Source organism: Pseudomonas palmensis (assembly GCF_017848315.1).
Lineage (GTDB): Bacteria > Pseudomonadota > Gammaproteobacteria > Pseudomonadales > Pseudomonadaceae > Aquipseudomonas > Aquipseudomonas palmensis.
This window is the reverse complement of sequence record NZ_JAFKEC010000008.1, coordinates 57672-144476: the sequence shown is the minus strand read 5'-3', so window position 1 is coordinate 144476 and position 86805 is coordinate 57672. Positions and strand designations below refer to the sequence as shown.

Here is an 86805-nt window from a genome sequence, read left to right as displayed (position 1 = left end):
GGGTATCGGGGCAGCGGTCGCGGCGGTCGAACACGCCATCGCCGTCTTCGTCACCGTCCTGGGCAAAGCAGATCAGGCCACCGGCGATGGCACCCAGCGCCGCGCCGCCACCGGCCCAGGCAGAGCTTTCGATGGCGCCCAGGCCGCCACCCACGGCGCCGCCCAGCAGGCTGCATAGGGGCCAGGTTCTTTGGTTCAACGGGGCGCTGCCATCGCTGTGGGTGGCGCAACCGGACAGCAGGCTGGCGACCACGAGCACGGGCAGCGCAGCCTTGGTGATTACATTCATGGGGAATGCTCCTGTGTCACCGGCCAGTACCGGTCACACAGGAGTAAAGACGCGCCCGCGACACTTCACAAGCCGCGGGGCGCAAGGGCTTCAGCGATCGATGCGAATTTCCACGCGGCGGTTCATCGCGCGTCCGTCGGCGGTGTTGTTGTCTGCCACCGGCTGGGTTTCACCGGCACCCTGCACCGAAACGAAACTGCTGCGCGCAATGCCGCTCTCGACCAGGTAGTCGGTCACCGAATGGGCGCGGCGCTCCGAGAGTTTCTGGTTGTAGGCATCGCTGCCGCGGCTGTCGGTGTGCCCGGTGACGCTCAGGCGTGCGCTCGGGGCTTCGGCCTTGAGGCGCGTGGCGATCTTGTCCAGGCGCAGTTTGTCGGCCGTGGTGAGCCTGGCCGAGTCGAACTCGAACAGCACATCGCGGATCACGATGACCTCTTCCTTGACCACCACGACTTCCTCGACCACCGCGACCGGCTCCGGCGGGCAGCCGTTGGCATCGACCTGAACGCCACGCGGGGTGCCCGGGCACTTGTCACGGCTGTCCGGTACGCCATCACCGTCTTCGTCGCCGTCGCCATGGGCCCAGCAGTAACCGGCCGCCAGGCCGCCGCCGAGCAGCGCGCCCCAGCCGGCCCAGCTGGAGCTTTCGATGGCGCCCAGGGCGGCACCGCCAACGCCCCCGACGGCGGCACACTTCGGCCAGTCGGTTTTTTGCAAACCTGCACAACCAGTCAATACGCTGGTTAGCAGAACCAGAGGCAATGCTGTGCGAACTATGCTCATTTTGTCGCGTCTCCTAGGGGGAATCGGTGCAAAACCGATGCTCTGGGAGTAAAGACCGGTGATTCCATCTGCGCCAGCAATAAGCCATGGCGCTTTGCGCGTGCCTCTATGCCTTGCGTCGCGGGCCGGCTAGTCTTGACGCATTAACGAGGAGCTTCGATGACTGACCGTTTTTCTTCGCGCACGCCCCAGCAGGCCCTCGCCGCCCTGCTGGAGCACCATGCCCCGCAACGCCTGTTGCTGGTGGGCACGTCGTTTCCGGCACTGGAGGCCTTCGCCGCCGCGCACCCGCAGGCCCAGATCGCCGTGGCCCGCCCCGGCGCGCTGCCGGCCGAGCTTGCCGCGCAGCGTTTCGACCTGGCGGTGCTGGTGGACTGCCTGGAACACCTGAGCAACCAGCAGGGCCTGCAACTGCTCGGCGGCATTCGCAACCTCAACGCCAGCCGCGTGGCGGTGCTGGTCGACCTTGCGGCCAGCGGCTGGCGCGACACCGACTTCTACGCACTGGCGCTGCAGGACAGCGAGCGTTTTCAACGTGACGAGCAGGTATTGAACCTGTTCACCTATGATCTACGTGACTACAAACAGGTACCCGACTGGCTCAACGCCAAGTTCTGGGCCAACCCGCAAAATTTTGGAAAGTACTGGTGGTGATGCAATGAGTGTCTCGGTTTGCCCGTGCGGCAGCGGTAACCTGCTCGATGCCTGCTGCGGGCATTATCATGCCGGCCACCCGGCGCCCGATGCACAGACGCTGATGCGCTCGCGCTACAGCGCCTATGTGCTGGGGCTGGTGGATTACCTGATCAAGACCACCCTGCCGGTGCAGCAGGCCGGGCTGGATCGCGCCGGCATTGCCGCCTGGAGCGCGCAAAGCACCTGGCTGGGCCTGGAGGTCGAGAGCGCCGAGGTGTTCGGCGGCCAGCCCGATCACGCGTTCGTCACCTTCACGGCGCGCTGGCACGACAACGACGGCGAGCACAGCCACCGCGAGCGCTCGGCCTTCGTGCACAACGGCGGGCACTGGTACTTCATCGACCCCACGGTGGGCCTCAAGGCCGGGCGCAACGACGCCTGCCCATGCGCCAGCGGGCAGAAGTTCAAGAAGTGCTGCGCCAGCTACATGAGCCATTAGTCATGACCACCTGCGCCCGTCGGCTGCTCATCGGCCTGCTGCTGATGAATCTGGCGGGCTGCGCCAGCTGGTGGGGCGGCAGCTACCAGGACCCCGGCGTGCACCTGGTGCGGGTCGAGACAGTAAAGGCGCGGCTGATGCAGCAGGAGTTCATCCTGCACTTTCGTATCGACAATCCCAACGACAGCACCCTGCAGGTGCGCAACCTGCATTACGCGGTGTACCTGGCCGACCTGTTGCTGGTCGAAGGCGACCACGGCCAGTGGTTTCGGGTGGACGCGCACAGTCGGCGCACCATCCAGGTACCGGTGCGTACCAACCTGTGGCGCCAGCTCAAGCCCATCGCCAAGCTGCTCAAGCGCCCCGATCAGGCCATCCCCTATCGCCTGGAGGGTGAGCTGAGCACCGGATTATTCTTTGCCCACGACCTGCACTTGTTGCGCAAGGGTGAGATAATTCCCGCCGATCTCATTCCGGAGTAACCCTCGATGACCCAGCAACCCCACGTCCATGGCCCCGACTGCAATCACGATCATGACCATCACGCGCATGATCATGACCACGGCCATGTGCATGGCCCGCACTGCAACCATGCCCCTCAGGAACCTGCGCGCAATGCCCTGAAGGACGTTGGCCGCAACGACCCTTGCCCATGCGGCAACGGCAAGAAGTTCAAGAAGTGCCACGGGGCCTGATGCCTCCCCTGTGGGAGCGGGCCTGACCCGCTCCCACACACGCTGCGCCTCGACATCAAGCACAGTTCCAGCAGACGACCATCAAACGGAGCGTGACCATGATCGACCTGTATTACTGGACCACCCCCAACGGCCACAAGATCACCCTGTTTCTCGAAGAGACCGGCCTGCCCTACACCCTTCACCCGATCAACATCGGCAAGGGCGAGCAATTTGCCGAAGACTTTCTGAAAATCGCCCCCAACAACCGCATCCCGGCCATCGTCGACCACGACACCGCCGACGGCCAGCCGCTGTCGCTGTTCGAGTCCGGGGCCATCCTGCTCTACCTCGCCGAAAAAACCGGGCAGTTCATTCCCAAGGACCTGCGCGGCCGCCAGGAGGCCCTGCAATGGCTGTTCTGGCAAATGGGCGGCCTGGGCCCGATGGCCGGGCAGAACCACCACTTCAACCGCTTCGCCCCCGAGAAGATCCCCTACGCCATCAAGCGCTACGTGGACGAAACCGCGCGCCTGTACGGGGTACTGAACAAGCGCCTGGCCGACCGACCATTCGTCGCCGGCAACGACTACAGCATCGCCGACATGGCGATCTACCCGTGGATCGTTTCGCACACCTGGCAGCAGCAGAACCTGGACGACTTCCCGGCCCTCAAAGGCTGGTTCCAGCGCATCCAGGCACGCCCCGCCACACAGCGCGCCTACGCCCTGGTCGAGCAGATCAACCCGCCGCCAGCCTGAACCACGACAAGGCCGCGCGGTACTTTGAAAATAAAGCCCGCGCCCCCGCTTGCATGGCGTGATCGCGCTCACTAACGTAGCGCCTTTTAGCGCCATCCCCTGCAGGAGCCTTGCCCATGGCCTCGCCAGCCCTTTCCCCCGTTCTACCCCGGTTCGGCGTCGCCGCGACCCTGCTCGGGCTGCTCAGTCTGGGCGGTTGCCAACTGGGCAACCATCAGGACAGCGTCATCCCCACCAGCGGCGTGCAACCGCTCAAGGGGCTGGCACAGAACGTCTCGGTGCGGCGCAACGCCCTGGGCATGCCGCTGATCGAGAGCAGCAGCTTCCACGATGCGCTGTTCACCCTGGGCTATGTGCACGCGGGCGATCGCATCGGGCAGATGGTCGGCATGCGTCTGCTGGCCCAGGGGCGCCTGGCCGAGATGGCCGGCCCGGATGCGCTGGAGGTCGACCGCTTCATGCGCGCGGTCAACCTGAAAAAGAACGCCAGCGACCTCTACGCCGACGCCTCGCCGCGCCTCAAGCGCTTCTTCGAGGTGTACGCACGCGGGGTCAACGCCTACCTGTTCCGCTACCGCGACCGCCTGCCGGCCCCGCTGGCCCAGAGCGGCTACCGCCCCGAGTACTGGAAGCCTGAAGATTCGGCGCTGATCTTCAGCCTGTACAGCTTCAGCCAGTCGGTGAACCTGCAGGAAGAAATCGCCGCACTGACCCTGGCGCAGAAAGTCGGTGCCGACACACTGCCGTGGCTGCTGCCCAGCTACCCGGACGAACCGCTGGCCATGGCCGAAGCCGACAAGCTCAAGGGCTTGAACCCGGGCAGCCAGCTGCCGGGCCTGGCCACATTGAACAAGGTCAGCGAGCAACTGGCCGCGCTCAACCTGCTGGGCACCCCGGCGTCGAGCAACTGGGCCATCGCCCCGCAGCGCAGCCGCAGCGGCCGCAGCCTGCTGGCCAGCGACAGCCAGGGCGCCTGGGCCTTGAGCCCGGTGCAGGTACGCACCACCAAATTCCAGGCCGCCGGTTTCAGCCTGGCCGGCCTGCCGTTCGTGCTGTCCGGCTTCAACGGCAAGCTGGCCTGGAGCAGCAGCGCGGCAATGGGTGACAACCAGGACCTGTACCTGGAAAAACTCAAGCGCGAAGGCAACCGCGTGCTCTATGAAGTCGACGGCCGCTGGCAGCCGGTGCAGGCGCGCAACGAGACCTACTTCGTCAAGGGCCAGCGCCCGCAACGCGAAACCCTGTACGAAACCCGCCACGGCGCCCTGCTGACCGGCACCCAGGGCAGCCTCGGCCTGGCCCTGAAGATGCCCGAACTCAAGGGCGACAAGAGCCTCGATGCGTTCTTCGACCTGTCGCGGGCACAGAGCGTCGAACGTGCCTTCGACGCCAGCCGCGAAATCGGCGCCGCCGCGCTGAACCTGGTGTTCGCCGACGCCGCCAACGTGGGCTGGCAGGTTACCGGCCGCTACCCCAACCGCCGCGAAGGCCAGGGCCTGCTGCCCTCCCCAGGTGCCGACGGGCGCTATGACTGGGATGGCTACGCCGACGCCATGCTCCACCCCTACGACCAGGACCCGCCGCAAGGCTGGCTGGGCAATGCCAACCAGCGCAGCATTCCCAAGGGCTATGGCCTGCAACTGTCCAACAGCTGGTACTACCCCGAGCGTGCCGAACGCCTGGCGCAGCTGGCCGGCAACGGCAAGCACGACAGCCGCAGCCTGATCGCCATGCAGTACGACCAGACCACCCTGCTCGCCGCCAAGCTCAAGGCCATGTTCGAAGCACCCGGCATGGCCCAGCCGCTCAAGCAGGCCATCGACGCCCTGCCCGCCGAGCAGAAGGCCCGCGCCCGCGAGGCCTACACCCGGCTGATGGCGTTCGACGGGCGCCTGAGCCCGCAATCGGCGGATGCCGCGGTGTACGAGCTGTTCCTGCAGCAAAGCGCCCGGCAGATCTTCCTCGATGAACTGGGGCCTGAAACCAGCCCGAGCTGGCAGGCCTTCGTCGCCAATGCGCGGCTGTCGTACTCGGCCCAGGCCGATCACCTGCTGGGCCGCGACGACAGCCCGTTCTGGGACGACCGCAACAGCCCGGGCAAGCAGGACAAGCCGGCGATCCTGGCCCGCAGCCTGGCCGCGGCCATCAGCGCCGGCGAAGCGCAGATGGGCACCGACCGCCGGGCCTGGCAATGGGGCAAGCTGCACCAGTACCACTGGCCCGTCAGCGCACCCTATGGCCTGGGCGACACGCTCAAGCGCGGCCCGCTGGCCACCGGCGGCGACCACACCACACTCAACGCCTCGGCCTATGCCTGGGGCCAGGACTTCGATGCCCGCCTGATGCCGTCGATGCGCATGGTGGTCGACTTCGGCCTGGCCGAGCCGCTGCAGGGGGTGAGCAGCAGCGGGCAGTCGGGCAACCCGGCCAGCGCGCATTTCGCCGACGGCCTGGATGCCTGGTTCAAGGGCAGCTACGTGACCTTCCCGATGCAGCCGCAGAACTTCGAACGCGCCTACGGCAGCAAGCGCCTGACCCTGGTGCCCGGCAAGTAACCCCTTCGGCTCGCCGTCGCCCTGGCGGCGAGCCCCCTTCTCACCCCGCGCTGATCCATATCAAAGTGCCACCCTCGTCCATCGGCTATAACCGGGTTTGTCTGATGACCCTATAAAAACGATTGCGGATACGTGCCTACAGGACCACCTGCGGCCGCATCCAAAGGACGATTGCGATGGCTTCTCTTGTATCGCGTCTGGCCATGCTTGGCTCGACGCTGCTGTTTGCGTACCCCGCGTCTGCCAGTGAGCCGCCCCCGGCAACGGCAGTCGAACGCGGCGCCTACATTGCCCGTCTGGGCGACTGCGTGGCCTGCCACACTGCCAAGGGCGGCGAGTTGATGGCCGGTGGCCTCGAACTGACCACGCCGATGGGCACCATCTACTCCAGCAACATCACACCCGACAAGGTCACCGGCATCGGCCGCTATACCTTCGAGCAGTTCGACCGCGCCATGCGCGAAGGGGTGAACGCGGCCGGCACCAACCTGTACCCGGCCATGCCCTACCCCTCCTACGCGAAAATGACCGAAGGCGACATGCGCGACCTGTACGCCTACCTGATGGAGGACGTGAAGCCGGTCAACCAGCCCAACCTGGAAGCGGACATGAAGTTTCCGTTCAGCCAGCGCTGGGGCCTGTCGCTGTGGAACCTGGTGTTTCTCGACAAGCAGCCCTTCGTGGCCGACCCGGCCCGCAGCGACGAGCTCAACCGCGGCGCCTACCTGGTACAGGGCCTGGGCCACTGCGGCGCCTGCCATACCCCGCGCGGCGTGGCCTTCCAGGAAAAGGCCATGGACGACGCCGGCAGCGGCGGCCAGCACTTCCTGGCCGGCGAGACCGTGGAGCACTGGCGCGCCCTGAGCCTGCGCAACCTGTGGACGGTGGAAGACACCGTGCAGTTGCTCAAGACCGGGCAGAACCGCTTTGCCACGGTGTCGGGCAACATGGCCGAGGTGATCTCCCACAGTACCCAGCACTTCACCGACGCCGACCTCACCGCCATCGCGCGCTACCTCAAGTCGTTGCCGCCGGGCAAGGACGACCTGCCGATGCCGATGGTGGAACGAACCCCTGCCCCAGCGCCGGACAACCTGTTCACCAGCCGCGGCGGGCTGGGCTACACGCAGTTCTGCAGCGACTGCCACCGCCCGGACGGCGCCGGCGTGGCGGGCATGTTCCCGCCACTGGCGCACAACCCCAGCGTGGCCTCGGCCAACCCGACCTCGCTGCTGCACATCACCCTGACCGGCTGGCAGACCGCCGAAACCGTCGCCCACCCGCGGGTGTACACCATGCCCGGGTTCTCGCGCCTGACCGACACCGAGATCGCCGAGATCCTCACGTTCGTGCGCAGCAGCTGGGGCAACGACGGCTCGGCGATCAGCGCAGCGCAGGTGGCCAAGCTGCGCCAGCAGCTCAAGCCCCAGGACCGCGACGCCTCGACCTTCGAGACCCCGCGCCTGGCAGACCTGCTGGCGGCCAGCAATGCCGATCAGGTGGTGCGCGGCATGCGCCTGCACCTGCAGACCCGCGACCTGCTGCCCGACAACGTCGGCAACGCGCTCAACTGCACCAGTTGCCACCTGAACGCCGGCACCGTGGCCGACGGTTCGCCGTTCGTCGGGGTATCGGCCTTCTTCCCCGGCTATGCGCCACGGGCGGGCAAGGTGATCACCCTGGAGGAGCGCATCAACGGCTGCTTCCGGCGCTCGATGAGCGGCTCGCCGCTGCCACCGCAAGGGGCCGACATGCAGGCGATGGTGGCGTACTTCGAGTGGATGAAGAACAACACCAAGCCCGAGGACAAGGTACCAGGGCGCGGCGTAGGCAAGGTCGACCCGTCGATCAAGCCCGACCTGGACAACGGCAAGCAGGTGTATGCCCAGCAGTGCGCGGTGTGCCATGGCAACGACGGCGAAGGCCTGACCCGCGCCGACGGCACCTGGATCTTCCCGCCGCTGTGGGGCGAGCAGTCGTTCAACATCGGTGCCGGCATGGCGCGCACCTACACTGCGGCCGCCTTCGTCAAACGCAACATGCCGATCGGCATGCACGAGAAGTTCCCGCTCGGCCAGGGCGGCCTGTCCGACCAGGACGCGGTGGACGTGGCGGCCTGGTTCTCCAGCCAGCCACGCCCGGACTTCCCCGACAAGGTCAAGGACTGGCCCAACGGCGGGCGCCCGGTAGACGCGCGCTACTGAAGCACCCCCCTGCAGCGTCGCCGGCAGCACGCCGGCGACGCTTTCGGATCGAACTTCACCGGCCCGGCCGCGCTCCTAGGTTAAACCCCCAGCGCAGCGGCCTTGGCATGGACCTGGTGATTGCACGACCCGAAGGATTGTATTGCCCACCCGGGGATTTCTACATCGACCCGTGGCGCCCCGTTGAACGTGCGGTGATCACCCACGGCCATGGCGACCACGCCCGCAACGGCAACCGCCACTACCTCACCGCCAGCCCCGGCGCGGGCATCCTGCGCAGCCGCCTGGGCGCCGACATCAACCTGCAGACCCTCGACTACGGCCAGCGCCTGGACCACGGCGGGGTGACCCTGAGCTTGCACCCGGCCGGCCATGTGCTGGGCTCGGCCCAGGTGCGCCTGGAGTATCGCGGCGAGGTGTGGGTGGCGTCCGGCGACTACAAGGTCGAACCCGATGGCACCTGCGCACCGTTCAAACCGGTGCGCTGCCACACCTTCATCACCGAGTCGACCTTCGGCCTGCCGATCTACCGCTGGGAGCCCCAGCAGCAGATCTTCGACCAGATCAATGCGTGGTGGCGCGAGAACATCACACTGGGCAAGGCCAGCGTGCTGTTCTGCTATTCGTTCGGCAAGGCGCAGCGCATCCTGCATGGCCTGGACCCGAGCCTGGGGCCGATCCTGGTGCATGGCGCGGTCGAGCCGCTGAACCGGGTATACCGCGAAGCGGGTGTCGCCCTGCCCGCCACGCTGCATGCCAGCGAGATGGACAAGCACGACCCACGCATGCGCCAGGCGCTGATCCTGGCCCCGCCCTCGGCGGCCGGCAGCAGCTGGATGCGCCGCTTCGGCGACTACAGCGACGCCTTCGCCAGCGGCTGGATGCGCCTGCGCGGCACCCGGCGCCGGCGCGGGGTGGACCGCGGCTTCGTGCTCTCCGACCACGCCGACTGGCCCGGCCTGCTATGGGCCATCGAACAGACCGGGGCGCAGCGGGTGATGGTGACCCACGGCTCGGTGGCCGTGCTGGTGCGCTACCTGTGCGAGCGCGGGCTGGATGCCCAGGCGTTCGTCACCGAATACGGTGACGAGGATGAAGGCGCCCCGACCGAGGCCAGCGCATGAAGGCCTTCGCCGAACTCTACGGCCAGCTCGACGCCACCACCTCGAGCAACGCCAAGCGCGATGCACTGGTGCGCTACTTCGCAAGCGCCAGCCCCGCAGACGCCGCCTGGGCGGTGTACTTCCTGGCCGGCGGGCGGCCGCGCCAGCTGGTACCCACACGGCTGCTGCGCGAGCTGGCAATCAGCCTGTCGGGTTTGCCCGACTGGTTGTTCGAGGAGAGCTACCAGGCCGTGGGCGACCTGGCCGAGACCTTTTCGCTGCTGCTGCCCGAAGCCGCCCACAGCAGCGACGCGGGCCTGGCCTACTGGGTCGAGGATTGCCTGCTGCCGCTGCGCGGACTGCCGCCCGAAACCCTGGCGCAGCGCCTGCCGCCCCTGTGGGCACAGCTCGACCGGCAGAGCCTGCTGGTGTGCCTGAAGCTGGTCACGGGCAGCTTTCGCGTCGGCGTGTCGAAGCTGCTGGTCACCCGCGCCCTGGCGCAACTGGCCGACATCGACAGCAAGCGCGTGGCTCAGCGCCTGGTGGGCTACACCGACCTGTCGCACCGCCCCACGGCACAGGGATACCTCAAGCTGATCGCGGCCGAGTCCGAAGACGAACATGCCCAGCGCGGCGGCCAGCCGTACCCGTTCTTTCTGGCCCATGCGCTGCAACAGCCGGTGGACCAGTTCGACGCCCTGCTCGGCCCGCCCCAGGCCTGGCAGGCGGAATGGAAGTGGGACGGCATCCGTGCGCAGGTGGTCAAGCGCGAGGGCCAGCTGTGGGTGTGGTCACGCGGCGAGGAGCTGCTGACCGAGCGCTTCCCCGAACTGCAGGCGCTGGCCGCCGTGCTGCCCGATGGCTGCGTGGTGGACGGCGAGATCGTGGTGTGGCGCGACGGCGTGCAACCCTTCGCCCTGCTGCAGCAGCGCATCGGGCGCAAGACCCTGGGCAAGAAGATCCTGGCCGATGCGCCAGTGGTGCTATTGGGCTACGACCTGCTCGAATGGCAGGGCGCCGACTGGCGCAGCCGCCCGCAGGCCGAGCGCCGGGCGCAGCTGGAAGCGCTGGTGCAGACCACTGCGCACCCGGCGCTGCGCCTGTCGCCGGTGCTGCAGGGCGACACCTGGGCCGAGCTTGCCGCCCAGCGCGAGGCATCGCGCAGCCTGGGGGTCGAGGGCCTGATGCTCAAGGCCCGCGACGCCCTGTACGGGGTGGGCCGCACCAAGGACATGGGGGTGTGGTGGAAGTGGAAAATCGACCCGTTCAGCGTGGACGCGGTGCTGATCTATGCCCAGCGCGGACATGGCCGGCGCGCCAGCCTGTACAGCGACTACACCTTTGCGGTGTGGGACGCCCCCGCCGGCAGCCCGCAGCGTAGCCTTGTGCCCTTTGCCAAGGCGTATTCGGGGCTCAGCGACGAAGAGATGCGCAAGGTTGATGCAATCATCCGCAAGACCACAGTGGAAACCTTCGGGCCGGTACGCAGCGTGACCCCGACGCTGGTGTTCGAACTCGGCTTCGAGGGCATCGCACTGTCCAAGCGCCACAAGAGCGGGATTGCGGTGCGCTTCCCGCGGATGCTGCGCTGGCGCCTGGACAAACCGGTGGACGAAGCAGACGACCTGGCCACGTTGCAGTCGCTGCTGGGGTAAGCGAAACGCAGCAATTGGGACTATGGTGCGGAAATTGCTGTGAGCTTGATGTCGAGCGGCCAGCGGTAACGCTGCGCAGCCACCCATCACTTGCGCTTGAAGGACCACACCATGAAAAAAGCTCTGCTGACGCTGTCTGCTCTGGCGCTGTGCCTGGCTGCGGGCAACACCCTGGCCAAGGACTACAAGGAACTGCGCTTCGGCGTCGATCCCTCCTACGCCCCTTTCGAGTCCAAGGCCGCCGACGGCAGCCTGGTGGGCTTCGACATCGACCTGGGCAACGCGATCTGCGCCGAGCTCAAGGTCAAGTGCAGGTGGGTCGAGAGCGACTTCGACGGCATGGTTCCGGGCCTCAAGGCCAACAAGTTCGACGGCGTGATCTCGTCCATGACGGTGACCCCGGCGCGGGAGAAGGTCATCGACTTCTCCGACGAGCTGTTCTCCGGGCCTACCGCGCTGGTGTTCAAAAAAGGTGCAGGCATGAGCGCCGACCCGGCCTCGCTCAAGGGCAAGACCGTCGGCTATGAGCAGGGCACCATCCAGGAAGCCTATGCCAAGGCCGTGCTGGACAAGGCCGGGGTCAAGACCCAGGCCTACCAGAACCAGGACCAGGTGTATGCCGACCTGATTTCGGGACGCCTGGACGCCTCGATCCAGGACATGCTGCAGGCCGAACTGGGCTTTCTGAAATCGCCACAGGGCGCGGGCTACGAAGTGAGCCAACCGGTGGACAGCGAATTGCTGCCGTCGAAGACGGCGGTGGGCATTAAGAAAGGTAACAGCGAGCTGAAGGCCCTGCTGAACAAAGGTATCAAAGCGTTACACGATGATGGCACCTATGCCGACATCCAGAAGAAGCACTTTGGTGATCTGAACCTGTACAGCGGCAAGTAGGGCCGGCCTCTTCGCTGGCAAGGCCGGCTCCTACACGGGTTCGCGGTGCGTGCAGGAGCTGACGCACCGCGTACCCAAGGTCCCACCCGCACAGGCTCGCCCCATGCTTGACGACCTCCTGCAACACCTGGGCCTTGGCGCCTTCAGCCTCAGGGGCTTCGGCCCGCTGCTGCTGCAAGGCACCTGGATGACCCTGCAACTGTCCTTCATGTCGCTGCTGGTCAGCGTCGGCCTGGGCCTGTTCGGCGCCAGCGCCAAGCTCTCCGCGCTGCCGCTGCTGCGCATCCCCGCGCAGCTCTACACCACGCTGATCCGCGGGGTGCCCGACCTGGTGCTGATGCTGTTGATCTTCTACAGCCTGCAGACCGGGCTCACCAGCCTGACCGACGCCATGGAGTGGGATTACATCGAGATCAACCCCTTCGCTGCCGGGGTCATCACCCTGGGCTTCATCTACGGTGCCTATTTCACCGAGACCTTTCGCGGCGCGATCCTCGCGGTGCCGCGCGGCCAGGTCGAAGCGGCCACCGCCTATGGCCTCAAGCGCTTTCAGCGGTTTCGCTTCGTGGTGTTCCCGCAGATGATGCGCTTCGCCCTGCCGGGCATCGGCAACAACTGGATGGTGATGCTCAAGGCCACCGCGCTGGTGTCGATCATCGGCCTGGCCGACTTGGTCAAGGCCGCCCAGGATGCCGGCAAGAGCAGCTACCAGCTGTTCTACTTTCTGGTGGTGGCGGCCTTCATCTACCTGCTCATCACCAGCGCCTCGAACGTGGCCCTGCGCTGGCTCGAACGGCGCTACAACGTCGGCACCCGGGAGGCACTGCGATGATCGAGCTGCTGCAGGAATACTGGCGCGCGTTCCTCTATACCGACGGCACCCACATCACCGGGCTGGCGATGACGATGTGGCTGCTCAGCGCCTCGCTGCTGATCGGCTTCGTTGTGTCGATCCCGCTGTCGATTGCACGGGTGTCACGGCGCCTGTGGGTGCGCTGGCCAGTGCAGTTCTACACCTACCTGTTTCGCGGCACGCCGCTGTATATCCAGTTGCTGATCTGCTACACCGGCATCTACAGCCTGGAGGTGGTGCGCGGGCAACCGCTGCTCGACAGCTTCTTTCGCGACGCCATGAACTGCACCATCCTGGCCTTTGCCCTGAACACCTGCGCCTACACCACCGAGATCTTCGCCGGCGCCATCCGCAGCATGCACCACGGTGAAGTCGAGGCGGCCAGGGCCTACGGCCTGCGCGGCTGGAAACTTTATGCTTATATCATCATGCCGTCCGCGTTGCGCCGCTCGCTGCCGTACTACAGCAATGAGGTGATCCTGATGCTGCACTCGACCACCGTGGCCTTCACCGCCACCGTGCCGGACATCCTCAAGGTCGCCCGCGACGCCAACTCGGCCACCTTTCTGACCTTTCAGTCGTTCGGTACGGCCGCCATCATCTACCTGTGCGTGACCTTCGCACTGGTGGGCCTGTTCCGCCTGGCCGAACGACGCTGGCTGGCCTTCCTCGGCCCCGCACACTAGGACCGTTCATGCACCACAAGACCCACGACATCCTGGCCCCGGTGCCGGGGATTTGCCGCCAGATCCACAGCTTCCACTTCGGCCCGCGCGGTGCCGGCAAGGTCTATATCCAGGCTTCGCTGCATGCCGACGAGCTGCCCGGCATGCTGGTGGCCTGGCACCTCAAGCAACGCCTGGGCGAATTGCAGAGCCAGGGCCGCCTGCGCCACGAGATCGTGCTGGTGCCCATCGCCAACCCGGTGGGCCTGGAACAGGTGCTGATGGACGTGCCCCTGGGGCGTTTCGAGCTGCAGAGCGGCGAGAACTTCAACCGCCACTTCGTCGACCTGAGCGACACCATCGGTGACCAGATCGAGGCGCACCTGACCCAGGACCCGCGGCACAACGTCGAGCTGATTCGCGAGTGCATGCGCCGGGCGCTGGACGCGCAGCCCGCCGCCACCCCGCTGCAATCCCAGCGCCTGGTACTGCAACGCCTGGCCTGCGATGCCGACATGGTGCTGGACCTGCACTGCGACTTCGAGGCCGTCGCGCACCTGTACACCACCCCGGAAGCCTGGCCCCGGGTCGAGGCGCTGTCGCGCTATCTCGGGGCCCAGGCCAGCCTGCTGGCCACCGATTCGGGCGGGCAGTCGTTCGATGAGTGTTTCACCCTGGTGTGGTGGCAGCTGCAGCAACGCTTTGCCAAGCAGTTCCCCATCCCCCAGGGCAGCTTTTCGGTGACGGTGGAGCTGCGCGGTCAGGGCGATGTGAGCCACCCGCTGGCCAGCACCGACTGCGAGGCGATCCTGAACTACCTGACCCGTTTCGGTGCCATCGAAGGCGAGGCCGCCCCCTTGCCGCCCCTGCCCTACCCGGCCACACCGCTGGCGGCGGTCGAACCGGTGGCCACGCCGCTGGGCGGCCTGCTGGTGTTTCATGTCACCCCGGGCCAGCCGGTGCAGGCCGGGCAACTGATCGCCGAGGTGATCGACCCGCTCAGCGACCGCGTGACCCCGGTATACAACCAGCAGGCCGGGCTGCTGTATGCCCGCTCGCTGCGACGCATGGCCACCGCTGGCATGGTGATTGCGCATGTGGCGGGCAACCAGCCGTACCGCAGCGGCTACCTGTTATCGCCATGAGGGGCCGTGCATGTACAAACTGACCATCGAAGGCCTGCACAAGCGCTACGGCGAGCACCATGTGCTCAAGGGCGTTTCACTGCAGGCCAGCACCGGCGACGTGATCAGCCTGATCGGCGCCAGTGGCTCGGGCAAGAGCACCTTTCTGCGCTGCATCAATTTTCTCGAACAGCCCGACGAGGGCAGCATGACCCTGGACGGCCAGCCGGTGCGCATGGTGCAAGACCGCCACGGCCTGCGCGTGGCCGATGCCGACGAGCTGCAGCGTATCCGCACGCGCCTGGCCATGGTGTTCCAGCATTTCAACCTGTGGAGCCACCTGAGCGTGCTGGAGAACATCAGCATGGCGCCGCGCCGGGTGCTGGGGGTAAGCCGGCACGAGGCCGAGGAACGGGCACGTGCCTACCTGGACAAGGTAGGCCTGGCGCCGCGGGTGGCAGACCAGTACCCGGCGTTCCTGTCCGGTGGCCAGCAGCAGCGGGTGGCGATCGCGCGGGCGCTGGCAATGGAGCCGGAGGTGATGCTGTTCGACGAGCCGACTTCGGCGCTGGACCCGGAGCTGGTGGGGGAAGTGCTGCGGGTGATCCAGGGGCTGGCCGAGGAAGGCCGCACCATGATCATGGTGACCCACGAAATGAGCTTTGCACGGCAGGTATCGAGCCAGGTGCTGTTCCTGCATCAGGGGCTGGTGGAGGAACAGGGCGCACCGGCCGATGTGCTGGGCAACCCCAGGAGCGAGCGGCTGCGCCAGTTCCTGAGTGGCAACCTCAAATAACCCGACGATTGTCACCCGCTAAAACTAATGCCGGGCATTGATGGTCTGTGAAGACACACCCACTGCCCACAAGCGGCCCCGGCATGCGTAAACCGTCCGACCTTGCTGGCCCCTGGTTTGCCACCCGTGGCTGGAAGCCCTTCGCCTTTCAGAAGCGCGTGTGGGCCGCCGTCGCCCGCGGCGAATCCGGGTTGCTGCATGCCAGCACCGGCGCCGGCAAAACCTACGCCCTGTGGCTGGCCGCGCTGCAACACCTCCATGCCCAGGACACGCCACGCGCCAAGCACCCGGCACCGCTGCAAGTGCTGTGGATCACCCCCATGCGCGCCCTGGCCGCCGATACCGCGCGGGCCTTGCAGGCGCCACTGGACGCGTTGCAGATTCACTGGAGCCTGGGCGTGCGCAGCGGCGACACCTCCAGCGCCGAGCGTGCCCGCCAGAGCCGGCGCATGCCCAGTGCCCTGATCACCACCCCCGAAAGCCTGACCCTGCTGCTGACCCGCGATGCGGCGCAGAGCGAGTTCGCCAGCCTGCGCCTGGTGGTGGTGGACGAATGGCACGAGCTGCTCGGCAACAAGCGCGGTGTACAACTGCAGTTGGCCCTGGCGCGCCTGCGCCGCTGGCACCCGGGCCTGATCGTATGGGGCATCTCGGCCACCCTGGGCAACCTGGAGCATGCCCGCGACGTGCTGCTGCCCGAGGGCGGTTGCCTGGTGCAAGGCCGCCAGGACAAGCGCATCGAGGTCGATACCCTGCTGCCCGAAGCCATCGAGCGCTTCCCCTGGGCCGGGCACATGGGGCTCAAGATGCTCGCGCAGGTGCGCGATGAGGTGGCCCGTAGCAGCAGTTGCCTGGTGTTCACCAACACCCGCGCCCAGGCCGAGCTGTGGTATCAGGCGCTGCTGGAGGCGCGCCCCGACTGGGCCGGCATCATTGCCCTGCATCACGCCTCGCTGGCCCGCGAAACCCGCAACTGGGTCGAGCAGAGCCTGAAACAGGGCCAGCTCAAGGCAGTGGTATGTACCTCAAGCCTCGACCTGGGGGTGGATTTTCTGCCCGTCGAACGGGTGTTGCAGATCGGCTCGGCCAAGGGCATGGCGCGTCTGATGCAGCGCGCCGGACGCTCGGGGCACGCGCCGGGCCGCCCTTCGCGGGTGACCCTGGTACCGACCCACAGCCTGGAGCTGGTGGAGGCCGCCGCCGCCCGCGAGGCCGTGGCAGCACGCCAAATAGAGGCAAGGCGCTCTCCGGCGCTGTGCATGGATGTGCTGGTGCAGCACCTGGTGAGCATGGCCCTGGGGGTCGGGTTTCGCCCCGCGCAACTGCTCGAGGAAGTGCGCAGCACCTGGGCCTATCGGCACCTGCGCGACGAACAGTGGCAATGGGCGCTGGAATTCGTGCACAACGGCGGTGCCTCGCTGGGCGCCTACCCTGACTATCACCGGGTCATCGAAGCCCCGGACGGGGTATGGCGGGTGGCCAACGCGCGCCTGGCGCGGCGCCACCGCATGGGCATCGGCACCATCGTCAGCGATGCGAGCATCCAGCTGAAGTTCTGGAGCAAGGGAGGCGGCGGGCGCAACCTGGGCAGTGTCGAGGAAGCCTTCGTTGCCCGCCTGCGCCCGGGCGATGCCTTCCTGTTCGCCGGGCGCACGCTGGAGCTGGTGCGCATCGACAACATGACCGCCTATGTGCGTCGCAGCACCGCACGCAAACCTGCCGTACCACGCTGGAACGGCGGGCGCATGCCGCTTTCCAGCGAGCTGGCCAGGGCCGTGGTCGAGCAGCTCGACAGCGCCGCGCACGGTCGCTACCACGGGCCGGCCATGCAGGCGGTCAAGCCATTGCTGGAGCTGCAGCGGCGCTGGTCGGTGATCCCCACCCACGACATGCTGCTGGCCGAGACCTGGACCTCGCGTCAGGGCTGCCATCTGTTTCTCTATCCATTTGCCGGGCGCACCACCCACCTTGGGCTGGCCAGCCTGCTGGCGTGGCGCTACAGCCGCAGCCAGCCGGCGAGTTTCTCGATTGCGGTGAACGACTATGGCCTGGAACTGCTGTGCCCTGGCGAAGTGCCGTGGGCGGCCATGCTGCCGGACCTGCTGAGCCCCGATGAACTGCTCGAGGACGTGCTGGCCAGCCTGAATGCCGGCGAAATGGCCATGCGCCGTTTTCGCGAAATCGCGCAGATCTCCGGGCTGGTGTTCGGCGGCTATCCCGGCTCGCACAAGAGCACCCGGCAGATCCAGGCGTCCAGCGGCCTGTTCTTCGAGGTGTTCCGCCAGCACGACGCGGGCAACCTGCTGCTGGGCCAGGCCCGTGACGAGGTGCTGAACGCAGAGCTTGAGATCGACCGCCTGGCGCAGGTACTGAGCCGGCTGGGCGGTTTGCGCCTGCATCTGCAGCCGCTTGCGCGCCCGGGCCCGCTGGCCTTTCCGCTGCTGGTGGAAGGCATGCGCGAAACCCTGAGCACGGAAAAGCTCGCCGACCGCATCGCCCGCATGGTCGCCGACCTGGAAAAGGCCGCGAGCCGGGAGCGCTGAATGAGTCACTGCCTGAACATCGACGTACAGGGCGAGCAGCTCTGGCTGCTGGGGGACAAGGCGCTGTACTGGCCGGCGCGCAGGGTGATGCTGGTGGCCGATGTGCATATCGGCAAGGCGGCGGCATTTCGCGCCCAGCACCTGCCCGTGCCCCGCGGCACCACGCAATCGACCCTGCAACGCCTGGACCGGCTGCTGACCAGCTACCCGTGCGAAGAGCTGATCGTGCTGGGCGACTTTCTGCACGCACGCACCGGCCGCGCCGCGGCCACGCTGGAACGCGTGCGGCAATGGCGGGAGCAGCACGCCCGACTGAAGATCACGCTGATACGCGGCAACCACGACCTGCATGCCGGCGACCCGCCCGAGGGGCTGCGCATCGACGTGCTGGACGGCCCGCTGCTGCTGGGGCCGTTCGCCTTGCAGCACGAGCCCGAGCCCCATGCCACGCACCTGGTGCTGGCCGGCCACGTACATCCGGTGTATGTGCTGCGGGGGCGCGCGCGGCAACGCCTGCGCCTGCCCTGCTTCGTGATCGGCGAACGGCTCGGCCTGCTGCCGGCCTTCGGGGACTTCACCGGCGGCTGGGCAGTGCAGCCTCAGCCGGGTGAGCGCGTGTACCTGACGGCAGACGCGCAGGTATGGCCGGTCAAGCCCTAGGCTCAGGCAACCGGTGCCGGTGGCGGTTCATCAGGGAGTGTGGGTTCACCCGGTTCCATCGGCGGGTTATCGCCTGGCTGCGCCGGCGACGGGGTGTCCGGGCCAGGCTGGCCGGGGACGCCACCGGCCTGCATCAGTGGCGGCTGCGCGAGCAATGACCAGGCCACCAGCCCGATCTGATTGGGCTGCAGCACGGCAAGTTTGGCGCTGATTGAGGGGTCGAGTTTCATAGGCGGCTCCTGAGCGAAGTCCGACACGCCTCCTGGCGTGCCGGGACGGTTCATCTGCTTGGAGTGCCTTGCCGGCGAGTAATTCCCTCGCTTCGTCGGCTCAGGTGCGCGGCAGGGTCACACCGCGCTGGCCCTGGTACTTGCCGCCGCGGTCCTTATAGGACACTTCGCACTCTTCGTCGGACTCCAGGAACAGCATCTGCGCCACGCCTTCGTTGGCGTAGATCTTGGCCGGCAGGGTGGTGGTGTTGGAGAACTCCAGGGTCACGTGGCCTTCCCACTCCGGCTCGAGCGGGGTGACGTTGACGATGATGCCGCAACGGGCATAGGTGCTCTTGCCCAGGCAGATGGTCAGCACGTTGCGCGGGATGCGGAAGTACTCGACGGTGCGCGCCAGGGCGAAGGAGTTGGGCGGGATGATGCACACGTCGCTCTTGACGTCGACGAAGCTGCCGGCGTCGAAGTTTTTCGGATCGACGGTGGCCGAATTGATGTTGGTGAACACCTTGAACTCGTCGGCGCAGCGCACGTCGTAGCCGTAGCTGGAGACGCCGAAAGAGATCAGCCGGTTGTCGCTTTCGCCGCGTACCTGACGCTCGACGAAGGGCTCGATCATGCCGTGTTCCTGCGCCATGCGGCGAATCCACTTGTCCGATTTGATGCTCATGGCGGGTGTCCTGAAATAGCGTGGTGAAGAAATTCTGTGGGGCATCTTACCGGGCCCGGCGCCGGGTTCAAAGTTCCGTGCGGTGTTGGCGGCAAGATCCGCGTCATACGGGGCCTGCGCGGGGTATCGCGGCGCCGTCAGTCTTGAATTGCACGAAAGCTGAACAAGACCATTGGCACGTTCTGGAAAAAGGGTTATGGTGACGCCACTGTGCTGCACGTGTCACTGAGAATCTCTACCTGATGCAAGATCTCGATCAACCCATCTTCATGAATTTTCTGCCTCTTTGCACTCAGTCTCGGCCAGGGCGTTTCCTGAGCCGTAATTAACTTTGTCCAAGGAGACAGACCATGTCCAATCGCCAAACCGGTACCGTTAAGTGGTTCAACGATGAAAAAGGCTTCGGCTTCATCACCCCACAATCCGGTGACGACCTGTTCGTACACTTCAAAGCCATTCAAGCTGACGGTTTCAAAAGCCTGAAAGAAGGCCAGCAGGTCTCTTTCGTCGCTACCCGCGGCCAGAAAGGCATGCAAGCTGAAGAAGTACAAGTTATCTAACTTGCGCTTCACTGCTTGAAAAAAGCCCTGCCCTCACCGGCGGGGCTTTTTTTTGCCTTGCCGGTGGGGCTGCCCGTAGGAGCCGGCGTTGCCGGCGAAGGCAACACCGCAGTACCTGCCTGGTGATGCAGTGGGCCCTTCGCCGGCAACGCCGGCTCCTACACAGGCGAGGGTATCGACTCAGTCTTCGCTGATGGTGATATTGGGCATCGCCGGCGCCGCCGCTTCCTGCAGCACGATGCGCGCCCCCACCTGCCGTGCCAGTTCCTGGTACACCATGGCAATCTGGCTTTCAGGCTCGGCAATCGCGGTCGGCTTGCCGCTGTCGGCCTGCTCGCGAATCAGCATCGACAGGGGCAGCGAAGCCAGCAGCTCCACACCGTACTGCGCCGCCAGCTTCTCGCCACCACCTTCACCGAACAGGTGCTCGGCATGCCCGCAGTTCGAGCAGATATGCACGGCCATGTTCTCGACCACGCCCAGCACCGGGATATTCACCTTGCGGAACATCTCCACACCCTTTTTCGCGTCCAGCAGCGCAAGGTCCTGCGGCGTGGTCACGATCACCGAACCAGCCACCGGCACCTTCTGCGCCAGGGTCAGCTGGATGTCGCCGGTGCCCGGCGGCATGTCGATCACCAGGTAGTCGAGGTTGTCCCAGGCGGTCTGGGTCACCAGTTGCAGCAACGCGCCGGAGACCATCGGGCCACGCCATACCATCGGCGTGTTGTCGTCGGTAAGAAACGCCATCGACATGACTTCCACGCCATGCGCACGCAACGGCACGAACCACTTCTGGTCGCGGATCTGCGGCCGGGTCCCTTCGGCGATACCGAACATCACGCCCTGGCTGGGGCCATAGATGTCGGCATCCAGGATACCCACCCGCGCCCCTTCACGGGCCAGGGCCAGGGCCAGGTTGGCGGCGGTGGTGGACTTGCCCACACCGCCCTTGCCCGAGGCCACGGCCACGATGTTCTTGACGTTGGCCAGGCCCGGAATCTGCGCCTGGGCCTTGTGCGCGGCGATCACACAGGTGATCTCGACCTGTGCCGAGGCCACGCCCTCGATCCCCTCGACGGCGGTCTGCAGCACCTGGGCCCAGCCGTTCTTGAACAGGCCGGCGGCATAGCCCAGCTCCAGGGCCACGCTGACCCGGTCGCCCTGGATATCGATGCTGCGCACACACCCGGCGCTGACCGGGTCCTGGTTCAGGTAAGGGTCGGTGTATTGGCGAAGGACGGTTTCAACCGCTGCGCGAGTGACGGCGCTCATGGAGACTCCCGATAAAAGACTGAATGAAACAGGTCGCTATGCTAACCCGTGAAACAACGGCAGATACGTCCATGGGGTGAAATATATTTCCCATCGTTTTATAGTGGCCGATCACCGTTCATACCCTGTAGCCGAAAGTAGCCGAGCCCCCATGTCCGAGCCACGCCAGATTCTCGTCACCAGCGCCCTGCCCTATGCCAACGGGTCGATCCACCTTGGCCACATGCTCGAGTACGTTCAGACAGACATGTGGGTGCGCTTCCAGAAGTACCGCGGCAACCAGTGCACCTACGTGTGCGCCGACGACGCGCACGGTTCGGCGATCATGCTGCGCGCCGAGAAAGAAGGCATTACCCCCGAGCAACTGATCGCGAACGTGCAGGCCGAGCACTGCGGCGACTTTGCCGACTTTCTGGTGGAGTTCGACAACTACCATTCGACCCACGCCGACGAAAACCGCGAGCTGTCGAGCCAGATCTACCTGAAACTGCGTGACGCCGGGTATATCGCCACGCGCTCGGTCACCCAGTATTTCGACCCCGACAAGCAGATGTTCCTGGCCGACCGCTTCATCAAGGGCACCTGCCCCAAATGCGCGGCCGACGACCAGTATGGCGACAACTGCGAAAAATGCGGCGCCACCTACGCACCGACCGAACTGAAGAACCCCAAGTCGGCGATCTCCGGCGCCACCCCGGTGCTCAGGGACTCCCAGCACTTCTTCTTCAAGCTGCCTGACTTCCAGGCCATGCTGCAGCAGTGGACCCGCAGCGGCACACTGCAGGACGCCGTGGCCAACAAGTTGGCCGAATGGCTGGATTCCGGCCTGCAGGAATGGGACATCTCCCGTGATGCGCCGTACTTCGGCTTCGAGATCCCGGGCGAGCCGGGCAAGTACTTCTATGTGTGGCTGGACGCGCCGATCGGCTACATGGCCAGCTTCAAGAACCTGTGCGACCGCACGCCGGAACTGGACTTCGACGCCTACTGGAAAAAAGACTCCAGCGCCGAGCTGTACCACTTCATCGGCAAGGACATCGTCAACTTCCACGCGCTGTTCTGGCCGGCCATGCTTGAAGGCGCCGGCTACCGCAAGCCGACCGCAATCAACGTGCACGGCTACCTGACGGTCAACGGCCAGAAGATGTCCAAGTCCCGTGGCACCTTCATCAAGGCGCGCACCTACCTCGACCACCTGTCGCCGGAATACCTGCGCTACTACTACGCGGCCAAGCTGGGCCGTGGCGTGGATGACCTGGACCTGAACCTGGAAGACTTCGTGCAGAAGGTCAACTCGGACCTGATCGGCAAGGTGGTCAACATCGCCAGCCGCTGCGCAGGGTTCATCCACAAGGGCAACGGCGGCGTGATGGTGGCCGGCGACGCCGCACCGGAGCTGACCGAAGCCTTCCTGGCTGCGGCACCGGGTATCGCCGACGCCTACGAAGGCCGCGACTTCGCCCGTGCGATGCGCGAAATCATGGGCCTGGCCGACCGCGCCAACGCCTGGATCGCCGACAAGGCCCCGTGGTCGCTGGCCAAGCAGGAAGGCAAGCAGGACGAAGTGCAGGCCGTGTGCGCCCAGGGCATCAACCTGTTCCGCCAGCTGGTGATCTTCCTCAAGCCGGTGCTGCCGCAACTGGCCAGCGATGCCGAGGCGTTCCTGAACGTCGCGCCGCTGACCTGGAACGACCACCAGAGCCGTCTCGAGAACCACCAGCTGAACCCGTTCAAGGCATTGATGACCCGCATCGACCCGGTCAAGGTGCAAGCCATGGTCGACGCTTCCAAGCAGGACCTGGCCGCCAGCCAGACCAGCGTGGTCACCGGCAACGGCGAACTGACCAAGGACCCGCTGTCGGCCGAGATCGACTTCGACACCTTTGCCGCCGTCGACCTGCGGGTAGCGCTGATTCTCAAGGCCGAAGCCGTGGAAGGGGCCGACAAGCTGCTGCGACTGACCCTGGACATCGGTGACGAGCAGCGCAACGTGTTCTCCGGCATCAAGTCCGCCTACCCGGACCCGAGCAAGCTGGAAGGTCGTCTGACCATGATGATCGCCAACCTCAAGCCACGCAAAATGCGCTTTGGCGTAAGCGAGGGGATGGTCATGGCCGCAGGCCCTGGCGGCGAGGAGATCTACCTGCTCAGCCCTGACAGCGGCGCCAAGCCGGGTCAGCGCATCAAGTAAGTGCCACGCCCCGACCCTGACCGGCCGGGGCGTTCTCATTGCACCGTGATTGCCGGATAATGGCGCACAGCCTCTTGCCTGTGGCGCGCCCATGACCGAATTGCTCCTTACCCTTATCAGCGCTGCGCTGGTCAACAACCTCGTGTTGCACCAGGCCCTCGCGCTCGACCCGCTGCTGCAGCCCGTCGAGCCGGCGTCACGTCGCCGGGTGCATGCACTGGGGTTGGCGACGCTGGTGCTGATGGTGCTGGCGGTCGTACCCGGGCAGTTGCTTCACCGCTACGGGTTGCGCCCACTGCAACTGGAGTACCTGCGCCTGTTCGTGTTCCTGCCGCTGTACGTTCTGCTGGCAGCGCCGGTGCTGAACCGGTTGCAACGCCAACTGCCACACTGGCCGTTCACCGGCCTCAAACCCTTGCTGCTAGGCAATGCCGCCGTCCTGGGCCTTGCCCTGCAAGCCAGCGATGCCACGCTCGACCCGTTCGCCACCCTGGCCCTGAGCCTGGGCGGCGGCCTGGGCTTCTGGCTGGCGCTGTGCCTGTTCGACGACCTGCGCCAACGCAGCGACGCGGCCCCCGTGGCCTTGCGCGGCCTGCCCATCGAGCTGATCGGGGCAGGGATCATGGCCCTGGCCTTTCTCGGTTTCAACGGACTGTTCACCTCATGAGCCTGATTCAACGCATCGACGCCCTGCTGCCCCAGACCCAATGCGGCAAGTGCGGTCATGCCGGCTGCCAGCCTTACGCCCAGGGGCTGGCGGCGGGCGAGGCGATCAACAAGTGCCCACCCGGCGGCAGCGAGACCATTGCCGCACTGGCAGCACTGCTGCAGGTGCCGGTGATTGCCCTGGATGCCGACCGCGGCAGTGCGCCCGCCCAGGTCGCCTTCATTCGCGAGGCCGAATGTATCGGTTGCACCAAATGCATCCAGGCCTGCCCGGTGGACGCCATCGTCGGCGCCGCCAAGCTGATGCACACGGTCATCAGCGCCGAATGCACCGGCTGCGACCTGTGCGTGGCGCCTTGCCCGGTCGACTGCATCGACCTGCTGTCACTGCCTGCCGACAGCCCCATCGTGCCGATCGTCGGCGGCCTGGCGCACACCCGGCCACAGCAGCTTGCCCGCGCCGCCCGGCGCAGCCATGCACGCCATCGCTTCGAGCAGCGTGCCCAGCGCCTGCAACGCGAAGAGGCGCGCAAGCAGGCCGAACGCATCGCGCGCAGCCAGCGGCCCGCCCCGAACGCGGCGGCTGCGGTGCCGGCCGACGACCCGATCAAGGCCGCGATTGCGCGGGTGCAGGCGCAAAAGGCTGCAGCCGCCGATGCGGCGCTGAAAAAGGCCAAGATTGCCGCGGCCATGAGTCGCGCCCAGCTGACCAAGGCGCGCACAGCCTTTGGCGACTCGCCAAGCCCGGCGCAGCAAGCGCAACTGGCTGACCTGCAGCAAGCGCAGCAACAGGCCCAGGCCCACCTGGAATCACTGCTGGCGGTAAGCGATGCTGCCCGCGCCTGACCCGGGCGAACGCCTGCGCGCCAGCCTGCGCCTGGTGCTGCTGGCGTGCCTGCCCGGCTTGCTGGCACTGACCTGGCTGCACGGTTGGGGCACCCTGCTCAACCTGCTGCTGACCACCACTGCGGCGCTGGCGACCGAAGCGGTGCTGCTGCGCGCCCAGCGCCGCCCGGTGCGTGCTGCACTGGGCGATGGCAGCGCCCTGGTCAGCGCCACGCTGCTGGCCATCGCTCTGCCCGCCTACCTCGCCTGGTGGGTGCCGGTGATTGCCAGCGCAAGCGCCCTGGCCCTGGGCAAGCATGTGTACGGCGGGCTTGGCAAGAATCCGTTCAACCCGGCCATGCTCGGCTATGCCGTGGCCCTGGTCAGCTTTCCGGCCCAGATGACCCAGTGGCCCGGGCCGCAACCGCTGGACCTGAGCACCAGCCTCGAAGCGGTGTTCGGCTTGGCCGTCCGACCCGACGCCTGGGCCCAGGCGACGGTGCTGGATGTGGTGCGCCACAACCAGAGCCTGACCATCGACGAACTGTTCGGCCAGCACCCGGCCTTCGGCCGATTCGCCGGCGCGGGCAGCGAGTGGGTCGCCCTGGCCTTCCTGGCCGGTGGCCTGTTGTTGCTGCAGCGCAAGGTGTTCAGCTGGCATGCCCCGGTGGCCATGCTGGGCAGCCTGTTCATCATGAGCCTGCTGGGCTGGAACGGCTCGGGCTCCGACTCCAATGGCTCGCCGCTGTTTCACCTGCTGGCCGGCTCCAGCCTGTTCGTCGCGTTCTTCATCGTCACCGAACCGGTCAGCGGCCCCAGGGCGGCCAGCGCACGCCTGCTGTTCGGCGCCGGGGTGGGCGTGCTGGTCTATCTGATCCGTACCTGGGGTAGCTACCCCGACGGCAGTGCGTTCGCCGTGCTGCTGATGAACCTGTGCGTGCCGGCGCTCGAACGCTGGGCCGCGCGGCGCCAAGGGCAGCCGGCATGACCCCCCGGGCGCGTGCAGTGCTGCTGGTGGCGGCCGTGGCGTGCCTGGCCATCGGCTGCGCCATTGGCTGGGCGCAGTTGAACGCCGCGCGTATCAGCCAGGCTGAAGTGCAGCTCAAGGCCAGGAGCCTGCTGAGCGTGCTGCCGGCAGAGCGCTACGACAACCAGCCGCTGCAACGCCCCCTCGTACTGCCCGCACCGACCCTGGCCCATAGCACCCTGCTGGCCGGCTACCGCGCAACCCTGCTCGGCCAGCCCAGCGCCGTGGTGCTGCACAGCCGGGTTCAGGGCTATGCGGGGCCACTGGACCTGCTGATCGCCATCGACAGCCACGGCCGCCTGCTGGCCACCCGGGTGCTGCAGCACCAGGAAACGCCAGGGCTTGGCGGCAAGTTGAGTGAACCGGGCAACACCTGGCTACGCGGGTTCGAGGGCCGCACGCTGGCGGACACCCCCGATCCGGCCTGGGCCCTCAAGCGCGATGCCGGCCAGTTCGACCAGCTGGCCGGCGCCAGCGTGACCTCCCGCGCAGTGATCCGGGCGGTGCACGATGCCCTGCGCTACTTCGACGAACACTCCCACTATCTGCTGGGTACCGGTGAACATGAATAGCCGCAGCCTGCTCATCCTCAGCCTGGCCCCGATGCTGGGCGCCAGCCAGACCCTGGCCCAGGCCGCAGCGGTGGCGTTGTTCAGCCTGTTGAGCCTGTGCCTGCACCGGTTGTGCATGACGCCCTTGCGCCCGCTGCTGCAAGGGCTGCAGACCACGCTGGTCAGCGTGCTGCTGGCGGCGATGCTGGTGACCTGCCTGGAGCTGAGCCTGCGCGCCTGGGCCCTGGAGGTTCACGCGCAACTGGGCATCTACCCGGCGCTGATCGCACTGCAATGCGTGCTGCTGGAGCAGAGCTTCGAGCGCCATCGCGGCGTCGCGCAAGGCCTGCTGCTGGTCATCGGCTTGTGTACAGTGCACCTGCTGCTGGGCCTGTGCCGCGAACTGCTGGGCTCTGCCGGGCTGCGCCTGGCCCAACTGACCCCGGGCGCACTGATCCTGCTGGGCCTGCTACTGGCCATTTTCAACCGGGTGCGGCGCAAGCCGGCCCCCTCTAGCCGTCAAGGAAGCCTCTGAGCCCATGAATGCTGCCAAACGCCTGGAAATCTTTCGCAGGCTGCACGAAGACAACCCGGACCCGAAGACCGAGCTGGCCTACACCACCCCCTTCGAACTGCTGATCGCGGTCATCCTCTCGGCGCAATCCACCGACGTGGGGGTCAACAAGGCCACTGCACGCCTGTACCCGGTGGCCAACACGCCCCAGGCCATCTACGACCTGGGCGTTGAAGGGTTGTCCAGCTACATCAAGACCATCGGCCTGTACAACAGCAAGGCCAAGAACGTCATCGAAACCTGTCGCCTGCTGATCGAGCGCCACGGCGGCGAAGTGCCGCAAACCCGCGAAGCCCTCGAAGCGTTGCCCGGGGTGGGCAGAAAGACGGCCAACGTGGTGCTCAACACCGCATTTCGCCAGCCGACCATGGCGGTGGACACGCATATCTTCCGGGTCAGCAACCGCACCCGTATCGCCCCCGGCAAGACGGTGCTGGAGGTGGAAAAGGCATTGATGAAGTTTGTGCCCAAGGACTATCTGCTGGATGCGCACCACTGGCTGATACTGCATGGGCGCTATGTATGCCAGGCGCGCAAGCCACGCTGTGGAAGCTGCCGTATCGAGGACCTTTGCGAGTACCCGCAAAAAACCTCCGACGATTGAACAAATAGTTGAATCGGTTGCGCACGATTGAAAAAATCTTTTTTACCGGCTCTGAAAATATCGCTATAAGGTGCGCCAATAGCCCTCTTGGCATGGAGTGACTTATGAGCACCGATAACGAAGAGCTGGATATCGACGTCGAGCCGGACACGGCAGACGAACAGGAAACGGAAAGCCCGCCCGAAACGGCGAAGACCAACCTCAGCAAGCGTCGCACCATCGACAACATGCTGGAAGAACGCCGCCTGCAAAAGCAGTTGGCCGATTACGACTTCGATCTTTGACGGCCCACTTCAGGTCGCGGGCGGGCCGTCTCTAGCGCATGCAGGGGCCAGGCAGTCGCCCTGGCAAGGTCTGGTTCACACCAGGCCGTTACGCTGGGCCAGTTCGATAAGGTCCACCAGGGAGCGCGCATTGAGCTTGAGCAACAGGCGCGTCTTGTAGGTACTCACCGTCTTGTTGCTCAGAAACATGCCGTCGGCAATCTCCTTGTTGGTCTTGCCGCGTGCCAGTTGCTGCAGCACCATCATCTCCCGCCCCGACAGACGTTCGACCATATCCGCTTCGCTGGAACCGCCAAGGTTCGAACGCACCGAGTGCAGGGCCTGGTTGGGGAAGTAGCTGTAACCGGAGAGGACCGCCTTGATGGCGCTGAGCAGCTCGGTAAGGTCCTGCTGCTTGCAGACATAACCCGCGGCGCCCGCCTGCATGCACCGCATCGAAAAATGCCCAGGTGCCTGTGAGGTCAGCACCAGTACCTTTATGTTCACGTCATTGGAGGTCAACCTTGCGATGACCTCCAGCCCATCGAGCTTGGGCATGCCGATATCCAGTATCACGATATCGGGCAGGTGTTTCTTGACCAGCTGCAGCGCGTCCACTCCGTTGTCGGTCTCTGCGACAACTTCATAGCCATGCCGCTCCATCAGCATGCGTACAGCCAGGCGAATGACCGGATGATCATCCACGATCAGCACTTTATTCATGGGCAAAATCCAATTTTCGCTGTTCGATTTTTTGAGCCCGCACAATAGCCTAGTCAACCGGCATAGTGCATTGCAGCTTCCTTGACAGTTGCACGACAAGACCAGACCTACCTAAATAGAAGATTATTCCTACAAAACTTCCTGATAGCAGGCGTTAAGCAGAAACAATCATTGCGTCGTTCGAGGCGTGCATGCAGTGCGAACAAACACTAACACCGCACTCTCGCCACGTTCCATATGACAACGCTCGCCCGCACGCAGGAAATATCCGTGATATTTGACTAACCCGGGTATCAATCCTGTCACGGCGTTTTATCGCGTCGAAGTTGCACCGAAGTATTTCCTGAGGACGATCCATAACCCCCTGAACACCGAAGTACCCAGGCCGCATAGTGGTTCCAAAAACAATGCGAACCCTGACCCTTGCGCCCACGAAACAGCGCTCACGCCGAGCAGCAGGCACGTACATGAGCAACGTCGAACCGAAAAGCCCACTGACGATCATTGCTATTTTCGCGGGTATCATCGAAGCCTCTGCGTTGGCCTCACTGCCCTTTCTTGGCGAAGACAGCCAGGGTATCTACACGTGGTTTCTGGTGGGCTTTCCACCCTTTCTGACAATCCTGTTTTTCTTGACGCTCAACTTCAACAGCAAGACGCTGTATTGCCCGGAGTACAACGAGGACACGCCTGAAGTTCAGGATGAACCCAAAGACTGGCCAACTTCAGAACAACGTGAAAGTCACCTGCCGCCTGCCCGTTCTGCCTTTGCACAATTGACCACACAAGCCCCACCCCTGGGTTGCGACGCCATGGCACCCGCTATCTCGACCATCGTCATTTCCGGTGCACACAGCACATCGCTGATCGAATACCTTGTCACTCAGGCCATCACGCAACAGCCCAGGCTAGGCACGCTGGTCATCCACAACCTTGAAACCGGCACGCAGACCACACTGACCACCCATGCCCTGGGCGCCGAGCCACCGCAATGAAGGCATAAAAAAACCCGGCCTCAGGCCGGGTTCCTTTCGTTCAAGCGCCCCTCACACCAGTGAGCGACCCTTGTTCGCGGCAATGCGCAGGCGCAGTGCGTTGAGCTTGATGAAGCCCGCCGCGTCGGCCTGGTTGTAGGCGCCGCCGTCTTCTTCGAAGGTGGCGATGTTGGCATCGAACAGCGAATCGTCAGACTTGCGACCGGTGACGATCACGTTGCCCTTGTACAGTTTCAGGCGAACCACACCGTTCACGTTCAACTGCGAAGCATCGATCATCTGTTGCAGCATCAGACGCTCAGGGCTCCACCAGTAGCCGGTGTAGATCAGGCTGGCGTACTTGGCCATCAGCTCATCCTTGAGGTGAGCCACTTCGCGGTCCAGGGTGATGGACTCGATCGCACGGTGCGCGCGCAGCATGATGGTGCCGCCCGGGGTTTCGTAGCAGCCACGGGACTTCATGCCCACATAGCGGTTCTCGACGATGTCCAGGCGACCGATGCCGTTCTCGCCGCCGATGCGGTTCAGGGTGGCCAGGACGGTGGCCGGAGTCATCTCGACGCCGTCCAGCGCCACGACGTCGCCGTTGCGGTAGGTCAGTTCCAGGTAGGTCGGAACGTCAGGGGCGTTTTCTGGCGACTTGGTCCAGCGCCACATGTCTTCTTCGTGCTCGGTCCAGGTATCCTCCAGCACGCCGCCCTCGTAGGAGATGTGCAGCAGGTTGGCGTCCATCGAGTACGGCGACTTCTTCTTGCCGTGACGCTCGATCGGGATACCGTGCTTCTCGGCGTAGTCCATCAGCTTCTCGCGCGAGAGCAGGTCCCACTCGCGCCATGGGGCGATGACCTTGACGCCTGGCTTGAGCGCGTAGGCACCCAGCTCGAAACGCACCTGGTCGTTGCCCTTGCCGGTGGCGCCATGGGAAATGGCGTCGGCGCCGGTTTCGTTGGCGATCTCGATCAGACGCTTGGCGATCAGCGGACGTGCGATGGAAGTACCCAGCAGGTACTCGCCTTCGTAGACGGTGTTGGCGCGGAACATCGGGAACACGAAATCGCGGACGAATTCTTCTCGCAGGTCATCGATGTAGATCTCTTTGACACCCATGGCCTGAGCCTTGGCGCGGGCCGGTTCGACCTCCTCGCCCTGCCCCAGATCGGCGGTGAACGTCACCACTTCACAGTTGTAGGTATCTTGCAGCCACTTGAGAATCACCGAAGTATCAAGGCCGCCGGAATACGCCAGTACGACCTTTTTTACGTCCGCCATGCCATCACTCCACGGGTTGTACGGAAAGCCGGTGATTCTACCGGCCTTACCGCAGAATTTACAGTGGGGCGACAGCTTGTGACGACAAAGCGACAGAAATTGTCGTCGGCGCGACCGGCGGTCGCACCGTCGAATCAGGCGGCGGGTTTGCCTGCCTGGGCGGCCGGCGTCTGTGTGGGTGCCGGCGCAGGCGGGGTCGCTGCCGGTTCGGCAGGCTTGTGCGGGGCAACCTCTGCGGGCTTCTCGACCGGGGTGACGCGGTCGAGCTGGATGTTCACCCGGCGGTTGCGTGCCCGATTGGCGGCATTGGTATTGGCCGCCAGCGGATAGCGCTCGCCATGAAAGCGCACGGTGATCTGCTCTTCGGGGATGCCATGGGCCTTGAGGTAGTCCTGCACCGCCAGGGCGCGGCGACGCGAGAGGTCACGGTTGGTCAGGCGGTTGCCGCTGTTGTCGGAGTGGCCATCGAGCTCGATGTGGTTGACCGTGGGGTCGGCCTTGAGGAAGTCGATGATCACGTCCAGGCGGGCACGTGCATCGGCATCCAGATCGATACCTCCGCCCGGAAAGCCCACGCGTGCCTGGCGCACCTGGTCATAGTTCATCGGCAGCAGCTTGGCCGCACAGGCCTGGTAGTCACCGTAGGCACGGTTGAACTTCACCGGCAGCACGCGCACTTCCATGCTGCGCCCGGCTTCGCCGGTGTAGTTGCGCACCACGGTGCTGCGCCCGTCCAGCAGGCCATTGATGAGCCGGCTGGCCTGGCCCTGGGAGCTGTTGAACAGCACGCCGCTGCGCGCCATGCGCACCGCGCCCAGGTTGATGTCGCCACGCCCAGGCTGCCACGGTGCGGCGGCGGCCAGCAGGGTCGCGGAGCCGGCGCCCAGCACATTGCTGGTGGAGCGAAGCTGGAAGGTGGCCTGCTCGCCCGCGCGGCGCACGAACTCGCCGCTGCCGAAATCGGCGATCGGCTGGATCAGCCGGCATTCGAACTGATCGCCCTCGACCTTCCACTCGACGTTCTCCACGCGAGTCTGGAAGGTGAGTGCCACGGCCGGCAGGCTGGCAAACATACTGAGCAGGGCTAGGTAACGCTGGCGCACGGGCGGCTCCACAAATTTCTTACGGCATACCTGCAAGCTATCGGACGCCCTGCGCAAAACTTGATAGCGAGTGCTCGGATCGGGCTTTTCCGGTAGCATTCACCGGGAGTTCGAACCGCCTGGAATCCCCAATGTCCGACCGCCTGACCCTCCTGCGTCCCGACGACTGGCACATCCATCTTCGCGATGGCGCTGTATTGCCCCATACCGTCGGCGACGTGGCGCGCACCTTTGCCCGCGCCATCATCATGCCCAACCTGGTACCGCCGGTACGCAACACTGCCGAAGCCGACGCCTATCGCCAGCGCATCCTGGCCGCCCGCCCTGCCGGCAGCCGCTTCGAACCGCTGATGGTGCTGTACCTCACCGACCGCACCCAGCCCGAGGACATTCGCGCGGCCAAGGCCAGCGGATTCGTGCATGCCGCCAAGATGTACCCGGCCGGCGCGACCACCAACTCGGACTCCGGCGTGACCAGCGTCGACAAGATTTTCCCGGTGCTCGAAGCCATGGCCGAAGTGGGCATGCCGCTTCTGGTGCACGGCGAAGTGACCCGCCCCGAGATCGACGTGTTCGATCGCGAGAAGCTGTTCATCGACGAGCATCTGCGCCGTGTGGTCGAACGCTTCCCCACGCTCAAAGTGGTGTTCGAGCACATCACCACTGCCGAAGCCGTGCAGTTCGTCAACGAGGCCCCGGCCAACGTCGGCGCGACCATCACCGCCCAGCACCTGCTGTACAACCGCAACCACATGCTGGTGGGCGGTATTCGCCCGCACTTCTACTGCCTGCCGATCCTCAAGCGCAACACCCACCAGGTGGCTCTGCTCGACGCAGCCACCAGCGGCAGCAGCAAGTTCTTCCTCGGCACCGATTCGGCGCCCCACGCCCAGCATGCCAAGGAAGCCGCCTGCGGCTGTGCCGGCTGCTACACCGCGTTCGCCGCCATCGAGCTGTACGCCGAGGCGTTCGAACAGCGCAACGCGCTGGACAAGCTGGAAGGTTTCGCCAGCCTGCATGGCCCGGCGTTCTACGGCCTGCCGGCGAACACCGACCACATTACCCTGGTCCGCGAAAGCTGGACCGCCCCAGGCAGCCTGCCGTTCGGCGAGCAGACTGTCATCCCGCTGCGCGCCGGTGAGCAACTGCGCTGGCGCCTGCTGGAGGAGACTGTGTGAGCGACGATTACGAAGACGACCAGGAAGGTCAAGGCGGCGGTTCGCGCCATCCGATGGCAGAGCGCTTTCGCGGCTACCTGCCGGTGGTGGTGGATGTTGAAACCGGTGGTTTCAACTGCGCCACCGATGCACTGCTGGAAATAGCCGCAGTCACCATCGGCATGGACGAAAAGGGCTTTCTGTTCCCGGAGCACACCTATTTCTTCCGCGTCGAACCCTTCGAGGGCGCCAATATCGAACAGGCGGCCCTGGACTTCACCGGCATCAAGCTCGATCACCCGCTGCGCATGGCGGTCAGCGAAGAGTCGGCGCTGACCGACATCTTCCGCGGCGTGCGCAAGGCCCTCAAGGCCAATGGCTGCAAGCGCGCGATCCTGGTGGGGCACAACAGCAGTTTCGACCTAGGCTTCCTCAACGCGGCCGTGGCGCGCCACGACATGAAGCGCAACCCCTTCCACCCGTTCTCCAGCTTCGACACCGCCACCCTGGCTGGCCTGGCCTATGGTCAGACCGTGCTGGCGCGGGCCTGCCAGAGTGCCGACATCGACTTTGACGGGCGGGAGGCACACTCGGCGCGCTACGACACCGAGAAGACGGCCGAGCTGTTCTGCGGCATCGTCAATCGCTGGAAGGAAATGGGCGGCTGGCAGGACTTTCGCGACTGACCGCTTCGCCGACCGGCGCCTGCAGACGCTACGCGACGCAGGAACCAGCCTTGCTGGCGAACAGGCATAAAAAAACCGGCCACCAGGGCCGGTTTTTTCATGCGTGGCGCTTACAGCTTGCCAGCATTCTCGCTCAGGTAGGCAGCAACGCCTTCTGGCGAAGCGGTCATGCCCTTGTCGCCTTTTTTCCAGTTGGCAGGGCAGACTTCGCCGTGCTCTTCGTGGAATTGCAGCGCGTCGACCAGACGGATCAGCTCTTCCATGTTGCGGCCCAGCGGCAGGTCGTTGACGATCTGCGAACGGACAACACCCTTGTCGTCGATCAGGAACGCGCCACGGAAGGCCACGCCGCCTTCGGACTCGACGTCGTAGGCCTGGGCGATTTCGTGCTTGAGGTCGGCAGCCATGATGTATTTGACCGGGCCGATACCGCCGGCGTTGATCGGGGTGTTGCGCCAGGCGTTGTGGGTGAAGTGCGAGTCGATCGAAACGGCGATCACTTCAACGTTGCGCGCCTTGAAGTCGTCCATGCGGTGATCCAGGGCGATCAGCTCGGACGGGCAGACGAAGGTGAAGTCCAGTGGGTAGAAGAACACCAGGCCGTACTTGCCCTTGATAGCCGAAGCCAGGTTGAAGCTGTCGACGATCTCGCCGTTGCCCAGTACTGCAGGTACGGTGAAGTCCGGGGCGTTTTTGCCTACGAGCACGCTCATTCGATATCTCCTGATGGTATTGAATGGTTTGCGCAGCCGACCCGCAGGTCCGCTGGCATGACACAAGAACTGCCCATCATACACCGACCGACGCCGTGCGCCGAGCGAATGCCAGCCCACTGCCAGACTGACCGCCGGTCGCTCTGGAACTGGCCTCTGCACAAGGTACTTTGACAAGCATTCTCATTAGCATTAAGCTCCCCGACATCAAGCCTTTACCAGCGATGGTCTCCCTTATGTATGTGTGTCTTTGTGTTGGTGTTACCGACGGACAGATCCGCGATGCGATTTACGAAGGATGCTGCAGCTACAAGGAAGTCCGTGCCGCCACCAACGTGGGCACCCAGTGCGGCAAATGTGCCTGCCTGGCCAAGGAAGTGGTACGTGAAACCCTGACCAAACTGCAGGTCAGCCAGGCCGCCCTGCCTTATCCGGTAGAATTTACCGCAGCCTGAAAACAGCGAATTTGAAGAACCGGACCTCGTGTCCGGTTTTTTTATGCCTGCAATTCAAGTAGTTAGGCTTAAAACGCGGAACACAAACATTCTTATTCCGATTAATTTTCATTTATTATTCAATAACTTAGGTTTGACACTGGAAGTTGTCGGGCTCAGACTCGTGCTTATCGACACACTTACGCAGGGCAGGACCCCATCATGAAAGGCGACGTTAGCGTCATCCAGCATCTCAACAAGATCCTCGGAAACGAGCTGGTCGCAATCAACCAATACTTCCTGCATGCGCGCATGTACGAAGACTGGGGTCTGGAAAAGCTCGGCAAGCACGAATACAAAGAATCCATCGACGAGATGAAACACGCTGACAAACTGATCAAGCGCATCCTGTTTCTCGAAGGTATTCCCAACGTCCAGGACCTGGGCAAGCTGCTGATTGGCGAACACACCAAGGAAATGCTCGAGTGCGACCTGCGCCTGGAGCAGAAAGGCCTGATCGACCTGAAGGCGGCGATTGCGCATTGCGAGACCGTGGGCGACTTCGGCAGCCGCGAACTGCTCGAAGACATCCTCGAGGCCGAGGAAGAGCATATCGACTGGCTGGAAACCCAGTTGAGCCTGATCGACAAGGTCAGCCTGGAAAACTACCTGCAGTCGCAGATGGGCGAGTAATCACGCCCAACCGGCTGCAACCAAAGCCCCGCCTGTACGGGGCTTTTTTTCGCCTGGGGTAACCGGCCTTGCCGGCCACCGGGCCCAGGCAGGCACAAAAAAGCCCCGCAGATGCGGGGCTCTTCAGTGCAGAACCGGATTCAGGCCTTGGCCGCCTCGGCCTTGGCAGCGGCGTCCTTGATCAGGGTCTGCAGCTCGCCGTTGGCAAACATCTCGGCCATGATATCGCTGCCGCCGACCAGCTCACCGCCCACCCACAGTTGCGGGAAGGTCGGCCAGTTGGCGTACTTGGGCAGGTTGGCGCGGATTTCCGGGTTCTGCAGGATATCCACGTAAGCGAACTTCTCGCCACAACCCATCACGGCTTGCGCCGCCTTGGCCGAAAAGCCGCACTGCGGGGCATTCGGCGAGCCTTTCATGTAAAGCAGAATGGTATTGTTGGCAATCTGCTCTTTGATTGTTTCGATAATATCCATGAAGCACCTCGCGGCTGAACTTTCCGACCTGGTTGTCGGCACGGTGACGCATTGTATCGGAAAGCCGAGCGTGACGCTCGGCCTTGCCGATATCAGGCCGCAACCACCTCTACCACCACCCCGTTGAGCGCCGCATTGCCCGATACCGCGTCGCGCTGACGCTCGTCGGTCAGATCGTTGGCACTGGCCCCTGCTTGCGCCTGAGCGATGCCCAGGCGCATGCCTGGCCGCCCATGGCCGAAGCCGTGTGGCAGGCTGACCACGCCGGGCATCATATCGGTGCTGGCGAGCACCTCCACCTCGATGCTGCCCACGCGCGAGCTGACGCGCACCCGCTGGCCGTCCTGCAACTGCCGGCCGGCCAGGTCGTCGGGGTGCATCAGCAGCTGGTGGCGCGGCTTGCCCTTCACCAGGCGATGGTAGTTGTGCATCCAGGAGTTGTTGCTGCGCACATGCCGACGCCCGATCAGCACCAGTTGCGTGGCGTGGGGCAAAGCTTGCGCGGCGAAGCGCTGAAGGTCGGCCAGGATCACCGCGGGCGCGGCCTCGACACACTGGCTGGCAGTTTTCAGCCGTGCACCGAGGTTGGGCTGCAACGGCCCCAGGTCGATACCGTGGGGATAGCGCTCGAGGGTGTGCAGCGACAGGTCGAACGCGCTGCCCTGGCCATGGGGCCCGCCGCGCAAGCCCAGGTCGATCATCTGCGCGGGTGTCAGGGTCGGTTTGAGCGGCTTGTCGGCCAGTGCCGCGAAGGCCTTGGCCAGGCCGACGAAAATCTCCCAGTCGTGCAGCGCGCCTTCGGGCTTGGGCAGGATCGCCCGGTTGAAGCGGCTGACGTTGCGCACCGCCAGCAGGTTGAAGGTGGTGTCGTAGTGATCGTTCTCCAGCGCCGAGGTGGACGGCAGGATCAGGTCGGCATGGCGCGTGGTCTCGTTGATGTACAGGTCGATGCTGAGCATGAACTCCAGCCCTTGCAGCGCCTGCTCCAGCTGCCGTCCATTGGGCGTGGAGAGCACCGGGTTGCCGGCCACGGTGACGAGTGCACGCACCTGCCCTTCGCCCTCGCACAGCATCTCTTCGGCCAGTGCCGCCACCGGCAGCTCGCCTGCGTACTCGGGCAGGCCCGACACACGGCTCTGCCAGGCGTTGAAATGCCCGCCGCTGGTACTGGCCACCAGGTCCACTGCCGGCTGGGTGCACAAGGCGCCGCCGACCCGATCCAGATTGCCACTGACCAGGTTGATCATCTGCACCAGCCAATGGCACAGGGTGCCGAAAGCCTGGGTCGAGATGCCCATGCGCCCATAGCACACGGCCTTGTCGGCGGCGGCGAAGTCGCGGGCCAACTGGCGGATCTGCGCGGCCTCTATACCACAGCGCGGGCCCATGGCTTCGGCTGTGAACGGCGCGATTGCCTCGCGCACCGCGTCCAGCCCGGCCACTGGCAGGTGCGTGGTACGGCTCAGGCCTTCCTCGAACAGGGTGTTGAGCAGCCCGCACAGCAGCGCCGCATCAGCGCCTGGGCGCACGAACAGGTGTTGGTCGGCCATGGCCGCGGTCTCGCTGCGCCGCGGGTCGACCACCACCAGCTTGCCGCCCCGTGCCTGCAGGGCCTTGAGGCGCTTTTCGACATCGGGCACAGTCATGATGCTGCCGTTGGAAGCCAAGGGGTTGCCGCCCAGAATCAGCATGAAGTCGGTATGGTCGATGTCCGCAATCGGTAACAGCAGGCCATGGCCGTACATCAGGTAGCTGGTCAGGTGCTGCGGCAACTGGTCGACCGAGGTCGCGGAAAAGCGGTTGCGCGTCTTGAGCAGGCCCAGGAAATAGTTGCTGTGGGTCATCAGGCCGTAGTTGTGCACGCTGGGGTTGCCCTGGTACACCGCCACCGCGTTCTGACCATGACGCTGCTGAAGGGCCCAGAGCTTCCGGGCGGCCAGCGCGAACGCCTCGTCCCAGCCGATGGCCTGCCATTGCTCGCCGATGCGGCGCATGGGAGTACGCAGGCGGTCCGGATCGTTCTGGATGTCCTGCAACGCAACGGCCTTGGGACAGATATGGCCACGGCTGAAGGTGTCCAGCGCATCGCCCTTGATCGACGTGATGCGCGGCGCCTGCCCAGGCTCATGGGCCACTTCCAGGGTCAGGCCGCAGATGGCTTCGCACAGATGACAGGCACGGTGATGCACGCTTTTGCTCATGGCCGCCTCTTGTTGTAGGTCTGATTAGCGACCTCGACTATGGCCCTGCCCCGCCCCCCTAGCCAGTGACGTTCGTGGCGTGAATCGCTCGGCATCAGGCAAGGCGATGGTCGCGGCGCGCTGGCACCTGTACCGCGCATGCGTTGCAAAGGCCTCGGCGGGCAGTGTACAAAGCCTGTCCGGCCCAATAAAAAGCGTCACCCAACGGCTTGCAACACATTCGGCAACGTCGAGTTCGCAGCCCCCACTTGGTAAGACGCGACATTTAATTATAGTATTGCGCCTTTCCCTATTTCGTCGCCCCGTGCGGCTTTCGCCGCAGGTCACTTCCGTTGTTTTCGAAAACCGGCTTTTGATGATCTGCGGTCTGTTGCAAAAAGGTAGTCAATGATGAGCGCTAGGCACTTTCTCTCCCTGATGGATTTCACCGCCGAAGAACTGGTCAGTGTGATCCGCCGAGGGATCGAGCTGAAGGACCTGCGTAACCGCGGCGTACTCTTCGAACCCCTGAAAAACCGCGTGCTGGGCATGATTTTCGAGAAATCGTCCACGCGTACCCGGCTGTCGTTCGAAGCCGGCATGATCCAGCTCGGTGGCCAGGCCATCTTCCTGTCGCCACGCGACACCCAGCTGGGCCGTGGCGAGCCGATCGGTGACTGCGCCATCGTCATGTCGCGCATGCTCGACGCGGTGATGATCCGTACATTTGCCCACAGCACGCTCACCGAGTTCGCCGCCAATTCGCGGGTACCGGTGATCAACGGCCTGTCCGACGACCTGCACCCGTGCCAGCTGCTGGCCGACATGCAGACTTTCCTCGAACACCGCGGCTCGATCCAGGGCAAGACCGTGGCCTGGGTGGGCGATGGCAACAACATGTGCAACAGCTATATAGAAGCGGCCATCCAGTTCGACTTCCAGCTGCGCATCGCCTGCCCTGAGGGCTATGAGCCCAACCCGGCGTTCGTGGCCCAGGCCGGCGAGCGCGTGCAGATCGTGCGCGACCCCAAGGACGCCGTGCGCGGTGCACACCTGGTGAGCACCGATGTCTGGACTTCCATGGGCCAGGAGGAGGAAACTGCACGGCGCCTGGCGCTGTTTGCGCCTTACCAGGTCAACCGCGAACTGCTCGACCTGGCGGCTGCGGATGCCCTGTTCATGCACTGCCTGCCCGCCCACCGTGGCGAGGAAATCAGCCTGGACCTGCTCGACGACCCCCGTTCGGTCGCCTGGGACCAGGCCGAAAACCGCTTGCATGCACAGAAGGCGCTTCTCGAATATCTTGTCGAACCGGCCTATCACCACGCATGAGTCAACCTCTACTGCTTAACCTGCGCGACCTCGCCTGCGGCTATGGCGAGCAGCGCATCGTCCAGAACCTCAACCTGCACCTCAACGCCGGCGACATCGGTTGCCTGCTGGGTTCCTCGGGGTGCGGCAAGACCACCACGCTGCGCGCCATCGCCGGTTTCGAGCCGGTGCACGAGGGCGAGATCAGCCTGGCGGGCGAAGTCATCTCCAAGGCCGGCTTCACCCTGGCCCCGGAGAAGCGCCGCATCGGCATGGTGTTTCAGGACTACGCGCTGTTCCCGCACCTGACCGTGGCCGAGAACATCGCGTTCGGCATCGGCAAGCACCCTCGCCAGCGCCAGGTGGTCGATGAAATGCTCGAGCTGGTGAAGCTGGACAAGCTTGGCGGGCGCTACCCGCACGAGCTGTCCGGCGGCCAGCAACAGCGTGTGGCCCTGGCCCGTGCCCTGGCACCCGAGCCGCAACTGCTGCTGCTGGACGAGCCGTTCTCCAACCTCGACGTGGAACTGCGCCGACGCCTCAGTCATGAGGTGCGTGACATCCTCAAGAGTCGCGGCACGAGCGCGATCCTGGTCACCCATGACCAGGAAGAGGCCTTTGCCGTCAGCGACCATGTGGGCGTGTTCAAGGAAGGCCGCCTGGAGCAGTGGGACACCCCGTACAACCTCTACCACGAACCGTTCACACCGTTCGTGGCCAGCTTTATCGGCCAGGGCTATTTCATCCGTGGCCAGCTGACCAGCCCCGAATCGGTGCAGACCGAACTGGGCGAGCTGCGCGGCAATCGGGCCTACACCCTGCCTCAGGGCAGCGCGGTGGATGTGCTGCTGCGCCCGGACGACATCGTGCATGCGCCCCACAGTGCCTTGAAGGCAAGCATCGTCGGCAAGAGCTTCCTCGGTGCGTCCACCCTGTACCGCCTGCAACTGGGTACCGGCAGCCAGCTCGAAGCGATCTTCCCGAGCCATATCGACCATCAGGTCGGCGGCGAGGTGGGCATTGAAGTGGCGGCGGACCACCTGGTGCTGTTCCCGGTGGCCGGCACGGTGCCGGCACAACTGCCGGTGGCGGAGAACGGCGTGCGACGCTACAGCGCGGCGCTCTGATAACGCTTCGCCAGCAAGGCTGGCTCCTACAGGAAATTGCCTGGCCTACTGTAGGAACCAGCCTTGCTGGCGAAAAGGGCCGCTAGAGGAACAACGTCCCGCTCGCCACCCGCGTCGCATACCCGCCAATCTTCACCCGCGCCCCCTCCAGGCGGCAGAACAGCTCCCCGCCCCGCGCGGAACACTGCACCGCGTGCAGCTCATCCTTGCCCAGGCGCTGCGCCCAGTAAGGGATCAGCGAGCAGTGCGTGGAGCCGGTCACCGGGTCTTCAGGGATACCGATCCCCGGCGCAAAATAGCGCGACACAAAATCATGCTCGCGCCCTGGCGCCGTGACAATCACGCCCAGCCCCGGCAACGGCACCAGCGCCGCCATGTCAGGGCGACAATCCCGCACCGCCTGTTCGCTTTCGAGCACCACGAACAGTTCATTGGTCTGCCACACCTCGACCACCGGGCACCCCAGCGCCTGCGCCACCGGCGGCAGCTCGGCCAGCGGCTGCGGGTCGTAGCGCGGGAAGTCCAGCACCAGGCGCCCCGCCTCGCGGCTCACGGTCAGCGGCCCCGAACGGCTATCGAACGCCAGGCACTCGGCATCTTCCCCATACACCTCGAACAGCACATGCGCGCTGGCCAGGGTCGCATGCCCGCACAGCGGCACTTCGGTGGAGGGCGTGAACCAGCGGATGCGCCAGCGCTGCGCCTCGCGCACGACGAATGCGGTTTCGGCCAGGTTGTGCTCGGCCGCAATCTTTTGCATCAGTTCATCGGGCAGCCATTGCTCCAGGCGATACACCATCGCCGGGTTGCCGCTGAAGGGTTGGGAACTGAAGGCATCGACCTGGTGAAATTCAAGCTGCATGGGTTGGCTCCTGCATGGGAAGGAAGGCAGCGAGCATGCCTGCCCGGGCGCTCGCGCTTCCATATACAGAATGGCCGGATTTGGAGGATACAGATGCTACTCGCGGCCGATCGCCGCAAAGCTGCCCCGGGTGTGCTCGGCCAGCACCGCCGCCGCCAGTTCCACCTCCAGCCCGCGCCGCCCGGCGCTGACATGAATGGTTTCGAACTGCTGCGCCGAAGCATCGATGAAGGTGCGCAGGCGCTTCTTCTGCCCCAGCGGGCTGATCCCGCCCACCAGGTACCCGGTGGAACGCTGTGCGGCCATCGGGTCGGCCATTTCGCACTTCTTTGCACCCGCCGCATGGGCCAGGGCCTTGAGGTCCAGGCTGCCCACCACCGGCACCACCGCCACCAGCAACTCGCCCTTCTCGGTGCTGGCCAGCAGCGTCTTGAACACCCGCGCTGGCTCCAGGTTGAGCTTCTCGGCGGCTTCCAGGCCGTAGGAAGCCGCCTTGGGGTCGTGTTCATAACTGTGGATGCGGTGTTCGGCGCGGGCTTTTTTGAGCAAATCCAGGGCGGGGGTCATGCAGGGCTCCAGGCAGGGTGATCGGTCTCCAGTCGCTGGCTACTTTAGGGCAAAACGCCGGAGCCAACCATTACCCGCCCGGTTGCCACCGACACCACCTGAGCCACCGGCAGTCAGAATATGAATGGCAGTTCACTTTCGACCTTTGACATCAGCGTTTCTTGTCTATATTTTTTCGATTCTGAATATCGAACTGCCCCAATACCGTGCAGTTCTGCCGTCAACCCGACCAGAATGGGGATTCTGCTCGGGTTTTTGTCGAGCGCACACGCGCCTCACAACAACAAGAACCGAGGTCACGAATGACGACTGCTCTACGACAACCAACGCTGTCTGCCCAATGCATGGCCGAATTCCTCGGCACCGCATTGCTCATCTTTTTCGGTACCGGCTGCGTCGCGGCACTCAAGGTCGCGGGCGCCAGCTTCGGCCTGTGGGAAATCAGCATCATCTGGGGCGTGGGGGTCAGCATGGCGATCTACTTCACCGCCGGGGTGTCGGGTGCACACCTGAACCCGGCCGTGAGCATCGCCCTGAGCCTGTTCAGCGGCTTCGAAAAGCGCAAGCTGCCGTTCTACATCGTCGCCCAGGTGGCCGGTGCCTTCTGCGGCGCGGCGCTGGTATACACCCTGTACAGCAACCTGTTCTTCGATTACGAACAGACCCACGCCATGGTGCGCGGCAGCACCGCCAGCCTGGAGCTGGCCTCGGTGTTCTCCACCTATCCGCACCCGTTGCTGTCCACCGGCCAGGCATTTCTGGTGGAGGCCGTGATCACGGCCATCCTGATGGCGGTGATCATGGCCCTTGCCGACGACAGCAACGGCCTGCCCCGGGGCGCACTGGCACCACTGCTGATCGGCCTGCTGATCGCGGTGATCGGCAGTGCCATGGGCCCGCTGACCGGCTTTGCGATGAACCCGGCGCGCGACTTCGGCCCCAAGCTCATGACCTTCCTGGCCGGCTGGGGCAACGTGGCCTTCACTGGCGCACGTGACATTCCCTATTTCCTGGTTCCCATCATTGCGCCGATCATAGGTGCAAGCGTGGGTGCCGCCCTGTATCGCGGCGTGATCGCGCGCAACCTGCCCACGGCAGACGGCGCGAACGCCCAGACCGACGACAACGCTCGGGGCAAGACCCAGGCCTCCTGATGCCGAACCGGCGAGCCAGGCTCGCCCTGCCCCGACTTCCACCTTTTCGAGTGCAAGGCCCACACCATGACCGACACCCCGAACAAGCACTACATCATTGCCCTGGACCAGGGCACGACCAGTTCACGCGCGATCATCTTCGACCGTGACGCCAACGTGGTCGGCACCTCGCAGCGCGAGTTCGCCCAGCATTACCCCCAGGCCGGCTGGGTCGAGCACGACCCGATGGAGATCTTCGCCACCCAGAGCGCGACCATGGTCGAAGCACTGGCCCAGGCGGGCCTGAGCCACGACCAGGTGGCGGCCATCGGCATCACCAACCAGCGCGAGACCACCGTGGTGTGGGACCGCGAAACCGGTCGCCCGGTGTACAACGCCATCGTCTGGCAGTGCCGACGCAGCACCGAGATCTGCGAGCAGCTCAAGCGTGACGGCCACGCGGACTACATCCGCGAAACCACCGGCCTGGTCACCGACCCGTACTTCTCGGGCACCAAGCTCAAGTGGATCCTGGACAACGTCGACGGCGTGCGTGAACGCGCCGAACGCGGCGAGCTGCTGTTCGGCACCGTGGATACCTGGCTGATCTGGAAGTTCTCCGGCGGCAAGGTGCATGTCACCGACTACACCAACGCCTCGCGCACCCTGATGTTCAACATCCACACCCTGGAATGGGACGAGAAGATGCTGCAGGTGCTGGGCATCCCGAAGCAGATGCTGCCCCAGGTACGCTCGTCGTCAGAGGTGTACGGCCACACCAAGAGCGGCATCGCCATTGCCGGCATCGCCGGCGACCAGCAGGCTGCGCTGTTCGGCCAGATGTGCGTGGAGCCGGGCCAGGCCAAGAACACCTATGGCACCGGCTGCTTCCTGCTGATGAACACCGGCGACAAGGCCGTGCAGTCGTCCCATGGCCTGCTGACCACTATTGCCTGCGGCCCGCGCGGCGAAGTGGCCTATGCCCTGGAAGGCGCGGTGTTCAACGGCGGTTCGACCGTGCAGTGGCTGCGTGACGAACTGAAGATCGTCAACGACGCCCACGACACCGAGTACTTCGCCAGCAAGGTCAAGGACAGCAACGGCGTGTACCTGGTGCCGGCATTCACCGGCCTGGGTGCGCCGTACTGGGACCCGTACGCGCGCGGCGCCCTGTTCGGCCTGACCCGCGGGGTCAAGGTCGACCACATCATCCGCGCCGCGCTGGAGTCGATCGCCTATCAGACCCGCGACGTGCTCGACGCCATGCAGCAGGATTGCGGCGAGCGCCTGAGCGCACTGCGGGTGGACGGTGGCGCGGTGGCCAACAACTTCCTGATGCAGTTCCAGGCCGACATTCTCGGCACCTGCGTGGAACGCCCGCAGATGCGCGAAACCACTGCGCTCGGCGCCGCCTACCTGGCCGGCCTGGCATGTGGCTTCTGGAGCGGGCTGGACGAGCTGCGCGGCAAGGCCATCATCGAGCGCGAGTTCACCCCGCAGTTGGAGGAGGCGCAGAAAGAGAAGCTGTACGCCGGCTGGCTGAAGGCGGTGGACCGTACCCGCGACTGGGAACCGCACGAGGAATAAAACCTGCGCAGGCTTCTTCGCCAGCAAGGCTGACTCCTACACTGTAGGCGCCAGCCTTGCTGGCGAGGCGCCCACAGGATCGTTTCAGCCTGCCCCGCGCTGGCCCCCGCCCCCATCCTGCGGCATCATGCAGATTTGCCCGGCAGCCCAAAAGGACCGCCCATGAATCTGCCCCCTCGCCAACAACAAATCCTCGAGCTGGTCCGCGAACGCGGCTATGTCAGTATCGAGGAAATGGCGCAGCTGTTCGTTGTAACCCCGCAAACCATCCGCCGTGACATCAACCAGCTGGCCGAAGTGAACCTGCTGCGCCGCTATCACGGTGGCGCGGCCTATGACTCGAGCATCGAGAACACCGCCTACGCCATGCGTGCCGACCAGATGCGCGACGAAAAGCAGCGTATCGCCGAAGCCATCGCCGCGCAGATCCCCGATCACGCCTCACTGTTCATCAACATCGGCACCACCACCGAGTCCATCGCCCGCGCCCTGCTCAACCACAACCACCTGAAGATCATCACCAACAACCTGCATGTGGCCTCCATCCTCAGCGCCAAGGACGATTTCGAAGTACTGCTGGCCGGCGGCAACGTGCGCCGCGATGGTGGTGTGGTCGGCCAGGCCAGCGTCGACTTCATCAACCAGTTCAAGGTCGACTTCGCCCTGGTCGGCATCAGCGGCATCGATGAAGACGGCAGCCTGCTCGACTTCGATTACCAGGAAGTGCGCGTGTCCCAGGCCATCATCGCCAATGCGCGCCAGGTGATCCTCGCCGCCGACTCCAGCAAGTTCGGGCGCAACGCCATGGTGCGCCTGGGCTCGATCAGCCTGATCGACTGCCTGGTGACCGACCAGCCTCCCGTCGCCGCCCTCGCCCAGTTGCTCAACCAGCACAAGATCCGCCTGGACGTGGTGTAGCGCCATCGCGGCCCTCGCAACGGGGGCCGCTCGAATGTTCATAATTTTTCATTTATTTGTCATCCGATCAGTATTTTCTATTGAAAGCGACTGGCGGGCGCCATTTTGTTGCGCTACCATTTTCGCAAACGAACATTAATGTTCATATTCGATAGAAACCAGAGGCCGCCTCGTGTCCCAGTCCAGCTCGCCATCGCCCGCCCTTGCCGAAATCTATGACGTTGCCGTGATCGGTGGCGGCATCAACGGCGTCGGTATCGCCACCGATGCGGCCGGACGCGGCCTGTCGGTACTGCTCTGCGAAAAGGATGACCTGGCCAGCCATACGTCCTCGGCCAGCAGCAAGCTGATCCACGGTGGCCTGCGCTATCTGGAGCACTACGAGTTCCGCCTGGTGCGCGAAGCGCTGGCAGAACGCGAAGTGCTGCTGGCCAAGGCGCCGCATATCGTCAAGCCGATGCGCTTCGTGCTGCCGCACCAGCCGCACCTGCGTCCGGCCTGGATGATCCGCGCCGGCCTGTTCCTGTATGACCATCTGGGCAAGCGCAAGCAGCTGGGCGCCTCGCGCAGCCTGCGCTTCGGCCCGGGCAACCCGCTCAAGCCGGCCATCACCCGCGGTTTCGAATACGCCGACTGCGCAGTGGACGACGCCCGCCTGGTGGTGCTCAACGCCATGGCCGCGCGTGAGCTGGGTGCGCACATCCTCACCCGTACCCGCTGCGTCAGCGCACGGCGCGTGGGCAAGCTGTGGAACGTGCAGCTCGAACGCGCCGACGGCAGCCAGCAGACCATCCAGGCCCGCGCCCTGGTGAACGCGGCCGGCCCGTGGGTGGCCAGGTTCATCAAGGACGACCTCAAGCTGGAGGCGCCCTACGGCATTCGCCTGATTCAGGGCAGCCACCTGATCGTGCCCCGGCTGTACGAGGGCGAGCATGCCTACATCCTGCAGAACGAAGACCAGCGCATCGTGTTCGCCATCCCGTACCTGGAGCGCTTCACCCTGATCGGCACCACCGACCGCGAGTACAGCGGCGACCCGGCCCAGGTGAGCATCACCGAGGCCGAGACCGACTACCTGCTCAAGGTTGTGAACGCGCACTTCAACCACCAGCTGGGCCGCGCCGACATCCTCAGCACCTATTCCGGTGTGCGCCCGTTGTGCAACGACGAGTCGGACAACCCCTCGGCGGTCACCCGCGACTACACCCTGGCCCTGTCGGCGTCTGCCGGCGAGGCGCCGCTGCTGTCGGTGTTCGGCGGCAAGCTGACCACCTACCGCAAGCTGGCCGAGTCGGCCATGGCCGAGCTGGCGCCGTACTTCACCCAGATGACCGGTAGCTGGACCGCCACCTCCAGCCTGCCGGGCGGTGAACAGATGACCACGCCGCAGGCGCTGTGCGACGAGATTCTCGCGCGCTTCGGCTGGCTGCCAGCGGATATCGCCAAGCGCTGGGCGCTGACCTACGGCAGCCGCGTATGGCGCCTGCTCGAGGGCGTCCAGGGCCCGGACGACCTGGGCGATGCGATTGGTGGCGGGTTGTTCACCCGCGAGGTGGATTACCTGTGCAGCGAGGAATGGGCGGTCAGCGCCGACGATATCCTGCTGCGGCGCACCAAGCTGGGGCTTTTCACCAGCCCGGCCGAACAACAGGCTCTGCGGGTTTACCTGCAACGGGTAGAACTGAGCCGCGGGCGTATTCAGGCGGCCTGACACCGCAAAATCGCATCGCGGGTCAAGCCTGCTCCCACAAGGTCACCAAACCAGTGGGAGCGGGTTTGACCCGCGATGAGGCCAACAAAGGACTATCTGTTCGGTTTCCCGAACGAGCCATTGGCCCTTAATCGGAAACCCGGACATCCCTCCCCCGCCATACCCCGGCAAAAAATGCCCGCCGCCGCTATTTGCATGGGGTTATGATCAAAATCAGAGTTTGGCATGAGTCATGCTCTACACTCAGTACCCGAATGCGCAACCGCTTCATTGCTGTGTTCGCTGAACGAAAGAGCCCGCCAACGGCTCAATAAGAAAAACAACGTCGAGGAAAATTTGATGCGTATCGTTCCCCATCTGTTGGGCGCCGCCATGGCGACCGCTTTGATCAGCACGCCGGCCCTTGCCGCCGAACTGACCGGCACCCTGAAGAAAATCAACGACTCGGGCACCATTACCCTGGGGCACCGCGACGCTTCCATCCCGTTCTCCTACATCGCCGACGCTTCGGGCAAACCCGTCGGTTACTCCCACGACATCCAGCTGGCTATCGTCGAGGCCCTGAAAAAGGACCTGAACAAGCCGGACCTGAAGGTCAAATACAACCTGGTCACCTCGCAGACCCGCATCCCGCTGGTGCAGAACGGCACCGTTGACGTCGAGTGCGGTTCCACCACCAACAACCTCGAGCGCCAGCAACAGGTCGACTTCTCGGTCGGCATCTTCGAGATCGGTACCCGCCTGCTGTCCAAAAAGGATTCCTCCTACAAGGACTTCCCGGACCTGGCCGGTAAGAACGTGGTGACCACCGCCGGTACCACATCCGAGCGCATCCTCAAGTCGATGAACGCCGACAAGCAGATGAAGATGAACGTCATCTCCGCCAAGGACCACGGCGAGTCGTTCCAGATGCTCGAGTCCGGCCGCGCCGTCGCCTTCATGATGGACGACGCCCTGCTCGCCGGCGAAATGGCCAAGGCCAAGAAGCCGACCGACTGGGCCGTGACCGGTACCCCGCAGTCCTATGAAATCTACGGCTGCATGGTGCGCAAGGGCGATGCCCCGTTCAAGAAAGCGGTCGATGACGCCATCGTCGCCCTGTACAAGTCGGGTGAGATCAACAAGATCTACGACAAGTGGTTCAACCAGCCAATCCCGCCTAAAGGCCTGAACCTGATGTTCCCCATGAGCGACGAGCTAAAGGCGCTGATCGCCAATCCTACCGACAAAGCTGCAGACGAAAAGAAGTCCTGACCCCCAGCTAGTTAGTGTCTAACCTTTCATCCGAGGGCGCCCAGCGCCCCCGGATGCTCGAAGGTGCCCGTGAAACAACCGATCTGAGGGGAGACCCCGATGAATTACAACTGGGACTGGGGCGTTTTTTTCAAGTCCACCGGCGTTGGCAGCGAGACCTACCTGGACTGGTATATCACCGGCCTGGGCTGGACCATCCTGATCGCCGTTGCCGCCTGGATCATTGCGCTGCTGCTGGGCTCGGTGCTCGGCGTCATGCGTACCGTACCGAACCGTCTGGTGTCGGGTATCGCCACGTGCTACGTGGAACTGTTTCGCAATGTGCCGCTGCTGGTGCAGCTGTTCATCTGGTACTTCCTGGTACCCGACCTGCTGCCCGAAGGCCTGCAGGAGTGGTACAAGCAGGACCTCAACCCGACCACCTCGGCGCTGATCAGCGTGGTCATCTGCCTGGGGCTGTTCACCGCTGCACGGGTGTGCGAGCAGGTGCGCACCGGCATCCAGGCGCTGCCCCGTGGCCAGGAAGCCGCTGCCCGCGCCATGGGCTTCAGCCTGCCGCAGATCTACAACAACGTGCTGCTGCCGCAAGCCTACCGGATCATCATTCCGCCGCTTACCTCCGAATTCCTGAACGTGTTCAAGAACTCCTCGGTGGCGTCGCTGATCGGCCTGATGGAGCTGCTGGCACAGACCAAGCAGACCGCCGAGTTCTCGGCCAACCTGTTCGAGGCCTTCACCCTGGCCACGCTGATCTACTTCACCCTGAACATGGGGCTGATGCTGCTGATGCGCCTGGTCGAGAAGAAAGTCGCGGTGCCGGGCCTGATCTCCGTGGGGGGTAAATAATGGACATGGATTTCAGTGGAATCGTGCCAGCCCTGCCGGGCCTGTGGAACGGCATGAAGATGACCCTGCAACTGATGCTCATGGGCATCATTGGCGGCATCGCGCTGGGTACCGTGCTGGCACTGATGCGGTTGTCGTCGAGCAAGCTGCTTTCACGCCTGGCCGGCGCCTACGTGAACTACTTTCGCTCCATCCCGCTGCTGCTGGTGATCACCTGGTTCTACCTGGCGGTACCGTTCGTGCTGCGCTGGATCACCGGCGAAGACACCCCGGTGGGTGCATTCACCTCCTGCGTCGTGGCATTCATGATGTTCGAGGCGGCGTACTTCTGCGAAATCGTGCGGGCCGGCGTGCAGTCGATCTCCAAGGGCCAGATGGCGGCTGCCCAGGCACTGGGCATGAACTACGCGCAGACCATGCGCCTGATCATCCTGCCCCAGGCATTTCGCAAGATGACCCCGCTGCTGCTGCAGCAGAGCATCATCCTGTTCCAGGACACCTCGCTGGTCTACACCGTGGGCCTGGTGGACTTCCTCAACTCGGCACGGGCCAGTGGCGACATCATCGGGCGCTCCAACGAGTTCCTGCTGTTTGCCGGCGCCGTGTACTTTGTCATCAGCTTCTCCGCTTCCTTCCTGGTCAAGCGTCTGCAGAAAAGGATAACCGTATGATTTCCATCAAGAACGTCAACAAGTGGTACGGCGATTTCCAGGTTCTGACCGACTGCAGCACCGAGGTCAAGAAAGGCGAAGTGGTGGTGGTGTGCGGGCCGTCTGGCTCGGGCAAGTCCACCCTGATCAAGTGCGTCAACGCGCTGGAACCGTTCCAGAAGGGCGACATCGTGGTCGACGGCACCTCGATCGCCGACCCCAAGACCAACCTGCCCAAGCTGCGCTCGCGGGTCGGCATGGTGTTCCAGCACTTCGAACTGTTCCCGCACCTGACCATCACCGAGAACCTGACCATCGCGCAGATCAAGGTGCTGGGCCGCAGCAAGGAAGAAGCCACCAAGAAGGGCCTGCAACTGCTTGAGCGCGTCGGCCTGTCGGCCCATGCGCACAAGCACCCCGGCCAGCTCTCCGGCGGCCAGCAGCAGCGCGTGGCCATCGCCCGCGCCCTGGCCATGGATCCGATCGTGATGCTGTTCGACGAACCCACCTCGGCCCTGGACCCGGAAATGGTCAGCGAGGTACTCGACGTGATGGTGCAACTGGCCCACGAAGGCATGACCATGATGTGCGTGACCCACGAAATGGGCTTTGCGCGCAAAGTGGCCAACCGGGTGATCTTCATGGACAAGGGCAACATCATCGAAGACTGCACCAAGGAAGAGTTCTTCGGTGACCAGAGCGTGCGCGACGAGCGTACCCAGCACTTCCTCAGCAAGATCCTGCAGCACTGATGCCGCCCGGTGCCCCTGCCCGGCCCACGCCGGGCAGAGGGCGCTGGTCGTGACAAGGCCACTGTGATGAAATGCGATCCCACGCTCTTTCGCCCAGCCAAGCCTGACCTTGCCGTGAAACCTCGCCTGATCCGCCACCTGTTCCTGCCCCCACTGGTCCTGCTGCTGATGATCGGCCTGGGTGTGGTCGGCTACCTGATCAGCGAGCACAACGGCATCCGCACCCTCAGCGAGACCGGCGAGCGTCAGCTTGAACTGCATGCCCGCGCGGTCGAGAGCGAGATCAGCAAGTACACCTACCTGCCCAGCCTGCTGGAACTCGAAGACAGCGTCTCCAGCCTGCTGAACTCCACCGATGGCGACCAGCGCCAGGCGGTCAACGAATACCTCGAAGGGCTCAACCGGCGCAGCCGCAGCCGCGCCATCTATGTGCTCGACACCACCGGCCGGGTGCAGGCCACCAGCAACTGGCGCGACGTCGACAGTTACCTGGGCGAAGACCTCTCGTTCCGTGCCTATTTCCAGAATGCCGTGCGCGGCCAGCCCGGGCGCTTCTACGGCATCGGCAGCACCACCGGCGAACCTGGCTACTACCTGGCCCATGGCCTGGAAGAACACGGCAAGATCATCGGCGTGGCGGTGATCAAGGTGCGCCTGGAAGCCCTCGAAGAGCGCTGGCAGCGAGCCCGCCTGGAAGCCTTCGTCAGCGACGAGAACGGCATCATCATCCTCTCCAGCGACCCGGCGCGGCGGCTGAAGTCGGTGCGCCCGCTGACCCCGGAAATCAAGGAGCGCCTGGCGCGCAGCCTGCAGTACTACTGGTTCCCGCTCAACGAACTGCAGCCGCTGGCGCGCGAGAAGCTCGCCGACGGGGTCGAGAAGCTGACCTTTCCGGCCAATGCCGAACTGGGCGACAGCAACCGCAAGGTCACCTACCTGGCCCAGACCCGGCGCCTGAGCGACACGCCCTGGCACTTCACCCTGCTGACCCCGCTGCAGGACCTGCGCCACGAATCGATGATCCAGGGCGTGCTGGTGGCCGTGGCCTTCGCCCTGCTGGCGATCCTGCTGATAGCCTGGAACGAGCGGCGCAAGGTGATCGCCACCCGCCTGGCCGCCCGCGAGGCGCTGGAAGAAGCCAACAACCAGCTCGAACGCAAGATTGCCGAGCGCACCGCCGACCTGCGTGCCAGCAACGAACGCCTCAAGGGCCAGATCCGCGAACGCCGGCACGCCGAGCAGACCCTGCGCCATGCCCAGGACGAACTGGTGCAGGCCGGCAAGCTGGCGGCCATCGGGCAGATGTCGACCAGCATCGCCCATGAGCTGAACCAGCCGCTGGCGGCGCTGCGCACCCTGTCGGGCAACACCGTGCGCTTTCTGCAGCGCGGTGCGCTGGAAACCGCCAGCGCCAACCTGCTGACCATGAACGAACTGATCGACCGCATGGGCCGTATCACCGCCAGCCTGCGCTCGTTCGCCCGGCGCGGCGACGACCGTGGCCAGGCCTCGCTGGAAAAGGCCGTGACCGCCGCCCTGCAACTGCTCAATGCGCGCATCGAGGGCTGTCACCTGAAACTGCACCTCGAGTACGCCGACCAGCAACTGACCATCGACCAGACCCGCCTGGAGCAGATCCTGGTCAACCTGATCGGCAACGCCCTGGATGCCATGGCCGCGGTGCCGCTGCCGCAACTCTGGCTCGAAGGCGAGCTGGTGGGCGACAAGTACCGCCTGCGCGTGCGCGACAACGGCCATGGCATCGACGATGAAGCGCGCAAGCACCTGTTCGAACCGTTTTTCACCACCAAACCGGGCGAGCACGGCCTGGGCCTGGGCCTGACCCTGTCGGCCAGCCTCGCCGCTGCAGCCGGCGGTACCCTGAACGTCGAACACCCCGCCAGCGGCGGTACCGCGTTCGTGCTCAGCCTGCCGCTGGTCGATACCCCCACTGAACCTGCCGAGTCCCTATGACCCCATCGCCCCTTACCGTCCTGATCGTCGAAGACGATCCGCATGTGTTGCTCGGGTGCCAGCAGGCGCTGGCCCTGGAAGATATCGCCTGCGAAGGCGTCGGCAGTGCCGAACAGGCACTGGAGCGCATCGGCGATGATTTCGCCGGCATCGTGGTCAGCGATATCCGCCTGCCGGGCATCGATGGCCTGGAACTGCTCAGCCGCCTCAAGGCCCGCGACAAGAGCCTGCCGGTGGTGCTGATCACCGGCCACGGCGACATCGACATGGCCGTGGGCGCCATGCGCAACGGCGCCTACGACTTCATGGAAAAGCCCTTCTCGCCGGAGCGCCTGGTGGATGTGGTGCGCCGGGCGCTGGAACAGCGCGGCCTGGCCCGCGAAGTGTTCTCGCTGCGCCGCCAGCTGGCCGAGCGCAGCACTCTGGAGGGGCGCATCATCGGCCGCTCGCCGGCCATGCAGAACCTGCGCGAGCTGATCGCCAACGTCGCCGATACCTCGGCCAACGTGCTGATCGAGGGCGAGACCGGCACCGGCAAGGAGCTGGTCGCGCGCTGCCTGCACGACTTCAGCCGGCGCCAGAGCCAGCCCTTCGTGGCGTTGAACTGCGGCGGCCTGCCGGAGAACCTGTTCGAGACCGAAATCTTCGGCCACGAAGCCAACGCCTTCACGGGTGCCGGCAAGCGCCGCATCGGCAAGATCGAACACGCCAACGGCGGCACGCTGTTTCTCGACGAAGTCGAGAGCATGCCGCTCAACCTGCAGATCAAGCTGCTGCGCGTGTTGCAGGAGCGCACCCTGGAACGCCTGGGTTCGAACCAGAGCATTGCGGTGGATTGCCGGGTGATCGCCGCCACCAAATCGGACCTGGATGCCCTCGGCCAGACCGGCCAGTTTCGCAGCGACCTGTACTACCGCCTCAACGTGGTGACCCTGGAACTGCCGCCGCTGCGCGAGCGCCGCGAAGACATCCTGCAACTGTTCGAGCACTTCCTGCAGCAGTCGGCCCTGCGCTTCGACCGCGAGGCACCGCCGCTGGACAGCCAGACCCTGTCGCGCCTGATGGCCCATGACTGGCCGGGCAACGTGCGCGAGCTTCGCAACGTGGCCGAACGCCACGCCCTGGGCCTGCCGGCGTTCAAGAAGGCCGGCGCCAATGTGGCGCAAAGCCTGGGCTTTGCCGAGGCGGTCGAGGCCTTCGAGCGCAACCTGCTCAGCGACGCCCTGCAGCGCACCGGCGGCAACCTCAGCCAGGCCAGCCAGGAGCTGGGCATGGCCAAGACCACCCTGTTCGACAAAGTCAAAAAATACGGCCTGGCCTGAGCGAGCGTTTCGATGGACATGATTCTCAAGGCCTGCCTGGGCGCCGTGGTGGTGCTGATCATCGCGGCCCTGGCCAAGACCCGCAATTACTACGTGGCCGGGCTGGTGCCGCTGTTTCCCACCTTTGCCCTGATTGCCCACTACATCATCGGCAAGGGCCGCTCGCTGGAGGATCTGAAGGCCACCATCGTGTTCGGCATGTGGTCGATCATCCCCTACTTCGTGTACCTGGCCGCGCTGTACGTGCTGGTCGACCGCCTGCGCCTGGAGCTGTCACTGGCGCTGGCGGCAGTGGCCTGGCTGATCGCCGCCACCGTGCTGGTCAGCGTATGGGTACGCCTGCACTAGCGTTGGGCCAGATGGCCCAGCTCTTCGCGGTGCGCCTTCAGGTAAGGCAGTACCGCCGCCAGCAGCGGGGCCTTGAACGGCTCCTGGAAGCGGTGCGCCAGGCCCGGTATCAGGCGTAGCTGGCTGCCCTGGATGTGCGCGGCCAGGTGCACGCCGTGCATCACCGGCAACAGCGGGTCGGCCGTGCCGTGCACCACCAAGGCCGGTACCCGCAGGTTGTCGAGCAGCTCGACACGGCTGGGCTCGGCAAGTATGGCCATGACCTGGCGCTGCACGCCTTCGGGGTTGAAGGCCCGGTCGTAGGCGGTGGCGGCCTGCTGCAACAGGGCCTGGCGATCATCCTGCACCTGCGGGCTGCCCAGCGCGGCCAGCAGGTCGGCCTGCTGCTCCAGGGCCACCTGGCGATTCGGCGCACCGCGCCGGGCCAACTGCCGAATCAGCGCCGGCGCAGGCGCCGGCAGCCCCTGTGCACCCGAACTGGACATGATCAGGGTCAGGCTCTCGACCCGCTCGGGCGCCATCGCCGCCAGGTGCTGGGCAATCATTCCACCCATGCTCACCCCCAGCACATGAAAGCGCTGCGCGTGCAGCGCATCCATCAGCGCCAGGCCGTCAACGGCCATGTCGCTCAGGCTGTAGGGCGCCGCCACCGGCAGGCCGAGCCGGTAGCGCAGCGCCTCGACCGTCAGGTTGGCCTGGGCGGGGGGCTGGTTCCAGCGCGACAGGCCGACGTCGCGGTTGTCGTAGCGGATCACCCTGAAGCCCTGCTGGCACAGCGCAAGTACCACCTCGTCGGGCCAGTGGATCAACTGGCCGCCCAGGCCCATGACCAGCAGCAGGGCCGGGTCGCTGTCACGCCCGATGCTCTGATAGGCCAGGCTGACCGGCCCCGCCTCGGCGTATCGGATAGCTGAAGTGATGTCGCAGCGAGGCGCCGCGAACGAAGAAAAGGCGCTGCACAGCGCCACCAGAAACAGGATTGCCCGCATGAAAGAAACACCAGAGTGCAGTTCGCCAGTAAAGCGCGAGTCTGATGAAGTTCATGCCGGCGCGCTGCCACAGATCGGTGACCGTTTGATGACAACTGCCGGGCGGTCGACAGCATCGTCAACATGAGACAAACTCAACGAATTGTCTCATCCATCAAATTCTGTTCATGGAGCACCCTGGTGCTGGAAATTCGCCACCTCAAGACCCTGCACGCCCTGCGCGAAGCCGACAGCCTGGTGGAGGCCGCCGAGCGCCTGCACCTGACCCAGTCGGCGTTGTCCCACCAGTTCAAGGAACTCGAAGAACGCCTGGGCATGCAGCTGTTCACCCGCAAGACCAAGCCGATCCGCTTCACCAGCGCCGGCCTGCGCCTGCTGCAACTGGCCGACGCCACCCTGCCGCTGCTGCGCGGCGCCGAACGGGACATTGCGCGCCTGGCCGGCGGCACTGCCGGGCGCCTGCACATGGCCATCGAGTGCCACAGCTGCTTCCAGTGGCTGATGCCCACCATCGACCAGTTCCGCGATGCCTGGCCAGAGGTGGAGCTGGACCTGGCCTCGGGCTTCGCCTTCGCCCCGCTGCCGGCCCTGGCCCGTGGCGACCTGGACCTGGTGGTGACCTCCGACCCGCTGGAGCTGACCGGTATCACCTACGTGCCGCTGTTCACCTACGAGGCGATGCTGGCGGTGGCCAACCAGCACGTACTGGCCTCCAGGCCCTACGTGGTGCCGCAGGACCTGGCCACGGAAACCCTGATCACCTACCCGGTGGAACGCGACCGCCTGGACATCTTCACGCGCTTTCTGGAGCCTGCCGACATCGAGCCCGGGCAGGTGCGCACCGCCGAGCTGACGGTGATGATGATGCAGTTGGTGGCCAGCGGACGCGGGGTATGCGGCATGCCGCACTGGGCCCTGCACGAGTACAGCTCGCGCGGCTACGTGAAGGGCAAGCGCCTGGGTGAAAAGGGCCTGTTCGCCACGCTGTACGCCGCAGTGCGCAGCGACATGCTCGATGCACCGTACATGCGCGACTTTCTGCTGACCGCCAAGGACACCTCGTTCTCGACCCTAGATGGGGTCAGTGCAGTGCGCTGAAGGTTCAAGCGGCAAGCATCAAGCCAGTTTGCGTTGTTCCTGCACCAGGCGCAGCGCAAGGGCCGCCAGCACAAAGCCCATCACGTAGCGCTGCAACATCAGCCACAGCGGGTAGCGCGCGAACCAGGCCGACAGGCCGGCGGCGAACAGTGCGATCAGCAGGTTCACGGTGAAGCTCACGCCGATCTGGGTCAGGCCCAGGGTCAGGCTCTGCGCCAGCACCGAGCCGTGCTCGGGCGAAATGAACTGCGGCAGCACCGACAGGTAGAACACCGCCACCTTGGGGTTCAGCACGCTGGTCAGAAACCCCATCGTCACCAGCCGCGCCGGTGAATCCGGGGCCAGCTCACGGGGCTCGAACGGCGAGCGCGCACCCGGCTTGACCGCCTGCCAGGCCATCCACAGCAAGTAGCCGGCACCGGCCCAGCGCAGCAGGTCGTAACCCAGCGGCACGGCCATGAACAACGCGGTGAGGCCCACAGCTGCGGCCGTCATGTGCACCAGAAACCCGCCCACCACACCGATCAGCGACGTCACGCCGGCCATGCGCCCCTGGCAGATCGAGCGCGAGATCAGGTAGATCATGTTCGGCCCGGGGGTCAGTACCATCAGCAGCGCGGCGCCACTGAACAGCAGCCATTCGTGCAGCGGGATCATTGCGCGGCCCGTTGCAGGTGCAGCGGCAGGATCAGGTCGCGGGTCAGCGGCGCCAGTTCGAGGTGATCCACCTGGTGGGCGTCGACCCAGCAGGCTTCCTCGATTTCCGCTGCGGGTTCAAGCGTCAGGTCGGTGTGCAACTGAAACAGCTCGGCCTGCACTTCGAAACCCGGCTCGTTGGCCGCCGGTGCGCTGAACTGGCCCAGGTACTGCGCCTGCTGCGGGTCGATGCGCAGGCCCAGCTCTTCGAACAGCTCGCGGGCCAGGGCATCGACGGGTTGCTCGTGGGGTTCGATCTTGCCGCCAGGCTGCATGAAGGCCAGGGTGCCGCGCTTGCGTACCAACAGGGTACGGCCCTGAGCATCGAGCAACAGGGCAGCGGCGATACGGATGGTTTTGCTCATGGTAGGCGGCTCGTGGCGGGGAAGGCGCGCTAGGATCACATGCTGGCGCAGGGCTTTCAATCTTGCTGAGCGCTTCGCCGGCAAGGCCGGCTCCCACAGGTTCGGCGCATTCCTTGTAGGAGCCGGCCTTGCCGGCGAAGCGGCCGCAGCAGCCTGACGAAAGCCCCTTGCAACCAGGGCGCAACGGCCGCATAAACAGCTGATGAACCTGCCCGCCCGCAATCACCCGGTACTCGATGCCTTCCACCCCGCCGTCCGTGCCTGGTTCCAGCACCGTTTCGCCACGGTGACCGCCGCCCAGGCCCAGGCGTGGCCGCTGATCCGCAGCGGGCAATCGCTGCTGGTGGCGGCCCCCACCGGCTCCGGCAAGACCCTCACCGCGTTCCTCGCGGTCCTCGACGAACTCTTCACCCAGGCCCTGCAAGCCGGCGGCGAGCTGCCCGAACAGACGCTGGTGGTGTACGTCTCGCCGCTCAAGGCGCTGTCCAACGACATCCAGCTCAACCTGCAGGCCCCCCTGGCCGGTATCAGCGCCGAACTGGCCGCCCTCGGGCTGCCCACCCCTACCCTGCGCACCGCAGTGCGCAGCGGCGATACCCCGCAGAAGGAACGCGCGGCCATGCGCCGCCAGCCCCCGCATATCCTGGTGACCACCCCCGAGTCGCTGTACGTGCTGCTCGGCTCGACGTCCGGGCGCCAGGGCCTGGCCTCGGTGCACACGGTAATCGTCGACGAGATCCACGCCGTGGCCGGCAACAAGCGCGGCAGCCACCTGGCGTTGAGCCTGGAACGCCTGCAGGCGCTGTGCCAGCGCCCGCTGCGGCGCATCGGCCTGTCGGCCACCCAGCGTCCGATCGAGCGGGTGGCGCAGTACCTGGTGGGCCATCAGCGCCCCTGCGCCCTGGTGGATATCGGCCATGCGCGCCAGCGCGACCTGGCCATCGAGGTACCGCGCGCGCCACTGGGCGCGGTGATGGCCAACGATGTGTGGGAGCTGGTCTACGATCGCCTCGCGCAACTGGCCCGCGAGCATCGCACCACCCTGGTGTTCGTCAACACCCGGCGCCTGGCCGAGCGCCTGGCGCGCCACCTGAGCGAGCGCCTGGGGCGCGAGGCGGTGGCCGCGCACCATGGCAGCCTGGCCAAGGAATTTCGCCTCGACGCCGAGCAGCGTCTCAAGCGCGGCGAGCTGCAGGTGCTGGTGGCCACCGCCTCGCTGGAGCTGGGCATCGACATCGGCGAGGTCGACCTGGTGTGCCAGATCGGCTCGCCTGGCTCGATTGCCGCGCTGCTGCAGAGGGTTGGCCGCTCCGGCCACCAGGTGGACGGCACCCCCAAGGGTCGTGTGTTCGCCACCACCCGCGACGAGCTGATCGAGTGCGTGGCCCTGCTCGACTGCGTGCGCCGTGGCGAGCTGGACGAGCTGCATATCCCCAACGCACCGCTGGACGTGCTGGCCCAGCAGATCGTCGCCGAGGTCAGTTGCCAGCCCTGGGACGAACAGGCGCTGTTTGCGTGCCTCACCTGTGCGATGCCCTACGCCAATCTCGACCAGACGCATTACCAGGCCCTGCTGCGCATGCTCGCCGAAGGCTACAGCGGGCGCCAGGGCGTGCGCGGCGCGTACCTGCACCGCGATGCGGTCAGTGCCCAGTTGCGTGGAAGGCGCGGCAGCCAGCTGGCTGCCCTGACCAGTGGCGGGGCGATACCGGACAACGCCGACTACCGCGTGCTGCTCGAACCCCAGGCCTTGAACATCGGCAGCGTGAACGAAGACTTCGCGGTGGAGAGCATCGCCGGCGACATCTTCCAGCTGGGCAACGCGTCGTACCGCATCCTGCGCGTGGAGGCCGGCAAGGTACGGGTAGAGGATGCCCACGGGCAACCGCCGACCATCCCCTTCTGGCTGGGCGAGGCGCCGGGGCGCAGCGACGAGCTGTCCTTCGCGGTGGCACGCCTGCAAGCCGAAATCGACCAGCGCCTGGATATTAGCGGCGGCCAGCTGCAACCGCTGCTGACCTGGCTGCACGCCACGCTCGGGCTGAACGCGGACAGCGCCGAGCAACTGCTCGACTACCTGGCCCGCACCCGCCAGGCCCTCGGCGCCCTGCCCTCGCAGGACACGCTGATCATGGAGCGCTTTTTCGATGAGTCCGGCGGTACCCAGCTGATCATCCACTCGCCCTTCGGCAGCCGCATCAACCGCGCCTGGGGGCTGGCACTGCGCAAGCGCTTCTGTCGCACCTTCAACTTCGAGTTGCAGGCGGCAGCCAGCGAGGATGCGCTGATCCTGTCGCTGTCGGCCGGCCACAGTTTTGCCCTGGAAGAGGTGTGGCGCTACATTTCCAGCGCCAGTGCCGAGCACCTGCTGACCCAGGCCGTGCTCGATGCGCCGCTGTTCGGCGTGCGCTGGCGCTGGAACGCCGGGGTGTCGCTGGCACTGCCGCGCTATGCCGGCGGGCGCAAGGTCGCCCCGCAGATCCAGCGCATGAAAAGCGAAGACCTCACCGCTGCCGTGTTCCCCGACCAACTGGCGTGCCTGGAAAACATCGTCGGCGAGCGCGAGATTCCCGACCACCCGCTGGTGGAGCAGACCCTCGACGACTGCCTGCACGAGGCGATGGATTGCGAGGGCTGGCTGAACCTGCTGCGGCGCATCGAAGACAAGCGCATCCGCCTGATCTGCCGCGACCTGCCGGCGCCTTCGCCCCTGGCGGCGGCGATCCTGAATGCACGTCCATACGCCTTTCTCGATGACGCACCGCTGGAAGAGCGGCGCACCCAGGCCGTGCTCAACCGGCGCTGGAGCGACCCGCAAAGTGCCGACGACCTGGGCGCACTGGATCCGCAGGCGATTGCCGCAGTGCGTGCCGAGGCCTGGCCGTTGCCAGGCGGCACCGACGAAATGCACGAGGCACTGATGAGCCTGGCGGCCGTGTGCGATGCCGAGGTGCAGGCCAACCCGGGCTGGCTGGCATGGCTGCAGCAACTGGCCGCCGGCGCACGCGCCTGCCACCTGAAGTTGCCGCAGGGTGGCGGCCTGTGGCTGGCCCGCGAACGCCTGCCGTGGCTGCTGGCGCTGTACCCGCAAGCGGCGCCCACCCCATTGCCCGGGTTCGATCAGCCCATCGATGCCGACAGTGCTGCCGTGGAACTGCTGCGCGCGCGCCTGAGCGGCTTCGGCCCGCTGACCAGCAGCGAGATCGGCGCGCCGCTGTGCTTGAGCCCCTCACAGGTCGAGCAGGCCATGCTGCGCCTGGAAGCGGAGGGCTATGTGATGCGCGGGCACTTCAGCCCGGGCCACACCCCTGAACAATGGTGCGAACGCCACCTGCTGGCGCGCATCCACCGCTACACGCTCAAGCGCCTGCGCCGCGAAATCGAGCCGGTCAGCCTGCAGGACTTCATGCGCTTTCTGTTCGACTGGCAGCACCTTTCGCCCGGCACCCGGCTGGAGGGCCCGGCGGCGCTGGGCGAGGCGCTGACCCAACTGGAAGGCTTCGCCGCAGCGGCCTCGGCCTGGGAAAGCGACCTGCTGCCGAGCCGGCTGCGCGACTACAGCGGGCAGTGGCTGGACGATGCCTGCCGGGCCGGCAAGTTCGTGTGGGCTCGCCTGGCCCCTTCGGGCAAGGCTGCGGCCAGTACCCTGCGCAGCACCCCTGTCGTGCTGCTGCCACGGGCGCGGCTGGGGTTGTGGCGAGCACTGGCCGCCACCGACGACGCCCCGGCACCGTCGCCCCGCGCGCAACGTGTACTGGCCGCGCTCAGCGAGCACGGCGCACTGTTTTTCGATGAACTGCGCGACGAGGCACGCCTGTTGCCCAGCGAGCTGGAGACAGCCCTGCAGGAACTGGTGGCGGCCGGGCAGATCAGTGCCGACAGCTTTGCCGGCCTGCGTGCACTGATCACCCCGGCCAGCAAGCGCCAGGCACGCAGCCATCGGCGTGGTCGCGGGGCATTCAGTGGCGGCATGGAGGACGCCGGGCGCTGGGCATTGCTGCGCCGCGCCGGCACGCCGGCCGAGGACGCCCTGGAACAGGTGGCCCTGACCTTGCTGCGCCGCTATGGCGTGGTGTGCTGGCGGCTGCTCGAACGCGAGGCCGACTGGCTGCCGAGCTGGCGGGACCTGCTGCGCACGTTGCACCGCCTGGAGGCGCGTGGCGAGATCCGTGGCGGTCGCTTCATCAGCGGGCTGGCCGGCGAACAGTTCGCCTTGCCCGAGGCCATCGGCGTATTGCGCGAAGTACGCAGGCGCCCGCTGGATGGCAGCCTGGTGGCGGTGAGTGCCAGCGACCCGCTGAACCTGGTGGGCACCTTGCTGCCCGGCAGCAAGGTGGCAGCGGTGAGCGGCAACCGGGTGGTGTACCGCGACGGCGTGGCGGTGGCGGCACGGGTGGCGGGCAAGGCGCAGTACTGGGTGCAGGAGGATGCGGCGCTGCGTGAGCGGGTGGTGCGCGATGTCCATCACTGATCCCGAAGCTTTGCGGTGTGTGCAGGAGCCGGCATTGCCGGCGAAGGCCGCAACGCTGTCTTGATGGGTTCACTGGCATCCAATCCCCCATTCGATATAAGGTCTTGGATTGCCTGCAAAAGGAACCCGCATGAGCCTCTCCCTCCTCAGCCGTTATGCCTTCTTCGCCGCGTGTGTCGTGTTCACCCTCGCCAGCCTGCCGTTCCTGCACCACGACTGGCTGTGGCCCTTCACCCTGGTCACCGGCCTGCTCAGCCTGCTGGGCCTGTTCGACCTGCTGCAGAGCCGCCATGCGGTGCGGCGCAACTACCCGATCCTGGGCAATATCCGTTACCTGGTGGAGGGCATCCGCCCGGAAATCCGCCAGTACCTGCTCGAATCCGACAGCGATGCGCTGCCCTTCTCCCGCGCCCAGCGCTCGCTGGTGTACTCGCGGGCCAAGAACGAAACCGCCGACAAGCCGTTCGGCACCCTGATCGACGTCTACCAGTCGGGCTTCGAGTTCATCGGCCACTCCATGCGCCCGGCACCGCTCAGCGACCCCGAGAGCTTTCGGGTGATCGTCGGCGGCCCGCAGTGCACCCAGCCCTATTCGGCCTCGGTGTTCAACATCTCGGCCATGAGTTTCGGCTCGCTCAGCGCCAACGCCATTCGCGCCCTCAACCAGGGTGCCAAGCTTGGCAACTTCGCGCATGACACCGGCGAGGGCAGCATCAGCCCCTACCATCGCGAACATGGCGGCGACCTGACCTGGGAACTGGGCAGCGGCTACTTCGGCTGCCGCACCTCGGACGGTCGCTTCGACCCCGAGCGCTTCGCGCAGCAGGCCAGCAGCCCGCAGGTGCGCATGATCGAAATCAAGATGAGCCAGGGCGCCAAGCCCGGCCACGGCGGGATCCTGCCCAAGCACAAGGTGACCCAGGAAATCGCCGACACCCGCGGCATCATGATGGGCGAAGACTGCATCTCGCCGTCGCGCCACAGCGCGTTCTCCACCCCCATCGAGCTGATGCAGTTCATTGCCCAGCTGCGCGAGCTGTCCGGCGGCAAGCCGGTCGGCTTCAAGTTCTGCCTGGGCCACCCGTGGGAGTTCATGGGCATTGCCAAGGCCATGCTCGAGACCGGCATCCTGCCCGACTTCATCGTGGTCGACGGCAAGGAAGGCGGCACCGGCGCCGCGCCGGTGGAGTTCACCGACCACATCGGCGTGCCGCTGCGCGAAGGGCTGCTGTTCGTGCACAACACCCTGGTGGGGCTGAACCTGCGCGACAAGATCAAGCTGGGCGCCAGCGGCAAGATCGTCAGTGCGTTCGATATCGCCAGCGTGCTGGCCATCGGTGCCGACTGGGCCAACTCGGCGCGCGGCTTCATGTTCGCCATCGGCTGCATCCAGTCGCAAAGCTGCCATACCAACAAGTGCCCGACCGGCGTGGCCACCCAGGACGGCCTGCGCCAGCGGGCGCTGGTGGTGCCGGACAAGGCGCAGCGGGTGTTCAGCTTCCACCGCAACACGCTCAAGGCGCTGGCCGAGATGCTCGCCGCCGCCGGGCTGGATCACCCCTCGCAGCTGGAGGCCAAGCACCTGGTGCGGCGCATGTCGGCCACCGAGATCAAGCTGTTCTCGCAGCTGCACGTGTTCCTCAAGCCGGGTGAACTGCTTACCGGCGAGGTGAACGGCGAGTTCTACTCGCGGATGTGGCAGATGGCGCGGGCAGACAGTTTCGAGCCCAACGCCGAAGCGGCGTAACGACGTCGCCGACTCCTCACCTGCAGGAGCCGGCATTGCCGGCGAAGGGGCAGTACAGCCACACAAAAACCTCGGCCTGGGCCGGGGTTGTGTACATCAGGATGCGCTGGATGCCGCCACTGCTTCACTGTCGCCCTTGGGCGCCAGCTTGAACACGTGGTACAGCACCGTCAGCATTACCAGGAACGCCGGGCCGATGAACAGCGCCACGCGGGTTTCCTCGAAGTAGGCCATCAGGCCGACCACCAGGATCAGGAACGCCAGGGCCAGGTAGGAACTCAGCGGCCACAGCCACATGCGGTACTTGAGCGCGGCCCGTTCGGCCTGGCTCAGCCCGGCGCGAAAGCGCAGTTGCGCCAGCAGGATCATCACCCAGGTCCAGATCGCGCCGAAGGTGGCGATCGAGGTCACCCACACGAAGACCTTTTCAGGTACCAGGTAGTTGGCCAGCACGCCCAGCAGCAGCGCGCCGATCGACAGCAGCAGTGCATTGCGCGGCACGCCGTTGCGCGAGGTGCGCGCAAAGCTGGCCGGGGCCTGGCCGTTCTGCGCCAGGCTGTAGAGCATGCGCCCGGTACTGAAGATACCGCCGTTGCACGACGACAGCGCCGCGGTGATCACCACGAAGTTGATGATGCCGGCTGCGGTCTTGATGCCCAGGCGCTCGAAGGTCATCACGAACGGGCTGCCCTGGCTGCCGATCTCGTTCCACGGGTACAGCGACAGGATCACGAACAGCGCGCCGACGTAGAACAGCAGGATGCGCCAGAACACCGAGCCGATGGCCTGCGGGATGGTCTTTTGCGGGTTGCGCGCTTCACCGGCGGTAAGGCCGATCATCTCCACGCCCAGGTAGGCGAACATCACCATCTGCAGCGACATCAGCACGCCGGTCACGCCGTTGGGCATGAAGCCGCCGTGACTCCACAGGTTGGAGATGCCCAGCGCCACACCGTCGTTGCCGAAGCCGAAGGCGATCACGCCGATGCCGCCCAGCACCATGGCGATGATGGTCACGATCTTGATCAGGGCGAACCAGAACTCGAACTCGCCGAAGGCCTTCACCGCCACCAGGTTGATCGCGCCCATGCTGCCCAGCGCCGCCAGCGCCCAGATCCAGCGCGGTACGTCCGGGAACCAGATGCCCATGTAGATGGCCACCGCGGTGATCTCGGCGACACAGGTCACCAGCCACAGGAACCAGTAGTTCCAGCCGGTCAGAAAGCCCGCCAGCGGGCCCAGGTAGTCTTGTGCGTAGCGGCTGAAGGACCCGGCCACCGGGTTGTGCACGGCCATCTCGCCCAGCGCGCGCATGATCACCAGGATCGCCAGGCCGCCGATGATGTAGGACAGCATGATCGCCGGCCCGGCCATTTCGATGGCCTTGGCCGAACCGAGGAACAGCCCGACACCGATACAGGCGCCCAGCGCCATCAGGCGAATGTGACGTTCGCCGAGTTCCCGCTTGAGTGGGCCGCCCTGGGCGGTCTCACCATGAGAAGGGTGGTTGCCGACTGGCATAGGAATACAACCTCATTTTGTTATTGGATATAACCCTTCGTGCAGGCTGTACAGCGCCGATAGGCTGCTGTTTCGCCGCGCCGGGCTCACCTTGTGGGCAAGCACGTCGACCGGTGCGCGGAGCACCGGCCGAGCGAAAGGGGCGAGCAGTATAGGAAGGCCGCTACAGGGCTTTTCACTATATAAACCCCGATATTTGGCGAGAACTCTCGGCAATTACCGCTTATTCGGAGTGGCATTTCCCGCGCTTGGCCGTGCGGGTGTCAACCGGGCGGCTAACATAGCACCAAAACGGGGCAACACAACCTTGCACCAAAGGCGCATGTTCGCGCCGTGATTGGCGAACCTGCCGCTGGCAACCCACAAATTTTTCATCAATTGCGACCAGCGTCTAAGCTTCAGGCAAGCGAGACGAACATACGCAGCCGGGCTGAACACTATGGGCGCACAGTGGCAAACGGAACCAGACAAGACGCAGGCTGCCGCAGAACAACCGGATACTCCCGCATTGCCCAAACGTCCCCGCCGGCGCTATGGCTGGTGGCTGTTCGGCCTGCTGGTGCTGGGGGCCCTGGTACTGCTGGGCCTGGCGATCGCCCGTGAAATGCACACCTCGCGCCTGCAGGCGCGCGAGTTCAGCCAGTTCGCCGCCACCCTGAGCTATTCGATGCACAAGGGCCCCAGCGATGCCGTCATCTACCCGGGCGAAGGCCCGTTCGACAAGCGCCTGGGCTACAGCGCGCTGGGCGAGTTCCTGCCGCGGCTGTTCAAGCGCGATTACGTGATCGTCGAGCAGGCGCGTTTTTCGCCGGCGCTGATGAACTATGTGCAGCACGGGTTCTTCGTGCCCTATGCCGAGAAGATCCAGGCCGGCCTGTCGATCACCGACTGCAAGGGCGACGCGCTGTACCAGTTCCATTACCCGCAGCACCTTTACCCGGATTTCGCCTCGATCCCGCCGGTGATCGTGCACAGCCTGCTGTTCATCGAGAACCGCGACCTGCTCGACCCCGCCGATCCGCGCAGCAACCCGGCGGTGGACTGGCCGCGCTTCGCCATGGCCGCCTACAGTCAGGTCGCCAAGCACCTGGCCCTGCCCGGCCAGTCGGCCGGCGGCAGCACGCTGGCCACGCAGCTGGAAAAATACCGCCACTCCCCCGATGGCCTCACGGTGTCGGGCAGCGAGAAACTGCGCCAGATGATTTCGGCCAGCGTGCGCGCCTACCAGGACGGGCCGCAGACCCTGGGCGCACGCCAGCGCATCGTGCGCGACTACCTCAACAGCGTGCCGCTGTCAGCGGTGCCCGGCCACGGCGAAGTGCACGGCATGGCCGAGGGCCTGCGGGTGTGGTACGGCGCCGACTTTGCCGAGGTCAACAAGACCCTGGCCAGTACCGACAGCGACCCGGCCAGCCTGGCCGCGCGTGGCCTGGCACTGCGCCAGGTGCTGTCGCTGATGATCGCCCAGCGCCGCCCGTCGCACTTTCTGTCCAAGGGTCGCAACGAACTGGCCACCCTCACCGACAGCCACGTGCGCCTGCTGGCCGCCAACAACATCATCGACCGCCCGCTGGCCGATGCCGCGCTGGCAAGCAAGGTGGTGTTTCGCGACTGGGTGGCGCAGCCGACCATCGTGCCCATCGTCACCAACAAGGGCATCAGCGTGGCCCGCAGCCGCTTGTCGTCGGCGCTGGGGCGCCCGCTGTACGACCTGGACCGCCTCGACCTGTCGGCCACCAGCACGCTGCAGGCCGACCTGCAGGGGCAGGTCAGCGAGTACCTCAAGAGCCTCGCCGACCCGGCCTTTGCGGCGCAGATGGGGCTGATTGGCGAACGCCTGCTGACCCCCACCAGCACCACCCAGGTGCGCTACAGCTTCACCCTGCTGGAACGCACCGCCGACGGCTCGCGGGTACGGGTACAGACCGACAGCACCGACCAGCCGTTCGACATCAACGAGGGCAGCAAGCTTGAGCTGGGCTCCACCGCCAAGTTGCGGGTGCTGACCCAGTACCTGGAAATCATCGCCGAGCTGCACGACAAGTACGTCGACATGACCCCGGCCCAGTTGAGCAAGGTGGAGGTGGCCGACACCGACTTCATCAGCCGCTGGGCCCTGGATTACCTGGCCCGCAACAAGGACCGCAACATCACCGCGATGCTCGACGCGGCGCTGGAGCGCAAGTATTCGGCCAGCCCCGGCGAAGCCTTTTTCACCGGCGGCGGCATGCATGTGTTCAACAACTTTCGCCGCGAGGACAACGGCCGCATGCCGACCCTCAAGGATGCCCTGCGCGAGTCGATCAACCTGCCCTTCATTCGCCTGATGCGCGACCTGGTGCGCTACAGCACCTATTCGGCACCGGGCAACAGCGGCAAGTTGCTCAAGGACGATGCCGAGCCGCGGCGCCAGGAGTACCTTGCCCGCTTCGCCGACCGCGAGGGCACCGACTTCATGCGCCGGTTCTGGAAGAAGTACCAGCGCAAGACCTCCCAGGAACGCCTGGACACCTTTCTCGACAGCCTGCGGGTCACGCCGATCCGCCTGGCCGCCGTGCACCGCTACCTGTTCCCCGAGGCCGACCAGGCCACCTTCAACGCCTTCGTGCGCGCGCACATGAAGGCCGAGCCAGGGGCGGCCAAGCGGCCACCACTGAAAAAGGACCAACTGACCGACCAGCGTCTGGAAGGCCTGTATGCCGCCTACGGCCCGGGCACCTACGACCTGCCCGACCAGGGCTACATCGCCCGGGTGCACCCGCTGGACCTGTGGCTGCTGGGCTACCTGCTGAAGAACCCCACCGCAAGCTTTCAGGACGCGGTGCTGGCCAGCCATTTCGAACGCCAGGAAGTCTACAGCTGGCTGTTCAAGAGCCGGCACAAGGGCGCCCGTGACAGCCGTATCCGTACCATGGTCGAGATCGAGGCGTTCCTCGACATTCACCAGCGCTGGAAGCGCGTGGGCTACCCGTTCGATCACCTGGTGCCATCGCTGGCCACCGCCATCGGCAGCTCGGGCGACCGCCCGGCGGCGCTGGCCGAACTGGTGGGCATCATCCAGAACGACGGCGTGCGCCTTCCGGTGCTGCGTATCGACACCCTGCACTTCGCCGCCGACACGCCCTATGAACTGCGCCTGGCCGGTGACCCGGACCGGGGCCAGCGGGTGCTGTCGGTGGAAGTGGCGCGGGCCCTGCGCGGGGCCATGTCGCAGGTGGTGGACGCCGGTACGGCACGACGGGTGTCGGGGAGCTTCAAGCTGCCCGATGGCACCCTGCTGACCATGGGCGGCAAGACCGGCACCGGGGACAACCGCATCGAGAGCTTCGGTGCTGGCGGGCGGCTGATCGGTTCGCGTTCGTTGAACCGCACCGCGACGTTCGTGTTCTTTCTGGGCGACAACCATTTCGGCACCTTGACGGCGTTCGTGCCGGGGCGCGCGGCCGAGGCATTCAAGTTCACCTCGGCGTTGCCGGTGCAGGTGCTCAAGGGCATGGCGCCGATACTGCTGCCATACCTGCAGCCGGGGGGCAACACGTTGTGCACGCCGCCGCTGGTGGCAACGCAAGACCTTTCGACGCCCTGACGCCATTCGCCCGCCTGCAGCAACCACACGCTTGCGTGCAGGAGCCGGCCTTGCCGGCGAAACAGATCAGCGCTAAATGCGAAAAATAATCATCTCCATGTCTTGCGTTAAGATATATCTTGAGTAATATCTTTAGATACATCGAAACGCAGACAGGAGACAGTCCATGCGTGACCATCACCCACCCCACCGCGACAGCGGCGAGCGCCATGACGGCTTCGAGCGCCGGCACGGCCGTGAACGCGGCGACCGTGGCCCCCGCGTGTTCGCCCCCGGCGATCTCAAGTTGCTGCTGCTGGCCATGCTTTCGGAAAAGCCCGGCCACGGCTACGACCTGATCCGCCAGATCGAGGCCGAGTTCGACGGCGGCTACAGCCCCAGCCCCGGCGTGATCTACCCGACCCTGACCTTTCTCGAAGAGAGCGAGCTGATCAGCGGCGAAATCCACGGCAGCAAGAAGCTCTACAGCGTCACCGACGCCGGGCGCCAGTCGCTGGTCGACCAGGCCATCGCCCTGGACGGCGTGCGCACGCGCATCGAGGTGAGCAAGCGCTCGATGCGCGTGCACGACCGTCCGCCGGAAATCCACGAAGCCGTCCACAACCTGCGCCATGCCCTGCAGATCCATGCCGGGCGCTGGAACCCCGCAGAGATCGAGCGGGTACGCACCCTGCTCAACGACACCGCAAAAGCCATCGTTGCCGGCCCGGCAACCCCCACCCAGGAGACTTCCGAATGACGGACAGCCCCAACCTTTCGATCCATCGCGTCAACCACGAGATCAAGCGCCGCAGCCTGCAGGTACTGCGCGTGACCGAGCTGACCCCGCGCATGCGCCGCATCACCCTCGGCGGCGCCGAGCTGCAGGGCTTTCTCAGCGTCGGCAGCGACGACCACGTCAAACTCATGTTCGCCTGCTCCCCCGCAGAACAGGTGGCCCTGGACAACCCCGGCGCCACCGACGTGCGACCGACCATGCGCGAGTACACCCCGCGGCGCATCGACCTGGCCGCCGGCGAGCTGGACCTGGACTTCGTGCTGCACGGCGACGGCCCCGCCTCCACCTGGGCGGCCCAGGCCGAACCCGGCCATTACCTGCATATCGCCGGGCCACGCGCCTCGCTGGTGGTGCCGGACATCTTCGACAGCTACCTGCTGGTGGGCGATGAAACCGCCATCCCGGCCATCGGCCGCCGGCTCGAAGAGTTGCCAGCCGGACGCAAGGTGCTGGCGGTGATCGAAATCGAGGACGACCAGGAACGCCAGCCGCTGCCCAGCGCGGCGCAGGTCGAGGTGATCTGGGTACGGCGCCACCAGCAGGACGTGCTGCAGGTGTTGCGCGACCTGAGCCTGCCGTCGGGCACGCTGTACGCCTGGGTTGCCCTGGAAAAGGCGCTGACGCGCAAGGCCAAGAGCCTGCTGCTGGAAGAGAAAGGCGTTAACGAGGCGTACCTCAAGGCGGCCGCCTACTGGCGACTGGACCCCAACGACGAGGAATAAGCGTCGACCTTCAGGGTTGCGCCTGGGCCCGTGCCAGGCGCCTGCCCTGCCAGCGGTCGAGGACGATCAGCAGCACGCCGACCAGAATGAAGCCCCCCAGCATGGCCAGCGCATTGAGCAGCACCTGCGCATAGCCCAGGCTCGCCACATCGACGAACGGGTACGGATAGAAACCGATACCGTGACCGCGCGCCAGCACATACCCAAAGTACCCCAGCGGATACACCAGCCAGCCCAGCAGGTGGGTGAAACGCAACTGCCCCTTGGGCACGCACCACCACCAGTACAGCGCATAGGCCGCCGGCATCACGTCGTGCAGCAGCTCATCGGCCAGCCACTGCCAGCCCTGCGGTTGCCACAGGTGACGCAGCAACAGGCTGTAGGCCAGCGCCACGAACACGATGCTCACCGCCACCCCGGAACTCACCCAAGGCGACAGCCACCAGCGCCGCGCCGCCGATTCACGGCCAAAGGCCGCCTGGGTCAGCACCGTGGCCACCAGGGTATTGCTCAACACCGTGAAATAACCGAACAGATTCACCAGCCCGCCCAGCAGGCTGGCCTGATCCTGCCAGCGCGCCAGCAGCACCAGATACAGCTGGATGGTCAACGCCGCCCAGCCAAGGCCCGCCAGCAGGCCGATGCCCATGCGACGGTCAGCCACCGGCATCGGCTCAGCGACCGCGTTGCAGCTTCAGGTACAGGCGCTCGACCTTCTCCCGCGCCCAGGGCGTCTTGCGCAGGAAGGTCAGGCTCGACTTGATGCTCGGGTCACTCTTGAAGCAGCGGATATCGATGCGCTGCGCCAGCCCTTCCCATTGGTAGTGCGCCACCAGCGCGGTGAGGATCTGTTCCAGTGTCACGCCATGCAGCGGGTTGTTGTCAGCGGCAGTCATGCCTGTGCTCCAGCCAAACGAAGGTGCGCACCTTAGCCCAGGTGCGGCGGCGCGTCAGCACCTGGTGCGGCCTTTCTCGATCAAGGGCACCTGAGGTGATTCTAGTGACCTCGAAGGCTCTGGACAGCACCTTGGCATTTATTGTTTTACGGTAATGTTATATTGTAACCAAAACGATAACTGCCAAGGACCCCACCATGCGTCACCTGCCGCTCCACCTCTCCCCCCTTGCCGCCGCACTGTGGCTGGCCTCGCTGCCCAGCCACGCGGTTGAACTGCAACCTCAGGTCATCACCGCCAACCCGTTGGGCACCCCGCTGGCAGCCCCCAGCAGCGTGCTCGAAGGCGACACATTGACCCTGCAGCAAAAGGGCAGCCTGGGCGAAACCCTGAACACCCAGCCCGGCGTCGCCTCCACCTGGTTCGGCCCGGGCGCCAGCCGCCCGGTGATCCGCGGCCTGGACGGCGACCGGATCCGTATCCTGCGCAACGGCGTGGGTGCACTGGATGCCTCTTCGCTGTCGTACGACCACGCCGTGCCACTGGACCCGGTGAACGTCGAGCGCGTCGAGATCGTGCGCGGCCCGGCCGCCCTGCTCTACGGTGGCAATGCCATCGGCGGGGTGGTCAACACCTTCGACAACCGCATCCCCGACGCGCCGGTGCAAGGCATTCATGGTGCCGGCGAGCTGCGCTACGGGGGCGCCGACACCACCCGCAGCAGTGCGGGCAAGCTGGAAGCCGGCGATGGCCGCTTCGCCCTGCACCTGGACGCCAACAGCCGCCAGTTCAACGATTTGCGCATCCCCGGCTACGCCCGCAGTTCGAAGGTGCGCGATGCCGACGAACCCGGCGGCAAGCATCGCCTGGAAAACAGCGACGGGCGCCAGGACGGTGGTGCCGTCGGCGGTTCGTACAACTGGGAACACGGTTACGCGGGAATGTCCTACAGCCGCTACGATGCCAACTACGGTTCGGTGGCCGAGCCCGGCGTTCGTCTGGCCATGGAACAGGACCACTACGCCTTTGCCTCCGAACTGCGCGACCTCGACGGCCCGTTCAGCTCGCTCAAGTTCGACGCCGGCTACACCGACTACAAGCATCAGGAGCTGGAAGGCGGCGAGGTGCATACCACCTTCAAGAACAAGGGCTACGAGGCCCGCGTCGAGGCTCGGCACCAGCCGCTGGGGCCGGTGGAAGGCGTGATCGGCGCCCAGGTCACCCGCAACGAGTTCTCGGCGTTGGGCGAAGAAGCCTTCGTGCCGCAGACCGATACCGACAGCCTGGCGCTGTTCGTGCTCGAACAGTGGAAGGCCACCGACCGCCTCGACCTGAGCCTGGGCGCACGCCTGGAGCACACCCGGGTCGACCCCGACAGCCAGGGCAGCGAACGTTTCGCCCAGGCCGACAGCGCCAGCAGCTTCACCGCCGCCAGCCTGTCCTCGGGTGCGGTGTACCAGTTGACCCCGGTGTGGTCGCTGGCCGCCAGCCTGGGCTACACCGAACGTGCACCGACCTTCTACGAGCTGTATGCCAATGGCGCTCACGTCGCCACCGGCACCTACGAGGTGGGCGACCCGGGGCTTTCGAAGGAGAAGGCGATCTCCAGCGACCTGGCCCTGCGCTTCGACAACGGCACGCACAAGGGCAGCGTGGGCGTGTTCTACAGCCATTTCCGCAACTACATCGGCCTGCTGGCCAGCGGCAACCTGCGCGAAGGGCATGATCACGATCACGGGGATGACGATCACGATCACGACCATGATCACGAGCATGGCGACGTGCCCGAATACCTCTATCACGGCGTGCGCGCCCGCTTCTACGGCATCGAAGCCCAGGACCGCTGGCAACTGCTGGAAAACGCCTACGGCAGCTTCGCCCTGGAACTGTCTGGCGACTACACCCGCGCCAAGAACCTGGATACCGGCGAAGACCTGCCACGCATTGCCCCGCTGCGCCTGAACAGCGGCCTGACCTGGAACCTTGAACGCTGGCAGGCACGGGTCGACGTGCAGCATGCCAGCAGCCAGCATCGCAAGCCGGCCAATGAAACCAGCACCGACGGCTACACCACCCTGGGGGCCAGCGTGGGCTATCGCTTCGAGATCGGCCAGAGTGAATGGCTGGCCTTCGTGCGCGGCGAAAACCTCACCGACCAGACCGTACGCTATGCCAGTTCGATCCTGCGCGACATCGCCCCAGCGCCGGGTCGCAGCGTACAGGTAGGCCTGCGAACCACCTTCTGAACCCACACCGTTGCCGGATTGTTACCCATCCGGCAACGGTCACTCTTGCTGATCCGGCTTTTTTTCCGGCACGTTCGCCTATATCCTCCCCGCCTCAAGCTGAACCGCTTCACCTATTCCTGATACTGCCTTGCCCTCGACGATGCCTGCATCTCGGGCAATTTGCCGTTCTTCCAACAATCAAAAGACAGCGCTATCTCATGCATCAGTTCCATCATCTGCCCCCCGCCGCCGCGACCTTGCTGGCAGGCCTGGCCGCCAGCACGCTGGCCTGCAGCCTGCAGGCCGCCCCCCTCTTCGACGGCAACTCGCCCTGGATGCTCGGCGACTGGGGCGGCACACGCTCGGCGCTGGCCGAGCGCGGCTACGACTTCACTCTGGGCTACACCGGGGAGATGGGCAGCAACCTGCACGGTGGCCACGACCACAGCAACACCGCCCGCTACAGCGACCAGTTCAGCCTGGGCAGCCACCTGGACCTGCAGAAGATCCTCGGCTGGCAGGGCGCCGAATTCCAGTTGACCGTGACCGAGCGCCACGGCAACAACATCAGCAACGATCGCATCAACGATCCGCGGGTGGGCGGCTTCACCTCGGCCCAGGAAGTCTGGGGCCGTGGCCAGACCTGGCGGCTGACCCAGATGTGGTTCAAGCAGACGTACCTGGACGGCGACCTCGACGTGAAGGTCGGGCGCTTCGGCCAGGGCGAGGACTTCAACAGCTTCCCCTGCGACTTCCAGAACCTGGCCTTCTGCGGCTCGCAGGTGGGCAACTGGGCCGGCAGCATCTGGTACAACTGGCCGGTGAGCCAGTGGGCCCTGCGCGTCAAGTACCACCTAACGCCGGAACTCTACGCCCAGGTCGGTGCCTACGAACAGAACCCCTCCAACCTCGAGCGCCAGAACGGCTTCAAGCTCAGCGGCAGCGGCACCCAGGGCGCGGTACTGCCGGTGGAACTGGTGTGGACGCCGGCCATCGACGGCCTCAAAGGGGAATATCGCGCCGGTTACTACTACAGTAGTGCCAAGGCACAAGATGTTTACAAGGACGGCAACGGCCAACCGGCAGCCCTCAGTGGCCAGGACTATCGCAGCAGCTCGAGCAAGCACGGGTTCTGGTTGGGGGCACAGCAGCAGGTGACGTCGTTGGCCAGCGATCACTCACGTGGCCTGAGCGTTTTTGCCAATGCCACGCTGCACGACAAGAAGACCAATGCCATCGACAACTATGTTCAGGCAGGTGTGGTTTACAAAGGGCTGTTCGATGCCCGCGCCAAGGACGACATCGGCTTCGCCCTCGCTCGCGTGCACGTCAACCCGGCCTATCGCAGGAACGCCGAGGCCCGCAACCGCGCCAATGCCCTCTTCGACTACGACAACCCCGCCTTCCTGCCCGTCCAGGACACCGAGTACAGCGCCGAGCTGTATTACGGCATCCACCTGGCCCAGTGGCTGACCGTGCGCCCGAACCTGCAGTACATCCGCCACCCGGGCGGGGTCGGGCACGTGGACGACGCGCTGATCGGCGGCCTCAAGATCCAGAGCAGCTTCTGAACGGGCCCTGCGGCTCGAACCTTTTCACCTTGATGGAGAACACACGATGAGCACTGATGGTGCCTTGAGTAGAACCCGCTGGCTGCCGAGACTGCTCGGCGTGCTGCTGTTGCTGATGGGGCTGGCGCTGCTGGCCGGCGGTATCAAGCTGAGCCAGCTCGGCGGCTCGCTGTATTACCTGATTGCCGGTATCGGCTTTGCCCTGTCGGGCGTGCTGCTGCTGGCACTGCGCCGCACCGCGCTGGGCCTGTACGGCCTGGTGCTGCTCGGTAGCACCCTGTGGGCATTGTGGGAGGTCGGCCTGGACTGGTGGCAACTGGTACCGCGCCTGTCGCTGTGGTTCGCCCTGGGCGTGGTGTTGCTGCTGCCGTGGGCACGCCGCCCGCTGCTGGGCCAGCCCGGCAAGCTCAACACCGGCCTGCTGAGCCTGGCGGTGGTGCTGTCGGGCGCCACCGCAGTGGCAAGCCAGTTCACCTTCCCGGGTGAAATCAAGGGCGAGCTGGGCCGCGACAGCACCGAGCTGAGCAGCACCGCGCCGGCCATGCCCGATGGCGACTGGCAGGCCTACGGGCGCACCGAATTCGGTGACCGCTACTCGCCGCTGCGCCAGATCACCCCGAACAACGTGCACAAGCTCGAAGAGGCCTGGCGCATTCGCACCGGCGACCTGCCGACCAGCGATGACCCGGTCGAGCTGACCAACGAGAACACCCCGCTCAAGGTCAATGGCAAGCTGTATGCCTGCACCGCGCACAGCAAGGTGCTGGCCCTGGACCCGGATACCGGTGCCGAGATCTGGCGCTTCGATCCGCAGATCAAGAGCCCGGTGGGCTTCAAGGGCTTTGCCCACATGACCTGCCGTGGCGTGTCGTACTACGACGAAAACAACTACGTGAACATGGACGGCGCCCCTGCGCCGAAAATCTCCGAAGCCGGCCAGGCCGTGGTGCGCAGCTGCCCGCGTCGCCTGTACCTGCCCACCGCCGATGCGCGCCTGATCGCGATCAACGCCGACACCGGCAAGGTCTGCGAAGGCTTCGGCAACCAGGGCGTGGTCGACCTGACCCAGGGCATCGGCCCGTTCACCGCCGGTGGCTACTACTCCACCTCGCCTGCCGCGATCACTCGCGAGCTGGTGATCATCGGTGGCCACGTCACCGACAACGAGTCCACCAACGAGCCCTCGGGCGTGATCCGTGCCTACGACGTGCATGACGGTCGTCTGGTCTGGAACTGGGACAGCGACAACCCGGACGAGACCGCGCCGCTGGCACCGGGCAAGACCTACAGCCGCAACTCGGCCAACATGTGGTCGCTGGCCAGCGTCGACGAGAAGCTGGGCATGGTGTACCTGCCACTGGGCAACCAGACCCCTGACCAGTGGGGCGCCGACCGCACCCCAGGTGCCGAGAAGTTCAGTGCCGGCATCGTCGCCCTGGACCTGGCCACCGGCAAGGTACGCTGGAACTACCAGTTCACCCACCACGACCTGTGGGACATGGACGTCGGCAGCCAGCCGACCCTGCTCGACCTGAAGACCGCCGACGGCGTCAAACCTGCGCTGATCGCCCCGACCAAGCAGGGCAGCCTGTACGTGCTCGACCGTCGTGACGGCAGCGCCATCGTGCCGATCCGCGAGATCCCGGCGCCCCAGGGCGCGGTCAAGGGCGACCACACCGCACCGACCCAGGCCCGCTCGGACCTGAACCTGCTGGGCCCGGACCTGACCGAGGCGGCCATGTGGGGCGCCAGCCCGTTCGATCAGATGCTGTGCCGTATCCAGTTCCGCGAACTGCGCTACGAGGGCCAGTACACCCCGCCGTCGGAGCAGGGCAGCCTGATCTACCCGGGCAACGTGGGCGTGTTCAACTGGGGCGGCGTGTCGGTCGACCCTGTGCGTCAGCTGCTGTTCACCAGCCCCAACTACATGGCCTTCGTGTCGAAGATGGTGCCGCGTGCCGAAGTGGCCGAGGGCAGCAAGCGCGAAAGCGAGACCAGCGGCGTGCAGCCCAACACCGGCGCACCTTACGCGGTGATCATGCACCCGTTCATGTCGCCCCTGGGCGTACCGTGCCAGGCCCCGGCCTGGGGCTATGTGGCCGGTATCGACCTGACCACCAACAAGGTGGTGTGGAAGCACAAGAACGGCACCAGCCGCGACAGCTCGCCGATTCCGATCGGCCTGCCGGTGGGTGTACCGAGCATGGGCGGCTCGATGGTGACGGCCGGCGGCCTGGGCTTTTTGAGCGGCACCCTGGACCAGTACCTGCGTGCGTATGACGTGAACACCGGCAAGGAGCTGTGGAAATCGCGCCTGCCGGCTGGCGGCCAGGCCACGCCGATGACCTACACCGGCAAGGATGGCCAGCAGTACGTGCTGGTGATGGCTGGCGGGCACGGTTCGCTGGGCACAAAGATGGGCGATTACGTGATCGCCTACAAACTGGCGCAGTGATCGACCGCTGAACCTGGGCTGCCGTGCAGCCCTTCGCCGGCCTTGTCGCTGAAGGGGCCGCCCGGCACTGCACATACCTGTCCGCCCATTGAAACCTCCCCCCTCCCGCCCCATCTAAGCACCATAGTCATTCACGCAGGTGCCCCATGAGCGACCAGCAGGATCTCCCCGAACATCCCGACCAAGACGCTGAAGTCGAGCATCTCGACGCCTCCGACCACACCGGTCGCACCCTCGCCATCCCCGGCCAGCAACTGCCGGACAAGGTCTACGTGATCCCGATCCACAACCGCCCGTTCTTCCCCGCGCAGGTACTGCCGGTGATCGTCAACGAAGAACCCTGGGCCGAGACCCTGGACCTGGTGGCCAAGACCCCGCATCACAACCTGGCGCTGTTCTTCATGGACACCCCGCCCGAAGACCATCGCCACTTCGATACCTCGGCCCTGCCGCTGTACGGCACCCTGGTCAAGGTGCACCACGCCAGCCGCGAGAACGGCAAGCTGCAGTTCGTCGCCCAGGGCCTGACCCGCGTGCGGATCCGCACCTGGCTCAAGCACCACCGCCCGCCCTACCTGGTGGAAGTCGAATACCCGCACCAGCCCAGCCAGCCGACCGACGAGGTCAAGGCCTACGGCATGGCCCTGATCAACGCGATCAAGGAACTGCTGCCGCTCAATCCGCTGTACAGCGAAGAGCTGAAGAACTACCTCAACCGCTTCAGCCCCAACGACCCTTCGCCGCTCACCGACTTTGCCGCCGCCCTGACCTCCGCCACCGGCAACCAGCTGCAGGAAGTACTCGACTGCGTGCCCATGCTCAAGCGCATGGAAAAGGTGCTGCCGATGCTGCGCAAGGAAGTCGAGGTGGCACGCCTGCAGAACGAGATCTCTGCCGAGGTGAACCGCCAGATCGGCGAGCACCAGCGCGAGTTCTTCCTCAAGGAACAGCTCAAGGTCATCCAGCAGGAGCTGGGCCTGACCAAGGACGACCGCAGCGCCGACCTGGAGCAGTTCCAGCAGCGCCTGGCAGGCAAGACCCTGCCCGCTGCGGCGCAAAAGCGCATCGACGAAGAAATGGGCAAGCTGTCGATCCTGGAGACCGGCTCGCCCGAGTACGCCGTCACCCGCAACTACCTGGAATGGGCCACCGCCCTGCCCTGGGGCGTGTACGGCAAGGACAAGCTCGACCTCAGGCATGCACGCAAGGTGCTCGACCAGCACCACGCCGGCCTGGATGACATCAAGGATCGCATCATCGAGTTCCTTGCCGTGGGCGCCTACAAGGGCGAGATCAGCGGTTCGATCGTGCTGCTGGTGGGCCCGCCGGGCGTGGGCAAGACCAGCATCGGCAAGTCCATCGCCGAGTCCCTGGGGCGGCCGTTCTATCGCTTCAGCGTCGGCGGCATGCGCGATGAGGCCGAGATCAAGGGCCACCGGCGCACCTACATCGGTGCCCAGCCGGGCAAGCTGGTGCAGGCGCTCAAGGACGTCGAGGTGATGAACCCGGTGATCATGCTCGACGAGATCGACAAGATGGGCCAGAGCTACCAGGGCGACCCGGCCTCGGCCCTGCTCGAAACCCTGGACCCGGAACAGAACGTCGACTTCCTCGACCATTACCTGGACCTGCGCCTGGACCTGTCCAAGGTGCTGTTCGTGTGCACCGCCAACACCCTCGATGCCATCCCCGGGCCGCTGCTCGACCGCATGGAGGTGATCCGCCTGTCCGGTTACATCACCGAGGAAAAGGTCGCCATCGCCAAGCGTCACCTGTGGCCCAAGCAACTGGCCAAGGCCGGCGTGGCCAAGGCCAGCCTGGGTATCAGCGACAGCGCATTGCGCACGGTTATCGAAGGCTATGCCCGTGAAGCCGGGGTGCGCCAGCTGGAAAAACAACTGGGCAAGCTGGTGCGCAAGGCCGTGGTGCAGTTGATCGACACACCCGATGCAGTGATAAAGATCGGCCCCAAGGACCTCGAAGCTTCACTCGGCATGCCGGTGTTTCGCAGCGAGCAGGTGCTGTCGGGCAAGGGCGTGATCACCGGCCTGGCCTGGACCAGCATGGGCGGCGCCACGCTGCCGATCGAGGCGACCCGCATTCACACCCTCAACCGCGGCTTCAAGCTCACCGGCCAGCTGGGCGAGGTGATGAAGGAATCCGCCGAGATCGCCTACAGCTACGTCAGCGCCAACCTCAAGCAGTACGGTGGTGAGGTGGGCTACTTCAACGAGTCTTTCATTCACCTGCACGTGCCCGAAGGGGCCACGCCCAAGGACGGCCCGAGTGCCGGGGTGACCATGGCCAGCGCCCTGCTGTCCCTGGCACGCGACCAGGCACCGAAAAAAGGCGTGGCCATGACCGGCGAGCTGACCCTGACCGGGCAGGTATTGCCGATTGGCGGGGTACGCGAGAAGGTGATTGCGGCGCGCCGGCAGAAGATCCACGAGCTGATTCTGCCGGAGGCCAACCGCGGCGACTTCGAAGAACTGCCCGGCTACCTGAAGGCCGGCCTGCAGGTGCATTTTGCCAGGCGCTTCAGCGACGTGGCCAAGGTGCTGTTCTGAAACAGCGGTAACAGAAACAGCGCGGGCTGCAGGCAGCCCGCGCGGGCACCCGGCAGCGAAGCGTGAGAATCTTCCCAAGGCAGCACACTTTCCCTATTATCGGCTGCCCGGACCCTCCCCGAGCCAGGAGTCATGATGACCGCATCCCGTGTGTTACTGAGTTCGAGCCTGATACTCCTGGCCAGCTGTGCCAGCCAGCCCACACCTCCACAGCCGCTGCTGGTGGAAAAACAGAGCCAGTGCCCGGTCACGCTCGATGTCGGCCAGGCCATCACCCTGGCGTTGCCCAGCAACCCCAGTACCGGTTATCGCTGGCTGCTGCAGAATCCGGCCAACGGCGTACTTGCGGCGCTGGGCCCCGAGGTCTACAGCAACCCCGAAGACACCGGCCTGGTGGGCAGTGCCGGCCGATCGCTGTGGCGCTTCAAGGCCAGCGCCAGCGGCAGCGGCCACCTGCTGCTGGTGTATCAGCAACCCTGGGCACCGGAGGTCAAGCCGGCGATGAGCTTCGACTGCGACATCCAGGTACGCTGAGGCTGCGCCGCGGAGCATTTACTCGAGGCGTTTCTGAAGACGCCTGGCACACTCTTCGATGAATGACCACTGCGCCAGGAAATTCTTGAAGTGAATGACGAATCTGGCCAGTTGCTGACTGTCCTGCATGCTGTGCAACTTGCCGATCGAGGCGTCCAGATAGGTCTCGATGAACTGCCAGGCGGTCTGCAGGTGCGACGCAGCAGTGGTGACGTCTTCCAGGCGTACCACCAGATTTCGCATGCGCTGCGCCAGTAGCCCCAGGTTCCCTTCCTTTGTGCCGGATGCCACCAGGCGCTCGATCTTGCGCCCCAGTGCCGGCCTCAATTCGAACCGGGCGTCATCACGAAACCTGTCGGTCTCCTTGCGTACTTCACCGACCTGGAACTGGAAGACGCCCGCCGAGTTCTTGAGGTTGGCCACCCACCGTGCCATCTCCTGCACAAGGGTTCGGTCTGGTGCATCCAGCCGCACGGGCACCTCGAACTGCATGCCTTGCCAAGCCTCCCTGCGCCCGCCCAACGCCTTGGTACGTTCACAGGCCAGCAGCGCACGCTCGCCTGACAGGCTGATGGAGCTTGCACAGTTGATCAGCGCGATGGGCAACTGAGTGCTTTTCTGCTTCAACCGCCCCCATGAGTCGGCGTGGAGATTGATGCGATGGAACAACACCTGCATCGGGTAGAAGTCGAGCTCGGGGTCCGGGTGACGGTAGTATCCCAACCACTGCAGAAAGGCCTCCCGTCGGGTCGGTATCGCCATCACATGGTCCATGTAGGCATCCAGCACGGCAACGTGTTCGCGGGTGAACGTCAGGTCGATTCGCCCCTCCTCCTCCAGATCCTGCACCAATTGCAGCGGAATCAGGGCTATCTGGGTATCCAGCTCATCCTGAGGCAGTGGATGCCTCAGTCTTTGAATAATGTTGTTCATTGTGGGTCATCACCAGAGCAATCCAGAAGCCGCAAGGCGCTGCTGGCCAGCACAGCCTGCAGCGCCTTGCGCCCTTCACTCAAAGGCCGGCAACATACTCGGCCTTGATCTTTTTCTTGTAGGCTTTCAACGCCTCGACCAGCTCGCTGACCGCTCTCAACGCCTGCACATCGTCGATGCTGCAGGCGATGAGCCGATCCCAAACCGGCTTCAGTTGCACGGCGATGCGCCTGATGCCGGCCAGCCATTGCTCGCGTGACGTGACCAGCTCGGCATAAGCCTCAAGGTGCTGACACTGGGCCTGGAGGCGCGTCTTGTCCCGTGCCATCGCGGTCAGTTGCAGTTGCAGTTCATCGTGCTGCTTCTGCATCCCTCGGCGCTGCTCGAGCATCGTTGCATAGCGCATGCCTTCCATTGCCGCACCGATGATTTCGCCGATTTTCTTCAGCGCGCCTTGCACTGCCTCGACCGACAGTCCGCCCGTGGCGATGACATCCGCCGCCGCCTTGAGCTGCTCGGTGGTCGGCAACAGGCCGCCGAAGGTGGATTCCACCTTGGCCGCCTCAAGTACCTTGATCGCCTCGTCAAGACTGGCCAGGGCCTCGCGCCGCACGGCCAGTTCGTCTTCGCAGGCCTTGCTATTGGCCGCCAGCCTGTCGAGCTCGCCCTGATAGCGAGCCTTGTCGGCACTGGAGTCATAGACCGGGATGGCCGTGATCTGAGCCGTGGCCGTGCGCAACTGCCCCAACTGATCGTTGAGCTTGACGGCAATCTCGCCGATGGCGTCCTGTGCCACCTCCAGATACTGCGCAATGTCCTCGGGATCATCGTTCGGGTCGATGTCCTTTTCGAGGCCGCCCAGGTCATTGCTCTTGATCGCGACGATGATGCGATCGGCATGGCGCATCAGTTGCTGGAGGTTGTCGTCAAGACAGCGTGCATTGCGCTCCACACGCTCGTGCAACAGGGGCAGGAAGGCATAGCGGCTGTCCTGGGCGGCCTTCAGGTAGGCGGCACCGGCACGCAGGACCCTGTCGAACTGCGGATCATCCCAGCCCAGCGGAAATTGAAGAATGTTGCTCATGGGTAGCTCCTTATTGGGCCCACAGCGTGTCGTCGAAGACCCGGCTCATGGTGATGGAGCAGGCTTCGATAAACGCCCACTGCGAGAGAAAGTTTCTGAAATGGATGATGAAAATGCCCAGCTGCCGGCTGTCGTTCATCTTTTCGAGCTTTTCGATGGACGCTTCGATGTAGGTGCCGATGGTCTGCCAGGCCGTCTGCAGGTGCGAGGAAGCGGTCACCACCTCCTGCAGGCGGGTGGCCAGTTCATCCATATGGGTCGTGAGTACCTGCAGGCGTCCCTCCAGGTTGACCGCCGCCGTCAGGCGCGCCCCGACAGCCTTGCGTTCCTTCTGCACCCGGTTGCGGGTCTTGCGCACCTTTTCGGCCTTGGAGCCGTAGATCGAGCCTGAGATGACCGCCCCCAGCGGGCCGGCCGCCAGCCCGGACAGGGCCGCCTTGACGTACTCGTCGTACTGCTTGTTGAGGTTGTCGATTTCCTTGTCCAGCGCCGCCAGCTCATCGCGCAGGGCCTGGGTGGCACCGCTGGCCTGGTGACGCTCGATGGCGTCGGTCTTGAGGGCGACCTCGTTCATCAGCTCGAAACGCGCGGTGTCGCGAAAGGTTTCGGTGTGGCTGCGCACACTGCTTACACGCGCGTGAAAATGCTCGACTTCATCCTTGAGCACCTCCATGTAGTCCACCAGCGACGAGACGATCTCCCGGTCGCCGAAGCTCAACGCAACCGGCGCTGCGAACTGCACGGACTCCCACGTATCACGCCGCCCGCCAAGGGCCTTGGTCTTCTCGCATTCCTGCATCACCCCCTCGCCGGTGGTGTTGATGCCACGGGCACACACCCCCAGCTCGGCGGACAGCTTCTTGCACTCGTCGGACAGCGTGCCCCAGGCGCGGGCATGCTTGTGCAGGTTGAGAAAGGTCGTGCGCATGGCACTGACCGACAGTACCGGCTCCTTGATGTCGGTGTAGCCAAGCCAGGGCACCAGCGACGCGGTTTCGGTCGGCAGGCCGGTGACATACTTCACATACTGATTGAGCGTGACGATATGTTCGCGGGAAAGCGTCAGCCCTCCCTCGTTTTCGCCATCACGCTGGTTCATGCCTTCGATCAGGTTTCTGGGCAGCAGGGCCGCTTCCTTTTCCAGTTCACCGGTATCGTACGAGCGCGCGCCAGGTTCGAGTTTCATTTCACATTCCTTGTGAGTGAGCCAATAGGGTCAAGCCACTTCACTCTAAGGACCCGCCGGCAAGACAAATAGCCGGCAGGCTTTCCTCGAAGCCGGCATTGGAATGCAGCGGCCAGCCGCGCCGGTCAGTCGGCCATGCATCCTGTTGCAACATTGGCTAAAATGCCGGCCCTTTACCGCCGAACGCCTGGATTGCCCGTGAGCAAAGAGCCCGATCGCCTGTTCGCCACCCCGCTGGCGCAGGTCCCCGATTTCACCTTCAACGAAGATGTCGTGCGGGTTTTCCCCGACATGATCAAGCGCTCGGTGCCCGGCTACCCGACGATCGTCGAGAACATCGGCGTGCTGGCTGCCCAGTTCGCCCAGCCCGATACCCTGCTGTACGACCTGGGCAGCTCGCTCGGTGCGGTGACCCAGGCGATGCGCCGACATGTACGCAGCGAGGGCTGCAAGGTGCTGGCAGTAGACAACTCCCCGGCCATGGTCGAGCGCTGCCGCGAATACCTCAGCCACCAGGACGCGATGCACCAGGAGTTGCTGCCGGTGCAGGTGATCGAGGCCGACATCACCGCGCTGGACCTGCAGCCGGCGTCGGTGGTGGCGCTGAACTTCACCCTGCAGTTCATCGAGCCGCAGGCACGCCTGGCCCTGCTTGGCCGCATTCGCCAGTGCCTGGTGCCTGGCGGCGCACTGATCCTGTCGGAGAAGCTGCGCTTTGCCGACCCGCAGCAACAGGCCCTGCTCACCGATCTGCACGTGGCCTTCAAACGCGCCAACGGCTACAGCGAACTGGAAATTGCCCAGAAGCGCAGTGCCATCGAAAACGTGATGAAACCCGACAGCCTCGAGGAACACCGTCAGCGCCTGCTGGCAGCCGGTTTCTCGCAGGTGGTGCCGTGGTTCCAGTGCCTGAACTTCGCCTCGCTGATTGCCCTGCCATGATCGATCTGACTCCCCTGGTCCGCCGCATGGCGGGCACCCCATTGGCGCACTGGGCCCAAGGCCTGCAAGCGCAACTCGATGCCAAGCTGGAAAAGGGCCATGGCGACCTGGAGCGCTGGCAAAGCGCACTGGATGCGCTGCCGGCCCTGGAGCCCAGCCAGGTCGACCTGCTGCACGGCCTGCGCCTGGACAGCGACTGCGACGACGCCACCCGCGCACAGGTGCGCACCGCGCTGATGGGCCTGTCGCCCTGGCGCAAGGGCCCGTTCGACCTGTTCGGCGTGCACGTGGACACCGAATGGCGTTCGGACTGGAAGTGGTCACGGGTCGCGCCGCACCTGGACCTGCGCGGCAAACGCGTGCTGGATGTGGGCTGTGGCAACGGCTACTACCAATGGCGCATGCTCGGCGCCGGCGCCGACAGCGTGATCGGCGTGGACCCCAACTGGTTGTTCTTCTGCCAGTTCCAGGCCGTGCAGCGTTACCTGCCGGACCTTCCCGCCTGGCACTTGCCGTTCGCCCTGGAAGACCTGCCGGCCAACCTGGAAGGTTTCGACACGGTGTTCTCGATGGGGGTGTTCTACCACCGCCGCTCGCCGATCGAGCATTTGCTGGCGCTCAAGGACTGCCTGGTCAAGGGGGGCGAACTGGTGTTGGAAACCCTGGTGGTCGAGGGTGACGAGCATCAGGTGCTGGTGCCTGAAGACCGCTATGCGCAGATGCGCAATGTATGGTTTCTGCCCTCGGTGCCGGCACTGGAGCGCTGGTTGCGTCGCGCCGGCTTCAGCGATGTGCGCTGCGTGGATGTGAGCGTGACCAGCGTCGAGGAACAACGCAGCACCGACTGGATGCGCTACCAGTCGCTGAGCGACTTCCTCGACCCTACCGACCCGACCCGAACCGTCGAAGGCCTGCCGGCACCCAGGCGGGCGGTGCTGGTGGCGCGCAAGTAATCAGAAGGGGGCCTCTTCGCCTGCAGGAGCCGGCCTTGCCGGCGCAGAGGCCCTTGCGAACACGGCGTGCGTCAGTCCTTCACCACCTGCTGCTGCACCTGCTCCTTCTTCTGCGCTACCTCCTTCCTGCCCTCCCCATGCACCCGCTCCTGGCTCTTGCGAAACTCGGCCCAGAACGCCTTGGTGCGCTCGGCGCCGCCTTCGGCCATTGCCGCGCTGCTGCCCAGCAGCAACGCGGCGATCAGTGCGTACTTGCTCAGGTTCATCGACCTTCCCTCATGATTGGATTCGAACCGATCATAAGCAGCCCAAGCTAACGCCAAGGTGAGCCGCACATTACAGTGCTGCAAGATTGTGCTCCTCCTCCTTGCGGTGCGCCCAGTGGTACAGGGCCGGCAGCACCAGCAGGGTCAACGCGGTGGACGAGAGGATGCCGCCGATCACCACGGTGGCCAGCGGGCGCTGCACCTCGGCACCGGTGCCAGTGGCCAGTGCCATCGGAATGAACCCCAGCGACGCCACCAACGCGGTCATCAGCACCGGCCGCAGACGCGTCAGCGCACCT

General features: G+C 65.1%; 78 protein-coding genes and 2 pseudogenes (1 of these 80 cut by a window edge). 56 read left to right on the top strand and 24 right to left on the bottom strand.

Features of this window, described 5'->3' with window-relative positions; all coding sequences use genetic code 11:
- Both JZZ72_RS07560 and JZZ72_RS07555 read right to left on the bottom strand, forming a co-directional pair.
- Positions 1-289: pseudogene (locus tag JZZ72_RS07560) on the bottom strand (OmpA family protein); the annotation flags it as partial.
- A gap of 90 nt (positions 290-379) precedes the next feature.
- On the bottom strand, positions 380-1072 hold the full coding sequence (locus tag JZZ72_RS07555; protein WP_043862629.1) for an OmpA family protein: 693 nt from the start codon (positions 1070-1072) through the stop codon (positions 380-382).
- Positions 1073-1231: 159 nt separating this feature from the next.
- Here JZZ72_RS07555 and JZZ72_RS07550 point away from each other — a divergent pair, with 159 nt between their 5' ends.
- From JZZ72_RS07550 to pdeM, 16 genes are all read left to right on the top strand, one after another.
- Complete coding sequence (locus JZZ72_RS07550) at positions 1232-1726, top strand: DUF6231 family protein (protein ID WP_043862630.1); 495 nt, start codon at positions 1232-1234, stop codon at positions 1724-1726.
- A gap of 4 nt (positions 1727-1730) precedes the next feature.
- Entirely contained in the window at positions 1731-2207 is a 477-nt protein-coding gene (locus JZZ72_RS07545; protein WP_043862631.1) for a YchJ family protein, read from the top strand.
- Positions 2208-2209: 2 nt separating this feature from the next.
- Positions 2210-2689 carry an LEA type 2 family protein gene (locus tag JZZ72_RS07540; protein WP_043862632.1) on the top strand — a complete coding sequence of 160 codons (480 nt, stop codon included), beginning with the start codon at positions 2210-2212 and terminating at the stop codon, positions 2687-2689.
- A 6-nt stretch (positions 2690-2695) separates the two neighbouring features.
- On the top strand, positions 2696-2902 hold the full coding sequence (locus JZZ72_RS07535; protein WP_078480560.1) for an SEC-C metal-binding domain-containing protein: 207 nt from the start codon (positions 2696-2698) through the stop codon (positions 2900-2902).
- 98 nt (positions 2903-3000) lie between these two features.
- Complete coding sequence (locus JZZ72_RS07530) at positions 3001-3642, top strand: glutathione binding-like protein (protein ID WP_043862633.1); 642 nt, start codon at positions 3001-3003, stop codon at positions 3640-3642.
- 116 nt (positions 3643-3758) lie between these two features.
- Positions 3759-6197 (top strand): penicillin acylase family protein, encoded by a 2439-nt coding sequence (locus JZZ72_RS07525; RefSeq protein ID WP_210014248.1) that lies wholly within the window; start codon positions 3759-3761, stop codon positions 6195-6197.
- A 176-nt stretch (positions 6198-6373) separates the two neighbouring features.
- Positions 6374-8401 carry a c-type cytochrome gene (locus JZZ72_RS07520; RefSeq protein WP_088513950.1) on the top strand — a complete coding sequence of 676 codons (2028 nt, stop codon included), beginning with the start codon at positions 6374-6376 and terminating at the stop codon, positions 8399-8401.
- A 107-nt stretch (positions 8402-8508) separates the two neighbouring features.
- Positions 8509-9525, top strand: coding sequence for a ligase-associated DNA damage response exonuclease (locus JZZ72_RS07515; RefSeq protein WP_210014247.1), 1017 nt, complete (start codon positions 8509-8511; stop codon positions 9523-9525).
- Entirely contained in the window at positions 9522-11159 is a 1638-nt protein-coding gene (locus JZZ72_RS07510; protein ID WP_054914741.1) for an ATP-dependent DNA ligase, read from the top strand. Before JZZ72_RS07515 ends, JZZ72_RS07510 begins: the two co-directional genes overlap by 4 nt.
- Before the next feature lie 111 nt (positions 11160-11270).
- On the top strand, positions 11271-12053 hold the full coding sequence (locus JZZ72_RS07505; protein ID WP_043861953.1) for a transporter substrate-binding domain-containing protein: 783 nt from the start codon (positions 11271-11273) through the stop codon (positions 12051-12053).
- A gap of 103 nt (positions 12054-12156) precedes the next feature.
- Positions 12157-12885 (top strand): ABC transporter permease, encoded by a 729-nt coding sequence (locus JZZ72_RS07500; protein ID WP_210014246.1) that lies wholly within the window; start codon positions 12157-12159, stop codon positions 12883-12885.
- Positions 12882-13592 carry an ABC transporter permease gene (locus JZZ72_RS07495; protein ID WP_043861955.1) on the top strand — a complete coding sequence of 237 codons (711 nt, stop codon included), beginning with the start codon at positions 12882-12884 and terminating at the stop codon, positions 13590-13592. The genes JZZ72_RS07500 and JZZ72_RS07495 overlap by 4 nt, the downstream gene beginning before the upstream one ends.
- 8 nt (positions 13593-13600) lie before the next feature.
- Complete coding sequence (locus JZZ72_RS07490) at positions 13601-14716, top strand: succinylglutamate desuccinylase/aspartoacylase family protein (protein WP_054914742.1); 1116 nt, start codon at positions 13601-13603, stop codon at positions 14714-14716.
- A gap of 10 nt (positions 14717-14726) precedes the next feature.
- Positions 14727-15491: an ABC transporter ATP-binding protein gene (locus tag JZZ72_RS07485; protein ID WP_210014245.1), complete on the top strand. Its 765-nt coding sequence runs from the start codon at positions 14727-14729 to the stop codon at positions 15489-15491.
- An 83-nt stretch (positions 15492-15574) separates the two neighbouring features.
- Entirely contained in the window at positions 15575-18034 is a 2460-nt protein-coding gene (locus tag JZZ72_RS07480) for a ligase-associated DNA damage response DEXH box helicase (protein ID WP_210014244.1), read from the top strand.
- Entirely contained in the window at positions 18035-18694 is a 660-nt protein-coding gene (gene pdeM, locus JZZ72_RS07475; RefSeq protein WP_210014243.1) for a ligase-associated DNA damage response endonuclease PdeM, read from the top strand.
- 2 nt (positions 18695-18696) lie between these two features.
- Here the strand turns inward: pdeM and JZZ72_RS07470 are convergent, their stop codons facing one another.
- Both JZZ72_RS07470 and dcd read right to left on the bottom strand, forming a co-directional pair.
- Entirely contained in the window at positions 18697-18924 is a 228-nt protein-coding gene (locus JZZ72_RS07470; RefSeq protein WP_043861959.1) for a hypothetical protein, read from the bottom strand.
- A 100-nt stretch (positions 18925-19024) separates the two neighbouring features.
- Positions 19025-19591, bottom strand: coding sequence for a dCTP deaminase (gene dcd, locus JZZ72_RS07465; protein ID WP_028943496.1), 567 nt, complete (start codon positions 19589-19591; stop codon positions 19025-19027).
- Positions 19592-19941: 350 nt separating this feature from the next.
- On the opposite strand from dcd, the gene JZZ72_RS07460 reads away from it, so the two are divergent.
- Positions 19942-20151, top strand: coding sequence for a cold-shock protein (locus tag JZZ72_RS07460; protein ID WP_008365925.1), 210 nt, complete (start codon positions 19942-19944; stop codon positions 20149-20151).
- Between the two features lie 180 nt (positions 20152-20331).
- On the opposite strand, the gene apbC is transcribed toward JZZ72_RS07460, so the two are convergent.
- On the bottom strand, positions 20332-21426 hold the full coding sequence (gene apbC, locus JZZ72_RS07455; protein ID WP_058540969.1) for an iron-sulfur cluster carrier protein ApbC: 1095 nt from the start codon (positions 21424-21426) through the stop codon (positions 20332-20334).
- Positions 21427-21577: 151 nt separating this feature from the next.
- On the opposite strand from apbC, the gene metG reads away from it, so the two are divergent.
- The 8 genes and pseudogenes from metG (at position 21578) to JZZ72_RS07415 (ending at position 28148) form a co-directional block, all read left to right on the top strand.
- Positions 21578-23617: a methionine--tRNA ligase gene (gene metG / locus JZZ72_RS07450; protein ID WP_210014242.1), complete on the top strand. Its 2040-nt coding sequence runs from the start codon at positions 21578-21580 to the stop codon at positions 23615-23617.
- Between the two features lie 91 nt (positions 23618-23708).
- Entirely contained in the window at positions 23709-24284 is a 576-nt protein-coding gene (locus tag JZZ72_RS07445) for an Rnf-Nqr domain containing protein (RefSeq protein WP_210014241.1), read from the top strand.
- Positions 24281-25096 (top strand): annotated as a pseudogene (locus JZZ72_RS07440) (RnfABCDGE type electron transport complex subunit B); the annotation flags it as partial. The gene JZZ72_RS07445 and the pseudogene JZZ72_RS07440, both read left to right, overlap by 4 nt.
- Positions 25097-25112: 16 nt before the next feature.
- Positions 25113-26096, top strand: coding sequence for an RnfABCDGE type electron transport complex subunit D (locus JZZ72_RS07435; protein WP_210014239.1), 984 nt, complete (start codon positions 25113-25115; stop codon positions 26094-26096).
- Positions 26093-26707: an RnfABCDGE type electron transport complex subunit G gene (locus JZZ72_RS07430; protein WP_210014238.1), complete on the top strand. Its 615-nt coding sequence runs from the start codon at positions 26093-26095 to the stop codon at positions 26705-26707. Before JZZ72_RS07435 ends, JZZ72_RS07430 begins: the two co-directional genes overlap by 4 nt.
- A complete protein-coding gene (locus tag JZZ72_RS07425) occupies positions 26700-27221 on the top strand; it encodes an Rnf-Nqr domain containing protein (RefSeq protein ID WP_196933031.1) in 522 nt (173 codons plus the stop codon). Before JZZ72_RS07430 ends, JZZ72_RS07425 begins: the two co-directional genes overlap by 8 nt.
- Positions 27222-27225: 4 nt before the next feature.
- Positions 27226-27864 (top strand): endonuclease III, encoded by a 639-nt coding sequence (gene nth / locus JZZ72_RS07420; RefSeq protein ID WP_043861967.1) that lies wholly within the window; start codon positions 27226-27228, stop codon positions 27862-27864.
- 104 nt (positions 27865-27968) lie between these two features.
- Complete coding sequence (locus JZZ72_RS07415; RefSeq protein ID WP_043861968.1) at positions 27969-28148, top strand: PA3496 family putative envelope integrity protein; 180 nt, start codon at positions 27969-27971, stop codon at positions 28146-28148.
- A 75-nt stretch (positions 28149-28223) separates the two neighbouring features.
- Here the strand turns inward: JZZ72_RS07415 and JZZ72_RS07410 are convergent, their stop codons facing one another.
- Complete coding sequence (locus JZZ72_RS07410) at positions 28224-28850, bottom strand: response regulator transcription factor (RefSeq protein WP_043861969.1); 627 nt, start codon at positions 28848-28850, stop codon at positions 28224-28226.
- 467 nt (positions 28851-29317) lie between these two features.
- On the opposite strand from JZZ72_RS07410, the gene JZZ72_RS27755 reads away from it, so the two are divergent.
- Positions 29318-29845, top strand: coding sequence for a hypothetical protein (locus JZZ72_RS27755; RefSeq protein ID WP_043861970.1), 528 nt, complete (start codon positions 29318-29320; stop codon positions 29843-29845).
- Between the two features lie 51 nt (positions 29846-29896).
- Here the strand turns inward: JZZ72_RS27755 and JZZ72_RS07400 are convergent, their stop codons facing one another.
- Together JZZ72_RS07400 and JZZ72_RS07395 are read right to left on the bottom strand one after the other, a co-directional pair.
- A complete protein-coding gene (locus JZZ72_RS07400) occupies positions 29897-31114 on the bottom strand; it encodes an argininosuccinate synthase (protein WP_043861971.1) in 1218 nt (405 codons plus the stop codon).
- Positions 31115-31248: 134 nt separating this feature from the next.
- The gene (locus tag JZZ72_RS07395) at positions 31249-32217 is read right to left on the bottom strand and encodes a flagellar protein MotY (RefSeq protein ID WP_043861972.1); all 969 of its coding nucleotides are present in this window, start codon (positions 32215-32217) and stop codon (positions 31249-31251) included.
- Between the two features lie 131 nt (positions 32218-32348).
- Between JZZ72_RS07395 and pyrC the strand changes: the two genes are divergently transcribed.
- Positions 32349-33395 carry a dihydroorotase gene (gene pyrC / locus JZZ72_RS07390; RefSeq protein ID WP_043861973.1) on the top strand — a complete coding sequence of 349 codons (1047 nt, stop codon included), beginning with the start codon at positions 32349-32351 and terminating at the stop codon, positions 33393-33395.
- A gap of 53 nt (positions 33396-33448) precedes the next feature.
- A complete protein-coding gene (rnt, locus tag JZZ72_RS07385) occupies positions 33449-34060 on the top strand; it encodes a ribonuclease T (protein WP_173925077.1) in 612 nt (203 codons plus the stop codon).
- 110 nt (positions 34061-34170) lie between these two features.
- On the opposite strand, the gene JZZ72_RS07380 is transcribed toward rnt, so the two are convergent.
- Positions 34171-34773: a peroxiredoxin gene (locus tag JZZ72_RS07380; RefSeq protein ID WP_043861975.1), complete on the bottom strand. Its 603-nt coding sequence runs from the start codon at positions 34771-34773 to the stop codon at positions 34171-34173.
- 236 nt (positions 34774-35009) lie between these two features.
- Here JZZ72_RS07380 and JZZ72_RS07375 point away from each other — a divergent pair, with 236 nt between their 5' ends.
- Both JZZ72_RS07375 and bfr read left to right on the top strand, forming a co-directional pair.
- Positions 35010-35228, top strand: coding sequence for a bacterioferritin-associated ferredoxin (locus tag JZZ72_RS07375; protein ID WP_043861976.1), 219 nt, complete (start codon positions 35010-35012; stop codon positions 35226-35228).
- Positions 35229-35429: 201 nt separating this feature from the next.
- Positions 35430-35900 carry a bacterioferritin gene (gene bfr / locus JZZ72_RS07370; RefSeq protein WP_043861977.1) on the top strand — a complete coding sequence of 157 codons (471 nt, stop codon included), beginning with the start codon at positions 35430-35432 and terminating at the stop codon, positions 35898-35900.
- 140 nt (positions 35901-36040) lie between these two features.
- Here the strand turns inward: bfr and grxD are convergent, their stop codons facing one another.
- Positions 36041-36376: a Grx4 family monothiol glutaredoxin gene (grxD, locus tag JZZ72_RS07365; protein WP_038999109.1), complete on the bottom strand. Its 336-nt coding sequence runs from the start codon at positions 36374-36376 to the stop codon at positions 36041-36043.
- A 92-nt stretch (positions 36377-36468) separates the two neighbouring features.
- On the bottom strand, positions 36469-38577 hold the full coding sequence (locus JZZ72_RS07360) for a molybdopterin oxidoreductase family protein (protein ID WP_210014237.1): 2109 nt from the start codon (positions 38575-38577) through the stop codon (positions 36469-36471).
- A 390-nt stretch (positions 38578-38967) separates the two neighbouring features.
- Between JZZ72_RS07360 and argF the strand changes: the two genes are divergently transcribed.
- A complete protein-coding gene (gene argF, locus JZZ72_RS07355) occupies positions 38968-39888 on the top strand; it encodes an ornithine carbamoyltransferase (RefSeq protein ID WP_043861979.1) in 921 nt (306 codons plus the stop codon).
- Positions 39885-40994, top strand: coding sequence for an ABC transporter ATP-binding protein (locus JZZ72_RS07350; protein ID WP_043861980.1), 1110 nt, complete (start codon positions 39885-39887; stop codon positions 40992-40994). Before argF ends, JZZ72_RS07350 begins: the two co-directional genes overlap by 4 nt.
- Before the next feature lie 82 nt (positions 40995-41076).
- On the opposite strand, the gene JZZ72_RS07345 is transcribed toward JZZ72_RS07350, so the two are convergent.
- Together JZZ72_RS07345 and ybaK are read right to left on the bottom strand one after the other, a co-directional pair.
- Positions 41077-41856 (bottom strand): PhzF family phenazine biosynthesis protein, encoded by a 780-nt coding sequence (locus JZZ72_RS07345; protein WP_058540964.1) that lies wholly within the window; start codon positions 41854-41856, stop codon positions 41077-41079.
- 96 nt (positions 41857-41952) lie between these two features.
- Positions 41953-42423 carry a Cys-tRNA(Pro) deacylase gene (gene ybaK / locus JZZ72_RS07340; RefSeq protein ID WP_043861982.1) on the bottom strand — a complete coding sequence of 157 codons (471 nt, stop codon included), beginning with the start codon at positions 42421-42423 and terminating at the stop codon, positions 41953-41955.
- A 302-nt stretch (positions 42424-42725) separates the two neighbouring features.
- Between ybaK and JZZ72_RS07335 the strand changes: the two genes are divergently transcribed.
- From JZZ72_RS07335 to JZZ72_RS07285, 11 genes are all read left to right on the top strand, one after another.
- Positions 42726-43577, top strand: coding sequence for an MIP/aquaporin family protein (locus tag JZZ72_RS07335; RefSeq protein WP_043861983.1), 852 nt, complete (start codon positions 42726-42728; stop codon positions 43575-43577).
- Positions 43578-43643: 66 nt separating this feature from the next.
- Positions 43644-45143: a glycerol kinase GlpK gene (gene glpK / locus JZZ72_RS07330; RefSeq protein ID WP_043861984.1), complete on the top strand. Its 1500-nt coding sequence runs from the start codon at positions 43644-43646 to the stop codon at positions 45141-45143.
- A 162-nt stretch (positions 45144-45305) separates the two neighbouring features.
- Entirely contained in the window at positions 45306-46061 is a 756-nt protein-coding gene (locus JZZ72_RS07325) for a DeoR/GlpR family transcriptional regulator (protein WP_043861985.1), read from the top strand.
- A 172-nt stretch (positions 46062-46233) separates the two neighbouring features.
- On the top strand, positions 46234-47772 hold the full coding sequence (gene glpD, locus JZZ72_RS07320; RefSeq protein ID WP_043861986.1) for a glycerol-3-phosphate dehydrogenase: 1539 nt from the start codon (positions 46234-46236) through the stop codon (positions 47770-47772).
- 339 nt (positions 47773-48111) lie between these two features.
- Positions 48112-49026: a glutamate/aspartate ABC transporter substrate-binding protein gene (locus JZZ72_RS07315; protein ID WP_043861987.1), complete on the top strand. Its 915-nt coding sequence runs from the start codon at positions 48112-48114 to the stop codon at positions 49024-49026.
- Positions 49027-49125: 99 nt separating this feature from the next.
- Complete coding sequence (locus JZZ72_RS07310) at positions 49126-49872, top strand: amino acid ABC transporter permease (protein WP_043861988.1); 747 nt, start codon at positions 49126-49128, stop codon at positions 49870-49872.
- A complete protein-coding gene (locus JZZ72_RS07305; RefSeq protein WP_043861989.1) occupies positions 49872-50543 on the top strand; it encodes an ABC transporter permease subunit in 672 nt (223 codons plus the stop codon). The genes JZZ72_RS07310 and JZZ72_RS07305 overlap by 1 nt, the downstream gene beginning before the upstream one ends.
- Positions 50540-51274, top strand: coding sequence for an amino acid ABC transporter ATP-binding protein (locus JZZ72_RS07300; protein WP_043861990.1), 735 nt, complete (start codon positions 50540-50542; stop codon positions 51272-51274). Before JZZ72_RS07305 ends, JZZ72_RS07300 begins: the two co-directional genes overlap by 4 nt.
- Before the next feature lie 66 nt (positions 51275-51340).
- Positions 51341-53248 carry a two-component sensor histidine kinase AauS gene (gene aauS / locus JZZ72_RS07295; RefSeq protein WP_210014236.1) on the top strand — a complete coding sequence of 636 codons (1908 nt, stop codon included), beginning with the start codon at positions 51341-51343 and terminating at the stop codon, positions 53246-53248.
- Positions 53245-54570 (top strand): two-component response regulator AauR, encoded by a 1326-nt coding sequence (gene aauR, locus JZZ72_RS07290; RefSeq protein ID WP_043861992.1) that lies wholly within the window; start codon positions 53245-53247, stop codon positions 54568-54570. Before aauS ends, aauR begins: the two co-directional genes overlap by 4 nt.
- Positions 54571-54591: 21 nt before the next feature.
- Positions 54592-54918: a GlpM family protein gene (locus JZZ72_RS07285; protein WP_173925076.1), complete on the top strand. Its 327-nt coding sequence runs from the start codon at positions 54592-54594 to the stop codon at positions 54916-54918.
- On the opposite strand, the gene JZZ72_RS07280 is transcribed toward JZZ72_RS07285, so the two are convergent.
- Entirely contained in the window at positions 54915-55907 is a 993-nt protein-coding gene (locus JZZ72_RS07280) for an alpha/beta fold hydrolase (RefSeq protein WP_210014235.1), read from the bottom strand. The two genes, JZZ72_RS07285 and JZZ72_RS07280, sit on opposite strands and share 4 nt — an antisense overlap.
- A gap of 180 nt (positions 55908-56087) precedes the next feature.
- On the opposite strand from JZZ72_RS07280, the gene metR reads away from it, so the two are divergent.
- Complete coding sequence (gene metR / locus JZZ72_RS07275) at positions 56088-57005, top strand: transcriptional regulator MetR (RefSeq protein ID WP_043861995.1); 918 nt, start codon at positions 56088-56090, stop codon at positions 57003-57005.
- A gap of 18 nt (positions 57006-57023) precedes the next feature.
- Here the strand turns inward: metR and JZZ72_RS07270 are convergent, their stop codons facing one another.
- Both JZZ72_RS07270 and JZZ72_RS07265 read right to left on the bottom strand, forming a co-directional pair.
- Positions 57024-57662, bottom strand: coding sequence for a LysE family translocator (locus JZZ72_RS07270; protein WP_054914755.1), 639 nt, complete (start codon positions 57660-57662; stop codon positions 57024-57026).
- Positions 57659-58066, bottom strand: a complete 408-nt coding sequence (locus JZZ72_RS07265; RefSeq protein WP_043861997.1) for an NUDIX hydrolase — start codon at positions 58064-58066, stop codon at positions 57659-57661. Before JZZ72_RS07265 ends, JZZ72_RS07270 begins: the two co-directional genes overlap by 4 nt.
- Positions 58067-58268: 202 nt before the next feature.
- Here JZZ72_RS07265 and JZZ72_RS07260 point away from each other — a divergent pair, with 202 nt between their 5' ends.
- Complete coding sequence (locus JZZ72_RS07260; RefSeq protein WP_210014234.1) at positions 58269-62537, top strand: DEAD/DEAH box helicase; 4269 nt, start codon at positions 58269-58271, stop codon at positions 62535-62537.
- 130 nt (positions 62538-62667) lie between these two features.
- On the top strand, positions 62668-64284 hold the full coding sequence (locus JZZ72_RS07255; protein WP_054914757.1) for an FMN-binding glutamate synthase family protein: 1617 nt from the start codon (positions 62668-62670) through the stop codon (positions 64282-64284).
- Positions 64285-64380: 96 nt separating this feature from the next.
- Here the strand turns inward: JZZ72_RS07255 and JZZ72_RS07250 are convergent, their stop codons facing one another.
- A complete protein-coding gene (locus tag JZZ72_RS07250) occupies positions 64381-65805 on the bottom strand; it encodes an amino acid permease (protein ID WP_043862000.1) in 1425 nt (474 codons plus the stop codon).
- 439 nt (positions 65806-66244) lie between these two features.
- Here JZZ72_RS07250 and JZZ72_RS07245 point away from each other — a divergent pair, with 439 nt between their 5' ends.
- The 3 genes from JZZ72_RS07245 (at position 66245) to JZZ72_RS07235 (ending at position 70891) form a co-directional block, all read left to right on the top strand.
- Positions 66245-69391, top strand: coding sequence for a transglycosylase domain-containing protein (locus tag JZZ72_RS07245; protein WP_043862001.1), 3147 nt, complete (start codon positions 66245-66247; stop codon positions 69389-69391).
- Positions 69392-69557: 166 nt separating this feature from the next.
- Positions 69558-70130: a PadR family transcriptional regulator gene (locus JZZ72_RS07240; protein WP_210014233.1), complete on the top strand. Its 573-nt coding sequence runs from the start codon at positions 69558-69560 to the stop codon at positions 70128-70130.
- Positions 70127-70891: a siderophore-interacting protein gene (locus tag JZZ72_RS07235; RefSeq protein ID WP_210014232.1), complete on the top strand. Its 765-nt coding sequence runs from the start codon at positions 70127-70129 to the stop codon at positions 70889-70891. The genes JZZ72_RS07240 and JZZ72_RS07235 overlap by 4 nt, the downstream gene beginning before the upstream one ends.
- Before the next feature lie 10 nt (positions 70892-70901).
- On the opposite strand, the gene JZZ72_RS07230 is transcribed toward JZZ72_RS07235, so the two are convergent.
- Positions 70902-71540, bottom strand: a complete 639-nt coding sequence (locus tag JZZ72_RS07230; RefSeq protein WP_376787183.1) for a Pr6Pr family membrane protein — start codon at positions 71538-71540, stop codon at positions 70902-70904.
- 25 nt (positions 71541-71565) lie between these two features.
- The gene (locus JZZ72_RS07225; RefSeq protein WP_043862005.1) at positions 71566-71787 is read right to left on the bottom strand and encodes a VF530 family protein; all 222 of its coding nucleotides are present in this window, start codon (positions 71785-71787) and stop codon (positions 71566-71568) included.
- Positions 71788-71984: 197 nt separating this feature from the next.
- Here JZZ72_RS07225 and JZZ72_RS07220 point away from each other — a divergent pair, with 197 nt between their 5' ends.
- The 5 genes from JZZ72_RS07220 (at position 71985) to JZZ72_RS07200 (ending at position 81142) form a co-directional block, all read left to right on the top strand.
- Positions 71985-74033: a TonB-dependent receptor gene (locus tag JZZ72_RS07220; protein ID WP_210014231.1), complete on the top strand. Its 2049-nt coding sequence runs from the start codon at positions 71985-71987 to the stop codon at positions 74031-74033.
- Between the two features lie 200 nt (positions 74034-74233).
- Positions 74234-75586: a carbohydrate porin gene (locus tag JZZ72_RS07215; RefSeq protein ID WP_210014230.1), complete on the top strand. Its 1353-nt coding sequence runs from the start codon at positions 74234-74236 to the stop codon at positions 75584-75586.
- Between the two features lie 46 nt (positions 75587-75632).
- Positions 75633-78041, top strand: coding sequence for a glucose/quinate/shikimate family membrane-bound PQQ-dependent dehydrogenase (locus JZZ72_RS07210; protein ID WP_043862008.1), 2409 nt, complete (start codon positions 75633-75635; stop codon positions 78039-78041).
- Positions 78042-78187: 146 nt separating this feature from the next.
- Complete coding sequence (lon, locus tag JZZ72_RS07205) at positions 78188-80608, top strand: endopeptidase La (protein WP_043862009.1); 2421 nt, start codon at positions 78188-78190, stop codon at positions 80606-80608.
- A gap of 135 nt (positions 80609-80743) precedes the next feature.
- Entirely contained in the window at positions 80744-81142 is a 399-nt protein-coding gene (locus JZZ72_RS07200; protein ID WP_043862010.1) for a protease inhibitor I42 family protein, read from the top strand.
- Between the two features lie 18 nt (positions 81143-81160).
- Here the strand turns inward: JZZ72_RS07200 and JZZ72_RS07195 are convergent, their stop codons facing one another.
- The 3 genes from JZZ72_RS07195 to JZZ72_RS07185 all read right to left on the bottom strand — a co-directional run bounded on the left by JZZ72_RS07195 (position 81161) and on the right by JZZ72_RS07185 (position 84345).
- Positions 81161-82075, bottom strand: coding sequence for a hypothetical protein (locus JZZ72_RS07195; RefSeq protein WP_210014229.1), 915 nt, complete (start codon positions 82073-82075; stop codon positions 81161-81163).
- 79 nt (positions 82076-82154) lie between these two features.
- On the bottom strand, positions 82155-83159 hold the full coding sequence (locus tag JZZ72_RS07190) for an alpha-xenorhabdolysin family binary toxin subunit B (protein ID WP_058540954.1): 1005 nt from the start codon (positions 83157-83159) through the stop codon (positions 82155-82157).
- Positions 83160-83169: 10 nt separating this feature from the next.
- Positions 83170-84345: an alpha-xenorhabdolysin family binary toxin subunit A gene (locus tag JZZ72_RS07185; protein ID WP_054914767.1), complete on the bottom strand. Its 1176-nt coding sequence runs from the start codon at positions 84343-84345 to the stop codon at positions 83170-83172.
- 162 nt (positions 84346-84507) lie between these two features.
- Between JZZ72_RS07185 and cmoA the strand changes: the two genes are divergently transcribed.
- Both cmoA and cmoB read left to right on the top strand, forming a co-directional pair.
- Entirely contained in the window at positions 84508-85287 is a 780-nt protein-coding gene (gene cmoA / locus JZZ72_RS07180; RefSeq protein ID WP_173925038.1) for a carboxy-S-adenosyl-L-methionine synthase CmoA, read from the top strand.
- A complete protein-coding gene (gene cmoB / locus JZZ72_RS07175; protein WP_043862015.1) occupies positions 85284-86240 on the top strand; it encodes a tRNA 5-methoxyuridine(34)/uridine 5-oxyacetic acid(34) synthase CmoB in 957 nt (318 codons plus the stop codon). The genes cmoA and cmoB overlap by 4 nt, the downstream gene beginning before the upstream one ends.
- A 71-nt stretch (positions 86241-86311) precedes the next feature.
- Here the strand turns inward: cmoB and JZZ72_RS07170 are convergent, their stop codons facing one another.
- Together JZZ72_RS07170 and JZZ72_RS07165 are read right to left on the bottom strand one after the other, a co-directional pair.
- Positions 86312-86506 (bottom strand): co-regulatory protein PtrA N-terminal domain-containing protein, encoded by a 195-nt coding sequence (locus tag JZZ72_RS07170; RefSeq protein ID WP_058540951.1) that lies wholly within the window; start codon positions 86504-86506, stop codon positions 86312-86314.
- A 70-nt stretch (positions 86507-86576) separates the two neighbouring features.
- Positions 86577-86805, bottom strand: partial view of a CusA/CzcA family heavy metal efflux RND transporter gene (locus tag JZZ72_RS07165; RefSeq protein WP_210014228.1) — the 3' end only. Its footprint extends 2924 nt past the window's final position; only the last 229 of its 3153 coding nucleotides appear in the window; its start codon lies beyond the right edge, outside the window — the gene reads right to left on this strand; its stop codon occupies positions 86577-86579.

Excerpts from the sequence above, each read along its gene's own strand:
- JZZ72_RS07555 (WP_043862629.1), bottom strand. The coding sequence starts at position 1,072 with ATGAGCATAGTTCGCACAGCATTGCCTCTGGTTCTGCTAACCAGCGTA.
- JZZ72_RS07550 (WP_043862630.1), top strand. The coding sequence starts at position 1,232 with ATGACTGACCGTTTTTCTTCGCGCACGCCCCAGCAGGCCCTCGCCGCC.
- JZZ72_RS07545 (WP_043862631.1), top strand. The coding sequence starts at position 1,731 with ATGAGTGTCTCGGTTTGCCCGTGCGGCAGCGGTAACCTGCTCGATGCC.
- JZZ72_RS07540 (WP_043862632.1), top strand. The coding sequence starts at position 2,210 with ATGACCACCTGCGCCCGTCGGCTGCTCATCGGCCTGCTGCTGATGAAT.
- JZZ72_RS07535 (WP_078480560.1), top strand. The coding sequence starts at position 2,696 with ATGACCCAGCAACCCCACGTCCATGGCCCCGACTGCAATCACGATCAT.
- JZZ72_RS07530 (WP_043862633.1), top strand. The coding sequence starts at position 3,001 with ATGATCGACCTGTATTACTGGACCACCCCCAACGGCCACAAGATCACC.
- JZZ72_RS07525 (WP_210014248.1), top strand. The coding sequence starts at position 3,759 with ATGGCCTCGCCAGCCCTTTCCCCCGTTCTACCCCGGTTCGGCGTCGCC.
- JZZ72_RS07520 (WP_088513950.1), top strand. The coding sequence starts at position 6,374 with ATGGCTTCTCTTGTATCGCGTCTGGCCATGCTTGGCTCGACGCTGCTG.
- JZZ72_RS07515 (WP_210014247.1), top strand. The coding sequence starts at position 8,509 with ATGGACCTGGTGATTGCACGACCCGAAGGATTGTATTGCCCACCCGGG.
- JZZ72_RS07510 (WP_054914741.1), top strand. The coding sequence starts at position 9,522 with ATGAAGGCCTTCGCCGAACTCTACGGCCAGCTCGACGCCACCACCTCG.
- JZZ72_RS07505 (WP_043861953.1), top strand. The coding sequence starts at position 11,271 with ATGAAAAAAGCTCTGCTGACGCTGTCTGCTCTGGCGCTGTGCCTGGCT.
- JZZ72_RS07500 (WP_210014246.1), top strand. The coding sequence starts at position 12,157 with ATGCTTGACGACCTCCTGCAACACCTGGGCCTTGGCGCCTTCAGCCTC.
- JZZ72_RS07495 (WP_043861955.1), top strand. The coding sequence starts at position 12,882 with ATGATCGAGCTGCTGCAGGAATACTGGCGCGCGTTCCTCTATACCGAC.
- JZZ72_RS07490 (WP_054914742.1), top strand. The coding sequence starts at position 13,601 with ATGCACCACAAGACCCACGACATCCTGGCCCCGGTGCCGGGGATTTGC.
- JZZ72_RS07485 (WP_210014245.1), top strand. The coding sequence starts at position 14,727 with ATGTACAAACTGACCATCGAAGGCCTGCACAAGCGCTACGGCGAGCAC.
- JZZ72_RS07480 (WP_210014244.1), top strand. The coding sequence starts at position 15,575 with ATGCGTAAACCGTCCGACCTTGCTGGCCCCTGGTTTGCCACCCGTGGC.
- pdeM (WP_210014243.1), top strand. The coding sequence starts at position 18,035 with ATGAGTCACTGCCTGAACATCGACGTACAGGGCGAGCAGCTCTGGCTG.
- JZZ72_RS07470 (WP_043861959.1), bottom strand. The coding sequence starts at position 18,924 with ATGAAACTCGACCCCTCAATCAGCGCCAAACTTGCCGTGCTGCAGCCC.
- dcd (WP_028943496.1), bottom strand. The coding sequence starts at position 19,591 with ATGAGCATCAAATCGGACAAGTGGATTCGCCGCATGGCGCAGGAACAC.
- JZZ72_RS07460 (WP_008365925.1), top strand. The coding sequence starts at position 19,942 with ATGTCCAATCGCCAAACCGGTACCGTTAAGTGGTTCAACGATGAAAAA.
- apbC (WP_058540969.1), bottom strand. The coding sequence starts at position 21,426 with ATGAGCGCCGTCACTCGCGCAGCGGTTGAAACCGTCCTTCGCCAATAC.
- metG (WP_210014242.1), top strand. The coding sequence starts at position 21,578 with ATGTCCGAGCCACGCCAGATTCTCGTCACCAGCGCCCTGCCCTATGCC.
- JZZ72_RS07445 (WP_210014241.1), top strand. The coding sequence starts at position 23,709 with ATGACCGAATTGCTCCTTACCCTTATCAGCGCTGCGCTGGTCAACAAC.
- JZZ72_RS07435 (WP_210014239.1), top strand. The coding sequence starts at position 25,113 with ATGCTGCCCGCGCCTGACCCGGGCGAACGCCTGCGCGCCAGCCTGCGC.
- JZZ72_RS07430 (WP_210014238.1), top strand. The coding sequence starts at position 26,093 with ATGACCCCCCGGGCGCGTGCAGTGCTGCTGGTGGCGGCCGTGGCGTGC.
- JZZ72_RS07425 (WP_196933031.1), top strand. The coding sequence starts at position 26,700 with ATGAATAGCCGCAGCCTGCTCATCCTCAGCCTGGCCCCGATGCTGGGC.
- nth (WP_043861967.1), top strand. The coding sequence starts at position 27,226 with ATGAATGCTGCCAAACGCCTGGAAATCTTTCGCAGGCTGCACGAAGAC.
- JZZ72_RS07415 (WP_043861968.1), top strand. The coding sequence starts at position 27,969 with ATGAGCACCGATAACGAAGAGCTGGATATCGACGTCGAGCCGGACACG.
- JZZ72_RS07410 (WP_043861969.1), bottom strand. The coding sequence starts at position 28,850 with ATGAATAAAGTGCTGATCGTGGATGATCATCCGGTCATTCGCCTGGCT.
- JZZ72_RS27755 (WP_043861970.1), top strand. The coding sequence starts at position 29,318 with ATGAGCAACGTCGAACCGAAAAGCCCACTGACGATCATTGCTATTTTC.
- JZZ72_RS07400 (WP_043861971.1), bottom strand. The coding sequence starts at position 31,114 with ATGGCGGACGTAAAAAAGGTCGTACTGGCGTATTCCGGCGGCCTTGAT.
- pyrC (WP_043861973.1), top strand. The coding sequence starts at position 32,349 with ATGTCCGACCGCCTGACCCTCCTGCGTCCCGACGACTGGCACATCCAT.
- rnt (WP_173925077.1), top strand. The coding sequence starts at position 33,449 with ATGGCAGAGCGCTTTCGCGGCTACCTGCCGGTGGTGGTGGATGTTGAA.
- JZZ72_RS07380 (WP_043861975.1), bottom strand. The coding sequence starts at position 34,773 with ATGAGCGTGCTCGTAGGCAAAAACGCCCCGGACTTCACCGTACCTGCA.
- JZZ72_RS07375 (WP_043861976.1), top strand. The coding sequence starts at position 35,010 with ATGTATGTGTGTCTTTGTGTTGGTGTTACCGACGGACAGATCCGCGAT.
- bfr (WP_043861977.1), top strand. The coding sequence starts at position 35,430 with ATGAAAGGCGACGTTAGCGTCATCCAGCATCTCAACAAGATCCTCGGA.
- grxD (WP_038999109.1), bottom strand. The coding sequence starts at position 36,376 with ATGGATATTATCGAAACAATCAAAGAGCAGATTGCCAACAATACCATT.
- JZZ72_RS07360 (WP_210014237.1), bottom strand. The coding sequence starts at position 38,577 with ATGAGCAAAAGCGTGCATCACCGTGCCTGTCATCTGTGCGAAGCCATC.
- argF (WP_043861979.1), top strand. The coding sequence starts at position 38,968 with ATGAGCGCTAGGCACTTTCTCTCCCTGATGGATTTCACCGCCGAAGAA.
- JZZ72_RS07350 (WP_043861980.1), top strand. The coding sequence starts at position 39,885 with ATGAGTCAACCTCTACTGCTTAACCTGCGCGACCTCGCCTGCGGCTAT.
- JZZ72_RS07345 (WP_058540964.1), bottom strand. The coding sequence starts at position 41,856 with ATGCAGCTTGAATTTCACCAGGTCGATGCCTTCAGTTCCCAACCCTTC.
- ybaK (WP_043861982.1), bottom strand. The coding sequence starts at position 42,423 with ATGACCCCCGCCCTGGATTTGCTCAAAAAAGCCCGCGCCGAACACCGC.
- JZZ72_RS07335 (WP_043861983.1), top strand. The coding sequence starts at position 42,726 with ATGACGACTGCTCTACGACAACCAACGCTGTCTGCCCAATGCATGGCC.
- glpK (WP_043861984.1), top strand. The coding sequence starts at position 43,644 with ATGACCGACACCCCGAACAAGCACTACATCATTGCCCTGGACCAGGGC.
- JZZ72_RS07325 (WP_043861985.1), top strand. The coding sequence starts at position 45,306 with ATGAATCTGCCCCCTCGCCAACAACAAATCCTCGAGCTGGTCCGCGAA.
- JZZ72_RS07315 (WP_043861987.1), top strand. The coding sequence starts at position 48,112 with ATGCGTATCGTTCCCCATCTGTTGGGCGCCGCCATGGCGACCGCTTTG.
- JZZ72_RS07310 (WP_043861988.1), top strand. The coding sequence starts at position 49,126 with ATGAATTACAACTGGGACTGGGGCGTTTTTTTCAAGTCCACCGGCGTT.
- JZZ72_RS07305 (WP_043861989.1), top strand. The coding sequence starts at position 49,872 with ATGGACATGGATTTCAGTGGAATCGTGCCAGCCCTGCCGGGCCTGTGG.
- JZZ72_RS07300 (WP_043861990.1), top strand. The coding sequence starts at position 50,540 with ATGATTTCCATCAAGAACGTCAACAAGTGGTACGGCGATTTCCAGGTT.
- aauS (WP_210014236.1), top strand. The coding sequence starts at position 51,341 with ATGAAATGCGATCCCACGCTCTTTCGCCCAGCCAAGCCTGACCTTGCC.
- aauR (WP_043861992.1), top strand. The coding sequence starts at position 53,245 with ATGACCCCATCGCCCCTTACCGTCCTGATCGTCGAAGACGATCCGCAT.
- JZZ72_RS07280 (WP_210014235.1), bottom strand. The coding sequence starts at position 55,907 with ATGCGGGCAATCCTGTTTCTGGTGGCGCTGTGCAGCGCCTTTTCTTCG.
- JZZ72_RS07270 (WP_054914755.1), bottom strand. The coding sequence starts at position 57,662 with ATGATCCCGCTGCACGAATGGCTGCTGTTCAGTGGCGCCGCGCTGCTG.
- JZZ72_RS07265 (WP_043861997.1), bottom strand. The coding sequence starts at position 58,066 with ATGAGCAAAACCATCCGTATCGCCGCTGCCCTGTTGCTCGATGCTCAG.
- JZZ72_RS07260 (WP_210014234.1), top strand. The coding sequence starts at position 58,269 with ATGAACCTGCCCGCCCGCAATCACCCGGTACTCGATGCCTTCCACCCC.
- JZZ72_RS07255 (WP_054914757.1), top strand. The coding sequence starts at position 62,668 with ATGAGCCTCTCCCTCCTCAGCCGTTATGCCTTCTTCGCCGCGTGTGTC.
- JZZ72_RS07250 (WP_043862000.1), bottom strand. The coding sequence starts at position 65,805 with ATGCCAGTCGGCAACCACCCTTCTCATGGTGAGACCGCCCAGGGCGGC.
- JZZ72_RS07245 (WP_043862001.1), top strand. The coding sequence starts at position 66,245 with ATGGGCGCACAGTGGCAAACGGAACCAGACAAGACGCAGGCTGCCGCA.
- JZZ72_RS07240 (WP_210014233.1), top strand. The coding sequence starts at position 69,558 with ATGCGTGACCATCACCCACCCCACCGCGACAGCGGCGAGCGCCATGAC.
- JZZ72_RS07235 (WP_210014232.1), top strand. The coding sequence starts at position 70,127 with ATGACGGACAGCCCCAACCTTTCGATCCATCGCGTCAACCACGAGATC.
- JZZ72_RS07230 (WP_376787183.1), bottom strand. The coding sequence starts at position 71,540 with ATGGGCATCGGCCTGCTGGCGGGCCTTGGCTGGGCGGCGTTGACCATC.
- JZZ72_RS07225 (WP_043862005.1), bottom strand. The coding sequence starts at position 71,787 with ATGACTGCCGCTGACAACAACCCGCTGCATGGCGTGACACTGGAACAG.
- JZZ72_RS07220 (WP_210014231.1), top strand. The coding sequence starts at position 71,985 with ATGCGTCACCTGCCGCTCCACCTCTCCCCCCTTGCCGCCGCACTGTGG.
- JZZ72_RS07215 (WP_210014230.1), top strand. The coding sequence starts at position 74,234 with ATGCATCAGTTCCATCATCTGCCCCCCGCCGCCGCGACCTTGCTGGCA.
- JZZ72_RS07210 (WP_043862008.1), top strand. The coding sequence starts at position 75,633 with ATGAGCACTGATGGTGCCTTGAGTAGAACCCGCTGGCTGCCGAGACTG.
- lon (WP_043862009.1), top strand. The coding sequence starts at position 78,188 with ATGAGCGACCAGCAGGATCTCCCCGAACATCCCGACCAAGACGCTGAA.
- JZZ72_RS07200 (WP_043862010.1), top strand. The coding sequence starts at position 80,744 with ATGACCGCATCCCGTGTGTTACTGAGTTCGAGCCTGATACTCCTGGCC.
- JZZ72_RS07195 (WP_210014229.1), bottom strand. The coding sequence starts at position 82,075 with ATGAACAACATTATTCAAAGACTGAGGCATCCACTGCCTCAGGATGAG.
- JZZ72_RS07190 (WP_058540954.1), bottom strand. The coding sequence starts at position 83,159 with ATGAGCAACATTCTTCAATTTCCGCTGGGCTGGGATGATCCGCAGTTC.
- JZZ72_RS07185 (WP_054914767.1), bottom strand. The coding sequence starts at position 84,345 with ATGAAACTCGAACCTGGCGCGCGCTCGTACGATACCGGTGAACTGGAA.
- cmoA (WP_173925038.1), top strand. The coding sequence starts at position 84,508 with ATGCCGGCCCTTTACCGCCGAACGCCTGGATTGCCCGTGAGCAAAGAG.
- cmoB (WP_043862015.1), top strand. The coding sequence starts at position 85,284 with ATGATCGATCTGACTCCCCTGGTCCGCCGCATGGCGGGCACCCCATTG.
- JZZ72_RS07170 (WP_058540951.1), bottom strand. The coding sequence starts at position 86,506 with ATGAACCTGAGCAAGTACGCACTGATCGCCGCGTTGCTGCTGGGCAGC.